Source organism: Aeromonas sp. 25-248 (genome assembly GCF_053005425.1).
The window spans coordinates 1-111798 of sequence record NZ_JBRKTB010000013.1; the positions used below are offsets into that span (position 1 = coordinate 1).

The following is a 111798-nucleotide window of genomic DNA, read 5'->3' on the forward strand; positions in this document are numbered from 1 at the left end:
CAGAAGTGAAACGCTGTAGCGCCGATGGTAGTGTGGCATTCGCCATGCGAGAGTAGGACACTGCCAGGCACCCAATTTTAGATTACGCATTGAGCGTGGTCTTTACCGGTTAGTGTGCTGATATGGCTCAGTCGGTAGAGCGCATCCTTGGTAAGGATGAGGTCCCCAGTTCGATTCTGGGTATCAGCACCATTTTCAAGCAGTACAGCTTTTGCCTGACGGCAATAGCGCCGTGGAACCACCTGATCCCATGCCGAACTCAGAAGTGAAACGCGGTAGCGCCGATGGTAGTGTGGCATTCGCCATGCGAGAGTAGGACACTGTCAGGCACCTATTCAGAAGAGGCCTCCCATGCGGGAGGCCTTTTTGCATTTCTGTCCCCTCGCTTCAATTCCCTGCTTCTATTTCAGTAAAAATGCTGGGCTATCAAGGGATTGCTCGTTACTCTTTAGCCGTTGCCCGATGAACACGTGATGCTGCCTGCGAGGTATTGATGGCTACGTTGAAGGAAATTGCACAGGAGGCGGGGGTATCGCTTGCTACCGTATCCCGTGTGCTGAACGAGGATCCCAGCCTGAGCGTCAAGGACGAGACCAGGCAGAAGATCTTCGAGATTGCCGAGCGGCTGGAGTACAAGACCAGCAGCGCCCGCAAAGGAGTGCACAAGAGCAAGCTGCAGCTCCTGGCTGTCTACGCCTATCCCCAGAGCACCGAGGTCAACGATCCCTACTATCTGGCCATCCGCTACGGTATCGAGACCCAGTGTACCCGCCTCAACATCGAGCTGGCCCACTGCTACAACGGTGCCGAGGGGCGTGAGCTCTCTGCCGTCGATGGCATCCTGGTCATCGGTCATCTGCCGGAAGAACGGCTGGCCGTGCTGCGCGGCCTGTCTGCCCAGCTGGTGTTCGTGGATTGCCGCTCTCAGGGCGATTTTGACTCGATTGACGTGGATCTGGCACTCATCAGCCAGCAGGTAGTGGACTTCTTCATCGCCGAGGGCCATCAGCGCATCGGCTATATCGGTGGCCAGGATGATGGCCCGGATCTGCGGGAACTCGCCTTTCGCGATTATGGCCAGCGGCTTGGCGTGGTACAGGAGAGCGACCTCTATCGCGGAGACTTCTCCAGTGCTTCCGGCTACCAGTTGGCGAAGGAGATGCTGGCCGGGGATTGGCCCAAGGCGCTGTTCGTGGCCTCCGACTCCATCGCCATCGGCGTGCTGCGTGCCATCCACGAGAAGGGACTGGCGATTCCCCAGCAGATCGAGCTTATCAGCGTCAACGATATTCCGACCGCCAAGTTCACCTTCCCGCCGCTCTCCACGGTGCGGATCCACTCCGAGTTGATGGGCTCCCAGGGGGTCAACCTGCTGGTTGAACGGCTGCGTGACGAGCGGGATATCCCGCTGCGGGTGCTGGTACCGAGCAAATTGACTCTGCGCGGCACTACTCGCTGATTTTAGTAAAATATTCTGCTTTTTAGTCGCGCCATCTTGCGGTGGCGCAACACATCTCCCAAGCAAATCTCTTTCCCATCTCTTCCAGCAAACTCATATCATATTGTTTTATAATTGATTTAATTACAGTTCAGCCTACTGCTATCAACATCCATGCCACTCATTCATATCTTGCTCTCCTTTATCTCCCGCTTCTGATCTCGCTCACAAAACCATCTGTTCATTGTGATCAGGTTAAAACTTTACCTATCTAGAACTGATATTTAGTAAATGTTTGTCTAGAGTTTACCCAGTTAACGTTGCCTTGTTCCGGGAGGACATGTGAATAACTGGGAAAACGTCCAATTCGTTGGTGAAAACAGGCTGGCTCCGCGCGCCTACTTCTTCTCTTATGCCGACCACGGGCTGGCGGCCACCATGCAGCGCGAGCTGAGCCGCCGTTTTCTGAGCCTGAGCGGCCAGTGGCAGTTCCACTACTTCGACCACCCCCTGCAGGTGCCGGAGGCCTTCTATCACAGCCCCATGAGCGAGTGGGGCCAGATCACCGTGCCCAACATGTGGCAGATGGAAGGACATGGCAACTTGCAGTACACCGACGAAGGTTATCCCTTCCCCATCGATGTGCCCTTTGTGCCGACCAACAACCCCACCGGCGCCTATCAGCGCAGCTTCACGCTGAGCCCTGCCTGGGACGGCGAGCAGGTGATCATCAAGTTTGACGGGGTGGAGACCTACTTCGAGGTCTATGTGAACGGCCACTACGTCGGCTTCAGCAAGGGCAGCCGTCTCACCGCCGAGTTCGATATCAGTGCCTACGCCAACATTGGCGAGAACCTGCTGTCAGTGCGGGTGATGCAGTGGGCTGACTCCACCTATATCGAAGATCAGGACATGTGGTGGATGGCGGGGATTTTCCGCGACGTCTACCTGGTGGGCAAACCGGCGGTCCATGTGCAGGACTTCTTCATCCAGACCGCGCTGGCTGATGACAGCCAGAGCGCCACCCTGAGCTGCGATATCCAGCTGGAGAATCTGGGAGCGCCAGCCCGTGATCACCGTCTGGTCTGGTCCCTGCTGGATCAGGGCAGCGAGATCGCCAGCGGCTCGCTCGACCATCTCGCCATCGATGGCAAGTGTGATTGCCGCTTCACGCTGGATCTGGCCAACCCCCATCTGTGGAGCGCCGAAGACCCTTACCTCTATCAGCTGCAACTCTCCCTCTATGACGATCGAGGGGAGTTGCTGGAGGTGATCCCGCAGCGGGTCGGGGTGCGTGAAATCACCGTCAAGGATGGCCGCTTCCATGTCAACGGCCACTACCTCAAGCTGCACGGGGTGAACCGCCACGACAACGACCACCTCAAGAGCCGCGCGGTCGGCATGGATCGGGTGGAGCGCGATATCGTGCTGATGAAGCAGCACAACCTCAACTCGGTGCGCACCGCCCACTACCCGAACGACCCGCGTTTCTACGAGCTGTGCGACCAGTACGGTCTGTTCGTGATGGCGGAGACCGACGTGGAGACCCACGGTTTTGCCAACGTCGGCGATCTCAGCCGCATCACCGACGACCCCTTCTGGGAGCCGGTGTTTGTGGATCGCATAGAGCGCCACGTGCACGCCCAGAAGAACCACCCCTCCATCATCATCTGGTCGCTCGGCAACGAGTCCGGCTACGGCTGCAACATCAGAGCCATGTACCAGCGCTGCAAGGCGATCGACCCGACACGGCTGGTGCATTACGAAGAGGATCGCGACGCCGAGGTGGTGGATGTGGTGAGTACCATGTATTCCCGCGTCTCCCAGATGAACTGCTTCGGCGAGTTCCCGATGGCGAAGCCGCGTATCCTCTGCGAATACGCCCACGCCATGGGCAACGGCCCGGGTGGTCTGAGCGAATACCAGCAGGTGTTCGACCGTCATCCCCACATTCAGGGCCACTACATCTGGGAGTGGTGCGATCACGGCATTCTGGATCAGGACGAGCAGGGCCGCCCGGTCTACAAGTACGGCGGCGACTACGGCGACTACCCCAACAACTACAACTTCTGCATGGATGGCCTCATCTACCCGGATCAGACCCCGGGGCCGGGCCTGCGCGAATACAAGCAGGTGATCTGCCCGGTCAAGGTGCGCGCGCTGGATCTGGCGAGCGGCAAGCTGGAAGTGGAAAACCGCTACTGGTTCTCCACTCTCGACGACATCCGCCTGCTGGTCGAGGTGAAGGCCGAAGGCGAACTGCTGGCCAGCCAGCAAATCCGGTTGGAAGGGATTGCTCCCGGTGCCACCACCGAGTTGCAACTCGAACTGCCATCCCTCGATGGGCGGGAAACCTTCGTCCAGCTGCGGGTCATCAAGGCCACAGCTACCTGCTACAGCGCGGCGGAGCACGAACTGGGTCAGTACCAGTTCCAGCTGAAGGAGTCGACTCGTCAGCTGCAGCCCTTTGCCAATCCCAATGCCACAGCATTGCAGATTGCCGACGAGCGCCTCGCGCTGACCTTGAGCGGCAGCGGCTTCGCCCTGCGCTTCTCACGCCTCGACGGCAAGCTGGTGAGCTGGCAGCAGGATGGTAATGAGCTTATCGAGCGAGCCCCGCGCCTCACCTTCTTCAAGCCGATGATCGACAACCACAAGCAGGAGTACGAGAGCCTGTGGCACCCGAACCACCTGCAGATCATGCAGGAGCACTTCCGCACCTTAAGCTGGCGTCAGCTGGGCGAGGCGGTCGAGGTGACGGTGGAGAGTCTGATCGCGCCGCCGGTGTTCGACTTCGGCATGCGCTGCCGCTACGTCTACACCCTGAGCCCGAACGGTCAGCTGCACGTGGCACTGTCCGGTCAGCCCTACGGCGGTTATGACGACATCATCCCCAAGATCGGCTTCGAGCTGGGCATTCGTCAGGATCTCGACCGGGTGCACTACTACGGCATGGGGCCGGGCGAAAACTATCAGGACAGCCGCCAGAGCAACTGGATCGACAGCTTCCAGAGCACAGTCAGCGAGATGTGGGAGCACTATCCCTTCCCGCAGGACAACGGCAACCGCCAGCAGGTGCGCTGGGCGACCCTGACCAACCGCCACGGCGCCGGTCTCTACGTGCGACCCGATGCCCCCATCAATCTGAGCGTCTGGCCCTACAGCTGGGAGCATATCCACGCGGCGCAGCACATCAACGAGCTGGAACCGAGCGGTTATCTCACCCTCAATCTGGATCACAAGGTACTGGGGCTTGGATCCAACTCCTGGGGCTCCGAGGTGCTGGACTCCTGGCGGGTGCGCTTCGAGCCATTCAGCTTCGGCCTGACCCTGCTGCCCATCGCCCGTGGCAACCTCAATCCGGCTGTGCTGGCCGGGCTAGATCTCACCATCAACGGCGGGAGGAACCTCGCATGATCACCCTGGACAACCTGACCCTGTTCAAAAACATCTACCGGGAGGGCAAGAAGTGGGGCCGCTGCGTGGAGGCCATCAACAACCTGCCGAACCTCAAGCCCGGCATTTGCCACTCCATCGGTGACTCCCTCACCTATCGCTTGCAGGAGGGGGCCAGCCCGGCCACCTCCCTGTTCGAGGGGCAGCGCCGTTACTTCGACGTTCACTACTACCTGGAAGGGGCAGAGACGGTGGAGTGGGCCCCCAAATCGGAGCTGGCGGTCGAGCAGGCTTATGACGACACCACAGACCGCGAGTGGCTGGCCGGTGAGGTGCGTGAGCGCCAGCAGGTGGGCAACGGGCAGGTGGTGATCTTCGAGAACGACGAGGCTTACCGTTTCGTCGGCGACGGGCTGGTGCGCAAGGTGATCATCAAGGTCACCGTCGAAGGCGGCTACTTCAAGAACAAATAACAAGCCGCCGGTTCTGCACTGATAAAAGCCGGAAGGGTGGGGCTCACCCTACAACCCATGCCCCGCTCTTTCGCTAGATAACTACAGGTCTGGAGATGCACCATGTCTGATTCCAAACGCAATACGATAGGCAAGTTTGGTCTGCTGTCGCTCACCTTCGCGGCGGTATTCAGCTTCAACAACGTCATCAACAACAACATCGAGATCGGTCTGGCCTCGGCCCCGATGTTCTTTCTGGCCACCATTTTCTACTTCATTCCGTTTTGCCTGATCATTGCGGAGTTCGTGTCACTGAATAAGAACTCCGAAGCGGGCGTCTATGCCTGGGTGAAGAGCTCCCTCGGCGGTCGCTGGGCCTTCATCTCCGCCTACACATACTGGTTCGTGAACCTCTTCTTCTTCACCTCGCTGCTGCCGCGGGTCATCGCCTACGCCTCCTATGCCTTCCTCGGCTACGAGTACATTCTCACCCCGGTGGCGACCACGGCATTGAGCATGGTGCTGTTTGCCTTTGCCACCTATGTCTCCACCAACGGCGCCAAGATGCTCGGCCCCATCACCTCGGTGACCTCGTCCCTGATGCTGCTGCTGACCCTCTCCTACATTCTGCTGGCGGGTGCGGCACTGGTGGGCGGCGTGCAACCGGCTGACCCCATCACGGTAGAGGCCATGGTCCCCGATTTCAGCTGGGCCTTCCTCGGCATCACCACCTGGATCTTTATGGCAGCCGGTGGCGCCGAGTCGGTGGCGGTCTACGTCAATGACGTGAAGGGGGGCTCCAAGTCCTTCGTGAAGGTGATCATTGTCGCCGGGATCTTTATCGGCGTGCTCTACTCCATTGCATCGCTGTTGATCAACGTGTTCGTCCACAGCGACACCCTGAAATACACCGGCGGCTCGGTGCAGGTGTTCGAGGGGCTGGCAGCCTACTTCGGCCTGCCGGAGATCCTGATGAACCGCTTCGTGGGTCTGGTCTCCTTCACCGCCATGTTCGGCTCCCTGCTGATGTGGACGGCGACCCCGGTGAAGATCTTCTTCTCCGAGATCCCGGCCGGCATCTTCGGCAAGAAGACGGTCGAGCTGAACGAGAATGGCGTGCCCGCCCGTGCAGCCTGGATCCAGTACCTCATCGTGCTGCCGCTGATGGTGATCCCGACTCTGGGCTCCAACACCGCGCAGGATCTGATGAACACCGTCATCAACATGACTGCTGCCGCCTCCATGCTGCCGCCGCTGTTCATCATGCTGGCCTACCTCAATCTGCGGCTGAAGCTCGACCACCTGCCGCGGGAGTTCAAGATGGGTTCGCGTACCACCGGCATCGCCGTGGTCTCGGTGCTGATCGCCATTTTCTCGGTGGGCTTCCTCGCCTCCACCTTCCCGACCGGCGCCGACATCATGACCATCGTCTTCTACAACGTCGGCGGGATCGTGATCTTCCTCGGCTTCGCCTGGTGGAAATACAACAGATACGAGGCCTCCCTCAGTACCGAAGCTCGTGCCAAAGAGGCCGAGCCAGCGGCGCAGGTCGTCATCCAGCCGTCATGACCCCATCAAACCGGGTGGCCGTTGGCCACCCGCAAACCGTTGAACCAGAAAAGGAAAAGAGCATGAGCGAGACGATCGAGTTTGCCGAATTCAAGCGGGTCGAGATGAAGGTGGGCAAGGTGCTGGAGGTGGTGCGTCACCCCGGTGCCGACAAACTCTACATCGTCCAGATCGACGTGGGTGGCGAGCGGCCGCTGCAGACCGTCACCAGTCTGGTGCCTTACTACAGCGAAGAGGAGCTGATGGGCAGCGAGGTGGTGGTACTGACCAACCTCAAGCCCACCAGGATGCGCGGCGAGCGCTCCGAGTGCATGTTGCTCTGCGCCGAGACCCCGGACGAGAGCCAGAGCGTGCTGCTGCAGCCGCGGGTGCCGATGGCGCCGGGCACTCCGATCGTCTGAATGGTATTGCGAGCCGGTGCGGGTGATTGCACCGGTTCACCAACGAGGCCGTCCACGCGGCCCGCTCATAACAAGAGAGTAAAGGGCAGGGTCGACAGACCCTTGCCAAACACATCACAGAGTCACAGCGCTCCCCGCAGGGAGCGCGAGTCCACTGGAGGACACCATGTCTGAATCCGTACGCGGCACCATAGGCAAGTTTGCCCTGTTGTCGATGACCTTTGCCGCCGTGTTCAACGTGCGCAACATCGTCAACAACAACATCGAGCTGGGGCTCAGTTCCGCCCCCATCTTCCTGCTGGCGACCCTCGTCTACTTCATCCCGTTCGTTTTCATCATTGCCGAGTTCGTCTCGGCCAACAAAAACTCCGAGTCGGGGATGTACGACTGGCTGAAAAAACCGCTCGGCACCCGGATGGCCTATCTGGGCTCGTTTCTCTACTGGTTCGTGAACCTGTTCTGGTTCGTCTCCCTGCTGCCCAACGTCATCGCCTACGCCTCCTACGCCATGCTGGGCTATGAGTACAGCTTCTCGCCCATGGTCACCTCGGTCATCTCCATCGTGCTGTTTGCGGCGGCGACCCACATCTCCACCAAGGGGGCGAGCTGGCTTGGCAAGATTGCCGAGATCGTGGCCTACGGGGTATTCGCCCTGTTCGCCATCTATGTGCTGGGCGCCCTGATGGCTCTGAGTGGGGATCATGTGCCGGCCCAGCCCATCACGCTGGAGGCGATGACTCCCACCGTCAACTGGGCGACCCTCGGCATCATGTGCTGGATCTTCCAGGCGGCGGGCGGTGCCGAGACGGCGGCGGCCTACCTCAATGACGTGAAGGGGGGCCAGAAGTCCTTCATCAAGGTGATCATCAGTGCCGGCATCGTCATCGGCGCCATGTATGCGGTCGGTTCCCTTTTGGTGAACGTGTTCGTGCCGCGCGAGAGCCTCACCTATGCTGGCGGCATGGTGGAGATCTTCACCGGCATGGCGCAGTATTTCGGGCTTTCCGAGGCGATGGTGGGCCGCTTCGTCGGCGTGGTGCTGTTCATCGCCATGTTCGGCTCCATGATGATGTGGACCTCGGCGCCGGTGAAGATCCACTTCTCCGAGATCCCGCAGGGGGTTTACGGCGAGAAGACCACCCAGCTCAACGAGCACGGCGTGCCGGTGCGCGCCGCCTGGTGGCAGTTTGTCTTCGTGTTCGTGATGCTGGTGGTCAACGGTTTCGGCTCGGAATCGGTGCAGCAGATGATGAACACCGCCATCAACCTCACCGCCGGCACCGCCATGCTGCCGCCGATCTTCATCATGGTGGCCTACTTCGTGTTCCGCTGGAAACATGACGACACCCCCCGCGAGTTCCGCATGGGGTCGCGCACCTTCGGGATGGCGGTGGTGTCGGTGCTGATCGCCATCTTCGTGGTGAGCATGAGTGCCTCCGCCTTCCCGGCCGGGGTGGATCTGGTGCGCGCCTTCTTCATCAACGTCTTCATGACCGCGGTCTTCTCGGCGCTGGCCTACTGGTGGATCTCCCGCTTCGAGAAGCGCCAAGCCCGCAAGCTCGGTGGCAACGAGAAGAAAGCGGGCAGCGACACCCTGGCCAGCCAGCGCTGACCGGCATGTGGCAAACAGGAGACGGGCGACCAGGGTCGCCCGTTTTTTATTGGCCGGATCCGGGGCCGGAGGGGCAAAATCGTTTAGTTTTGCTGTGAGAATGCGCGTTATCGTTTAACAAAATGAAACAAATGAAGCTGCCGCTCAACTTTGCACCACAGGGTGTTCGGGGTAAGCTTGTCCCTTCGTATCCGGGGTCGCCGCCTGATGACGCCTTCCCCGTGCCCTGTCGTCCCCATCCCGTGTGGGACGCGCTTTCTCTGGAGACTCCCCGTGCGTCTGGATCCTTTTACCTCTGTGCTGATTGTGGTGGTCGCGCTGGCCTCCTTCTTCCCCTGCGAGGGGCAGGTTGCCGTCTGGTTTGGTCTGCTGACCAAGCTGGCGGTGGCGCTCTTGTTCTTCATGCATGGTGCCAAGCTGTCGCGCCAGAACCTGCTGGCGGGCCTGGGCCACTGGCGGCTGCACCTGGTGGTGATGGCCAGCACCTTCCTGCTCTTCCCGCTGCTGGGGCTGCTGCTCACGCCGCTGGTGCCCCAGTGGCTGAGCCCGGCCATCTACCTCGGTTTCCTTTACCTGTGCGCCCTACCCGCCACCGTGCAGTCGGCCATCGCCTTCACCTCCATGGCGGGGGGCAATGTGTCGGCGGCGGTGTGCAGCGCCTCGGCCTCCAGCATCCTCGGCATCTTCCTCTCGCCGGTGCTGGTGGGGCTGATGATCAATGTGCAGGGGGAGGGGGTCGATACCTGGCACTCCATTCAGGCCATCATGGTGCAGCTGATGCTGCCCTTCGTGGTGGGCCACCTGTCGCGCCCTCTCATCGGTGGCTGGGTCGACAGCCACCGGCCGCTCATCGGCAAGCTGGACCAGAGCTCCATCCTGCTGGTGGTCTATGTGGCCTTCAGCGAGGCGGTGGTGCAGGGGATCTGGCACCAGGTCGGCTGGTATGATTTGGCCAGTATCGTGCTGCTGAGCTGCGTGCTGCTGGCACTGGTGCTGGGGTGGAACGTCTGGATCAGCCGTCGCCTCGGCTTCAACAGGGCGGACGAGATCACCATCGTCTTCTGCGGCTCCAAGAAGAGCCTGGCCAACGGGGTGCCCATGGCCAACGTCATGTTCCCCGCCGCCAGCGTCGGTGTCATGGTGCTGCCCCTGATGATCTTCCACCAGATCCAGCTGATGGTGTGCGCCGTGCTGGCCCGCCGCTACCGCGAGCAGGAGGCGGTGCCCCAGGTTCAGGAGGGGTAAGCGGTCCGGATAAAGAAGAGGGAGGCCATGGGCCTCCCTCTTTCGTTTGCCGCGTCGTCAGCGTTTGCGCCAGACGGTGAGCTGAGCCACCGTGTGCTGGTACTTGCGGGCGGTCTCGCGGATGACGAAGGGGACGTCCCTCGGGGGCATGTGCTCCTCGAACTCCTCCGCCAGCAGCCGTTGCAGCGCCTGATAGGTGCCGAGGGCCTCGCCGTTTTCCCGGATGCCGCCGAGCCAGTTGGCCTTGGGGGTGTAGTCGGTCAGCCAGGTGTAGGGGCTGGTGAGCACCAGCAGGCCGCCGCTGCGCAGGCGCGGAGCAATGTCCCGCAGGAAGCGGGCGGGCTCCCGCAGTCGGTCGATGAGGTTGGAGGCGAGCACCAGATCGTAGTCGCCGTACCTGGGCTTGAGGTTGCAGGCATCCCCCTGGCTGAAGTGGACCCGCTCGCTCTGCTCGCGACCAAGCTCGTGGCGGGAGAGGCGCGCCTCGCAATATTCCACCAGATCCCCTTCCACCGGCACCGCATAGCGGAAGCTGTCCTGTCTTGCCAGGGTCAGGGCCACGTCGATGAAGCGGGCCGAGTAGTCCACCCCGTCCACGTGGGCGAAGCGGCGAGCCAGTTCGAAGCTGGCGCGGCCGGTGGCGCAGCCGATATCCAGCGCCCGCTCATGGCGGCCGCAGAGCTCGCTGGCAAGACCGGCCAGAGCCTCGGCGTAGTTGGCGACCCCGAAGTGGCTCGGGCCGTACTGGAAGTCGAGGTACTGAGCGACGAGCGTGTCGGTTTCATAAGGATTCACGATGACGGGCTCCTGATGGCGTGAGACCAGGTAGCGGAAGCCCGCGTGCTGGAAGAAGTGGCGACGGAAGGCGTAGCGGGAGGACTTGAGCGCCTCGTTGCCGGTGCTGATCCAGCTCCCGCCCTTGATGAGGGTGTGCTTGCCGTCGAAGGTGGGGGTGGAGAAGTCGTCGTAGAGGGGGTGCACCTTGAACCCCTCGAAGCCGTCGATGGCGGTGCTGGTCCACTGCCAGACGTTGCCCACCAGATCGAAGAAGCTGCCCTGGGGGCAGGCATCCACCGGGCAGGAGGAGGCGAAGCGGGCCAGGTTGATGTTGCCGGGGGCCTCCATCCAGTCCGGCTGATCGCCGGCCAGTTGCTCCCGCAGCAGCATCCACTCCCCCTCGCTTGGCAACTGGACGGGCAGGCCGGTCTGATCCGCCTTCCAGCGGCAGAAGGCGGCGGCCTCCAGCTGGTTCACCTCCACCGGCCAGTCCCAGGGCATGGGGACCTGCTCGGTCATCAGCCGCAGTTGCAACTGCTCGGGTTCATTGGGATCGCCGACCCAGAAGGTGGGCATGCGGGCGTTGGCATACTGGCGCCAGCCCCGGCCCTCGTCGTCCCACCAGGCGGGCGCTTCATATCCGCCCGCCTGCACGAAGGCCAGGTATTCGGCGTTGCTCACCAGCATGCGGCTGGCCTGGAAGGGGGCCAGCTCGATGTGGCGCTCGCCGTATTCGTTGTCCCAGCCGTAGGTGGCATCCTGCTTGCCGAGTCGCACCTGGCCGCCGGCCACCGGCAGCAGGGTGTTGACGGGGACGGCGGCGAGATCGTGGCGCGCCTCGGGGCAGACCGGCCACTGGGGCTGGCTGCGCACCCAGGCCAGGGGCAGCTGGCGGATCAGCACGCTGGAGGTCTCGAGGTGGATGCGCTCGTGCTCTATGCCCATCAGGATGACCCAGGCCGGGCTCTGCCAATGGATGGGCAGCTCGATCGGCATCCGCTCGATGAAATCACACACCAGATCCCGCACGCGGCCGCGGTAGTCACGCAGCTCGCTGACGGAGGGCCAGTCGTAGTGGGTTTCGTCCAGATCGTCCCAGCTCATCTCGTCCACCCCGATGGCGACCAGGGCCTCGATGCGTGCGTCGAGCCGACTCTCGATGAGACGGGCCGCCAGCAGCTTGTTGACGAAGAAGGCGGCGGTATGGCCGTAGTAGAAGATGAGCGGGTGGCGCAGGGGGATCGCCTTGTTGAACCAGGCCCGCTCGTCGGCCAGGCAGTCGAACAGCGAGTCGTAGAGATCGAAGGTCTGGCAGAAGTAGGCGAGGAGCTCGCGGCGCTTGTGGTCAGGATCGTCGCCGGTCAGCAGCGGGGTGCGGGTGGGGGCAGGCAGGCCCGGATGGACGAATGAGTGGCTGGCTTGGGTCACGCTCTGACTCCTTGTTGATTCTGGCGGGTGAAGCAGCGATGGAGTGCTCTATACGCACCAGGTATCACTATTGGCTCAACGAACCGGGGCGGCAACCAAAAAAATGGGTCAACACTCCCCTTCGGGTGTGGTCAGATTGACCAGATTGTGGTCTGAATGACTCTTTGCTGTGGGCCCTTCGAGCCTCGAAATATTGAAATGGATAGATAAATCATGATGTTAGCCATATGGCACAGGGTTTGCTCATTGCCACTCACCTGCCGCGCCGTGCGGCAAAGAGGAAACGAGGAGTAGCGGGATGAAATGGATGCTGGGAGTGGTGCTGGCCCTGGGGCTGACCGGATGCAGCTGGCAGGATGACGTCAAGGTGCGCGGGGAGGGGGCTGTGGTGGAGCAGCAGCATCCCCTTGGGCATGAGGTGACCCGGGTGCTGGCGGGCGTGCCCGCCAACCTGTACCTGGTGGCGGGAGAGAGCCACACCCTCAGGGTCAAGGGGGAGGCCAACCTGCTGCCCTATCTGGTGCTCACCGAGAAGGGGGAGAAGCTGGAGATCGAGGTCAAGGATGGCTACCGGCTCGACCCCACCCAGCCGCTGGAGATCACCATCACCTTGCCGACGCTGCACGAGTTGGCACTGGCGGGGGTTGGCAACGGCGCCTTGCGCGACTTCAAGGGGGATGATCTGGTGCTCTCCCTGGCGGGCACGGGGGACATCGTCGCCAGCGGGCTGACGCTGGATCGGCTGGAGGGCAACATCGCCGGGCTGGGCAACCTGGATCTGGGGCAGGGCTCCGCCCGGGTGATGGCGCTGAACATCGCCGGCGCCGGTGGCGTCAAGGGGGCCGGGCTCGCCAGCGAGGAGGTCGAGGTGAGCATCGCCGGCAGTGGCGAGGTCGAGGTGCGGGCCCGGTCGCGGCTCAAGATAGAGATCGCCGGTGCCGGTGCGGTCAACTACTGGGGCAGCCCAGCGCTGACCAGCGAGATCGCGGGCTCGGGTCAGGTGAGCCGGTTGGGGAGCTGATCCCATCACCGCAACAATGAAAAAGGCCCCTCGGGGCCTTTTTTGCAGGATGCGACATCGTGGGACGACACCTCACTCGAGGGGGAGTGAGAGGCCCAGATCGGCGTTCAGGCGCATCAGCAGCCACTGCATGCCGGCGAGGTGCTGGTGGTCATGGCTGACGAGCAGGCGCACCAGACCGTCCAGGGTCACCTCCCCATAGCCGCCATAGCGGGCGCGGCGCTGCCAGGCGTCGGACGGTACCGTCTTCAGCCATTCGACGGTCTGCAGGCGGGCGGTGCGAAAGCGGTCGAGCTGCGTGGCGGTATCCTGCCGGGGGTAATCATGGTCCAGCGCCAGCTGATAGCCATCGAGGGAGGCGAGCTCCGGCAGGCTTTCCGCCAGGGTGCGACGAAACCGCACCTGATAGCCCAGCACTTCGATGTCCAGCAGGTGGCAGAGGTGCCCCCTGGCACTGAAACGCTCGGAGGGGATCCCGGCCCAGTTGGCGGGTTCCCAGTCCAGACGGTCGGTGGGGACCTGTGCCAGCAGCCGCTCGAACTGATCAGGCATGGCCAGCAATGTGGTGAAGAGAGGCATCCTTGTCTCCTGTTTCCGGGTGAATGGCCGTCCGCTGACGGGGCGGCCACGAGCGGGTCAGCCTCAGGCCGGTTCGCCCAGGTGGTTGGCGTGAAAGCGCAGGTGCGCCTCGATGAAGCTCGCCACGAAGTAATAGCTGTGGTCGTAGCCGGCATGGCGGTTGAGCGTCAGGGGCCACGCCCGGGTGGCGGCCACTTCGGCCAGGGTGTCGATGCCGAGCTGCTCCGCCAGGAAGGGGTCGTCCAGCCCCACGTCCACCAGGGTCGGCAGGGGCGGGCTGTCGTGGTGGCGCAGCAGTTGGCAGGCATCCCACTCCTGCCACAGCAGGGGGTTGTTGCCGAGGTAGGCGCCGAGGGCCTTTTGGCCCCAGGGGCTGCGGCTCGGGTGGCTGATGGGGCTGAAGGCCGACACCGAGCGGTAGCGACCCGGCTCGCGCAGGGCGGCGATGAGGGCGCCATGGCCCCCCATGGAGTGGCCGCTGATGGCGCGCTTCGTCGAGACCGGGAAGTGGGTCTCGATGAGCTCGGGCAGCTCCCGGGTGACGTAGTCATACATCTGGTAGTGATCCCGCCAGGGGGTCTGGGTGGCGTTGACGTAGAAACCCGCCCCCATGCCGAGGTCATAGCCGGGATCGTCCGCCACCCCTTCACCGCGGGGGCTGGTGTCCGGCGCTACCAGAGCGATGCCGAGCTCGGCGGCGATGCGCTGGGCCCCGGCTTTTTGCATGAAGTTCTCGTCGGTGCAGGTGAGACCGGAGAGCCAGTAGAGCACCGGCACTTTCTGGCCGGTGAGGGCCTGGGGCGGCAGGTAGATGGCGAAGCGCATCTCGCACCCCAGCACATTGGAGCGGTGGCGATACTGCTTGTGCCAGCCGCCGAAGCTCTTGTTGCTGCTGATGATGTCCAGATTCATGTAAGGACTCCTTGCCCCGCCCATGCGATGGGCGGGGCGCTCATGGGATCAGTAGTGGATGACGGTGCGGATGCTCTTGCCTTCGTGCATCAGATCGAACGCCTCGTTGATCTGCTCGAGGGGCATGGTGTGGGTGATGAAGTCGTCCAGCTTGAACTCACCCTGCATGTAGCGCTGTACGTAGCTCGGCAGCTCGCTGCGACCGCGCACGCCCCCGAAGGCGCTGCCGCGCCACACCCGGCCGGTGACCAGCTGGAACGGACGGGTGCTGATCTCCTGGCCCGCACCGGCCACGCCGATGATGACGGATTCGCCCCAGCCCTTGTGGCAGCACTCCAGCGCCGCGCGCATCACCTTGACGTTGCCGATGCACTCGAAGGAGAAGTCGACGCCGCCGTCGGTCATCTCGACGATCACCTCCTGGATGGGCTTGTCGAAGTCGTTCGGGTTGATGCAGTCGGTGGCGCCCAGCTTGCGGGCCAGCTCGAATTTGCTCTCGTTGATGTCGATGGCGATGATGCGGCCGGCCTTGGCCAGGCGCGCGCCTATGATGGCGGAGAGGCCGATCCCCCCCAGCCCGAAGATGGCGACGCTCTCACCCTCTTTCACCTTGGCGGTGTTCATCACGGCGCCGATGCCGGTGGTGACGCCGCAGCCGAGCAGGCAGACCTCTTCCAGCGGGGCGGCCGGATCCACCTTGGCGATGGAGATTTCGGGCAGTACCGTGTATTCGCTGAAGGTGGAGGTGCCCATGTAGTGGTAGATGGGCTGGCCGTCCTTGGAGAAGCGGGTGGTGCCGTCCGGCATCAGCCCCTTGCCCTGGGTGGCGCGGATCTTCTGGCACAGGTTGGTCTTGCCGGATTTGCAGAACTTGCACTCGCCGCACTCGGGGGTGTAGAGCGGGATCACGTGATCGCCGACCTTGACGCTGGTGACGCCCTCGCCGACGGACTCGACGATACCGCCCCCTTCATGGCCCAGAATGCAGGGGAAGACCCCTTCCGGATCTTCACCGGAGAGGGTGAAGGCATCGGTGTGGCAGACGCCGGTGGCGACGATCCGCACCCGCACCTCGCCGGCCTGGGGCGGCATGACCTCGACCTCTTCGATGGAGAGGGGCTGACCCGGTCCCCAGGCGATGGCGGCTTTACACTTGATGCTCTGAACCTGTGCCATGAATGACGTCCTCGTGATGGATGGATGAACGGAAATGAGTTCGGACATTCAGTGTAGTTTCCCGTCGATTTGGTGATAATGACGCTAAGTATCAAATCACTTTTACACACAGGTAATAATGTTCGGCTGGGAAGGGGTCTGTGAATTTGTCAGCGTGGCGGAGCAGGGGGGCTTTACCCCGGCCGCGCGCAAGCTCGGGGTGTCGGTGGCCCAGGTGAGCCGCCAGGTGGCGCAGCTCGAAGACAGGCTGCAGGCCAAGCTGCTGCTGCGCACCACCCGCCAGGTGCGACTCACCGAACTCGGGGAGATCTATTTTCGCCACTGCCGCCAGTTGCTGGATAACCTCTACGAGGCGGAGCTGGCGGTGGGACGCCATCAGGCGGTGCCCCAGGGCTCCTTGCGCATCACGGCCCCGGTCTCCTACGGCGAGAGCCGCATCGCCCCCCTGGTGAACGACTTCATGGTGCGCTTCCCCCAGCTGGAGGTGACCCTCAACCTCACCAACCAGTTGCTGGATCTGGTGCACGAGGGGTTCGATCTGGCGATCCGCCTCGGCCACCTCAAGGATTCGACCCTGGTGGCCCGCAAGCTGGCGCAGCGGGTACCCTATGTGTGCGCCTCCCCCGCCTACACCGCCCGCCACGGCATGCCCAACAGTCTCTCGGAGCTGGCCCGTCACACCTGCCTGGTGGGCAACGGGGACGAGTGGCACTTTACCCTGAACGGTAAACCCCACAGCGTGCGGGTACGCGGTCTGCTTCAGTGCAACAGCGGCCACGCCCTGCTGGATGCGGCCATCAAGGGGATCGGCATCATCCAGCTGCCGGACTACTACGTGAGCGACCACCTGGCCCGGGGGGAGCTCATCGAGCTGCTGCCGGAGCTGCGGGCCCCCGAGGAGGGGATCTGGGCCCTCTATCCCCACAACCGCCACCTCTCCCCCAAGGTGCGGTTGCTGGTGGACTATCTGGCCGAGCGCCTCAGCGATCCCCACCAACCTGCCCTGGTACGGCCCATTGGTTGAGCCGTCGCCCGAAAAAGAAAAGGCCCGCATGTGCGGGCCTTTTGCATGGCATGAAGGGCGGGGCTATTCCCGCTCCTTGACGTAGGGGGTGCCGAGGGCCTTGGGGGCCACCGCCTTGCCGATGAAACCGGCCAGCAGGAAGACCGTCAGGATGTAGGGCAGCGCCTCGATGGCCTGCACCGGGATCGGGAAATCGCCGATGCTGACCCCTTGCAGCCGGATGGCGACCGCGTCGAGGAAGCCGAACAGCAGACAGGCCGCCATGGCGTTCCAGGGGCGCCATTTGCCGAACACCAGGGCCGCCAGCGCCATGAAGCCCTTGCCCGCGCTCATGTTGGGGATGAACTGGGCAGTCTGGGCCACCGCCAGATAGGTGCCCCCTATCCCCGCCAGCAGGCCGCCGATGATGAGGGCGGTGTAGCGCATGCGCACCACGGAGATGCCTGCGGTGTCGACCGCGGCCGGGGCTTCGCCCACCGCCCGCAGCCGCAGGCCGAAGCGGGTGCGGAACAGCACCCACCAGGCCAGGGGCACGGCGGCGAAGGCCACGTACTCCAGCAGGGAGTGACCGCTCAAGAGCTCGCTGTAGAGCTGGCCGATGACGGGCACGTCATAGAGCTCCTTGGCATAGGGCAGGTCGATGGGGGCGAAGCGCGCCGCGCCGGAGAGCGCCGGGGTCTGGCCCCCCTGATCGAACCAGTAGCGCCCCAGGGTCACGGTGAGACCGGCCGCCAGGATGTTGATGGCCATGCCGCTCACCACCTGATCACCCCGGTGGGTGATGGTGGCGAAGCCGTGCAGCAGGGCGAACAGGATGGAGATCCCCACCCCGACCCCCAGCCCAATCCAGGCGGAACCGGTGACGGCGGCGGCCGCCGCACTGGCGAAGGCGGAGGCCAGCAGCTTGCCCTCCAGGGCGATGTTGACCACCCCGGAGCGTTCACAAAACATCCCGGCCATGGCCGCCAGGATGAGCGGAGGCGCGGTACGTATGGTGGCGTCCAGCATCAGGATCAGCATTTCGAACATGATCAGGCTCCTTTCACTTGCGCGGCTGAACGGTTGGCAAAGGCCAGATAGGCCTGCTCGATGCGCGGGCGCAGCATGTGCTCCAGGGCGCCGCAGAACAGGATCACCAGACCCTGCAGCACCACGACGATGTTGCGGTCCACCCCGAACTCGAAGCTGAGCTCGGCGCCGCCCTGGTAGAGGAAGCCGAACAGCAGGCTGGCGATGATGACGCCGACCGGGTGGTTGCGACCCATCAGGGCCACCGCGATGCCGGTGAAGCCGAAGCCTTCCACGAAGTTGAGCTTGATCTGGTGCAGCTCACCCTGCAGCACGTTGAGGGAGAAGAAGCCCGCCAGCATGCCGGAGATCACCATGGCCAGGATCACCACCTTGGGGTAGGAGATGCCCGCGTAGGCGGAGGCACTCTGGCTGGCGCCGACCGAGCGGATCTCGTAGCCCCAGCGGGTATGCCAGATGAAGACCCACACCAGGGCCGCACAGATCAGCGCCCAGAAGAAGCTGATATTGAGCGGGCTGTTCGGCACCGTCACGCCGACCGCCGCCAGCAGCTCGCTCATCTTCGGCAGCCAGCTCGCCACGGCGAACACCTTGCTCTCGGTGGCCATGGATCCTGGCGGCTTGAAGACGTCGACCAAGAGGTAGGCCATCAGGGAGGCGGCGATGAAGTTGAACATGATGGTGGTGATGACGATGTGGCTGCCCCGCTTGGCTTGCAGCCAGGCCGGGATGAAGGCCCAGGCCGCGCCGAACAGGCCGCCGGCGATGATGGCGAGCGGCAGCAGCAGGGCGAACGGCAGCACGTCCCCGAGCAGCAGACAGACCAGACCGACCCCGAGGCCGCCGATATAGGCCTGCCCCTCACCGCCGATGTTGAACAGGCCGGCGTGGAAGGCCACCGCCACCGCCAGACCGGTGAAGATGAAACCGGTGGCGTAGTAGAGGGTGAAGCCTATCCCCTCGCCGGTGCCGAAGGCGCCGTACCACATGATTTCGGCTGCCTCGATGGGGCTGATGTCGAGGTAATAGAACAGGATGGCCGACACCAGGAAGGCCAGCAGGATATTGACTGCGGGCAGCACGCCCACGGATATCCAGGCAGGAACACGTGCTTGGCTCATGAATGGGCCTCCTTGATATCGTCGGGGACTGGTGTGTTGACCATCATCAGGCCGAATCCGTTACAAGTGGTTGTGACCTTCATGATGTGGCTCCTTGTGATTGGCTTGCCGCCACGTCGTCAGGAACTATGTTCGCCATCATCAGGCCGATGGTGCGTTCATCCGCCCTGGCGCCGTCCAGCTCGCCGACGATGCGGCCATCGGCGATGACCAGAATGCGGTCGGAGAGGCTCATGATCTCGTCCAGCTCCACCGACACCAGCAGCACCGCCTTGCCCTTGTCGCGCATGGCGATGATCTGCTGGTGGATGTACTCGATGGCGCCGATGTCGACGCCCCGGGTCGGCTGGCCGACCAGCAGCACATCCGGGTCCTGCTCCACTTCCCGGGCGATCACCAGCTTCTGCTGGTTGCCGCCGGAGAAGTTGGCGGTCTTGTGCTCCGGGCTCGGCGGGCGCACGTCCCACTTGTCCATCTTGGCCTGGCAATCCTGGCGGATCGCCTCCTTGTCCTGCAGCCAGCCCTTGTTGTACTGGGCACGGCGGTGATAACCGAGGATGAAGGCCTCTTTCGCCTCGAAGCGGTTGATGAGCCCCATCTTGTGCCTGTCTTCCGGGATGTGGCCCAGGCCGAAGTTGCGCACCTGCTCCGGATCGGCCGGGTGGCTCTGGCTCACCTCGTGGCGCTGCGCCCCGGCGATGGTGAAGCCGCCCTTGCTGGGCTTGAGGATGCCGCCAAGCAGGCTGAGCAGCTCGGACTGGCCGTTGCCGGAGACCCCGGCGATGCCGACCACTTCCCCCGCCCGCACCTCGAAGCTGACGGATTTGACCCGTTCCACCCCTGCGTCATCGACGTAAGAGAGGCCCTCGACCTTGAGCTTGGCCTCGCCCGGCTGGGCGGTGCCCTTGTCGACCTTGAGGCGCACCTTGCGGCCCACCATCAGCTCGGCGAGCTGCTCCTTGTCGGTGTCTTTGGTGGCGACATGGGCCACCATTTCACCCCGGCGCATGATGGAGACCTGATCCGTGATGGCCAGGATCTCCCGCAGCTTGTGGGTGATGAGGATGACGGTCGCCCCCTGATCCCGCAGCTTTTTCAGCACCTCGAACAGGTGATCCGCCTCTTGCGGGGTCAGCACCCCGGTGGGCTCGTCGAGGATCAGGATGCGGGCACCGCGATAGAGCGCCTTGAGGATCTCGACCCGCTGTTGCAGGCCCACCGGCAGATCCTCGACCTTCTCGTGCAGCGGCACCTCAAGACCATAGTCCCGTGCCAGCTCGCCCAGCAGCTTCTCGGCGGCCGCCAGGCTCTTGCCCAGGCGCCAGCCGTTCTCGGCGCCGAGGATGACGTTTTCCAATACGGTAAAGTTGTTCACCAGCATGAAGTGCTGGTGCACCATGCCCACCCCGGCGGCAATCGCATCTTGGGAGCCATGGGGTTTGAACGGATTCCCGTCGATCAGCATCTCGCCTCTGTCGGCGTGGTAGAAACCGTAAATGATGCTCATCAGGGTCGACTTGCCGGCGCCATTTTCGCCGACGATGCCGTGAATGCTGCCTTTACGAACCTGAAGGTCGATCTGCTTGTTGGCGTACACGTCGCCGAACCGCTTATCGATACCCCTTAATTCGATGGCATAGCGATCTGTCTGGTCCATGATGCAGTCCTTGCGGGTCATGAAGTAGAGACTAAAAACCGGCCCGTACGGGCCGGTCTGGATTGAGAGTCGTAGCAGAGACTCAGTACTTGCAGGATCAGTACTTACAGGAGTTGTCGCTCATGTAGTCGTGCACCTTGATCTTGCCGGCGATGATGTCGGCCTTGATGGCTTCGACCTTGGCTTTCATTTCCGGGGTGATCAGCTTGGCGTTGTTCTCGTCCAGCGCCCAGTCAACACCGCCTTCGGCCAGACCCAGGGACTGGATACCCGGCTTCCAGCTGCCCTTGGCGGCGTCATCCCAGCTCTTGTACGCGGCCAGACCGACCGACTTGACCATGGAGGTCAGCATGGTGCCCGGTTGCAGGTGGTTCTGGTTGGAATCCACACCGATGGCCAGCTTGCCTTCGTCCTTGGCAGCCTGATAGACACCGATCCCGGTGCCACCGGCGGCGGCATAGACCACATCGGCGCCCTTGGCGAACTGGGACTTGGCCAGTTCTGCACCCTTGGCCGGGTCGGCGAAGGCTGCCGGGGTGGAGCCGGTCATGTTCTGATAGACGTCGATCTTCGGATTGATGTACTTGGCGCCTTGCTCATAGCCGCACTGGAACTTGCGGATCAGCGGGATGTCCATGCCGCCCACGAAGCCGACCTTGCCGGTCTTGGAGGCGATGGCCGCCAGCGCACCCACCAGGAAGGAACCTTCATGCTCCTTGAAGATGAGGGACTGGACGTTCGGCTTGTCGACCACCATGTCGATGATGGTGAACTGGGTGTTCGGGAACTCGGTGGCTACTTTCTCTACCGCGGAACCCATGTTGAAGCCGACGGCGACGATGGGGCCGTTGCCACGGCTGGCCAGACGACGCAGGCCCTGCTCGCGCTGGGCTTCGTTCTGGGGTTCGAACTCCTTGACCTTGACGCCTTTGTCCTTGTTGTAGACTTCGACGCCGTTGCGGAACACGGCTTCGTTGAAGGACTTGTCGAATTTGCCTGCGGTGTCATAGATGACGGCGGGCTCGGAGGCTGCCTGGGCGGACAGGGCAGCGAGGGTGAGGGCGGCCACGGTGGCCAGCTTGAGCACTTTAGTCACGATCGTATCCTTGATTGTTATGTGAGGGTCCACAACCTGTCTTGGCAGGTCATAAAGCACGCTGGCTAACTGTAAGTGAGCCAGCCCGTTGGTCAAGGGGATCATAGAGGAAAAACGTTTGCGTTAACGGTTTGAAATATAAGCAAATTGCCTTATAAGTGTTTGTTTTATGGTGTTTTTGCAGAATTAAATTCCGGGATTAATAGGGCTCGATCGACATTTTTGTTTGGATTCATGACGTTAGGCGCAACCGTTTTCCTCTCCTGATGAAAAAACTGGCTTCCATCGGCACCAGCCCTGCGGCCTCATCGACGCCGCGTTGGCGGGCGGGTTGGCCCCCGGCTGCTCACGGCTTGGTCTCTGGCGGCTCAGGCCGTATAATCCCCGCCTGTATAAATAAACAGGAGTGGTGATGGACGTTTCAACCCTGCTCGACGGGCTCAATGACAAGCAAAGAGACGCGGTGGCGGCCCCCCGTTGCAACCTGCTGGTGCTGGCCGGTGCCGGTTCGGGCAAGACCCGGGTGCTGGTGCACCGTATCGCCTGGCTGATGCAGGTGGAACGCTGTTCACCCTTCTCCATCATCGCGGTGACCTTTACCAACAAGGCGGCGGCCGAGATGCGCGGCCGGGTCGAAAAAGTGATCGGTGACGGCGTGCGCGGCATGTGGATCGGCACCTTCCACGGCATCGCCCACCGATTGCTGCGGGCCCACCATCTGGATGCAGGGCTGCCACAGGATTTCCAGATCCTCGACTCCGACGACCAGTACCGCCTCATTCGCCGGGTGCTCAAGGCGCTCAACCTCGACGAGAAGCACTGGGCTCCGCGCGCCGTGATGGGCTACATCAACGGCAAGAAGGACGAGGGGCTGCGCCCCGGCGACATCGACCTTTACGGCGACCCCGTCACCCGCACCTATCAGCAGATCTACAAGACCTATCAGGAGACCTGCGATCGCTCCGGGCTGGTGGATTTTGCCGAGCTCCTGCTGCGCGCCCACGAGCTGTGGCTGAACAAGCCCCACATCCTCGAGCACTACCGGGATCGCTTCCAGAACATCCTGGTGGACGAGTTCCAGGATACCAACGGCATCCAGTACGCCTGGCTGCGGATGCTGGCCGGCGACACCGGCAAGGTGATGATCGTCGGCGACGATGACCAGTCCATCTACGGCTGGCGCGGCGCCAAGATTGAGAACATCCAGCGTTTCCTGACCGACTATGAGGGGGCGCAGACCATTCGCCTCGAGCAGAACTACCGCTCCACCGCCAATATCCTCAAAGCCGCCAACAGCGTCATCGCCAACAATGCGGAGCGCCTTGGCAAGGAGCTGTGGACCGAAGGGGCCGAGGGCGAGCCGATCTCCCTTTACGCCGCCTTCAACGAGGTGGACGAGGCCCGCTTCGTGGTCGGCCGCCTCAAGGATTGGAAAGAGAAGGGGGGTCTGCTCGCCGACTGCGCCATCCTCTATCGTTCCAACGCCCAGTCCCGGGTGCTGGAAGAGGCGCTGATGCAGGACGCCATGCCCTATCGCATCTACGGCGGCCTGCGCTTCTTCGAGCGCCAGGAGATCAAAGACGCCATGGCCTACCTGCGCCTTATCAACAACCGGGGCGACGACGCCAGTTTCGAGCGGGTGGTCAATACACCGACCCGCGGCATCGGCGATCGCACCCTCGAGATCTTGCGCAACAACGCCCGGGATCAGGGCCAGAACCTGTGGCAATCGGCCAAGGCACTGCTCAATGACAAGGTGCTGACCGGCCGCGCCGGCAACGCGGTGCGCGGCTTTGTGGATCTCATCGACGCGCTGGAGGAGCAGGTCTCCCTGCTGCCCCTGCACCAGCAGGCGGATATCGCCATCCAGCACTCCGGCCTCAAGGCCATGTATCTGGCGGAAAAAGGCGAGAAATCCCAGGCGCGGGTAGAGAACCTGGACGAACTGGTCACCGCCTGCCGCCAGTACCAGCGCCCGGACGAGCTGGAGGATATGAGCGATCTCTCCGCCTTCCTCGCCCACGCGGCGCTGGAGTCCGGCGAGAATCAGGCCGACGAATATGCCGACGCGGTGCAGCTGATGACCTTGCACAGCGCCAAGGGCTTGGAGTTCCCGCTGGTGCTGCTGGTCGGCGTCGAAGAGGGCATGTTCCCCAGCCAGCAATCCACTGAGGAGTCGGGCCGGCTGGAAGAGGAGCGCCGCCTCTGTTATGTCGGCATGACCCGCGCCATGGAGAAGCTCTACATCTGTTATGCGGAGAGCCGCCGCATCTACGGCCGCGAGATGTTCCACAAGCCGAGCCGCTTTATCCGCGAGATGCCCGCCGAGTGTCTGGAAGAGATCAGGCTGCGCACCCAGGTCAGCCGCCCCACCCAGTACGGCCGCTTCAGCCAGAACGAGGTGCAGCAGAGCTTCGACGCCAGCGGCATCAAGCTCGGCCAGCGGGTGCTCCATCCAAAATTCGGGGAAGGCATAGTGCTCAACTTCGAAGGGGTCGGCCAGCAGAGCCGGGTGCAGATCCAGTTCGACGACGTCGGCGCCAAGTGGCTGGTGACGGCGTATGCCCGCCTTGAGGCGCTGTAAGGCGCAGCGCACCCACCATCAATAGAAAAAGGAGCCGTTGGCTCCTTTTTTGTCAGGACTGTAGGTTCGATTAGCGAAGCGTAATCGGACGTTCGCGTCATGGGGAAATTGTGTGCCTGGTTGTTGGCAGCACGGCTGGCGCCGTGCAGGACGCGAGGGCGTTGCCCTCGACAGGGTTTCGCCCGCCCTTCGGGCTTGGGCGAGTAACTTTTCTTTGCGTGGCCAAAGAAAAGTCACCAAAAGAAAGGCCACCCCCGCCAATCCGCTGGCTTCGCCAGTCCCCTCGGGCCAGAGCCAACGTCGGGCGGGACGCCGCAGACGGCACATCCCTGTGCCAACTGCGGCTACGCCATCATCCCTGATGGCGTCCCTGCCGTTGCCTCTGACCCTCGGCGGATTGGAGGGGGATCAATACCGTGCCAACCTTTGAATTGAGGAATTAAGCTCTTTCAACGTAGCGTAAACGAGATGCCGGTATCCCCAGATAACTAGAACAGTAATCTCAGATTGTCTACCAATCTTGTTGCGCTATTTCTTTATTCATAACCATAAATTTCTTGTAAGTAGGAAGTTATTATATGTTAGCCACATAATCATTTGCGGCTTGAAGACTGGTAATGTCCGCAGAAATAGATAGACGTAATTTTAGCGTCGCATCAGTTGCCCCAGTTTTCACGGTACTTCTGAACCTTATTTTTAATAACGGAAATATGTAATCCTTGCCTGAGACAATATCTAATTTTCTTATTCCCTTAGAATAAAAACTTGTAATATGTTCTTTTCTTTTTATATTATATGCATCCTCTCCCACCTTTGCTAATACCGCCGCTTTAAGGGATTCGATTCTAGCGTTGGTTTTTGTAGCACATAAATTACCGTGCTTGTCATTTATCAACTCTGAAACCTTATAAGATACAGTAGGTATTTCAGGTGCTAAGGACATCGCGGTTGAATATTCAATAAACAAATTAAATAATTTCTCTTCGTTATTTAAAACCCATTCATCGAAGTTAAAGTCTGATATTAATTGCTCAATTTTTTTAGCGGGTTCTTCTTCATCCAGTATTCTGTGAAAAGCATTATGGCAGCATAGAATGTTTTCTATGCAGTACACAGGTAACTTATACAGCCCAATTTTGTTCTCAATGTAATCTCCACAGAGCATGAAAAGGTCTCCGTCAACAACATATAATGTTGGCCTAGATATGCTATTGATATTTTCAGAGTGATGTTTTATTACTTCTTTTCTTGATCCTAGTGGATATACTCGGCCGACTTTAAAGCGCCCATTGAATACACGCAGGAAAACCTTCCCAAGGATTTTGTCATATCCAACGGCCGTATCTTCAATATATATATCAATGTCATTCTCATCTTCAAAAAAGACACTCTTTGCAAATTTTCCAACTAAGCTTCTTTCTAGCATAATATGTTACCGACATTGAACCACTTTGTTTTTGTTCTTTCCTACAATCTCAGGAGAATGAGTTGCGAGTATAAATTGCCCTCCATTTTCGAATGTTTTAATTGTATCGGTAAATCGCTCTTGCCATCTTAAATGCAAGGATAACTCTGGCTCATCAATTATAAATGTGGTTCTTTTATCATTCTTACTAAAATACACATGGGCAAATATAACCAGAAGTTGCCTTTCTCCTGACGAAAGTCCTTCAATAGAACACTCTTTTCCATCTGGTCTTTTAACAACAATCTGTCCGACGGTGTCTAATTTAATGCTTTTGTTCGAGTCTTGATAAAAAGAGTTTACTGTTGATATAAAATCATTTATTGGTTTAAATAGAGAGTCTTGTTTCGATTTGTGTTCATCGATTATCTCTACAATTTTAGATATTCTGTCTACTTGTGCTTTATTCAATAACCACTCAACAGAGAGACCCTTATCCATCGTAGATAGTTTTTCAAAGAGAGCGGACATTTTTTCAAAAAAGTCATCTACACTTTGAATAATTGCCTTATTCTTTAATCCAATATTTGCAATTGCTGTTTTTATCTCATTCTGTCTTTGCAGTAATCCTTGTTTTTCTTTCCAGTTATTTATTGCATAAGCACTATCTTTGAAATCGAATTCAACATTATTATATTGAAATACTGACATTAGGATGCTATCTCTCATCCTGCTCAACTGTCTTTCCTCTAACTCCCTAAGTCTTCTGTATGAATTTTGAACTAAGAGTTCAGTTTCCATTAATCCCATACCCAAAGAGCCAGGGATTATCTTTCGCTGTTTAGAATTGTTAACGACAATTCCTCTAGGGCGGTCGAAAAAATAATCAGCAGAGATGTCAAGATTATCTTCACTTCTTCTTTCTAGCCCCAAGAAAATAGGGGTGCTAATCTCAGATATGGCTTTCATTATTGGGTGTGATTGGAAACGACGAACTACGTCATTTACCATCTCATTGATCTTATCAGTTCGATGGTTATAAAAACTATAGTCGTTCAAATCTAGAGTTGGTAGCAATAACGCGTCTGATATGCCACTGACTTGTAGTTGTATCTCGTCACCAACCTTGTGTGCCCTTATATATAAATCCTTATTCTTCTCCTCAATGCAGAGAGATATTTCAAGAAATGGTATTGTTAGTAAGTCTTTAAAGTTAGGTGTAACAAGAGCATTCATCATTCTTAATGCTGTTGTTTTCCCTGAACCATTTGAACCCACTAAAAAACTGATGTCTCGGTTGAATTTTATATTAAAGTTGAGATGTCCATATATAGATCTCCCTATAAATTCTTTTACTAGCATGTATTATCTCCTGTAACAACATAGCTATTATGTTTATAACACCATATTTGTATTATGCAGTGACATAACAACATATAATACGTAGTTCACCATGGAATTTTATACATTGCATTCTGTATCCATGTGTAATGTCATTTAACCTGCTTGCTCTCCATCCCCCCTTGCTTGTCTTCCTCTTCACTGACCTGACTCAGCTTGGAGCGGGCCATCAGCAGGCCCATCTTGACCTCCTGCCAGACGTAGTAGTTTTTACCCGCCTCAGTGTTGGTTGGAAGAAAGACGAATAAAGGTTCGCATGGGGCCTTGCTGGCACGCAACTGCTCAGGTTGATGCTGATGTGACGGGATTCAATGTTCCAGCAATTAACCGGCATGGTGCGGTGCTTTGACGGTGTGGCGAACCACGGCATACAGCCCCGTCACCAGATGGGAGTCATTGATGTCTAAGTGGATGCCGACACTGCACCGGTTGGGGTTGTGGTTGTTACGAAAAACGGCGCTGGCGCTGCTGGCCAGCCTGCTGTTTTTGCTCTCGTTTACCCTGTTTCAATACGCATCCTGGTGGCCTGCACTGGCCGAGGATACGTCTCTCGAATGGAGTGGCTTCTCCCAAGGGCGGACCTTTGCCGAGCTGGCCCCTGCCATGCTGGAGTTCAGCGCCGTGCTCGCCTCTGCTTTCTTGCCCCTGTTTTTGCTGACGCCCCGCCCGCTGTTGCTGCCGCTCTTTGCCGGGCTCTGGTTGTGGCAGACCTACGACATCGCCTTTATGACGGCAACCGCATCGACCTGGCTGCCTCACGAGATCATCTGGGCCTTTATCCTGCCCCACACCCACTGGCTGCTGCTCACCCTGCTGGCGCCGCTGCTGCTGATCCGCCATCTCGGCAGGCGGCTATTTGCTGATACATCCGCAACACAGGCAGGGGACGTCATCCTGGACGACGGACGGTAGCCAGAGGGAGCGATCGATTACGCGATCGTCCGATGACGCTTCGCTAATCGAACCTACATGCAGGCGGGTTCCAAAAGGTGAAGACCCCAGGCTCGCCTGTCTGGTTCACCGCAACTGAAACGCCTTGACGATAAATTCGATAAAGAGTCGCACGTTGCGGGATTGCTCCTTGTGGAAGGGGTAGACGGCGAACAGGGCGTGGGGGTCGGGTTGCCAGTCGGGGAGCAGTCTGACCAGGGAGCCATCCGACAGTTCGTTCGACACGAATTCATCCGGTACCAGGATCACCCCGAGCCCCTGCAACGCCGCCTGTTTCAGGGCGATGCCGTTGTTGGCGCAGAAGTTGGCGGGGGGCAGCTCTACCGCCACGCTCTCCGCGTCCCGGGTGAAGAACCACTTGTTGGGGGAGGAGGAGAGGCTGTAGCGCAGGCAGTTGTGGCCCTTGAGATCCGCCGGGTGAGCAGGCTGGCCCGCCTCCTTCAGGTAATCGGGGGCGGCGCAGAGCACCCGCTGCACCTCGCACAGGGGTTTGGCGCGCAGGGTGGAGTCTTCCAGGGTGCCTGCCCCCCGGATCACCACATCCAGCCCCTGATCCACCAGATCCATGTAGGCGTCGCTCAGGATCACCTCGATGCCGATTTCCGGATAGCGGCGCTGGAATTCGCAGACAAGGGGGTTGAGGCGGATCAGCCCGTAGGACATGGGCATGCCGATCCTCAGCCTGCCCCTGGGGGTGAAGGAGGCGGCCATGATGGACTGGTCGGCGGCCTCCAGGCTGTCCAGCACGGCGCATATCTGGCCGTAATAGGCCATGCCCGATTCGGTGACGCTCAGCCGCCGGGTGGTGCGGTTGATCAGCGCAATGCCGAGAAAGGCTTCCAGCTCGTTGATGTTCTTGCTGACCGCCGCCTGTGAGAGGCGCAGGTCGTCCGCCGCCGCCCTGAAGGTGCCCATTTCCACTACCCGGCGAAAGACGTTCAGCGCCGTGATCTTGTTCATCCTGCCCCCGTTAATTCACTACTGGTAAATGATGGCGCCATCATTGCGCACTTTTATCACAATAGTGCGGATCCCCGGGGTGTCCACCCCCCATCCCCCGCCAGACAGAGAGTTGCCGGTGGCAGAGCGGCCCGGATCATGGCCCTCCGGGGCGTGGCGGGCCCGGCAGAGACGCAGACGAAAGAGAGGCGATGAGCCCCGGGCACCCCGGCCCGTGACGGCAGGCATAAAAGCAGGCGGCAGGGCCCGGGCCCCGCCGCCAGATGGCACGCACCGGCTTACTGCACCTTGCCGGGGGCGGGGGGCAGGGTGATGCCAACATCGGCCCAGGGGTTGGTGCCGAGCAACTGGGCGTGGGGCACATCCGCCTGGTAGCGCATGGTGAACGCCTTGGGCCCGTGGGCGAAGGCCACCAGCAGCCCCTGTTTTGCATCCATCAACCCGGCATGCATGCCCAGCCCGTGATAGCTGATCCGCACGGCCTTGTCCTCCAGGCCCACTTTGTCTATCTGGAAGCGGGCGATACTGCCGTCTTTGAGGGTAAAGCCCCAGCGGAAGGGGCCGCCGCTGACCACCGTCATCACTTCGTCGATGTCGGTGCCGTCCTCGGCGGAGTTAACGTGCATGCGGCCATATTTGCCGAGCACGGCGCTGCGGGTGCGCTCGTCCAGCGCCATCAGGTCATAGACCTTGGGGTAGGGGCCGACGCCGGTCTCTTCGGTGGCGACGCCGCCCCCTTGCACCGCGGGCTCGCGGCCTGCGAGCCTGGCCTGCTCCAGCAGTTCCCCCTGACTCAGGTTGAAGGCCGCAATCAGGGCGCCGTGCTCCGCTTTGGTCAACGCGCGGCGGTGGGAGGCAGCGAGCAGGGGCCTGGCGGCCTCGGGGATGTCGACGGTGACCACGTTGACGCCGATGGGGTTGAGCGCGTTGTTGACCGCTTCGACGCCGGTCACGGCGGGGCGGCCATCGCTGAACTGCACCGAGACGATGTCACCGGCGAAGGTGTTGAAAGAGAAGGCCGAGGCGAGGGTGCCGGCCAGCAACGGGATATGGGTGAGTTTCATACAAGACTCCTCGTTAAGGTTCGAGAAGCAGTCTAGGGCGGCGATGTGTTCACTGAAATGACACTCGGATGATATGAAAATTCACTGACAGTAATGAATGGCGGAACAAAGGGACGAGCACGCCTGTCTGGTGAACCATGCTGCGTCACAAACAGGGTGAAAAAAGCACAAAAAGTGATGATCCAGTCATTAGCGAGATGCATATGCCCGTGGGGACCAACCAATGGAGAATGACCAGATGAAATGGATTCAACGTTGTGCCGCACTTGCAATGATATTGGGTCTGACTGCGTGCGGAGGCAGTGACAATGACAGCAGTCCGCCCAATGCGGCCATCAGGATCAGCCACCTCGCCCCCGATGCCCCCAGGGTGAATGTCAATGTCGATGGGGCTGCCTTCCTGACGGCCGTTGATTTTGGCTCGAGCAGCGGGCTCAAGCCGGTGGCGGCTGGCAGCCACGAGGTGGCAGTGGACGGGATTTTGCCGAGCGGTACCGCGACGGTCATCGGGCCGGTTTCCCTCGATCTCAAACCCGACACTCAGTACGACGTGCTGGCCGTGGGTAAACTGACGGGCAGCGGCGATACCGCGTTTGGCTCGCTGGTGATTGAACGGCCAGATCAGATGCCCGCTGGCGGCGAGATCCGGGTGCAGGTAGTGCATGCCGCCCCGAGCGCACCTGCGGTGGATGTTCATGTCACCGCGCCCGGTGCCGCATTGGGCAGTCCGACGCTGTCCGGCATTCCCTTCAAGACCTATAGCGATCCCCTGACGCTGCCGGCCGGGGAGTATCAGGTCAGGCTGACGCTGCCGGGCAGCAGCGATGTGGTGTATGACTCGGGTCCATTGCCACTCACCGGTGGGGCGGATCTGCTGATTGCGGCGATCGACAACCTGGGGGCGGGGCCAAGCCCGGTCAAGCTGCTTGCCATCGACAGCACTGGTGCAACCCCTCTCCTGTCTGTGGATGAGCAGGCCCAGTTGAGGGTGGTCCATGGGGTTGCTGACGCCCCGGCCGTGGATATCCGGGTCAATGGTGCCGCACCGACCGCCGCCCCGTTGCAGGGGCTGGCGTTCAAGGGAAATACCGGATATCTGGATCTGGCGGCGGCGGATTATGATTTTGTGGTCACGCCGACGGGCGCCACGACCCCTGAAGTGATCAATGCCAGCGACGTGCCGCTCAAGGCGGGCACCCGCTACTCCCTGTTTGCCGTCGGCCAGTTGCTGGATCCCGCTGGCGAAACCATTGAGCCCTTGCTGCTGACGGACACGGGCCGCGCGGTGGCGACAGAGGCGCAGCTTCGCGTGCTTCATGCGGCACCCACGGCTCCGGCAGTGGACGTTTATCTGACGACGGGGTCAGACATCAGCGCCAGCACTCCCGTGCTCAAGGCTGTGCCCTTTAAGGGGGACAGCGGGTATCTTGCGGTTGCCGCCGGAGACTACTTTGTCACCGTCACCGCCTCGGGTGACAAGAGCCCGGTCATTGGCCCCCTGCCGGTCACCTTGTCGACCAGCCAGGTATTAACTGCGGCAGCCTTGTCTGACAGCGTCGGGGGCGTCGATCCCGAGTTGCTGATCCTGGAAGACATCAGCAGCAGTCAATAGCCCCCTCTCTCATCAAGAGCAGGGTGACTGGACCCGGACTGCACTGTCAGTCCGGGTCTTTTTATGGCCTGCCGCTGGCCGTGGGGATCCTGGCAGTCCGGGGATGACCAGAAAGAGTCGGCCCGGCATAGAGCCGTCAGGCCCGGGTTGTGGTATGACTCGGGGCGTCACCAAACAGAACCTGTCGGAGGAAGAGACAATGCTGGCGTTGATCACCACGGCGCACCACACCTGCTACCCCAATCCCATCGCCTTTCGGGCCGGTGAGCGGGTGCGCATCGGCCACGAGGACGACGAGTTTCCGGGCTGGGTGCGCACCTTTACCGCAGACGGCAACGAGGGGTGGGCACCCTTGTCCCTGCTGACCCCGATCGGCACGGAGGAGGCGCAGGCGCGTCAGGACTATACCGCCCGGGAGCTGGATGTGGCGGCGGGGGAGCGAGTTCGGGTGGATCGGGAGCTGGCAGGCTGGCTCTGGGTTCACAACGAAGCGGGGCAATCAGGCTGGATCCCGGCAAGCTGCATCGCCTCGCCTTCGTAAAGTGGCAGCGGCTCGGAGAAAGAGTAGAGAGCGGAGAGAGAAACCCGGCCAGCGACGGACGTGCGGCCGGGTGAATTGTAAAGAGTAGGGTGACGGGAAACGGGATCAGCCTAGTCTAATCAACTCGATGGGGGCGTAGCGCTCCTGGCTGTTTGTCAGCAGCACGCACTTCTCATGTTCCGCCTCATAGGGGGTCAGGTTGTCGGTGTGCGCCTCCTTGAGGGTGTCGACTGCGCCGGTGGCGGCAATCATCACCCGTTGGCCCAGGGTCAGCACATTGCGGTTTCGATCGTAGATCTTCATGGCATTCTCCTTGTGGGATGGGGGCCCCGGCCCGTGCCGGGGCAACGGGCTCCAGACTACGCCCCTCGAAAAACGAGATGCCTGTCACAGATCAAAAAAAGGGGAAAGAGGGACTCGGTGCGGTGACGGGGTATGGCGCTCTGGCCTCGCAGCCCGCCGGTGATCGCCACTGCCTGTCGCAGGGCAAGGAGGACGCCCTCGCTTTTCATCCCCTCGGGCTCGAACTGCAAGGGGGATGCGCTATAGTGGAGCCGCTCGTTTTACTGCCTTCAACCAACCGAGAGTGCATTATGAATCGTGAAATTGCCGCCCAGTTCATCAAGATGCTGACCAATCTGGACCAGTGTCTGGCCAAGGCCGAGGCCCACGCCGAGGCGAAGAAATTCAACGTGGAGAACTTCTTCAATGAGCGCCTCATCGTCGACATGCTGCCCCTGAGCAAGCAGGTGCTGATCTGCTGCGACAGCGCCCGCGCCGTGGTGGCCACCGCCAGCCTGAGCGAGCCGCCGGTGCTGGGGGATGATCCCAAGACCATGGCGGATCTGCGCGCCCACGTGGCCAAGACCATCGCCTACCTGCAAGGCAAGCTGGACGCGGATTTCAGCCAGTATGCGAGCGGCCACTACTACCCCTACTGGGCCGGTGGCAAGGGGATGGACGGCCATAGCTGCGTGCATGAGTACGGCATCCCGAACTTCTACTTCCACCTCACCATGACCTATGCCCTGCTGCGCCAGGCCGGAGTGGATCTGGGCAAGCGGGATTACCTGGGCGGTCTGAACCTGCAATAAACCGCGCTTCAGCGACGACAAAGCCTGCCCCCTGGCAGGCTTTGTCGTTTTCGGCCCGGCTCAGCGCCCCAGGTTGTCGGCCAGTTGTTTGGCGCGACTTGCGGCCCACTGATCGATCATCTTCTCCATCTCCAGGGCGGTGATGGGGGAATCCTTGTGGGTGGTGTCCGGGCTCTCGCGAGCGTCCATCACCCGCACCAGCAGCTTGCCGCTCTGGGCGTCGAGCAACTGGGCCATGCTGCCCACCTTGAGCAGATAGGGCTCCTTGCCTATTACCTCGCGGGTGACGTTGATGGCGATCTTGGCGGGCAGCAGATCCCGCAGCTTGGGGTCGGGTCGGGTCAGGTCGAAGTTGGTGATGGCCGCCTGCACCCGCATCACGCCGGGGCCGGGTTCGGTAGCCATCTTGACGCCCTGCTTCATCAGCTCCCGCTGGAAGGTGGCGTGGTAGTAGCGGCCGATCTCGTTCTGCTCGTTGGCGGTCAGCAGATACCACTGGCCGTTCTCCTGGCGGATGAACTGCAAGGGATCGAGCAGCACCTGATGGTACTGGCGCAGATCCACGCCGGGCTCCTTGTAGATACGCTGGTTGGGGTTGCTTTCACTCTGCTGGAAGGCCGTCAGCGGAATCGCCTGCAGGCTGTGGGTGACCTGGTTCTTCACGGCGCACCCGTCCAGCAGGGCGGCGGCCATGGTCATCATCAAGACTCGTTTCATGGGGGCTCCTGGCGGTGGATGGTCGCTGCAAGAACGCAGCCCGCCCTGCCCACAGAGATACCTGATCAGGCCCCTCTCTCACAAGGGGTATCTGTGCGGGGGCCACCGGGGGAGCCCCCGTGTCGGGTCACTCGGCGGGGATCTCGGGCTCCACCAGGATGGCGAGCTGCATCAGGGACTCCTGCCAGCCGAGGTAGCACATCTCCACCGGGATGAGCGCCGGAATGCCCGCCTGTTCGATGGCGAGATCGGTGCCGCACAGCACCTGGGTGAGGGTGATGGTGACCTGCATCTCCCCCGGCAGGTTGGGGTCGTCGAAGCGGTCGGTGTAGCGGATGCGCTTGCCCGGCTCCAGCGCGAGATACTCGCCGCCGAAGGCGTGGGTGTGGCCGCTGGCGAAGTGGGTGAACGACATCCTGAACTGGCCGCCGACCCTGGCATCCAGCGCCGCCACCTTGCAGGTGAAGCCATGGGGGGGCAGCCATTTGGCCAGGGCGTCCGGCTCGATAAAGGCCTGGTATACCCGCTGTGGCGGGGCCTTGAGTACGCGGTGCAGGGTGACTGTTCCTGTGCTCATCTTGGGTTCCTTCTCGGTTGTATCCGAGCAAGGATAGTCGCTCGGGGGAAGGACAACCGAGGGTCAGGAGTCGTGGCGCTCCCATTGAAGGGTTAGGTTGTCATCCGGCGGCGCGCGTCCTGGTCGCCATGAGCGGCCGCATTTGCCGCTGGCGGCTCCTCCTCTGTCAGGCACGTCTGCACGCACTCCATAAACACCCGCATGGCGGGGCTGACAAACTTGCCGGCGTGGTGGGCGCACAGGGCCGTGATGACTAGGGGCGTGGGGGAGAAGAGCAGCTCCTGCAGCTCCCCCGAACTCAGCTCCCGCTCGACGGCGAAGCGGGGCAGGAAGGAGACGCCGAGGTTGCTGGCCACGCAGCGCTTAATGCTCTCTATGCTCCACAGCTCTATGGTGCCGTCCAGAGTGATGGCACGCTGGCGTAATGTGCTCTCGAAAAGCTGGCGGAAGATGCACTGGGGCTCGTTGATGATGAAGCTGACCGGCAGGTGCTGATCCGGGCGGGTGAAGTCGATACCACCGCTGAGGGCGGGGGAGGCTACCAGCACCAGGGGTTGCTCGCCAAAGCTCTCCATCAGCAGGGCGGCATCGTTGCCGACCCGATAGAAGATACCGAGATCGGCCTCGTCCGCCAGCAGCGCATCGCGAATGACGTAGCAGTTCAGGGACCGGAGCGACAGTCGGACCCCGGGAGCCATCCGCTTGAAGCGCTCGAGCACCGCCGGCATCTTGTAGGCCAGCAGGGTTTCGCCGATGGCGACCCTGAGCTCGCCGCTCGGCTCGGCGTCCTGCTGCGCCGCCTGGCGCAGACCCGACATCACTCGGATCATCTCGTGCACATGCGGCATGATGTTCTGTCCGGCCTTGGTCAGGCACATGCGACGCCCTATTTTTTCGAACAGTTGTAGCGAAAGTTCCTGCTCCAACTGCTGGATATGGAAGGTTACCGTCGACTGGGTGCAGCAGAGCTTGCGGGATGCCTTCACGAAGGAGCCCTCCTCGATCACCGTCTTGAGGGTAATGAGACGTCGCAAATCCATGGGGACTCCAATTCATCGAAATGGTTGAATTTAGAATGCTAAAACATTCGATTTTTTGATGCCAGTGGCCGCGTTAAGGTATCACTCCCATTTGGAGAAACACCATGACTACGACCCTTGTCAGCGCATTTTTGACTTACACCCTGATCACGGCCATGACGCCGGGACCGAACAACATACTGGCTCTGAGCGCCGCCAATCAGCATGGTCTGCGCCGCAGTAGCCGGGTGCTGGCGGGCATGAGTGCGGGCTTCCTGCTGATCATGCTGCTGTGTGCCCTGTTCACCTTCACCCTCATCAGCCTCTCCCCCGCGCTGGTTGGCTGGCTCAGCTGGGCCGGGGCGGCTTATGTGCTCTGGCTGGCCTGGCGCATTGCGGCCAGCGGCTCCAACCTGTCGAGCACAGATGGAGCCTTGCCCGGCTTCTGGACCAGCTTCTGGCTGCAGTTCGTGAACGTGAAGATCATCCTATACGGCATCACGGCGCTCTCCACCTTCGTGTTGCCCCACACCACAGAATTCGTCTGGGTGCTGGGCGTCAGCCTGCTGCTGGCGCTGATCGGCACGCTGGGGAACCTCTGCTGGGCCCTGGCGGGTCATCTGCTGCAGCCCCTGTTCCAGCGCCACGGCCGCATTCTGAACCTGACGCTGGCGGGCTTGTTGGTTTACTGTGCGCTTCGGATGCTGATCTGACGGAACGCAGGCCGGGGGGCGTCGCCTCCTTTCGCCTGCAGAGAGGATTTTTCGTTTTCTCTTCAAGGAGTTGATCAAGATAGAGGTTATTGTCACCGTTCGCTCATATAATCGCCGCCATGCAAGCGACTCGGAAGGATTCGATGACACAGCTGATGGCGGCCCTGCTGGGGCTGTTTTACGCCAGCCTGATCTGGGCGGCGCCCGTCCCCTTCGTGACGGCCCCCGGCCCCCATGCCACGCAGGGGAGGCTGGAGCCCCTGCTCTCCTGGTTCTCGGGGGAGTTTTCCAGCCAGGAGCAGGCCACCTTCGATGCCCGCTTCACCAGCGCCGAGCTGCGGCTGGTGGAGATCTGGCCCGGGGAGGGCCCCTTTCGCTGGGTCTATGCGGAGCAGTTTCTGACCGAGCGGGCGCAGCGACCGTTTCGCCAGCGCATCTACCGCTTCTCCTCCCTGCCCGATGGCCGCATCCTGATGGCCGAACTGACCATGCCGAGGGCCACGGATTTTGCCGGCGCCTGGCGTCGGCCCGAGCTGCTTGACTCCCTCACCCCGCAGCAACTCTCCCTGCGCGAAGGGTGCGAGATCTGGCTGACCCGCCAGCCGGGCGGGGAGTACAAGGGGCAGACCCGGGTCGGGCATTGCGCCACCGATTTTGGCGGTGCCACCACCCTGGTGCAGTACCTCTGGATCGGCCCGGACAGCGTCCGGTTGCTGGACAGGGCCTATGACAACGGCGCCCATCAACGCTGGGGCAGCCCGGGGGAGGGTTACGTCTACCTGCGCAAGGGGATGCGGCGCGGGGAGTAGTCGCGCCGTCCGTCAAGGCCCCTCCCTGCTTGCCGCCAACAAGGATGTGCCGGTCAGGCCGCTGGCCAGTGCCCCTGCAGATCCACCAGGATGGAGAGGCTGACCGCGCCAAACAGCAGGCCCGTCATCAGGTTGAGCGGGCGCTGGATGCGGCCGAGCAGGTGCTGGGCGCGGGGAGTGGAGAGGCTCCAGGCCAGGGCGCTGAACCAGACGAGGGAGAGCAGGAACAGCTCCAGGATCAGCAATCCCCGGGTCAGGCCATCCACCTGGGGCGTCACCATGGCGGCCAGCAGTCCCATGAAGAACAGCATCGCCTTGGGGTTGAGCAGATTGGTGGCCAGCCCGCTCTTCACCCCCTTGCGCCAGCCCGGCCGCTCGCCCCCGGCGCGCAGCGCCAGATCCCCGCTTCCCTGCCAGGCCGCCTTCAGCGCCCCCCAGCCCAGCCAGCCCAGATAGAGGGCACCCACCAGTTTCACGGCGAGAAAGAGCCAGGGCTGGCTTGCGATCAGCAGGCTGATGCCGGTCAGGCTCAGGGTGGCGTGGAGCAGGATGGCGAGGGCGATGCCAAGGGCCGCTCCGAGGGCGGTGGGCCTGTGCAGGCTGGTGCGCAGGATGAGTGCGAAATCCGGGCCCGGGCTCGCCAGAGCGACGAGGTGGACGAGACCCAGGGTCAGAAACAGGCTGGTGAACATAAAAGACCTCCGACAGCGGTATGGAGGTGACAGCATGGGGCAGGATGGGGGACGGGAGATTGTAAAAGATTGCAGCGGCGGTGATTCAGGCGGGCAGCATCTGCTGGCGATACTCCGCCGGGGTGAGCCCGAAGGCCTGACGAAAACCGTGGTGGAAGTGGCTCTGATCGAAGAAGCCCACCGCCAGTGCCACTTCGCTCACCGGCAGACCGCTGCCGAGCAGGCGCTTGCCCTGTTCGAGGCGCAGCCGCTTGAGCCAGGCATAGGGGGTCATGCCGGTCTTCTTCTTGAACTGACGCAGGAAGGCGAAGCGATCCAGCCCGAACAGGGCGGCCAGGTCTTCCAGGGTGTGGCGCTCGTCCAGCCGGGCCAGCAGATGGTCGCGCAGGAACCTGAGCTGGGGATCCGCCAGGGCGTGGCGCTCGGGGGCGAGCCGGAACAGTTCGCCCAGCAGGGCCAGCAACTGGCTCTCCGCCAGCAGGCCGTCGGGGGCAGGGCCGTCCAGGTGCATGTGCAGGCGGGCAAAGCCCTGATAGAGGTCGGGGCGGCTCTGCAATCCCTGGTGGAAAAAGGGCTCGGGGTGCTCCGGCAGCCAGCGGGCCAGCTGCTCGGGGGCGATGGAGAAGACCCGCACCTCGTACCCTTCCGGCAGCAGGCTGAGGCCGTCGTGCATCTCGTCCGGGTTGACGGTGGAGAGTTCGCCGCGCACCAGGTTGTGGCTGTTCCCCTTGTGGATGAACTTCTGGCCGCCCCGCTGCACCAGACCGATGTGGTAGTCCAGATGCACGTGGCGGCCATAGCTGAACTCCCTGTGGTGGGAGTGGGAGAGTTCAACCCCCGGCAGCAGCCGGGATTGCCAGTAGTGGATGCGGGATTGGGGTGCGTTCATCCCCTATTGATACCCCGAAAGCGGCCCCTTGGCTTGTAGATTATTGCGCCGGCGCCTCAGCCGGCCTCCTGGCGCCGCTTGCCGCTGCGCAGGCCATCCAGGCTGAACAGCACCAGGGCGCTCCAGATGCAGCCAAAGGTGATCATCTTGTCCAGCGCCAGCGCCTCGCCATACAGGGTCACCGCCAGGATGAACATCAGGCTGGGGCCTATGTACTGGAAGAAGCCCAGGGTGGAGAGCTTGAGCCGGGTGGCCGCTGCGGTGAAGCAGAGCAGGGGGGCCGTGGTGACGGCGCCCGCGGCGATGAGCAGCAGGTTCAGGTGCCAGTCATTCTGGGTGAGGTGGCTGGTGGGGCTGTCGGCGATGCCCCACAGATAGAAGGCAGCTGGCGGCAGCATGATCAGGGTCTCGATGAGCAGGCCGGTGAGGGCGTCCAGGGCCAGTTTCTTGCGAATGAGGCCGTAGATGGCGAAGCTCGAGGCCAGCACCAGGGCTATCCAGGGCAGGGAGCCGAAGGCGATGAGCTGGACGGCGACACCGACAAAGGCGAGCCCTACTGCCCACCACTGCAGGCGGCGCAGCTTCTCGCTCAGAAACACCATGCCGAGCAGCACGTTGAACAGGGGGTTGATGTAGTAGCCCAGGCTCGCATCCAGCATGTGGCCGTTGTTGATGGCCCAGATGAACAGCAGCCAGTTGCCGCCGACGGTGACGGAGGTGAAGGCCAGGGTGAGCAGCACCTTGGGCTGGCGCAGCACCGCCTGCACCTTGTGCCACTGGCGTCCGAGCAGCACCAGCACCATCAGCAGGGCGCAGGACCAGATCATGCGGTGGGTCAGGATCTCGGCGGCCGGCACGGCGGAGAGGGACTTGAAGTAGATGGGTGCCAGGCCCCAAAGGGTGTAGGCGCCGAGGGCATAGAGGACGCCCTGGCGCTGGATCTGTTGTTGCATGCGGATAACCTTCACTGGAGTGCGGATGTCGGGAAACATCGCAAAAAGTCAGTGTAGCGATCCTTTTGCAGGGAAAGAAGACAATAAATGGGTCTGACGGGATTTTAACAGCAGGAGCGACTTCAGCGACCGCCCCCGCGGCGGATCTTCTCCACGTCCATCAGCAGCCACAGCATGAGGGCGATGGCGGAGATCCAGGGGCCCCAGGTGACATAGGCTTCCCCCTGACCCAGCACGAAGAACAACAGCGGCAGTCCCACCACCAGAAACAGTACACTTCCCAGAAAAAACAGCATTTTTATCTTTAAATTTAATGGCTTGCTATTTGACGATTATATCGATTGAGCGAGGGGATAAAAGAGTAAAAATGAGAAAGGGGGATTTCTCCCCCTGTTTTGTTGATAAGCGTCATTTATGACGTTATTCGAGCTGGATCCAGGTACTTTTCAGCTCGGTGTACTTCTCCAGGGCGTGCAGGGACTTGTCGCGCCCGTTGCCGGACTGCTTGAAGCCGCCAAACGGCATGGTCATGTCGCCGCCATCCCAGTTGTTGACGAAGACGGTGCCGGCGCGCAGGGCGCGGGAGCCCTTCACCGCCTGGTTGAGATCCGCCGTCCAGATCGCCGCGGCCAGGCCGTAGTCGGTGTCGTTGCCAAGGGCGATGGCCTCTTCCAGGGTGTCGAAGCCGGTCACCGCCAGCACGGGGCCGAAGATCTCCTCGCGGAAGATGCGCATCGTCGGGGTCACGTCGTCAAAGATGGTGGGTTCGATGTAGTAGCCGCCCTCCTCGGGCTGGGTGCGCTTGCCTCCCAGCAGCAGCTTGGCGCCCTCCTGCTGGCCGATGGCAATGTAGTTGAGTACCTGCTCCATCTGGATGTGGTCCACCATGGCGCCGATGCGGGTGGTGGGGTCGAGCGGGTTGGCCGAGATCCACTCGCGGGCATGGGCCAGCAGCCGCTCCATGAACTGCGGCTTGATGCTGTTTTGCACCAGCAGGCGGGAGGCGGCGGTGCACACTTCTCCCTGGTTGTAGAAGATGGCGCCGACGGCGCTGCGGGCGGCGGCGTCCAGATCCGGTGCATCCGCCAGCACGATGTTGGGGCTCTTGCCGCCGCACTCCATAAAGGCGCGTTTCAGATTGGATTTCCCGGAGCACTGCACCAGATGCTTGCCGATTTTGGTGGAGCCGGTGAAGGTGATGCAGTCGACGTCCATGTGCATGGCCAGCGCCTCGCCCACGGTATGGCCGAAGCCTGGCAGCACGTTGAAGACGCCGTCGGGGATGCCCGCCTCCTTCGCCAGACCCGCGATGCGCAGGGCGGTGAGGGGGGATTTCTCGGAGGGTTTGAGGATCACCGAGTTGCCGGTGGCGAGCGCCGGGCCCAGCTTCCAGCAGGCCATCACCAGGGGGAAGTTCCAGGGCACGATGGCAGCCACGACACCGAGGGGCTCGCGGGTCACCAGGGCCAGGGCGGACTCTTCCACCGGGGCGACCTGATCGTAGATCTTGTCTATCGCCTCGGCGTTCCAGGCGATGCAGTTCGCGGCGGCGGGGGCGTCATACCCCATGGCGTCGCCGATGGGCTTGCCCATATCCAGCGACTCCAGCAGTGCCAGCTCCACCAGGTTCAGGCGCATCAGCTCGGCGAAGCGCTGCATGATGAGCTTGCGCTGCTTGGGAGAGAGGCCGCACCAGCGCTTGTCGTCGAAGGCGGCACGGGCTGCCTTGACCGCCAGCTCGGCATCGGCGGCGTCGCAGGAGGCGACCCTGGTCAGCAGTTGGCCGTTGGCCGGGTTGATGCAATCGAAGGTGGCGCCGTTGACGGCATCCCGGTAGGTGCCGTCGATAAAGGCTTGCGAGGGCAGGGTCAGATGGGCGGCCTTGTGTTGCCACTGGGCCAGGGTCAGGTCACTCATGTTCACTCCTTGAACCGGCAGAAAGTCAGTCTCCGCGTATCAATATGCTAAACATCCTGCCGCTTGTAAATCCATCTTGTAACAATTCATTAAACACTGACCCCGAACAACCCGGGCCAACGGCGGGGCAAACCGGGCGCCCTGGCCTGTGGTGTCGGGGGGCGCGCGGCGGGGCGGGAGCCCGTGTCGCTGGCCTGATCCCCGGGTCGGGCAGGGGGGATCCCGGCGGGCTGTTCCGGGAGAAGGCCCGTCAGAAGCTGGCGGGCGTGTTGGCCGAGATCAGCACGCACTCCTGATCCCCCACGTTGCGAAAACGGTGGGGAGTGCGGCTGTCGAAGTAGTAGCCATCCCCCGGTGCCAGCAGGTGAACCTGCTCGCCTACCGTGACTTCTACCTGACCCCGGATGACGATGCCGCACTCTTCCCCTTCGTGACTCAGCATGTCGTCACCGGTGTCGGCGCCCGGGGGCAGTATCTCCTGCATCATGCCGATGGCGCGGTTGGCGCGGCTGTGACCCACCAGACGGTAGCTGATGGGGTGGGTGCCGAGATCCGGCATGTCGTCCGCACGGAAGATCACCTCGGAATCCATCTCCGTCTCGTCGGTGAAGAAGCTGGCCAATGACATGGGGATGCCTTCCAGCACCTTGCGCAGGGAGGCCACCGAGGGGCTCACCTGATTTTTCTCGATCTGGGAGATAAAGCCGTTGGTCACACCGGAGCGTTTTGCCAGCTCGCGCTGGGAGAGGGCCGCCTTGGTGCGAACCGCCTTGAGGCGGTGACCGATATCCATCGATAGACACTCCTTGACTGTTTACTATTATTAAAATTGTGTTAAATATCTTATACCACCCCTGAGGGGTGACACCAAGCCGGGCGATAAAAGCCCTTTTTTATGGATTCAGGTGTTTAATTTAATAGGCATGAGCCGGGTGTTACTAAACGCCTTAAGGATGAGGTGACCATGAAACCTGTCAGCGACATCAATACCCCCGACATGTCCGCATTCTGGATGCCGTTCACCGCCAACCAGCAGTTCAAGGCGGCGCCGCGCATCCTGAAGTCGGCAGAGGGGATGTATTATCACTCAGAGGATGGCCGCAAGATACTGGATGGCACTGCCGGACTCTGGTGTTGCAACGCAGGCCATGGTCGGCGCGAGATCGCCGAGGCGGTCTCCCAGCAGATCTCCCACCTCGATTTTGCCCCCACCTTCCAGATGGGCCACCCCTTGCCGTTCGAGCTGGCCAACCAGCTGGTGGAGATCGCCCCCAAGGGATTCGGTCACGTCTTCTATACCAACTCCGGATCGGAGTCCGTGGACACCGCGCTCAAGATTGCGCTGGCCTGGCAGCGGGCTCGCGGCCAGGGGACCCGTACCCGGCTCATCGGCCGCGAGCGCGGCTACCACGGGGTGGGTTTTGGCGGCATCTCGGTGGGGGGCATTCCCGGCAACCGCAAGTGGTTCGGCTCCCTGCTGACCGGGGTGGATCATCTGCCTCACACCCTCAACATAGGGAAAAATGCGTTCACCAAGGGATTGCCAGCAGAAGACCTCACCCTGGCCGATGAACTGGAGAAGATTGTCTTCCTGCACGACGCCAGCAACATCGCGGCGGTCATCGTCGAGCCCATCGCCGGCAGCACCGGGGTCATCATGCCCCCCAAGGGCTATCTCAAGCGGCTGCGGGAGATCTGTACCAAACACGGCATCCTGCTGATTTTTGACGAGGTGATCACCGGTTTCGGCCGCCTCGGCTCCCCCTTCGCCGCCCAGGAGTTCGACGTCATCCCCGACATGATCACCTGCGCCAAGGGGCTCACCAACGGCGCCATTCCCATGGGGGCCGTGCTGGTGCAGAACCACATCTATGACGACATGATGGCGGCGGGCAAGGGGGCCATCGAGCTGTTCCACGGCTACACCTACTCCGGCCACCCGGTGGCGGCGGCGGCGGGTCTGGCCACCCTCGAGATCTATCGCAACGAAAATCTGCTGACCCGGGCGGCCGAGCTGGCGGGCTACTGGGAGGAGGCGGCCCATTCCCTCAAGGGCTGCAAGCACGTGAAAGACGTGCGTAACTACGGCCTGGTGGCGGGCATTGAGCTCGAACCCATGCCCGATGCGCCGGGCAAGCGGGCCTACGAGGTGTTCGTGCGCTGTTTCGAGAAGGGGGCGCTGATCCGGGTGACCGGCGACATCATCGCCCTGTCGCCGCCCCTCATCATCGAGCGCAGCCAGATCGACGATCTCTTCACCCTGCTGCAGGACGCCCTGCAGGCCCAGGACTGACCCCCACATCACACAGGATGGCGCTCGTCCCGGGCGTCATCCCCCTGTGCTGCCCCGGCGCGGCGAGGGGAGGACGGATGACCCATCACGGAGGATTTATGAGTTACAGGATCGACAACTTCATCGACGGCGAGACGACCGAGAGTCGCAGCGAGCGTTTCGGTGCCATCTTCAATCCGGCCACCGGCCAGCAGCAGGGCTCCGTCGTTCTCAGCACGGCCGATGAGTGTGCCGAGGCGATTGCCTGCGCCGAGCGCGCCTTTGGGGAGTGGTCCCAGACCCCGCCGCTGGTGCGGGCCCGGGTGCTGTTTCGCTTCAAGGAGCTGATGGAGCAGCACAGGGATGAGCTGGCCCAGATCATCAGCCGCGAGCACGGCAAGGTCTTCTCCGACGCCCAGGGGGAGCTGACCCGGGGTCTGGAGGTGGTGGAGTTTGCCTGCGGCATTCCCCATCTGCTCAAGGGGGAGCACTCCCTCAACGTGGGCCGCGGGGTGGACAGTCACTCCATGATGCAGCCGGTGGGGGTCTGCGCCGGCATCACCCCGTTCAACTTCCCTGCCATGGTGCCGCTCTGGATGTTCCCGGTGGCCCTGGCCTGCGGCAACACCTTTATCCTCAAGCCCTCGGAGAAGGATCCGTCCCTCTCCCTGCGCATGGCCGAACTGCTCAAGCAGGCGGGCCTGCCGGACGGGGTGCTCAACGTGGTCAACGGCGACAAGGAGGTGGTGGACGTGCTGCTGACCGACCCGAGGGTCGGTGCCGTGTCGTTTGTCGGCTCCACCCCCATCGCCCAGTACATCTATGCCACCGCCTCGGCCCACGGCAAGCGTGTGCAGGCCCTGGGCGGCGCCAAGAACCACATGGTGGTCATGCCGGATGCCAATCTGGATCAGGCGGTTTCCGCCCTGATGGGGGCCGCCTATGGCGCGGCGGGCGAGCGTTGCATGGCGATCTCGGTGGCCGTGGTGGTGGGTGACGAGACTGCCGATGCCCTGGTGGCGAAGCTCTCGCCCCTGGTGGCGGCCCTGCGGGTCGGCCCCGGTCTCGGTCAGAGTCCGGAGAACGAGATGGGGCCCCTCATCAGCCGGGAACACCTGGCCAAGGTGCGCGGCTACGTGGATCAGGGGGTGGCCGAGGGGGCCGAGCTGGTGGTGGATGGCCGGGGCCTGAGCCATGGCGAGGGCTACTTCATCGGGGGCAGCCTGTTCGATCGGGTCGGCCCCGAGATGCGCATCTACCGGGAGGAGATCTTCGGCCCCGTGCTCGCCATCGTGCGGGCCCCGGACTACGAGACGGCCCTGCGCCTCATCAACGAACACGAGTACGGCAACGGCACCGCCATCTTCACCGGTGACGGAGATACCGCAAGGGACTTCACCACGCGGGTTCAGGTCGGTATGGTAGGGGTGAACGTTCCCATTCCGGTGCCCATGGCGTTTCACAGCTTCGGTGGCTGGAAACGGTCCATCTTCGGGCCGCTCAACATGCACGGGCCGGATGGGGTGCGCTTCTACACCCGGATGAAGACGGTGACCGCCCGCTGGCCCCAGAGCCTGCGCGCCGGCGCCGAGTTTTCCATGCCGACCATGAAGTGAGCCACCGGCTCGCTGCCATGGCTTTAATCTCTTGCCCCCGCAGGCCGCCGGTCTGCGGGGGCGCTTCTGTCAAGGAGTAACAGATGCGACTGGGTATTCTCGATTGTGACCGGCTGGACCCCGATTTGGTGGGGGATTTTGGTCCCGTTTACTCCGAGATGTTTATCAAGGGTTTCCGGGCGTTGGCCCCCGAGCTGGAATTTCGGGTCTGGTCCGCCCTCGACGGCGATCTGCCCCCGGATCTGACCGAATGCGATGCCTGGCTCATCACCGGCTCGCGTCACGATGCCTACAGCGACATCCCCTGGATCCTGGCGCTGCGCGACTGGATCCGCCGGGCCCACGATGCCAACGTCAAGCTGGCCGGGGTCTGCTTCGGCCATCAGGTGATCGCCCAGGCGCTGGGAGGGGAGGTGATGAAGTCCACCAAGGGGTGGGGGCTGGGGGTGTCGGTCCATGCCATGCAGACGACAAAACCCTGGATGGCGCCGGGGCTGGACACCATCCGCATCCTGGCAAGCCACCAGGATCAGGTGGAGCAGCTTCCGCCGGGGGCGACCCTGCTCGCGGGCAACGACTTCTGCCCCAACTTCATGTTCCTGCAGGGGGATCACATCGTCGCCATCCAGGGGCACCCGGAATTCTCGGTGGCGTACAACCGGGCCCTGATCGAGCGGCGACGGGACAGGCTGCCCGATGCGCATTACCAGAGCAGTCTCTCTTCCCTGGAAGGGGAGGTGGATTCCGCCACCATGATGCAGTGGCTGCTGCAGTTCCTCGGCATCCTGCCGATCGGGGCCGACGTGCGCTGAACCCCGTTTGTCATATCCACCGCGCTGATGCTAGATTTTGTAGCAAAATGAAGGATCAAGCGGCGATATGCCCAGTCGGGATGATACACTGGCCGCCATTTTTGGCGGCCTGGTCCATCGACGAGCGCCGCGTCAGTCTGTGAGGGGGCAACCTTGAAACTACAGCAGTTGAAGTATCTGATCGCGGTGCGGGACCACAATCTCAACGTCTCCGTTGCCTCCGATGCGCTCTATACCAGCCAGCCTGGGGTGAGCAAGCAGATCGGCTTGCTGGAGAGCGAGCTGGGGGTGCGCATCTTCGAGCGCCGCGGCAAGCACCTGCACCGGATCACCCCGGTGGGGGAGGAGATCATCAAGTGTGCCGAGGCCATGCTCAATATCGAGAGCAAGATCAAGGCCATCTCCCGGGAGTACCTGGATCCGACCGTGGGCACCCTCAACATCCATACCACCCACACCATCGCCCGCTACCTGCTGCCGAAAAGCGTCACCTACTTCACCAAAAAGTACCCCAAGATCTCGTTCCACCTGCATCCTGTGATGTCCGCCACCAAGGAGCAGATCAGCAAGGGATACTCGGATTTTTCCATCGTGGCCCACGAGATAGGCTTCGACAAGGAGCTGATCGCGCTGCCCGCCTACCTCTGGACCCTCTCCCTGGTGGTGCCCCAGGAGCACCCCCTGGCCAAGGTGAAGAAGCCGACCCTGGAGCAGCTCTGCCAGTATCCCATCCTGAGCTACGAGAGCGGCGCCACCGGGCGTCAGGTGCAGGACAAGGTGTTCCAGGCGGCTGGCCTCACTCCCAACTACTACATGACGGTGATGGATGCCGGCGTCATCAAGCGCTACGTGGAGCTGGGCTTTGGCATCGGCATCATCTCCTCCCTGGTGGCCAACGATAGCGATGCCCCCGGCCTCGTGGCCATCAATCTGGAGCACCTGTTCGAGCCCTGCCCGGCCCAGATCTGCTTCAGCAAGAGCATCCTCTTGCAGAACTACATGTATGACTTCATCAGCTCCTTCTCCCCCCATCTCACCAAGGAGATGATCCAGAACGTGATGCAGCAGCCGACCCAGGCGCGCATCGACGAGCTGTTGTCAGGGGTGGAGCTGCCCGTCTACTGATCCCGCTTCCGTTTCTGTGCCGGCACCCCGGGGGGCCGGCCTCCTCCCGCCGAGGTTTCCATGTCCCGCATCCTGCTGCTCGCCAATCTCAACTGTGATCATGTGCTCTCCCTGGCCGAACCCCTGGTGGCGGGGGCGCGGCTGCAATACGTGGATCAGGGGCGCAGGCTCGGCGGCGGCGCCGCCAATACCGGCATCGGATTGGTGTGGGCGGGGCACGAGGTGATCATCGCCTCCCGGGTCGGGCTGGACGACACCGGTGACTGGCTGCTGGAGCAGGCGGCCTCATACGGCCTGGATTGCAGCCATGTGGAACGCTTTGGCGGCGAGACCGGCGAGCTGCTGGTGCTGGTGGACGCCACCGGTGAGCGCACCATCCTCAGGCGCCCACGTCGTCCGGATCTGCCGGGGGATCTGCCGACCGAAGGGGTGGACTGCCTCTATGTGAACTATCCGGGCACCGCCATCGTGGGCTACATGCGCCAGATGCTCGCCAAGAGTTTCGTGGTGGCCCAGTATCCCAAGGGAGGGCAGGCCCGCCGCCCTTGCCACGTGCTGGTGGCCTCCCGCTCCGATCTCGGCGAGGTGAGCGACCCCTGGCAGCATGCCCGCCAGCTCGCGGGGGAGCAGCTCGAATGGCTGGTGCTGACCGAGGGCAAGGCGGGAGCCGTGGCCATTCACGGGGAGGAGCAGGTCAGGGTGGCGGCGCGACCGGTCTCCGTGGTGGATACCACGGGGGCGGGGGATGCCTTCGCGGGCGGCCTCATCCACGGTCTTGCGCGGGGCATGGCCATGGCCGATGCGTTGCAGTGCGCCGTGGACTGGGGCGCCTTCGCGGTGGCCTCCGAGAGCTCCATCCCCTCCCAGGCGCTGCGCAACTGGCTGAAACAGCCCCACTGAACTCGCCGGACAACGGCTCCGGCGATGGCAGAGGAGGTGGGGGTTTGTCGACGGAAACCGCCAAAACCCCTCGCTGAGGCGGCAAGTTTGCGATCAATCAAAGAAAGTGTCGATTTATGTACATCTTCGTCGACACCCGCCCGGGCTGCTCTTACCCTTGTGACTTCACGACTCGGTCGAAGAAGCCCATCCCGTGCGCACGCATGTGCAGACCCCCTCTTTGGCCACCGGCTGTCGTCCTGATTTCTGGCTTGTAGTAAGAGGCAAGTGCGACCATGCAACTGACACGATTTACCGACTACGCCCTGCGTACCCTGACCTTCCTGGCCATCCAGCCCGGTGATCGCCTGTCGACCATCACGGAAGTGGCCGACACCTTCGCCATCTCCCGCAATCACGTGGTCAAGATAGTGCATCAGCTTGGGATCAAGGGTTACATCGAGACGGTGCGTGGCAAGCATGGGGGCATCCGCCTCGGCCGTGCCGCCGTCTCCATCAACTTGCGCGATGTGGTGATGGACATGGAGCACGTGCTCTGCCCGGTGGACTGCAAGCGCGAAAACTGCCGTCTCTCCGGGGGCTGCCGCATCCAGGGCATTCTGCGCCGCGCCATGCACGCCTTCCTCGAGGTGCTGGGGGAGTACACTTTGGCGGATGCGGTGCGGGATCCCACTCGTCTGTGCCACCTTCTCGGCATAGAGCAGGATAATATCCTGACCATGGCATGATGCCACGGTGAATGACAGAGGGGCCTGCGGGCCCCTCTGTCATTGCCAGCGGTCAGAGCTGGGGCACAAGGGTGATGGCTCCGTGCAGACAGGCGAGGCCACAGGCGCCGCAGCCATCGCAGGCGGCCATGTTGACGGTCACTCCCTCGCTGCCGACCTTGATCGCCTGCTGGGGGCAGGCATCTTCGCACAGCAGGCAGTAGTAGCCCTGACGGGCCTGGCAGCTCGCCTCTATCCTGACCCGGGTCTGCACCTGGCGGCCGAGGCAGAGATCCAGTGCGCCCGTGGGGCAGGCTCTGGCGCAGCTGCCGCAATAGCTGCACTGGCCACAGGCGAGATCCAGCACTGGGGTACCGGCGATGGGGCTGCCGTCATATTCGGGGCGATCGGCAGGTTTGATGAGGCCGTTGGGACACGCCTTGAAGCAGTCGCCACAACGGGTGCAGAGGGTGAGGAACTGGGACTCGTCGATGGCCCAGGGCGGGCGTGCCTCATGGCAGACCACCTCGGGTCTGCGGGGGCTCCCCCATGCGTGTGCCAGCCAGCGACAGAAAAAATGCGTCATGCCCACCTCTATACCTATTAGGGGTTAATTTTATCCAGTTTTGGGCCGGCAAGCCAGAGAATAGCGGCGGGCAGGATCGCAAGCCGGGTTGCCCTTGTGTAAGCTAGGCGGGTCTTTTTGCGGGATTGAATGAACTCATGTGGCTATTTCTGTGGCGTGCTTCTCTGCTCTATGTCTTCCCCTTGCTGATGTGGGCCTACTGCCATCTCAAGGGTATCGAGTTCAGTGAACTGGATACCGGGGTCAACAGCCACAAGTGGGTGGTGCTGGCGGCCTACCTGCTCTATGTGCTGATCTGGTTGCTGCTCAACCGCTATCTCGAACTCTTCCTGCGCCAGCGGGGGCGCCGATGACCCCGCTGCTGACCTGGTGGCCTGCCATGCTGGCTGGCGGGCTGGCACTGCTGTTTGGCTGGTGGTGGGGGCGGCGCAGCGGCCGTGAAGAGGCGCTGCTGCTGGAGGAGCGTTATCAGGGGTTGCAGGATCGCTGGGACGCGCTGCAGGACGAGAAGATGCTGGCTCAGCAGAAGCTGGATCAGCAGCAGACCCTGCTGCTCAAGCTCACCGCCCGTCTCAAGGAAGCCGAGGCGACCCTGCGCAGCGAGCGCATCGCCAGCGCCGAGAAGCTGCAACTGCAACAAGAGGCTGAACAGCGCCTCAGCCAGCAGTTCGAGAACCTCGCCAATCGTATCTTTGAACAAAATGCTGGAAACTTCCGCGAACTGAATCAGAACAGCATGGATCTCCTGCTGACTCCACTCAAGGAGCAGCTCGAGGGTTTTCGCCGCCAGGTGGGAGAGACCCACGCCCAGGAGACGGCCCAGCGCCACAACCTCAAGTTCGAGCTGGAGCGCCTTGCCGAGCTCAACGCCCGCATGACCGAAGAGGCGGCGGCGCTGACCCGGGCCCTCAAGGGCGACAGCAAGCAGCAGGGCAACTGGGGGGAGGTGGTGCTGGCGCGGATCCTCTCCGAGTGCGGCCTGCGCGAGGGGCATGAGTACCACACCCAGGTCAACATCGAGGTGGACAAGGGCAAGCGCTACCAGCCCGACGTCATCGTCCACCTGCCCCAGGACAAAGACATCATCATCGACGCCAAGGTGTCGTTGACCGCCTATGAGCGCTGGTACAATGCCGCTGACGATCTGGAGAAGGCGGTGGCGCTCAAGGAGCACGTCGCCTCGGTGCGCAACCATATCCGCGAGCTGGGCCGCAAGGATTACCAGCAGTTGCCCGGGGTGCGCACCCTGGACTATGTGCTGATGTTCGTGGCGGTGGAGCCTGCCTTCCTCGCTGCCCTGGAAGCGGACCCTTCCCTGGTGCGCTACGGGCTGGAACACAACATCCTGCTGGTGAGCCCCACCAACCTGATGGTGGCCCTGCGCACCATAGAGAACCTGTGGCGCTACGAGCGGCAGAACCAGAACTCGCGCCAGATAGCGGAGCGGGCCGGCCGCCTCTACGAGAAGCTGCGGCTGTTCGTGGAGGAGATGCAGCAGATGGGGGGCAGCCTGCACAAGGCGCAGGAGAGCTACGACAAGGCGATGGGCCGGCTGGTCAACGGTCGTGGCAACCTGATCGCCCAGGCCGAGCGCTTTCGCGAGCTGGGGGTCGAGGTGTCCAAGCCCTTGCCGGACGCTCTGGTGGACAGGGCGCTGGAGCGGGAGGAGTCGGCGGACTGAGGGGAATCGTCATTCGCCGGGACAACGAAAAGGGCAGCCATTGGCTGCCCTTTTCGTTTCATGCAACAGCCTGGACGGCTGCTTATTGCTTCCAGAAGGAGGGGAAGAAGAGCACCGCCACCGTCAGGATCTCGAGGCGTCCCAGCAGCATGCCGAACGACAGTATCCACTTGGCCGCATCCGGCAGACTGGCGAAGTTGGTGCTGGGACCGATGACAGGCCCCATGCCCGGGCCCACGTTGGCCACGGCGGTGATGGAGCCCGAGATGGCGGTCAGGGGGTCCAGCCCGATGGCGGCGAGCAGGGCGGCGATGAGCAGGATGATGGCGAAGTAGACCAGCACGAAGGAGATCAGGGAGCGGATGATGGCGTCGTTGACCGGACGGCCGTTGTACTTCTGGGGAAACACGGCGGAGGGGTGCATCAGCTGGCGCATCTGTTTCTTGAACAGGGCGAAGGCCACCTGGACCCGAAAGATCTTGAGCCCGCCCGAGGTGGAGCCGGAGCAGGCGCCGAGTGCCAGCAGGATGATGAAGATAATGGTGGTGAGCGGGCCCCAGGTGCCGAAGTCGCCGAGTCCGAAACCCGTGGTGGTGAGCACGGAGACGATATTGAAGCTGCTGATGCGCAAGGCATCCATGAAGCCGTAGATGTCTCTCACCCAGAGATAGAAGGTGACGACCAGGGTCACCCAGACGATCAGCCAGAAGAAGCCCTGCACCTGGGCATCCTTGAACAGGCTGTTGTCACGGCGGGAGAGGGCCTGCACATAGAGCAGGAAGGGCAGGCCACCGAGGAACATGAAGAGGGTGCCTATCCAGTGCGCCGCGTGGGAGAAGTGGGACATGGATTGATCGGAGGTGGAGTAGCCGCCGGTGCTGAGGGTCGTCATGGCGTGGTTGACCGCTTCGAACAGGTTCATGCCACTCACCCAGTAGGCGAGGAAGCAGAGCATGGAGAGTACCAGATAGACCAGCACTATGTTGTTGGCCACCGTTTTGGCGCGGGGGGCGCTCTTGTCGGACCAATCGGAGCTCTCGGTCTGGAACAGCTTCATGCCACCGACGTTGAGGTAGGGCAGCACCGCCACCGCCATCACGATGAAGCCGACCCCGCCCAGCCACTGCAGGATGGATCGCCACAGCAGGATGCTGTGGGCCATGCCGTCCAGCCCCGACAGCACGGTGGATCCCGTGGTGGTGACCCCCGACATGGTCTCGAAGTAGGCGTCGGCAAAGTCGATATGGGTGATGAAGACGAAGGGCAGGGCCCCGAAGACGCAGGCGACCACCCAGACCGAGGTGGTGAGCAGGAACATCTCCCGCACGCCGAGGTGAAACTCTGCCTTGCGACCGTAATGGAGGCAGAGCAGAGCGGCACCATGGGTGATCAAGACCGACTTGAGAAATTCGACGAAACCTTCCGAACCGGTCAGCAGGGCCAGCAGGGTGGGCAGCCACATGAAGAGCGCCAGCTTGGAGAGCACCAGCCCGAGCGTGAAGACGATGGGATGCAGCTTGATCATGCAAGAAAACCTGGTCGTTGATTGAAAAAAGACCCGGACCTTTCCTGAGAAAAGGGGCCGGGTCCGGATACCGTTGCCAGAGACATGGCCGGCTTACAGGAAGAAGGGACTGGGCTGGAACAGACGCTCCACTTCCGGGATGTACTTCTTGTCCACCAGGAACATCACCACGTGGTCATCCTGCTGTATCTGGGTACGATCGTGGGCGATCAGCACCTCATCACCGCGCACCACTGCGCCTATGGTGGTGCCCGGGGGCAGCTTGAGCTCGCCCACCGTCTTGCCCACCACCTTGGAGGTGTTCTCGTCCCCGTGGGCGATCGCCTCGATGGCTTCGGCCGCCCCGCGGCGCAGGCTGTAGACGTTGGCGATGTCGGCACGGCGCACATGGGTCAGCAGGGCCGAGATGGTGGCCTGCTGGGGGGAAATGGCGATGTCGATGGAGCCACCCTGTACCAGGTCCACGTAGGCGCCGCGCTGGATCAGCACCATGGTCTTCTTGGCCCCCATCTTTTTGGCGAGCAGGGCTGACATGATGTTGGCCTCATCCTCGTTGGTCACCGCGATGAAGACGTCGATCTGGTCGATGTGCTCCTCCGCCAGCAGCTCCTGATCCGCCGCATCGCCGCAGAAGACAATGGTGTGTTCCAGATGCTCGGAGAGCTGCTCCGCCCGCTTCTGGTTGCGCTCGATGAGCTTGACGCTGTAGCGCTTCTCGAGCTGGCGGGCGAGGCCGGCGCCTATGTTGCCGCCGCCGACGATCATGATGCGCCGGTAGGGGCTCTCGAGGCGTTGCAGTTCAGACATCACGGCACGGATATGGCCCGCCGCAGCTACGAAGAACACCTCGTCATCGGCTTCGATGATGGTGGTGCCCTGGGGGCGGATGGAGCGCCCCTGGCGGAAGATGGCGGCGACCCGGGTTTCGATGTTGGGCATGTGTTCCCGCAGGGTGGAGAGCGCATTGCCCACCAGGGGGCCGCCGTAATAGGCCTTGACCGCCACCAGGCCCACCTTGCCGTCGGCAAAATCCACCACCTGCAACGCCCCCGGATACTCGATCAGGCGACGCACGTAGTCGGTCACCAACTGCTCGGGGGCGATCAGGTGATCCACGGGGACGGATTCGGGCAGGAACAGGCGATCCCGCTCCACCAGATAGGCGGGGGAGCGAATGCGCGCCACCTTGTTTGGGGTGTTGAACAGGGAGTAGGCGACCTGGCAGGCGACCATGTTGGTCTCGTCGCTGTTGGTGACGGCGACCAGCATGTCGGCATCCTGGGCGCCGGCTTCGCGCAGCACCCTGGGATGGGCGCCGTGGCCGTTCACCACCCGCAGGTCGAATTTGTCCTGCAGTTCGCGCAGGCGCTCGCTGTCGGTGTCGACGATGGTGATGTCGTTGTTCTCGCCGGCGAGGTTCTCGGCCAGGGTGCCACCCACCTGACCCGCGCCCAGAATGATGATTTTCATAAGGCCATCTTACTCAAGGTTGTTGCTTCGTAATGAGGCGGCCCGTCACCGGGCCTGCCATCCGCCGGTTCGGCCTACAGCTTGATGAGCTTGGCATAGTAGAAGCCGTCCATCTCCGCCTCGCCGGGCAGGAACTGGCGACCCGGACAGGCCGGGGTGTCTTCTGCATGCAACGGCACCAGGCGGGCATCCGGGGTATCGGCCAGGAAGGCGCGGATCTGCTCCCGGTTCTCTTCCGGCAACACGGAACAGGTGGCGTAGAGCAGGGTGCCGCCCTGCTTCAGCTTGCCCCAGAGGGCGTCGAGAATGCAGCGTTGCAGCTCGGCCAGTTCGCGGATGTCCTGATCCCGGCGCAACCACTTGATGTCGGGGTGACGACGGATGACGCCGGTGGCGGAGCAGGGGGCATCCAGCAGGATGCGGTCGAACTGCCCCTGTGGCCACCACAGCTCCGGCGTGCTGGCATCACCGTGGATCACTTGGGCCTGAAGGCCGATACGATCCAGGTTCTCCTGCACCCGCTTGAGGCGGTTGTCGTCGGCGTCGACGGCAACCACGCCGGCAAGGGCCGGCTGGCGTTCCAGCAGGTGGGCGGTTTTGCCGCCGGGGGCGGCGCAGGCGTCCAGCACCCACTCGCCCGGCTGGGGATCGAGCAGGGCGGCGGCCTGCTGGGCGGCACCGTCCTGCACCGAGCAGTCACCCTGCTCGAAGCCGGGCAGTTTGGTCACGTCGCAGGGGCGCTCCAGCAGGATGCAATCTTCCCCTTCCACACCGGCCATGGCCGGGATGCCCGCCTCGCTCATGCGGGCCAGCATGGCCTCGCGGCTCTGGCGCTGGCTGTTGTTGCGGATCCACATGGGCGGGCGCTGGTTGTTGGCCTCCATGATGAACTCCCAGTCATCGGGATAGGCCTGACGCAGGCGCTTGGTGAGCCATTCGGGGTGGCCGAGGCGGACGCTGGGGACGCGGTCGATGCGCAGCAGGATCACTTCGGCGCTGCGCTGGAAGTTGCGCAGTACGCCGTTGATGAGGCCGCGCAGGGAAGAACCCTTGAGCAGCTTGACGGCGTTGACGGTCTCGGCCACGGCGGCGTGAGCCGGAATGCGGGTATAGATGAGCTGGTAGAGGCCGACCAGGATGAGGTAGTGGAAGATGCGGCTCTTGTTCTTGAGCGGCTTGTCCATCATCTCGCTGACCGCCGCATCGAGACGGGGCAGCCAGCGCAGGGTGCCGTAGCAGAGTTCTTGCAGGAGGGCGCGATCGCGAGGGGCGACCTTCTCCTGGGCAGCAGGCAGAACGGCGGAGAGAGATTGACCCTGATCCAGCACCTGTTGAATGACGAGAGCAGCCTGTGCGCGTGTTTTCATAGCGTTACCTTAGATGCACAAGTCGGGGCCAGGGCCCCGCTTGTGTCAATTCAATCCAGATCAAATCAGTTGCGTGCCAGGTTCAAACCAGTCGCGGCGAGAGTTGAGCAGATCCGAAACGGACATGGCCTTCTTGCCGGGAGGTTGCAGGGTCAGCAGGCGCAGCACGCCCTGACCGGTGGCAACCTCGATCCCCTGCTTGTCGGCCTTGAGCAGGGTGCCGGCTGCCTGGCCGTGATCCTGTGCGACGACCTCGGCCTGCCACACCTTGACGGTCTGTCCGGCAACGTCGAACCAGCTGATGGGCCAGGGGTTGAAGGCACGGATGCAGCGTTCGATGGCAACGGCGTCCATCGACCAGTCGATGCGGGCCTCTTCCTTGGAGAGCTTCTCGGCGTAGTTGGCCAGCGCATCGTCCTGGGGCTCGGCGGCGGTGTCGCCGGCAGCCATGGCGTCCAGGGTATCGACCAGTGCCTGCGGGCCCAGACCGGCCAGCTTGTCATAGAGGCTGGCAGAGGTCTCATCACTGGCGATGGGGCAGGTTACCTTGCGGATCATGGCGCCGGTATCCAGCCCCACGTCCATCTGCATGATGGTGACGCCGGTTTCGGCATCCCCCGCCCAGATGGAGCGTTGAATCGGGGCGGCACCGCGCCAGCGCGGCAGCAGGGAGCCGTGGACGTTGATGCAGCCCAGACGCGGCGTATCAAGCACCGCCTTGGGGAGGATGAGGCCATAAGCCACGACGACCATCAGATCGGCACCCAGAGCGGCCAGTTCGGTCTGCGCCGCTTCATTGCGCAGGGAGGCAGGCTGGTAGATCGGCAGATCGTGGGCCAGCGCCAGCTCCTTGACCGGGCTGGCGGTGAGCTTCTGGCCGCGACCGGCGGGCTTGTCCGGCTGGGTATAAACGGCGACGACCTCGTGGCCGGAAGACAACAACGCCGCCAGATGACGGGCGGCGAAGTCGGGGGTACCGGCAAAAATCAGTTTCAGCTTGTTCAATGGAGCGGATCCTCAGAGGACTTTGCGATCTTCACGGGCCATCTTTTCCAGCTTCTGACGAATGCGCTGGCGCTTGAGCGGGGACAAGTAATCCACAAACAGCTTGCCGACCAGATGATCCATCTCATGTTGTATGCAGATGGCGAGCAGATCGTCCGCTTCCAGCTCGAAGGTGTTGCCGTGGCGATCTTGCGCCCTGACCTTGACCCACTCGGCGCGCGGAACCAGAGCACGGTTGCCGGGCACGGAGAGGCAGCCCTCTTCGATGCCGGTGCTGCCGGACTGTTCCAGGATCTCCGGGTTGATCAACACCAGCTGTTCTTCGCGGTTCTCGGAGACATCGATGACGATGATGCGCTGATGAATGTCGACCTGGGTCGCGGCCAGGCCGATGCCTTCCTCCGCGTACATGGTTTCGAACATATCATCTACAATGTGTTGTAACTCGGGTGTAAAGGCTTCGACAGGGGCCGCGACTGTGCGCAGACGCTCATCGGGGAAACGCAATACATCTAGAATGGCCATAATTTTTTCTTTAGTTTCATATAAACGCAGTCAATATTGACGTAATTCTAGTCATTTACGCCGACAAAAAACAGCAACACTTTGCGTGCAGAAGTAACAGGGAGTGTTATGTATCTGAAGCAAATCGTCGTCGCCTGCCTGGCGACAGCCCTGGCCGGTGGCGCCATGGCACAGCAGTTGACGCTCAAATCCGGTTACCCCGAGACTTATGTGGTGCAAAAAGGGGACACCCTCTGGGACATCTCGGGCCAGTATCTGGCCGAACCCTGGCTCTGGCCACGCCTCTGGAACATCAATCCGCAGATCGCCAATCCCCACTGGATCTATCCCGGTGACGTGCTGCACCTGAGCTGGGTCAATGGTGAGCCTCGGCTCGGCAAAGTCAGTCAGGGGGGCAAGCAGGTCATCCGTCTCTCGCCCAAGAACCGCTATGAAAACAAGGCCAATCCCATACCGACCCTGCCTCTGAGTGAGATAGCGCCCTTCCTGCAGACCGACCACATTCTGGCCAACAGCCAGCAGAGCAAGGACCTGCCCTATGTGCTCGGCAACAATGACAAGCATGTCGGGATGCTGGAGGGCGACATTCTCTATGTGAAAGGAGCCTTGAACCCGGGCCAGAGTTATGGCCTCTATCGCCCGGGGGTGGCATACAAGGACAAGCATACCGGCGAGTCGCTCGGTCAGGAGGCGATTTTTGTCGGCACGGTGCGGGCAGAGGAGTACCTTGCCCACGACACCACCAAAGTGACGCTGACCCATAACCGGCGTGAGGTGTATCAGGGCGACAAGGTGATGCCGCTGCCGTCGCAGGAGAGCATCACTGCCGTGTTCATGCCAAAGGCGGCACCCTCCATTTCTCCCGGCTATGTGATCGAGCTGCCGAGTAAGGTACATGGTGGGGGCAAATTTGATGTGGTACTCATCAACAAGGGGGGGCGTGATCAGGTGGCCCCGGGCGATGTGCTCGAGATCCTGCGCCCGGGAGCCGAGATGGTGGATAAGAATGGCAAGGTGTCATATCGGGAATATTCATCCGTCTATGACAAGGCGTTCTATTCTGCCGGCAAGTCATCGCTGCCTGCCGAGGCCGTTGCCAGAGTCATGCTGTTCAAGGTCTACGACAAATTGAGTTACGGTCTTATCCTGCAGAGCCAGGATCTGGTCGGATCTGGTTATCAGGTCAGTAATTTCTGACGTGCCCTTGCCACTGGAGCGGTTGTCGCTATGGCTGACGCTGGATGCCGTTACAGGCATAGGCCCGGTCACCGCCGCTCGCCTGTTGGCTCATGTGGGTGGTGACATCACAACTCTGTTTGACTCAGATGATGGCGCCCTGCGAGCTCTTGGTCTGCAGAGTGCCCAGATTCAGCAGATGAGATGGCCTCTTCCTGTCGTGGAGCAGGGGTTGAGCTGGGCCGCCGAGCCCGGCAATCACCTCCTCTGTCCCGATGACCCCGCATATCCTGCCCTGCTCAAAGAGATCCCCGGCGCCCCGCTTTTGCTCTACTGCCGCGGGAACGTCTCATCCCTCTCCCTGCCACAGTTGGCGATGGTGGGTACCCGCCACCCCACCTATGCCGGCAAAGACAATGCGACACGCTTGTGTGCCGAGTTGGTGGGCTGTGGTCTTGCGATTACCTCCGGCCTCGCGTTGGGCATCGATGGCGTCTGCCATCAGCAGGCGCTGGCATCGGGCGGAATCACCCTGGCGGTGCTGGGATCCGGTCTGGATTGTCTCTACCCCAAGCGTCATCAGGGGTTGGCGATGCAGATCCTCGAGCAGGAAGGTCTGCTTGTCTCCGAGTTGGCGCCCCAGCAAGGCCCCCTGGCTGAACACTTCCCTCGCCGCAACCGTATCATCAGTGGTCTGTCGCTGGGGACACTGGTGGTGGAAGCGGCAGAACAGAGTGGTTCGCTCATCACGGCCCGTTATGCGCTGGAGCAGGGCCGCGAGGTCTTTGCCGTTCCCGGCGCCCCGCAAAATGCACAGGCAGCAGGGTGCAACCGTCTGCTTCAACAGGGTGCCAAGCTGGTCTTGAATGCCGCCGATATCCTGGAAGAGTTTCCAAGGCTGGTCTTGCCCCCCGGACCCGCCAACGGTTCTTCCGAGGCGCAGCATAATAGCGAATTGCCTTATGCCGATTTGTTGGATAACGTAGATTATGAGACCACGAGCGTGGATACCGTTGCCGAACGGGCCCGGCTTCCTGTCGATGTCGTACTGGGCAGGTTGGTAGAGCTGGAGCTGGTTGGTGCAGTGATGGCGGTAGCCGGTGGATACGTCAGAGCGAGGAGGGCGAATCATGTTTGATGTATTGATGTACCTTTTCGAGACCTACATCCACAGCGATGCAGATGTGATGGTCGAGCAGGATGAACTCACCGACGAACTGAGCCGGGCCGGTTTCGACAAGGACGAGATCGAGAAAGCGCTCAACTGGCTGGAGCGACTGGCCAACCTGCACGACAGCGAGCGGGAAGTCTATGTCACCGCAAGCCAGCAGGGCTCTATGCGGATCTATGCGCCGCAGGAGCTTGTTCGCCTCAGTACTGAATGTCGCGGTTTCCTGCTGTTCCTGGAGCAGGCGCAAGTGCTGAATGCCGAAACCCGTGAAATCTGCATCGAACGGTTGCTCGAGCTGGACAAGCCGGACATCGAGCTGGACGATCTGAAGTGGGTCGTCATGATGGTGCTGTTCAATGTGCCAGGCAGCGAAAACGCCTACCAGCAGATGGAAGAGCTGGTGTTTGACGAGTCGGACGGCGTCATCCACTGACAGCCCGGTGCCGCGCTGGTAGAATTCAGGCCATCTGGATTTCAAGGCGCGGCCCATGTCAAAGATCGATCACCACCTCTTCTCTGCCCACGAACATGCCTTCGAGCGCGAGCCGTGCCCGCAGTGTGGTGCTGAACTGGTGATCCGCCAGGGCAAACACGGTCCCTTCCTTGGTTGTTCAGCCTATCCCGCTTGCGATTACATTCGCTCCCTCACCCCCTCTGGCCGCGATATAGAGAAAGTGCTCGAGGGGTCGTCCTGTCCGGATTGTGGCCATTCACTGGCCATCAAGAAGGGTCGTTACGGTCTGTTTGTGGGATGTACCCAGTACCCGGCCTGTCAGCATATCGAATCCCTTCAGGAGAGTGACGATACCCAAATCCTCTGCCCGGAGTGTGGTAAAGGTCATCTGGTGAGCCGCACGTCCCGTTATGGCAAACAGTTCTACTCGTGTGACGCCTATCCTCACTGCAAGTATGTGGTGAATGACAAGCCGGTTCCCATGCCCTGTCCCGAGTGTGGCTGGGGCATCATGATCGAGAAGAAGGTGCGGGGAAACCTGCGCTGGGTCTGCCCGCAAAAGAAATGCTCCCACCAGATTGAGCGGGTATAATCTCGCCGCCCATGATCAGGCAGGCGGATTGCTGGTCAGCGTGAGGTTGTGAGCCGATGCGCATCGCCCAACTTGCCTTGATCCTGACCTGATCGCCATCTCAAACTCCCTGCGGTTGCTCGGTTCACTGATGCACTCAAGCGTCTGAGCCGAAATGCATGACTGAAGAGGAGCAGGGATATAGCCCATATCGCAGCAGTGATGGCCCCGATGCCGTCATGTCGGTTCAACATACAATCCAGTGATGAGAGGCGGCAGCGTGGCTGTCGCATGTGCCTATGCCAAATGAATTTGAACAAGCGGTTGCCGCCCTTCAAGGAGAAGGGGTTATCGCCTATGCCACCGAAGCCGTGTTTGGTCTGGGGTGTGATCCTGATTCCGAAGCCGCCGTGCAGCGGCTGCTGGCCATCAAGCAGCGGCCGGTGGAGAAGGGATTGATCCTGATCGCGGCAGATCTGGCGCAATTGCAGGACTACATCGACTTGAGCCAGCTCAGCGATGAGCAGCTTGCTCGCGTGCAAGCGAGCTGGCCTGGTCCCTTCACCTGGATCATGCCCGCTCGCGCGACGACGCCGTCCTGGTTGACCGGTCAGTTCGAGACCCTGGCGGTGCGGGTCACAGGCCATCCCCAGGTGCAAGGGCTTTGCCGGGCATTTGGCAAACCGCTGGTGTCCACCAGTGCCAATCTCACCGGTGAGGAGCCCGCTCGCCGGGTGGCTGATATTGGCGATCTGCTGGCAAGCCAGCTGGCTTACATTCTGCCCGGCGAAGTCGGGGGGCAAGCCAACCCGTCCGAAATCAAGGACGCCCGCACCGGGGCCATAATTCGCCCATCCTGAGTTGGGCACGGCCCTGTTTCATGCAGGTTGTGCGATGAGGTCATGACAATACGAGAAGTGCAGGCAGTGCATGCATGATGCCTGTCTGACAGGAGATAAAATGAGCAAACCGGATGTGGCCCAGGTAAAAGCCTTCCTGCTGCAATTGCAGGATGATATCTGCCGTGGCCTGGAGCAGGCCGATGGATGCGGGCACTTTGTGGAAGATGCCTGGAGTCGCGAAGGTGGTGGTGGCGGTAGAACACGGGTGCTGCGCCAGGGGGCGGTGATCGAGCAAGGTGGGGTCAACTTCTCCCATGTCTATGGCGATGCCATGCCGGCATCCGCGACCGCACATCGTCCCGAACTGGCTGGCCGCAGGTTTGAGGCCATGGGGGTGTCGCTGGTGATCCACCCGCATAATCCCTATGTACCGACCAGCCATGCGAATGTGCGGTTCTTCATCGCCGAGAAAGAGGGGGAGGAGCCGATCTGGTGGTTTGGTGGCGGCTTCGACCTGACGCCCTTCTATCCGTTCGAAGAGGACGTGAGGCATTGGCATCAGGTCTCCCATGAGCTCTGTCAGCCGTTCGGCACCGACATTTATCCCGAGTTCAAATCCTGGTGCGATCATTACTTCTTCCTCAAGCATCGGGGCGAGACGCGCGGGGTGGGTGGTCTTTTCTTCGATGACCTGAACCGCTGGCCATTTGCCGACTGCTTTGCCTTCATGCGTGCAGTGGGTGAGGGTTACCTGGCGGCCTACTTGCCGATTGTCGAGCGACGTAAGGAGCTTGCTTATGGGGAGCGGGAACGGGCATTCCAGCTTTATCGCCGTGGCCGCTACGTGGAGTTCAATCTGGTCTACGACCGCGGGACCCTGTTCGGACTGCAGACGGGGGGGCGTACCGAATCCATTCTGATGTCGATGCCGCCGCTGGCGCGCTGGGAGTACGACTGGCAGCCGGAGGCTGGCAGCCCGGAGGCATTGCTCTACAGCGAATACCTCAAACCGCGCGAGTGGTTGTGACCAGAGGGGCCACGATGGCCCCTTCTTATTGGCCGATATTCGGCTTGTTCCTTCATGAGAAAACCCGTTAAATCGGGATATTGCCCTCAAAAGGAACGCCTTGATGGATCGTTATCTGGTTTTTGGCCACCCCGTGCGCCACAGCAAATCTCCCTTCATTCATACCCTGTTTGCCAGGCAGACCCAGCAAGAGCTGGAGTATGGTCTGGCAGAACCGGCCGTCGATGAGTTTGCCAGCGCTCTGAACCACTTCTTCGCCGAAGGAGGGAAGGGGTGCAACGTGACTGTACCTTTCAAGGAGCAAGCCTTCGGGCTGGTGGAGCGGCTGAGCCCCAGGGCCAAGCGGGCGGGAGCGGTCAACACCATCAAACTGACTGATGATGGCGTGTTGCTGGGTGACAATACCGACGGCGCCGGGCTGGTCGCCGATCTCAAGGCTCACGGAGTGAACCTTGCCGGTAGCAGGATCCTGCTTCTGGGGGCCGGTGGCGCTGCTCGTGGCGCCCTGGCCCCCCTGCTGGCGGAAGCGCCGGGCGAGATTGTCGTGGTCAACCGTACCCATGCCAAGGCGGAACAGCTGGCTGTGGAATTCAAGGATCTGGGCAGCATCACTGCTCAATCCTATGAACAGCTGGTGGGGCCGTTCGATCTCATCATCAATTCCACCTCAGCCAGTCTGCAAGGTGAGTTGCCACCTTTGGCTCCAACCCTCATCCACCCGGACATCGCGATCTACGACATGATGTATGGCGCAACGGACACAGCCTTCATCGGCTGGGCCAAACAACATGGCGCGCGCCATACCATGGATGGATTGGGCATGCTGGTCGAACAGGCTGCTGAGGCCTTTACCGTATGGCGAGGGATCCGGCCCGGCACCAAGCAGGTATTGAGAGAGTTGCAGCGCAATCTGGGCGTCGTGTGAACCAGCTAGTGTGCTCTATTGGGCTGTCGGCAGATCTGATGTAGAGATTCTGCATCGCTGGATAGGGGGCATCCATCAGGATGTGGCACGACACGTGTGACGTGAAACGGTTGTTCTGTGGTGGGGGTGTGGCAGAACAGGTACCATTTTTATAAAACCATTGCGTAACAATAAGTTACTTTTACTTTGCCGTCACTCGCAGAATTTTTTGAGTTTTTTCTCAAAGCAGCGGAACTTCTGTAACGGACTGCTGACTAACTGGATAGTTGAGGAAGTGCTAGCTAGTCACCTTTATAACTCCCCGGTATTCGTACTGGGGATTTTTTTATCTGCATGAAAATTATGAATATTTTTCCTTTTTCCTACCATTGAAACTAAATTACATAAATTACTTTCATTTTCTGCTGCTTTGCTGTACAGTTGTCGGCGTAGGGTACAGAGGTAAGATGTTCTATCTTTCAGACCTTTTATTTCACGTAATTGAATGTGGCTGAATAGCAGCCCCGATGAGTCATCGTCGGGGCGTTTTTTTATGCGCAACATTTAGAGTAAATGCTTTAATTGTTGTCGTTCTTTGTTAGAATGAAGGCGTTTCTTGAGGAAAACCAATCGTCTTTGTTCTCGAGAACTCGCTTTTTCCCAAATTTTTGAACTCATTTCTTCAGGCCGGTTTGCAATGGCAAGACCGGCCTCATTTTTATCCCTATATTGCCTCGCCGTGTAATTAAATTTCAGTTTCGTTTGTTACAGCCTTCAATTCTGATTTTTTACTCGATATCCATGAAAACGGTATCAGGTTGATGATTAGTTAATTCTTTTCGCGTCTAAACATGCTATCAGTATGATTTAAATATATTTTTTGAGGTTTTTCTTCAGAGGTGGCGAAGGCGGGGAGGGAGGGCTCGGAGATGGGGGGATCATGAAAGCCTTTCAATCAGCGGAGGTCCAACTCCGCCAATTGCAGCCAGGGAGAGGAGTCGTTTACTCCTCGTTCTGATTATCTTCGTCGTCTACCTGGGCGTTGTCTGCTTCGGACAGGTACCAGCCGCTCAGGGTCTGGGCCAGCTTCTCGACGCCGATATTGGTCAGAGAAGAGAATGCTTCAACCTGGATCTGCGGGCCCAGTTCTGCCACCGCCTGACGAACCTTGATCACCTGGTTGTTGCGGGGCCCCGGGCTTAACTTGTCCGCCTTGGTCAGCAACAGCATCACCGGCAGTTCACGGTGTGAACTCCATTCCAGCATGTTCATGTCGGTTTCCTTGAGCGGATGGCGGATGTCCATCAGGATCACCAGCCCTTTCAGGGACTCCCGTCGTTGCAGGTATTCAGCCAGTGACTTTTGCCACTTGAGCTTCATTTCCAGCGGAACCTGGGCATATCCATAGCCGGGCAAGTCGACCAGGCGTTTGCCCGGCTCCAGTTCAAACAGGTTGATAAGCTGAGTACGGCCAGGGGTCTTACTGGTACGTGCCAGGTTCTTGTGCTTGGTCAAGGTATTCAATGCAGACGATTTGCCAGCGTTGGAACGACCGGCAAACGCAATCTCGACACCCCCATCATTTGGCAGGTGGCGGATGTCGGGTGCGCTGGTCACAAAATGCACCTTATTGAAATTCAGAGTTTGTGTTTCCAACGTAAATTCCCCATAGAGATAGAGGGTTATAGAGTTACTTTTTTGTGAAATAGTGTAAAATGGCGTCGCTTGAACGCGTTTATTTTAACATGCCTTCAGCGGCATGGGATCTGGAAGCCTAATAACGAGAAAGTTGGAACGCCATGAAGAACCTAGTCATTACACTTGCTCTGATGGTTGGCGTAACTGGGATGGCACAAGCCAAGGGCGATGCCGCTGCGGGACAAACCAAGGCTGCCGTCTGTGCGGCCTGTCATGGACCGGACGGCAACAGCCCAGTCGACATGTATCCCAAGATTGCTGGTCAGCACGCATCATATATCAAAAAACAATTAGTTGAACTGAAGGCTGCAGCTTCTGGCCAAACTGGTCGGGTTGCGCCCGTCATGGGACCTATGGCGTTGCCGTTGTCCGAGCAGGATATGGACGATCTTGCCGCCTATTTCTCCAGCCAGAAGGTGACGCCGGTTGCCGTGCCCGATGATGTAGTTGCCGCAGGCAAGGCGCTTTATATGGGGGGAGACATGGAGCGAGGCCTGGCCGCCTGTACCGCCTGTCATGGCCCACGGGGTTCCGGCGTCGAGCAAGCGAAGTACCCCAGCCTATCAGGACAGCATCCCGCCTATATCAAGGCCCAGCTCACCGCTTTTCGTTCGGCGACCCGCGACAACGATCCCAATGGCATGATGCGGGATGTGGCCAAGAAGCTGACGGATCAGGACATCGAGGCGCTCTCCAAGTATGTGGCGGGGCTTCACTGATATAGCCTGTTAGTTATCTTGTTGAAAAGAACAGGGAACCATTGTGTTCCCTGTTCTTTTTTGAGGTTGTAGCGATCGCCCGTAAACAGCCTGCTTTGCTGTAAGAGATCTTCTATATACGGGGCTGGTCGTGTCTGAAAGATTGCTCACGTATATTTTTTTATGTTTTATTTTTCAATGAATTAAGAAATAGAACATCACTTTGTACCAGTTCGAAATGTGCTTTGGTTGATTGAGTCATCCGGCGAAGAAGTTACAGTAGGCAATCAGGATTGGCCGGAGAGAGGGTGCAAGACCCGTCTTCGGTTTGACAGGATGTCGGCTCGGAGCATGCGATGAGCAATAGATGCAAAAAGCCAGGATGGTGACCGCCAGGGATGAGCGGGGCTGCGGGAGGCAACCACCCCGATGGGAGGCAGGATGTCGCCGGTTTGGGTTAGACAAACAAACACACGCACACTCAGGACTGGTCAATAAGGATCAGGATGATCCAACGAAATGATGCGCCGTGGTTCGCCCAGGGATAAGGCGATTGGCTACCAGGGAATGGAACTCGCATGATGGAAAAAGGCAGCTTCGGCTGCCTTTTTTCTATTGGGTCATTAACCCGCCAAGACATTCTGTGTCAAAATACCAGCAACATGCCCAGAGGATGCCGATCCTGCGGTGTTCAGCGACCCAACGTGGTCGAATTGGTGCGGGATCCCACTCTTGTTCCATATTTACTGTTCCCCGCTTCAGCATCCTCCCCGGACGACACGCTCCGGGGGGTTCCATTCAGTTATTTGTCGGAGTCATTCATGTCGGCCAAACAACCCAACCGCAAGCCTACCGGCAAGCGCAAAGAATCAGATGCCAGTGCTCAGGAAGGTCGTGAGCGCAAGCGCGCCGCCAAGCGCAAGGGCCTGAAGGCGGGCTCCCGCCAACAGGCCGAGCAGGCGGGCAAAAAGAGCGGCTCCAAGCAGGCCAAGGATCCACGCATCGGCTCTCGCAAGCCCATCGCGCTGATTGCCGACGAGAAGGGCAGCAAGCCGGTGGCGACCAAGCCTGCGAAAGAGAAGCGGGTGGTGATGACCCCCGAGCAGGAGCTGGCGTCCATCGAGAATGATGATCGCCTCAATGCCTTGCTGGATCGTCTGGATGCCGGTGAAACCCTGGAGGCCGCAGAGCAGGCATGGGTCGATCAGCGGGTTGACCGTTATCAGGAGCTGATGGACGAGCTCGGTATCATCGACAACGACGATGACGAAGATGGCGACATGGATTTTGATGATGCCGATTTTGACGAGCCGAGTCAGCCTGCCTCCGAAGAGGAGCTGTGGGAACGTTTCTCTCAGGCAGGCTACCAGCCTGAAGCCAAACCCGAGCCGAAGAAAAAGTGATGAGTGGATGGATGCTGGCCGCCCTGTTGGGTGGCCTGATTTTGCTGGGGCTTGCCGTCTATGCCGGCACCCTGATGGCGCGTCTCAAACGCCAGCAAGAGATGCAGCAGCACGCCATTGCGGCCCGCAACGAGCGGATTCTGGAGAGTGTCAGGGTGATCGCCCACGCGGTACGAGATGGTCAGTGCGACTACTCAGAAGGCGCCATCCGGCTGACCAATCTGCTGGATGCCTTGCAAATAAAGGGGGGCCGCGCCTTTGCCACCGAGTTCCCGGGGCTCTACGGCCTCTATGAGAAGGTGAAGGAGATGCCGACCCATGAGGCGAGGCGGGCACTCAAGCGCAATGAAGTGATGAAGATGGATCTCGAACGCAGCGGCTACGAGGCCGAGCTGGAGGCGCAGATCCTTGAGGATGTCGCCAGACTGAAGGATTTTCAGTTAAGCCGGTGAGCCCATGACAAAGACAGAGGAAGCAAGCGTGCAAGCAGAACAGATTGTGTGGGATCAGGCCCTGATCGAAAAATACAACTACAGTGGTCCGCGTTATACCTCCTATCCCACTGCGCTGGAGTTCAACGAGGGGTTCGGCTATCCGGACTTTGTCCAGGCAGCGGGCCAGTATCCTGCACGCAATCTGTCGCTCTACGTGCACATCCCCTTCTGTCACAAGCTCTGCTACTACTGCGGCTGCAACAAGGTCATTACCCGGCACCAGCACAAGGCAGATCAATACCTCGACTACCTCGAACAGGAGATCAAGGCCCAGGCCCCCCTGTTCAAGGAGAGACTGGTCACCCAGCTGCACTGGGGTGGCGGTACACCCACCTATCTGAGCGACCCCCAGACTCGTCGCCTGATGGCCATGTTGCGGGAGCACTTCCACTTCGCCGAGGAGGGGGAGATCAGCATCGAGGTGGATCCCCGCGAGATCGAATTGTCCATGCTGGATGTGCTGCGGGAGCTCGGTTTCAACCGCATCAGCCTCGGCGTTCAGGACTTCAACAAGACGGTCCAGGTCGCGGTCAATCGGGAGCAGGACAACGACTTCATCCGCGCCATGCTGGTCCGTGCCCGCGAGCTGGGGTTCCGCTCCACCAATCTGGATCTCATCTACGGTCTGCCGCACCAGAACCGGGAGAGCTTCCATCACACCCTGGAAGAGGTGCTCAAGACCGACCCGGCCCGCCTCTCCATCTTCAACTATGCCCACCTGCCGAGCCGTTTTGCCGCCCAGCACAAGCTGAAAGAAGCGGACATGCCGGCGCCGCAGGAGAAGCTGGCCATGCTGCAGGACACCATTGCCTTCCTGACCGGCCAGGGTTATCAGTTCATCGGCATGGACCACTTTGCCAAGCCCGATGACGAGCTGGCCGTCGCCCAGCGCGAGGGCAAGCTGCATCGCAACTTCCAGGGCTATACCACCCAGGGGGATTGCGATCTGCTGGGGCTGGGGGTCTCTTCCATCAGCATGATGGGGGATGCCTATTCCCAGAACCAGAAGGATCTCAAAACCTACTACGCCCAGGTCGAGTCACTGGGCCATGCCCAGTGGAAGGGGTGCTCCCTCAATCGGGACGATCTGATCCGTCGTGAGGTGATCAAGCGCCTCATCTGCGATTTTTCCCTGAACTTCGCCGCTGTGGAGCAGGCCCACGGCCTGGTGTTCAAGGAGTATTTTGCCGAGGATCTCAAGCTGTTGCAGACCTTCATCGACGACGGTCTGGTGCGCATGACCGAAGAGGGGCTGGAGGTGGTCTCCACCGGTCAGCTGCTGATCCGCAACATCTGCATGTGCTTCGATGTCTACCTGCGCAACAAGGCGCGCCAGCAGCAGTTCTCCCGGGTGATCTAGGCCGGGCAATGTCGTGGGACAATAAAAAAACCGCCTTTCGGCGGTTTTTTTATTGGGTTTTACCCCTGCTCAGCGTTGAGCCGCACGGGCACTCAGCTCGGCCTTCTCGGCTTCGCTCAGGAAGGCCAGGGTCAGGCCGTTCTGCTGGGCGGTGCGGATCTCGCTCACCGTCATGCCGGCAGCCGAGGCCGCCACCTCGTATTCATGGGGCAGGTCGATCCCCTCCACCGCCGGATCGTCGGTATTGAGGCAGGCCAGCACGCCGGCGGCCAGGAACTGGCGGATCGGGTGATCGGCCAGACTCGCCACCGTGGTGGTCTGGAGGTTGGAGGTGAGGCAGGACTCGATGCCGATGCGGTGTTCGGCCAGATAGGCCATCAGGGCCGGATCCTGGATGGCCTTGACCCCGTGGCCGATGCGCTCGGCTCCCAGCTCGCGAATGGCCTGCCACATGCTCTCGGGGCCGGCGGCTTCACCGGCGTGCACGGTGACCCGCATGCCTGCATCCCGCACCCGGCGGAAGTGGTCGGTGAAGAGATCGCCCGGGAAGCCCAGTTCGTCGCCGGCCAGATCGATGGCGACCAGGCGATCGCGATGAGCCAGACAGGCATCCAGCTCCTGCTTGCACTGCTCGGTGCCGAAGGTACGGCTCATGATGCCGATGAGGTTGGTCTTGATGCCGAAGTCACGGCTGCCTGCGGCCACGCCGTCGATGATGGCTTCGACCACGCCCTGCGGGTGCAGTTTGTGGGTCATCGCCATGTAGGCCGGGCTGAAGCGCAGCTCGGCATAGTCGATCCCGGCACGCAGCAGATCCTCCACGTTTTCGTAGGCGACCCGGCGGCAGGCATCGTAGTCGGCCAGCACGGCCACGCCCCAGTCCAGTTTCTTCAGGAAGGCCACCAGACTCGGCTCGTTCTCGACGATCTGCACGTGCGGGCGCAGGGCTTCCAGCTCATCGGCCGGCAGTCGGAAGTTGTGCTGACGTCCCAGCTCGAGAATGGTCTGCGGGCGGATGTTGCCATCCAGATGGCGATGCAGGTCGGTCAGGGGGAGGGATCTGTCAATCATGGGGCACCTTCTGCGAGTCGGGTTGGAAAGCCTGCCATTCTAGGCGGGACGCCTGAAAAAGATACCCCGTTTGCAAGCAAACGGGGTGTGATTGGTCAGGCTTTCCCTCAAGGCGTGATGGGAATCGTTTTTCCCGCAGGCTCAGGGAATGTCGAGCTCCTTGAGCTTGCGGGTCAGGGTATTGCGGCCCCAGCCGAGCAGGCGGGCTGCCTCCTGCTTGTGACCATGGGTGTGATCCAGTGCCGTCTCCAGCATGATCCGTTCGAACTGGGGCATGGCATCCGCCAGGATATCGGTCTCCCCCAGCGCCAGCTTGGCGGCCACCCAGTCCTGCAACTGCTGCTGCCAGCCACCGGTCAGGGCGGGCTGGCCCGGCTCGGCGGTGCTGGTGATGGGCGTCAGCAGCTCGGTGGGCAGATCGCCTACCAGCACCTCCTGGCCCGAGGCCATCACCGTCAGCCAGCGGCAGACGTTCTCCAGCTGGCGCACGTTGCCCGGCCAGGGGAGACGGCTGATGTAGGTCTGGGTATCCGGGTGCAGGCTCTTGGCCTCCACGTTCAGCTCCTTGGCGGCTCGCAGCAGGAAGTGCTGGGCCAGCTGGGGGATGTCCTCCCGGCGCTCCTTGAGGGCCGGAATATGGATGCGGATGACGTTGAGGCGGTGGAACAGGTCTTCCCGAAACTCGCCGTCGGCGACCCGTTTCTCCAGATTCTGGTGGGTGGCGGCAATGATCCGCACATCCACCTGCACCGGTTGGTGGCCACCAACCCGGTAGAACTGCCCGTCCGCCAGAACCCGCAGCAACCGGGTCTGCACGTCCAGCGGCATGTCGCCTATTTCGTCGAGAAACAGGGTGCCACCATCGGCCTGTTCGAAGCGGCCGTGACGAATGTTGTTGGCGCCGGTGAAGGCTCCCTTCTCATGACCGAACAGCTCGGATTCGATGAGATCTTTCGGGATGGCCGCCATGTTGAGGGCGATGAAGTTCTTGTGGGCCCGGGGGCTGTGCTTGTGCAGGGCATGGGCAACCAGCTCCTTGCCGGTACCGCTTTGACCGTTGATGAGCACCGAGATGCTGGAGCGCGACAGCCGGCCGATGGCGCGGAACACCTCCTGCATGGCAGGGGCTTCGCCGATGATCTCCGGGGTGGTGGTGGCTTCCTGTTGGCGAGCCTTGCGCTTGGTACGTTGCTCCTTGAGGTGGTTCTCGGCTCGGCGTACCAGGGTGACCGCCTCGTCGATGTCGAACGGCTTGGGCAGGTATTCGAAGGCACCGCGCTGGTAGGCGTTGACCGCGCTGTCGAGGTCCGAGTGGGCCGTCATGATGATGATGGGCAGATCGGCCTGGCGGCGATGGATCTGCTCCAGCAGGCTCAGGCCGTCGATGCCCGGCATGCGGATATCCGAGAGGATCACGTCCGGTGAGCGCATCTCCAGTGAACTCAGCAGGGCTTCGCCGTCGGCGAAACTTTCGCATTCGAAGCCTTCGCTGCCAAGGGTGCGCTCCAGAACCCACCGGATGGAGCTGTCGTCATCGACGATCCACACTTTTGCTGTCATGAGGTTCCCTTACTTGCGAAGTGGTAAATAAATGGTGAATTCGGTGTGGCCTGGCCAGCTGATGCAGTCGATGCGACCCTTGTGCTGATCGATCAGGTTCTGGGCGATGGAGAGGCCCAGGCCCGTTCCCCCTTCCTTGCCGGTGATCATGGGGTAGAAGAGGGTGTCGCGAATGGCGTCGGGAATGCCGGGGCCGTTGTCGATGATCTTGATTTCGGCCGCCAGGCGATAGCGCTGGCCATGGATGGTGATCTGGAAGGCGGTGCGCGTCTTGATGCGGATGAGGCCGTCCTGATCCCCAAGGGCCTCGGCGGCGTTGCGCACTATGTTCAGGAACGCCTGTTGCAGCTGGTCCGATTCCATCTCGAATTCGGGGATGCTGGGGTCGTAGTCCCGCTCGATGCGGATCTGCGGCGGCAGCTCCAGGTCCACCAGACGGCGCACTTGTTCCAGCACGGAGTGAACGTTGTGCATCTGGTGACGGCCGGGACGCTGGGGGCCGAGCAACCTGTCGACCAGCACCCGCAGGCGATCGGCCTGCTCGATGATGATGCCGGTGTATTCACGCAAGGCCGGGTCGGGCAACTCCTTTTGCAGCAGTTGGGCCGCGCCGCGCAATCCCCCCAGGGGGTTCTTGATTTCGTGCGCCAGGCCGCGCACCAGCTCCTTGGCGGCCTGCTGCTGGGCGTGTTGCTGCAGCTCCTGGCTGATCTTCTTCTGCTGATCGATCTTGCGCAGTTCTACCACCATCAGTCGCTGTTCATGATCGGCCATGGGGCTGACGCTGATCTCCACCAGCCTGGGCTCCCCCTCCACCACCAGGGTGACTTCGCTGTCGGTGAAGCCCTGCCCCGAAATGAGGCACTGTTTGAAACGCTGCAGATCGAGAGAGATGTGTTCCAGCAGGTGGGGCAGTTCGATGCCGATCAGTCGTCGCTCGCTGAGGGAAAGCAGCTGCTCTGCCGCCGGGTTGACGAATTGAATGCAGAGACGTTCATCCATGAGAATGACGGCGGTCAGCAGATTGTCCAAGAGTGTCTTGGCGTTGTCCGAGCGGGTTGGCACAGGTTTCTCCCTAAAACGGTGCTGTACACCTAGAATGCACCAATATAGTGCATCAAGTTTACCCGCATCGGTGCGTCACATCACCCCTAATTGGCCTTGGGGGCGGCTCTGGGAGCCTGATTCACCGACGCCCTGTGCAGGTAAAAGGTGGTTGGCTTAGATTTAGCAAGGATCGTACCGTCTTTGGCGAGCAACTCGAGCCGTGCCTCGTAAGCGCCCCTATCGAGGTTTTCCACCCTTATGGCCAGGCTGTTGTGAACCAGGGGCACCGCCTTGCCGTTCAGGATCAGGCGCACATCGTATTGCACCGGGACCTGGGGAGAGATCTCGCCCTGGAAGACGATGTTGCCGGTATTGTCGCGCAATGTGCTGCCCGGTTCCGGAGAGATGAGGTCGATCTCCAGGGGAGCCGCTTCCAGGGCTTTCCTGGCATCGACACCGGTCAGGCTGTTGAAGTTGTCCACCTGGACCGAGTGGGGGGCTGTGCCGATGAGCGGCGAGACCCGCAGGTCCACCTCTTTTGCGCTCTTGCCGGGAGGGGGGGCATCGGTGTAGTGGGTCACCCCCTGGGGATCGACCCAGGAGTAGACGCGGGCGGCCTGTGCGGAACAGGAGGCCATCAGCAGGAGGCTCAGCAGCCAGGGTACAGTGTTCATCCATCTCTCCTTGACGGGGTTCACCTTAATCCTATCAGAGAAAAACCACGGGGTCGGGGTGTGAACAGCCGAGGGTGGTACGGCTCCGTGAACGGGATCATCTTTCTGCACGATCGTGCCCGTTTGGCGGTATTTCCGTTGCCAGAATGAAAAAAAACCCGCCAGATGGCGGGTTTGTCATGGGAAAGCGGATTAGACGGAGTAGTACAGCTCGAACTCCAGCGGGTGCGGAGTCATGCGCACGCGGTCAACATCCTGCTGTTTCAGTTCCAGGTAGGAGTTGATGAAGTCATCGCTGAACACGCCACCACGGGTCAGGAACTCACGGTCTGCATCCAGTGCGGACAGCGCTTCGTCCAGGGAACCGGCAACGGTCGGCACTTCAGCGGCTTCTTCCGGCGGCAGATCGTACAGGTTCTTGTCCATGGCATCGCCCGGATGGATCTTGTTGATGATGCCGTCCAGACCGGCCATCAGCTGGGCAGCGAAGGCCAGGTACGGGTTGGCAGCCGGATCCGGGAAGCGTACTTCGATGCGGCGGGCTTTCGGGCTCGGCACGACCGGGATACGGATGGAGGCAGAACGGTTGCGGGCGGAGTAGGCCAGCATGACCGGTGCTTCATAGCCCGGCACCAGACGCTTGTAGGAGTTGGTGGTTGGGTTGGCGAAGGCGTTGATGGCCTTGGCGTGCTTGATGATGCCGCCGATGTAGTGCAGTGCCATCTCGGACAGACCGCCGTACAGGTCGCCTGCGAACAGGTTGACGCCGTCTTTGGCCAGGGACTGGTGGCAGTGCATGCCGGAGCCGTTGTCACCGAACATGGGTTTCGGCATGAAGGTGACGGTCTTGTTGTAGGCGTGGGCCACGTTGTGGATCACGTACTTCAGGACCTGTACTTCGTCAGCCTTCAGGGTGAGGGTGTTGAAGCGGGTTGCGATCTCGTTCTGACCGGCGGTCGCCACTTCGTGGTGGTGAGCTTCGACGACCTGGCCCATCTCTTCCAGCACCAGGCACATGGCGGCACGGATGTCCTGGGAGGAGTCAACCGGGGCAACCGGGAAGTAACCACCCTTGACGAACGGACGGTGACCCTTGTTGCCGTGCTCGTAGTCGGTACCGGAGTTCCAGGCAGCTTCTTCGGATTCGATCTTCACGAAGCTGTGGCCCATGGTGTTGGAGAAGGTGATGTTGTCGAACATGAAGAATTCCGGCTCCGGCCCGAACAGCACGGTGTCAGCGATGCCGCTGGACTTCAGGAAATCTTCGGCACGCTTGGCGATGGAGCGCGGATCGCGGTCATAGCCTTGCATGGTGGCGGGTTCAAGCACGTCACAGACGATGTTCAGAGTGGTCTCTTCGGTGAACGGGTCCAGTTTGGCGGAAGCCGGGTCCGGCATCAGCACCATGTCAGACTCGTTGATGCCCTTCCAGCCGCCGATGGAGGAACCATCGAACATCTTGCCGTCTTCGAAGAAGTCTTCGTCAACCTGGTGGGAAGGGATGGATACGTGCTGCTCTTTACCCTTGGTGTCGGTAAAACGCAGATCAACAAACTTGACTTCGTGTTCCTGGATCAGGGCCAAAACGTTCTGGGCTGACATGCTAAGTAACCTCCGGTGTTAAAACTCTTTGGGTGAATGCGTCGTCACATTCACATAAGCCAGTATCGTGCCAAGTTTGTGACAGCTTGATTTCAGGGCACTTGCACCGTTTCAGGCTGTCGAGAAACCCGTTCTCATGCCGGTTGCTGCATTAAAGTGGTGCAACCTTGGATCGTTTTGGTGCACCGAGATGGTGCGCCAGCGTATCCAGGCCATCTAAGCAGCCTTTTGCTGCGGGGTCCATGATCCTGATCCTTTGTTGTGCGTGAATGTGTTGCAATTCTGCTAGGCAGATCACAAAGGCGAGAGTACAATTAGCGCCCAATTTTACCCGGTGATTTGAGGCGAGAATGTTAGAGAATTTACGCAATATTGCGATTATTGCGCACGTTGACCACGGCAAAACGACTCTGGTTGATAAGCTGCTGCAGCAATCCGGCACTCTGGATCGCACCAGCGAAGGTCAGGAACGGATCATGGACTCCAATGATCTGGAACGGGAACGTGGCATCACCATTCTCGCCAAGAACACTGCGATCCGCTGGAACGACTACCGCATCAACATCGTGGATACCCCGGGTCACGCCGACTTCGGTGGTGAAGTTGAGCGCGTACTCTCCATGGTTGACTCCGTGCTGCTGCTGGTCGACGCCGTTGACGGCCCGATGCCGCAGACCCGTTTCGTGACCCAGAAGGCGTTCGCCCAGGGTCTGAAGCCCATCGTGGTCATCAACAAGATCGACCGTCCGGGTGCTCGTCCTGACTGGGTAATGGATCAGGTCTTCGATCTGTTCGACAACCTGGGTGCCACCGATGAGCAACTGGACTTCAAGGTTGTTTACGCCTCTGCACTGAACGGTTGGGCCACCCTGGATCAGGACGTCCCGTCCGAGAACATGGAACCTCTGTTCCAGGCCATCGTCGACAACGTGGAAGCCCCGAAGGGCGACGTTGACGGTGCCTTCCAGATGCAAATCTCCCAGCTGGACTACAACTCCTACGTGGGCGTCATCGGTATCGGCCGCATCACTCGTGGTCGCGTCAAGACCAACCAGCAGGTCACCATCGTCGGTGCCAACGGCAAACCGCGTACCGGCAAGGTCGGTCAGGTGCTGGGCTACCTGGGCCTGTCCCGTACCGAAGTGACCGACGCGCAAGCGGGCGACATCATCGCCATCACCGGTCTGGGCGAGCTGAAGATCTCCGACACCATCTGTGACAACAGTGCCGTCGAAGCCCTGCCGCCGCTCTCCGTTGACGAGCCGACCGTGAACATGACCTTCCAGGTCAACACCTCGCCGTTCGCTGGTAAAGAAGGCAAGTTCGTCACCTCCCGCAACATCCTGGAGCGTCTGAACCAGGAACTGGTCCACAACGTGGCCCTGCGCGTGGAAGAGACCGAAGATCCGGACAAGTTCCGCGTCTCCGGCCGTGGTGAACTGCACCTCTCCATCCTGATCGAAAACATGCGTCGCGAAGGTTACGAACTGGCGGTGTCCCGTCCGGAAGTTATCCTGCGTACCGTGGATGGCGAACTGCAAGAACCGTTCGAAACCGTCACTGTGGACGTGGAAGAAGCGCATCAGGGTTCCGTGATGGAGCAGCTCGGCCTGCGTAAAGGCGAGATGACCAACATGACCCCGGATGGCAAGGGTCGCGTCCGTCTGGACTTCATCATCCCGAGCCGTGGCCTGATCGGCTTCCAGACCGAGTTCCTGACCATGACCTCTGGTACCGGTCTGCTGTACCACACCTTCGACCACTACGGTCCGCACAAGGGTGGCAGCATCGGTGAGCGTCAGAACGGCGTGCTGATCTCCAACGCCACCGGCAAGGCCCTGACCTTCGCCCTGTTCGGTCTGCAAGATCGTGGTCGTCTGTTCATCGGTCACGCGACCGAAGTGTACGAAGGCCAGGTGATCGGGATCCACTCCCGCTCCAACGACCTGACCGTCAACTGCCTGAAAGGCAAGCAGCTGACCAACATGCGTGCCTCCGGTACCGACGAAGCCCAGGTGCTGACTCCGCCGATCCGCATGACCCTGGAGCAGGCTCTCGAGTTCATCGACAACGATGAGCTGGTGGAGATCACCCCCAAGGCCATCCGTATCCGTAAAAAGCTGCTGACCGAACTGGATCGCAAGCGCGCCGGTCGTGCTTGATCGATAGCTGTTCATCGACAGACCAAAGAGAGGCCTTAAGGCCTCTTTTTTTATGGGCTCATGGGGCCTGAGCTGGATGGAGGCGCATCCGGCCGGTCTGCGGGTGGCCAAATGACCACCCTATCTGACACAATGTCTGCATGATCACGCTTACGAGAAACAAGATGCAGCAGCAGATCCGCGGCCGTCTGGCCCATGCACTCTCCTTCTTGCGCCACGATGGTGCCCACTTCGCCCAGTTTGTCTGGGGCCGTTTCCAGCAGGACAGATTGACGGTGACCGCCGGTTACCTGGCCTATGTCACCCTGCTCTCCCTGGTGCCCATGATCGCCGTGGTGTTCGGTATGATGTCGGCCTTTCCGGTTTTCCAGAGCCTGAAGCAGGCGATGGAGCAGTTCGTCTATCACAACTTCGTCCCCACCGCCGGCGAGATGCTCAAGGAGTACATCGACGGCTTCGTGGCCAACGCCACCAACACCACGGCCGTCGGTATCGGTGCCCTGATCGTGGTGGCCCTGATGCTCATCTCGGCCATCGACAAGAACCTCAACTACATCTGGCGATCCACCCGAAGCCGGCCCTTGGCCCAGGCATTCGCCATGTACTGGATGATCCTGACCCTGGGCCCCGTGCTCATCGGGGCCAGCATCGCCATCTCCTCCTACATTCTCTCGCTCAGGTTGTTCGCGGCTGACAGCCTGTTCGGTATCGGCTATCTGCTGCTGCGCAGCCTGCCGTTCCTCTTCTCCGTGCTCACCTTCCTGCTGATCTATACCGTGGTGCCCAACTGCCGCGTGCGGCTGACCCACGCCTTCATCGGTGCCCTAGTGGCGGCCACCCTGTTCGAGCTGGCCAAGCGCGGCTTTGCCATCTACATCACCAACTTCCCCTCCTACCAGGCCATCTATGGCGCCCTGGCGACCATTCCCATCCTGTTCGTCTGGGTGTATCTGAGCTGGCTGGTGGTGTTGCTGGGGGCCGAGACCACCGCCTGCCTCGGGGAGTACGAGAAGCCCGGTGCAGAGGAACTGGCCTGACGCCGGCCGGCCATCACACCGGATCCCGACACAAAGGCGTTGGCCCGGGCAGGGCATTTATTGGTAGCATCGACGACCGCTCATCCCGCAGGATGGGCGGTCGTGCTGTTTTGAGAGGAGAGGGATGTGATTGCACTGATTCAGCGGGTCAGCGAGGCCAGCGTAACGGTAGAGGGAGAGGTGACCGGGGCCATCGGCCAGGGGTTGCTGGTGCTGCTCGGGGTGGAGCAGGGGGATGACGAGGCCAAGGCGGACAAGCTGCTGCACAAGGTGAGCGGTTATCGCATCTTCTCGGACGAGAACGGCAAGATGAACCTCAACGTGAGCCAGGTGAGCGGCAGCCTGCTGGTGGTCTCCCAGTTCACCCTGGCGGCGGATACCGGCAAGGGGATGAGACCCAGCTTCTCCGGTGGCGCCCATCCCGCAGATGCCGAGCGACTCTATGAGTACTTCGTGGCTCGTGCCAGGGAGAGCGGCGTGCCGACCGAAACCGGCCGCTTCGCCGCCGACATGAAGGTCAGGCTGCTCAACGATGGCCCCGTCACCTTCTGGCTGCAGGTATAAGGGTGGCAGGCAGGGCAGGACTCAGCGGAGGGCAGGACGCGATGCCTGCACACTTCGCAGGTTCTTCACCCTGCCGGTGCTCGCCCGCCCTGGCCATGCTGACGGGTCGCGTGCAGGATGACGTTGCGGTAGCCGGGCACGTCGTGGACGCGAGTCGGGCCTATCCACTCCTCTGCCAATCGTAGAGCCTGTGCCTGTTCGAGCCGGGTGCGGGGCAGCAGATTGATGATGAGGGTGCCGCTCAGGCGGCTGGCCAGCGCCTGATAGAGCGGGGCCTGGAACAGCAGCAGGGGGTTGCCGTCCTGGCTGAACAAATCCAGCAGCACCAGATCGTAGCTCTCCTGGCTCTGGTGCAGGAAGTGCAGCGCATCGGCGTGATGCAGCCGAGGCGAGCCCCCTGATGAGGGGAGGAAGAACTGCTGGAACAGGGTGAGTATCTCGGCATCCAGATCCACGCAGTCGTGGTGGGCATCGGGCCAGCGTGCCGCCAGGTGACGGGTGAGATCCCCTCCGCCCAGCCCCAGCTCCAGGATCCTGCTTGCCTGCTTTGGCAACTGCTCCGCGATGCTCCGTTGATGAGGCAGACAGAGGCGGGCCGGTTGGTGGAGGCTCATGGCGGATTGCACCACGCCGTCCATTTCCAGCCAGCGATGACGGGCATTTTCAAGCACCGAAACGCGGCGTTCGGGTTTGGCGCTGAGGTGCAATAAGTGATCGGCTTGGTACGCTTGCAGATTGAAGTCCATGAATTTGCACGGCAAGATGGCTTTCGACCAGTGTAACTCAAGGATGTTGTTATGTACCGGGTGGTCACCCCCCAAACGGCAGCCGAGCTGGATACCTACTACAGGCTGCGCCGGGAGAAATGGTTGCGTCAGTCCTTCCATCTGCCAGTCGGCGCACACTCAAGGATCGCTTTATGTACCGGGTAGTCACCCCAGAAACACCAGCGGAGCTGGATGCTTACTATCAGTTGCGCTGGGAACTACTGCGCAAACCCTTCAATCTGCCCCTTGGCTCCGAGCGTGACGAGTACGATACCGTCGCCATTCATCGGCTGATGCTCTCACCCGACGGAACGCCCATCGCCGTGGGTCGCCTCTTTGTGGGCGGCGATGAAGCCCAAATCCGCTTTATGGCGCTGCGACCCGAATTTCGCGGCCAGGGGCTGGGCGCCCGCATGGTGGAAGATCTCGAGCAGCTTGCCCGCGACGAGAAGGTAAAACGGCTGGTGATGAACGCCCGCCAGGAGGCGGTGGAGTTCTATCGCCGCTGCGGCTTCCTCGAGGTAGGGGAAGGCCCCGTCTCCTTCGGCCGCATCCCTCACCGCCAGATGATCAAGTCCCTGAGTCCCATGCAGACCATCCAGTACCGTCCGGAGTGGTGCCAGGATCTCACCACCCGCTGGTCGCGGGGCATTCCCATCAGCGAGAAGATGGGGGTGCACATCACCCACTACGATGGCCAGACCTTCCACCTCAAGGCCAACCTGGCGGCCAATCTCAACGTCCACGACACCATGTTCGCCGGCAGCATCTACAGCCAGTGCGTGCTGGCGGGCTGGGGTCTCATCTGGTTGCAGCTCAAGGAGGCAGGGCTGGGAGGGGATACCGTGCTGGCCGAGGGCAACATCAAGTATTACCGGCCGGTGAGCGAAGAGCCGGAGGCGCGGGTGGCCCGGGAGGGCATGCCCGCCGTGCTCGAGCCGCTGAGGGGCGGAGAATCCGCCAAGTTCAGCCTGCGGGTGCAGCTGTTCAGTGGCCGCAAGCTGGCGGTGGAGTTTGTCGGTCAGTATGTGGTACTGCCCATCAAGCGCGGCGCACGCTGATCCCTGATGTTCACAGCAACAAGGCCTCTTCGCGAGGCCTTGTTCGTTATTGGGCGGCCGGTGGCCGTGGGCGCCAGAGCGGGCCGCTTCGTCCCTGGGCGGGGTAGCGCACACCCGCCTCCCAGCCACAGGCGTCCTGTCCCGTGGGGAAACTCCAGCCCAGGTCGGGCGCATTGAGGGGGCCGCGCCAACGGGCGAGCAGCTCGGCGCAGCGCCCCTTGTTCAGGACCCCGAGGTCGAGCTGCCACTGGTCTGCGGCCAGGTCGACACCCCCTTGCAGTGCCAGCAGGTGGGTGATGGTGGAGGCACCGCCTTGCTCGATCCGCACCTTGCCCTGCTCCGCCCTGGCATCCAGCCTGATCTGATAGAAGGGGGTGTCTCCGCGTTGCATCGCCAGCCACAGCGTCTGCGGTGTCAGATCGGGGGGGGTCTGCTCCCTGAACCAGTCATCCAGCAGGGGGTCGATGCCGACCTTGTCCCAGAAGGGATCCTTGCTCTTCAGGCTCAGGCTGCCCTGAAGGGTCCGGCGCCAGTTGGCCGTCTGCTCGCCGGGCTGCCCGTTGAGGTCGGCCTGCAGATCTGCCGCCAGATCCACCTTGCCCGCGAAGGAGACGGGGGAGTGCAGCAACTTGCCCCACTGCTCCAGATCCAGCTGCTTGCCATGCAACTGCAGGCTGCTCTCCTGCCCGGGCGTCCTGCCCCACTGGCCGCTCAGGTTGAGGGAGCCCTCGTCGGGCAGGGAGGTGACGAGGGTGTTGAGTTGCCAGGAGCTGGGGGTCAGCTCGCCATCCAGGGTGCCGTTGCGGGCACTGAGACCGTCCCACACCAGCTCGAACCACTTGCTCTCGATGCGGGCACGTCCCAGCAGGGGGCCTGGCTGGTTGCCCCGCAGGGCGAGATCGTTCAGGTAGAGTTGCCAGCCGGTCAGGGAGAGGGGCAGGGTGTCGTCGAAAGAGAGTACCTTGAGCTTGTCGAAGGCCAGTTTGCGGATGTCGATCTGTTGCGGGCGCCAGCCCTGCCAATCCTGCCACCACCCCTGGGGCAAACTGATGTCCATGCCGCTCAGGGCCAGATCCTTCAGGACGAGCTTCTGCTGCTGGGTGTCGAGGGCCAGCTCGACGTTGAACTCCCCTTCGTATGCCTTGCCCCGCAGCTCGGCATCCAGCTGCCGGGGGGAGAAGGCGAGCTTGCCCTCGACGGCCTCAAGCTGGAACAGGCCGCGGCCCATGTCGCCCAGGGTGCCCGCCAGATAGCCGCTGGGCTGGCTGCCCGCCTGCCAGTCGAAGGCGGTGAGCTGGCCGTTGAAGTTGTTGAGGGAGAGCTCCTGATCGATGGCATTGATGCTCACCTGGGCAAACTGACCCCTGTCCAGGGTGATGCGGCGCAGGGGGAACTCGCCAGGGGGGATGTCACCAAGCTCGAGTCGCATGGCGCGGGCCTTGAGATCGTGCAGTTGCAGGCTGCGCTCTGGCCAGTTCAGCACCATGCCGGTCTCGAGCAGGCCGTCGAACAGGTTGGTGGTCAGTCTGTCGGTGCTGAGCACCTGCCCCTCCAGCCGCCCCTTGAGGCTGAGACGGGCCAGGGTGAACATGGGGGTCTCTAGCTGGTTGATGCCCAGGGTGAGGTTGGCCTGGGGCTGGCGTCTTGGGTCGATCAGTTCCCAGTCACTCAGGGACGCACTGAGGCCGCGCAGGGTCAGGGCCTCGCTCTGCAGGTTCAGGTTGTCGATGGTGCTGTCGCTGATGGTGAGGGAGTGAACCGGCAGGCTTGGCAACTGGTTGGGGAGCGGCAGCTTGATGACGGGACGGATGAGGTCCAGGTGGGCGATGCGCACATCCCGGTTCAACCAGTCGATGTGCTCGATCTCCAGATAGAGTTTTTCCAGCTGTACCGCATCCCCATAGCGCACCTGCTCCGCCAGCAGGGTGTAGGGGTGCAGCGGATTGAACACCAGCCGGCCTATGGTGACGGGCACCCCGGTCTGCTGGCTGAGCCAGTTGGCGATGGGGCCTTTGGCGCGCTCGGCATCGAACAGGCCGAGACCGACCCAGACAAAGAGCAGCAGGAAGGCGAGGGTGTAGAGCAGGCCGCGCAGCCAGGAATTCATCAGTGCTTTCCTCCTGTTTCTGTTGCTTGGTCAGGCATTCGAGTAGTGATCCCGTAGACCGAGCCAGCATCGTATCAAGGGTTCGACATGGCTCGGGTGTTTATCCATCAGGCAAGGTGACCCTCTTCTGCATCTGCCTTGGTCAAGCATTGGAGTAGTGGTCCCGCAGGCCCAGCCAGCGGCGGATCAGGGGCTCGACATGAGCCGGGTGTTTGTCCATCAGGCAAGGTGACCATCTTCTGCATCTGCCTTGGTCAAGCATTGGAGTAGTGGTCTCGCAGGCCCAGCCAGCGGCGGATCAGGGGCTCGACATGAGCCGGGTGTTTGTCCATCAGGAAGCGCGCCATCTTCTGCACCTGAGGGATGAGCGGCTGGTCGCGCACCAGATCGGCGATCTTGAGATCGGCCAGACCGGTCTGGCGGGTACCGAGCAGCTCGCCTGGGCCGCGCAGTTCCAGATCTCGCTGGGCGATGAGAAAGCCGTCATTGGTCTCCCGCAGTACCCCGAGGCGGCTCTGGGCGGTCTTGGACAAGGGGGCATGATAGAGCAGCACGCAGTGAGAGGCCACCGACCCCCGCCCGACCCGGCCGCGCAGCTGGTGCAACTGGGCCAGCCCCAGTCGCTCCGGGTTTTCGATGATCATCAGGCTGGCATTGGGCACATCCACCCCCACCTCGATGACGGTGGTGGCGACCAGCAGTTGCAGTATGCCCGCCTTGAACTCCTCCATCACCCGCTGTTTCTCGACGGGGCGCATCCGGCCGTGTACCAGGCCGATGTGCAGGCCGGGCAGCAGGGTTTGCAGCTCGGCGGCAGTGTCTTCGGCGGCCTGGCACTCCAGCACCTCCGACTCCTCGATCAGGGTGCAGACCCAGTAGGCCTGCTTGCCCTCCTCGCAGGCGAGCCTCACCCGCTCGATCACATCCTGGCGGCGACTGTCTGGCAGGGCGACCGTGGTAATGGGAGTGCGGCCCGGCGGCAGCTCGTCGATGATGGAGGTGTCGAGGTCCGCATAGGCGGTCATCGCCAAGGTGCGGGGGATGGGGGTGGCGGTCATGATGAGCTGGTGGGGATGCACCCCTTCCCGCTCCCCTTTTTCTCGCAGGGCGAGGCGCTGATGCACGCCGAACCTGTGCTGTTCATCGATGATGACCAAGGCGAGGCGCTGGAATACCACCTGCTCCTGGAAGATGGCGTGGGTGCCCACCACCATCTTGACGCTGCCGTCCGCGATGGCGGCCAGCGCCTCTTCCCGCGCCTTGCCCTTCTGCTTGCCCGCCAGCCAGCCGACCTTGATGCCGAGCGGCTCCAGCCACCTGGCGAAGTTGATGGCGTGCTGTTCCGCCAGCAGTTCGGTCGGCGCCATCAACCCCACCTGGCAGCCGTTGCCGATGGCCTGCAGGGCGGCCAGCGCCGCCACCAGGGTCTTGCCTGAGCCCACGTCCCCCTGTACCAGCCGCATCATGGGGTGGCTCTGTTGCAGATCCCGGCCGATCTCCGCCACCACCCGGCTCTGGGCGCCGGTGGGGGTGAACGGCAGGGCGCCGAGCAGCTGCCGGACCAGCTCGGGAGCGGGTTTGAGGGCACGGGCCAGCTGGGTCTGTGCCTGGGCGCGCACCTTCAAGACCGAGAGGTTGTGGGCCAGCAGCTCTTCCAGTACCAGCCGCTGCTGTGCCGGGTGCTGGCCGCTCTCGAGCAGGGCCAGCGCCACCGAGGGAGGCGGGCGGTGCAGCAGCTTCAGGGCGGCGGCCAGATCGATCTGCTGGGGATAGAGGCCGGCAGGCAGCAGCTCCTCGACCCCGTAGAGGTCGAGCTGGGCCAGGGCCTGATCCGTGAGGCTGCGCAGGGTGAGCTGGCGCAGCCCCTCTGTGGTGGGGTAGACGGGGGTGAGGGCCTCTTCGGTCTGGCCGGCCTGCTCCTCGCCGAGCAGCTTGTACTCGGGGTGGGCCATCTCCAGGCCGTACTTGCCGGGACGTGTCTCGCCGAAGCAGCGGATAAGGCGGCCCTGGGCCAGGCTGTTTTTCTGGGCAGCGGTGAAATTGAAGAAGCGCAGGGTCAGGCTGCCGGTGCCGTCGCTGATACGGCATACCAGCATGCGGCGGCGCCCCATCACCAGCTGGGTGTCCTGGATCTCGCCTTCGACGGCACCGTGCAGGCCGGGCGGCAGATCGCCGATGGGCCACACCTGGGTGCGGTCCTCGTAGCGCAGGGGGAGGTGGAACAGCAGGTCCTGTACCGTGGCCAGCCCCAGTCGCTCGAGTTTCTCCAGCATCTTGCTGCCGACACCCTTGAGGCTGTCGAGAGAGATTTTATCCAATTTCATCAATTAGATGCCCGAAAACACTGTAAATATGTCCAGATGATAGGGGTTGTTGCGGCCTCGATGCAAGCCGCGTTGTGCCGTTCCGGGCTGGTGGGCAAGGGAGCGGGGGGAGGGCCATCCATGAAAAAGGCCTGCCGGAAACGGCAGGCCTTTTCACTGACGGGGCGTCCTGGCGGTCAGATGATGCGCTTGAGCAGGAGGTGAGCCTTGACCCTGTGGATCCGGGCCAGCAGCTTGCGCACCTGATCCGGGTAATCCTTGATCTGCTCTATCTGGTCGAAGTGACTGATGCGGCGGGTGTGGGCCAGGATGTTCTCCCGCTCCGCACTGAACTGCTCGCGCAGGTGATGGTGCTGGTCGTGTACCAGCAGGCCGTTCTCCAGATCCAGCGCCCAGGCTCGGGGATTGAGGTTGTTGCCGGTGAGCAGGGCCCACTCCTCATCCACGAAGATCCCCTTGAGGTGATAGGAGTTCTTCTCGCAGCACCAGAGCATGAGGTTGAGCCGGCCGTTGTCGATGTGGTGCTGGTTGCGCTCGGCAAACTTGCGCAGGTTGGTCTCGTAGAGATAGGGCAGACCGCCGATGGTGGAGAACTTCTCCTCCGGGGGGATGAAGAAGTCGTTGGCGGTCTTGTCGCCCACGACGATGGTCACCTTGCAGCCGCGTTTGAGCAGCGCCTCCACGTCCTTGTTCAACTCCTTGGGGGGGTTGAAGTAGGGGGTGCAGATGAAGATCTCCCGCTCGGTAGCCCGCACCAGGTTGCGGATCATCCGGTTGAGCTGGTTGCCCCGCTTGCCCAGGCCCACCATGGGGGTCACGGCGATCTCCCGATCGTTGGGCTGGATGCTCTCGAAGCGGTACTGGCAGAGGCGTAGGCGCTGCTTGAAGCGGCGGATCGGTCCCTTGAGCTGCTTGGCGCCGGGGATGCCGGTGCGATCCAGCCGCTGGACGGCCTCGCTGCCGAGGAAGACGTCATCCACGTAGTTGACCATGCTGCGGGTCAGTGCCGGGCTGTGGATCTGGTGATAGCGATCGAAGCGGTAGCGCTCCTGCTGGTGCAGGTAGATGTCGTTGAGGCTGGCGCCGGAGTAAAGCAGGGTGTCGTCGAAGATGAAGCCCTTGAGGTGCAGCACCCCGAGCAGCTCGCGACCCTTGACCGGCACGCCGTAGATCTCGATCTGGTGTTGGTGGCTGGCGGCCATGGCCTGGTACATCAGGTGGTTGCCCCCCTGCTTGCCCTTGCCGATCAGGCCGCGCTGGGCGCGGTGGAAGTCGACGAACACCTTGATGTCGAGAGAGGGATTGCGCTGCTTGGCGGCATAGAGGGCGGAGAGGATCTCCCGTCCCGCCTCGTCATCCTGCAGATAGAGCGCGATCAGATAGATGCGCTGGGTCGCATGGGCGATGAGCGACAGGATCCGGCTCTTGAAGTCTTTGGCGCTGCTGAGTATCTGGAACTGATCCGCGGCAACCGCGATCTGGGGTAAGCGGGTCAGCAACTGTCGATAATGTGCCGATGAATGCATAGAGAAGCCTGAAATCACGGGATGAAGCGTTCCACTCGGGGCGAAGAATAGGCAATTCTAGCAATCTGTGGCGATGGGCCCAAGCAAGAATCCGTAAAAAGTCGGTGCAATATCACATCGGGGCCGACGGATGCGGCCCCGATGTGTTTTCGTCAGAGGATGGCGCTGGCCGTGGCCACGATGAGGAAGGCGATGGTGCCGAGCAGGGTCTCCATCACGGTCCAGGTCTTGAGGGTGGTCTTCTCGTCCATGTTGAGGAAGCGGCTGACCAGCCAGAAGCCGGAGTCATTGAAGTGGGAGAGCACGGTGGCGCCCCCGGCGATGGCGATGACGATGAAGGTCAGGTCCAGCTCGCTCAGGCCGGTGGTGGCGGCCACGGTCGGCGCCATCAGGGCGGCGGTGGTGGTCAGGGCCACGGTGGCGGAACCCTGGGCGACCCGCAGCGCGGCGGACACCAGGAAGGCCGCGAGGATCACCGGCATGCCGGTATCGGAGAGCACGTCGGCCAGCGCGGTGCCGATGCCGCTCGCCCGCAATACGCCGCCGAACATGCCGCCGGCACCGGTGACCAGGATGACGGCGCAGACCGGGGCCAGGGCGTCGTTGCAGAACTTCTCGAGCTGCACCTTGCCCTGGCTCTGGCGGAACATCCAGAGGGCGTACAGCACAGTGATGAGCAGGGCGACCGGGGTCTTGCCGACCATGCGCAGCACGTTGACCCAGTCCGCACCCTTGTCGATGACGCCCATGACGCTCAGGGTATTGAGGCCGGTATCCATGAAGATGAGCACCAGCGGCAGCAGCAGGATGGAGATCACCTGGCCGAAGCTCGGCGCCTTGTCGGAGAGCTGCTCGGCACTGGCAGTGAAGCTCGGGGGCAGGGGCAGCTCAAACTTCTTGCCGGACCAGAGCCCGAACAGGTAGGCACCCAGATACCAGGTGGGCAGCGCGACCAGCAGGCCCACGATGGTGAGCAGACCGATGTTGGCACCCAGCAGCTCGCTGGCGGCCACCGGGCCCGGGTGGGGCGGCAGGAAGGCGTGCATCACCGCGAAGGCGCCGGCGGAGGGCAGGGCATACTTGAGGACGGAGCCGCCGAACTGCTTCGCCACGCTGAAGATGATGGGCAGCATGACGATGAGACCGGCGTCGAAGAAGATCGGGAAGCCGAACAGCAGGGAGGCCACACCCAGCGCGAAGGGGGCGCGGTGGGAGCCGAAGCGGTTGATCAGGGTATCGGCCAGTACCTTGGCGCCCCCCGTCATCTCCAGGATCCGGCCTATCATGGCGCCGAGGCCGACCAGCAGCGCGACCGAGGCCAGGGTGCCGCCGAAACCGGTCAGCATGGTGGGGATCACCTGGTCATAGGTGACCCCGGTGGCCAGGGCCGTCAGCATGCTGACCAGGGTCAATGCCACGAAGGCATGTACCTTGAATCGCATGATCAGCACCAGCAACATGACAATGGCTCCGCCCGCTACCGAGAGCAGATAGGCGACATCGGGTGTGTTCATTGCTCCGTCCATAAAATTGTCCTCAAATGGTTCTAGTTGTTGTTCTGCACATTTCTGTGCTGCACTTCACATTGCGAAACGTTACCGGTAACATGTTACCGGTAACGTGGTAGCTTAGAACCCATCAGGCGAACGTTTTTTGAAAAGTGAGAGAGAGGTCAAATAATGGCGGGCAAGTGCATTATCGTGATGGGTGTGTGTGGCAGCGGCAAGTCCAGCATCGGCCTCAAGGTGGCCAATGCCCTGGGGGCCAAGTTCATCGACGGCGATGATCTGCACCCTCGCGCGAACATCCAGAAGATGGCGGCGGGCAACCCGCTCAACGACGAAGACAGGGCCCCCTGGCTGGAGCGGATCCGCGATGCGGCCTACAGCCTGGAGCGCAAGAACGAGCTCGGCGTCATCGTCTGCTCGGCCCTCAAGAAGCAGTACCGCGACCAGATCCGCGAGGGCAACGACTCGGTGAGTTTCCTGTTTCTGGATGGCAGCCAGTCCCTCATTCTCGAACGGATGCGGGCACGGCAGGGCCACTTCATGCGCGAAGCCATGGTACAAAGCCAGTTTGATACCCTGGAGCGACCGGATGACGAGCCCGGCGTGTTTCGCATCGATATCGACGGGACCTTCGAACAGGTGGTCGACCGTGCCGTCACCGCGCTGACGCAGGCGCAATGAGCCATGTCGCGCGCCCGGCTGCGGCCGACCGCGCCCGTATATAAAGTTGGAGAGAAAGCTATGACCCATCCCGTGATCACCCAGGTGACCAACCGCATCCGCGAGCGCAGCACCGCCCGCCGTGCCCGCTTCCTGGCCCGCATCCAGCGCCAGGCCGATCAGGGCAAGACCCGCGCCTCCCTCTCCTGCGGCAACCTGGCCCACGCCGTGGCCGCCTCGAGCTGTGACGAGAAGGGGCGGATCCTCGACATGACCCGCGCCAACGTGGCCATCGTCACCGCCTACAACGACATGCTGAGTGCCCATCAGCCCTATCAGGGCTACCCGGACATCATCAAGGGCGCCCTGGCGGAGCTCGGCCACAGCGCCCAGGTTGCCGGCGGCGTGCCCGCCATGTGCGACGGCGTGACCCAGGGTCAGCCGGGGATGGACATGTCCCTCTTCTCCCGGGATCTCATCGCCCAGGCCACCGCGGTCTCCCTCTCCCACAACACCTTCGACGCCACCCTGCTGCTCGGTATCTGCGACAAGATTGCCCCGGGCCAGATCATGGGGGCGCTTTCCCACGCCCACCTGCCCACCGCCTTCGTGCCTGCCGGCCCCATGGCGAGCGGCATCAGCAACGACGAGAAGGTAAAGGTGCGCCAGCAGTACGCTGCCGGTGAAGTGGGCCGCGACGCCCTGCTCAAGATGGAGTGCGGCGCCTACCACGCGGCGGGCACCTGCACCTTCTACGGCACCGCCAACACCAACCAGCTGGTGTTCGAAGCCATGGGCCTGATGCTGCCGGGCTCCGCCTTCGTGCATCCGCACAGCGAGCTGCGCCACGCCCTCACCGAGGAAGCGGCCCGCCGCATCAGCGCCATGATCCCGGGCTCCCCGGCCTATCGTCCCCTGAGTGCGGTGATCGACGAGCGCGCTCTGGTCAACGGCCTGGTGGCCCTGCTTGCCTCCGGCGGCAGCACCAACCACAGCATCCACATGGTGGCGCTGGCCCGCGCCGCCGGGCTGGAGCTGACCTGGGACGACCTGAGCGATCTCTCCGACGTGGTGCCGCTCCTGGTGCGCATGTACCCGAACGGCCCGGCGGACGTCAACGCCTTCGAACAGGCGGGGGGCGTGCCCGGCCTGATGCGTCGTCTGGCCGAAGAGGGGCTGATCCACATGGATGCCACCCCGGTCTTCGGCGAGATGCAGGACTACCTCAGCCGTCCGGCACTGGTGGATGGCAAGCTGGTGTGGCAACCGGTGGGCGAGAGCGCGGATCCGAGCGTGCTCTCTCCCTCTGGCAGCGAGTTCCAGGCCACCGGCGGCACCAAGCTGCTGGCGGGCAACCTGGGCCGCGCCGTGGTCAAGGTTTCCGCCGTCGCGCCCGAGTATCGGGTCATCGAGGCCCCGGCCCGGGTCTTCTCCTCCCAGCATGCGGTGGAGGCGGCCTACAAGGCCGGTGAGTTGAACCAGGACGCCGTCATCGTGGTGCGCCACAACGGCCCGGCCGCCAACGGCATGCCGGAGCTGCACAAGCTGATGCCGGTGCTTGGCAACCTGCAGAAGGCGGGTCACAAGGTGGCCCTGGTCACCGACGGCCGTCTCTCCGGCGCCTCCGGCAAGATCCCGGCCGCCATCCACGTCACCCCGGAAGCCCTGCACGGCGGGGCCATCGGCCTGCTCGCCGATGGCGACCTGCTGCGGGTGGATGCCGAGTCCGGCAGCCTCGACTGCCTGACCGATTTGAGTGGCCGTACCCAGGCCGAGATCGACCTCACCCTGGAACAAGAGGGGTGGGGCCGTGAACTGTTCAGCGTGATGCGTCGCGCGGTATCGAGCGCCGAGTGCGGCGCCACCATCTTTGACTAAGGAAGAGCTATGCAGAACTGGAAAGTGACCCCTGCCGAGGTGTTTGCCGCCTCCCCCCTGGTACCCGTGATGGTCATCAACGACCTGGAGCAGGCCCTGCCGATGGCCAAGGCGCTGCTGGACGGCGGCATCTCGGTGTTCGAGATCACCCTGCGCACCCCGGTGGCGCTGGACGCCATAGCCCTCATCGCCAAGGCGATGCCGGATGCCATGGTCGGTGCCGGTACCGTGCTCAACTGCGCGCAGTTTGATGCCGCCGTCGCTGCCGGTGCCCGCTTCGTCATCTCCCCGGGCATGACCCCGGCCCTGCTGGCCCACGCGGCCAAGAGCACGGCGCCGCTGATCCCGGGGGTGGCCACCCCGTCCGAGGTGATGCAGGCGCTGGAAGCGGGCTACGACCACCTCAAATTCTTCCCGGCCGAGGCGAATGGCGGCACCAAGGCACTCTCCGCCATCGCGGCGCCCCTGCCCCAGGTGAAATTCTGCCCCACCGGCGGCATCGGCCCGAAAAACGTGGCCGACTACCTGGCGCTGAAATGTGTGGCCACCGTCGGCGGCTCCTGGATGCTGCCGGCAGACGCCGTCAAGAGCGGCAACTGGGAGGAGGTGACCCGCCTCTCCCGGGAAGCGGTTGAATTGGTTAAACGCTAAGCAAATATCGTTTAGAAAAATTAAACAGGCCACCCCCGGGTGGCCTGCTGTTTTTCCGCCCCCGGAGGGGGGAGGCCGTTTGCTTCCGGCCTCGCCCTTGCTTAAGGTCGGGGGCCGCCCCTCTCCCCTGGAGCCTTCATGTCCTGTCTGCATCCATCCTACCCGCAAGGGCACTTCACCGCGCTGCACTGCCACCCCCATGCCCAATACTGCTATCTGCACGACGGGGGCGGCATCATCACGGGGCGAGGGGAGGGAGAACTGCTGGTGGCGGGCCAGATCTGCTTTATTCCGGCGGGGTGGGAGCACGAGTTTCGCGTGCTGCGCCGCTCCCGGCTCTCCCTCCTCTATGTGCCGACGTCGGCCCGCACCGCCTTCGGCCCCTTGCAGGCCAGCCCGCTGCTGGCGGGCCTCTTCGCCCGCCTGCCCGAGCTGGCCGAGGAGGAGGTGAAGGGGGCCTATCTGACGGTGCTTGGCCAGGAGCTGGAGCGCGCCGATCCGCTCGCGGCGCGCATTCCCCTCGCCGGGGCGCTGGACCCGCGCCTGCTGCGGGTGCTGGACAGGGTGTGCCAGGCACCCGCCATCCATCTGACGCTGACGGCGCTGGCGGCAGATTGTGGCGCCTCGGTGCGCACCCTCAACCGGCTCTTCCTCCAGCAGCTGGGGTGCAGCTTTCGCCAGTGGCGGGAGCAGGTGGTGCTGGGACGGGCGCGCCAGTTGCAGCACCGGGGGCTCACGCTGGCCCAGATCGCCGATCGGCTCGGCTACGAAGATCCCGGCGCCTTGTCCCGCGCCCTCCAGCGCCTTGCCCGACGCGAACCGGCGGCCTGAGGGTCCGTCGTCTTCCTTCCTGCCTGCCCGCCATGGCGGTGTCTGCGGGTTGCCGGCAGTCAGCGCCGCGAGCCGATATCTGCATCCTCCTTGCTGCCTGCCAGCAGACAGGTCACCTCGTCGGTGTGGCAGATCCGATCGCCGCGAAAGGTGAAGAGGCCGCTTACCTTGCAGACCAGGGTGCCGCCGTCCTGGCGGGTGGCCCGCACCACATGGGTCGAGTGCACCCGCTCCCCCTGCGCCAGGGTGGCGACAAACTCGATGCTCGCCCCGGCCAGATGGCGGCGCAGTGTGGCGATGTGCTGGTGAAACGCCGGGTAGTCGAGCCGCTCGCCGTTCACCTCCTGGCAGTAGTCGGGGGTGAACCAGTCGTCGAGCTCCGCCAGGGGGAAGGCGGGATCGCAGATGACGCGCTGCAGGCAGGCTTTCAATCGGTCGGTGTGGTGCATGGTCTGCTCCTGACAGGGGGGATGGAGGAGCCAGCATAGGCCAGGGGACGGCGAGGGGAGAGGGGAGAAGGCGCCATCATGGCGGTCGAACGCGCCATGATGGCCGGGGATCAGCCGAGGCTTTCCCCCTCATAGAGGGAGAAGCCGATGTCCTTGCACCTGGTCGCCAGCGGCTGGCCGCCGAGGCGGGCCAGCAGCATGATGGCGGCTTCGCGACCTATGGTCTCGCGGGGGGTGACGATGCTGGCGAGCTTGGGGGTCATGGCGTGGCCGATGTCGAGGGCGTTGCTGCCGGCGATGGCCACCTGCTGGGGCACCGGGATCCACCTGGCCTGGCATTGCAGCAGGGCCCCCACCGCCAGGTCGTCGTTGGTGCAGAACAGGCCGTCGAGATCGGGGAAGCGCGCCATGGCCTGGGCCAGCAGCTCTCCCCCCAGGGTGAAGCTGGAGGATTGCTCCGTCAGCAGGTGCTGGCCGGTCAGACCGAAATCGGCCATCGCCTGGTAGTAGCCTTCCATTCGCAGCTGGGTGCGCACGTCGAGCCGGGCACCGAGGTAGATCACCTTGCGCCGTCCCCGGCGCAGCATCTCTGTTACCATGGCCCGGGCGGCGGCCCGATGATCCATGCCCACCACCATGTCGATGGGGGAGAGGGGCAGATCCATGGTCTCCACCACCGGGATGCCGGCGGTGGCGATCATCTTGCGGGTGCGCTCGGTGTGCTGGGTGTCCGAGAGGATGAGCCCGTCCACGTTGTAGGAGAGGAGGGAGGCGACCTGCTCCTCCTCCCGCTCCGGGCTGTAGCCGTAGTGGGCGAGCAGGGTCTGGTAGCCGGCGGGCCGGGTCACCGCCTCGATGCCGTGGATCACCGCCGAGAAGACCTGATTGGAGAGGGAGGGGATCAGGATGCCGATCGCCTTGCTGGTGGCGTTCGACAGCATGTCCGGCGCCCGGTTCGGGATGTAGCCGAGCTCCTCCACCGCGGCGGCGATGCGCTCGCGGGTCCCTTCGGCCACGGCGGACGGGTCGCGCAGGTAGCGGCTGACGGTCATCTTGGTGACACCGGTCAGGTCGGCAATGTCCTGCAGGGTAGGGCGGCGCTTGCGGGTGTCGTTCATCTGGGGATCCGGCAAAAAATGTTACACGTAACATTACCGTTTTTGCACGGTAATGTCAGCATATGACGCCATCAACAGGGGGCAGGGGATGATCAAGGGCAGGTGCTTCGAGGGGGTCCACTTCGAGCAGCAGGAGGTGGAGGGGGAGCAGTTCCAGGGGTGCCGCTTCATCGGCTGTCACTTCTCCTGGCTCGATCTCGGGGAGAGCCGCTTCGTCGACTGCAGCTTCTATGACAGGGAACGGGAGCTGGGATGCCTGTTTCAGGGCTGCGATCTGCGGGAGGCGAGCTTCCTGCGCTGCGATCTCACCCTGGCGGACTTCGGCCGCAGCCAGTGTCTTGGGCTGGAGATGCGCGACTGCCAGGCCATGGGGATCAACTTCGCCCATGCCAGCTTCGCCAACCGGATCACTGCCAAAAGCTATTTCTGCGAGGCCCACCTCACCGGCAACAACTTCAGCTACGCCAACTTCGAAAGCTGTCTGCTGGAGCGGTGCGAGCTTGCCGGCAACCGCTGGCACGGGGCCAACCTGCTTGGCGCCTCCCTGGCGGGCTCGGATCTCAGCGGCTCCGAGTTCGGGCAAATCGACTGGACCAGCTTCAACCTGCAAGGCTGCGATCTGCGCCAGTGCGATCTGCCCGGTCTGGATCTGCGCCGGGTCAACCTCGCCGGGGTGCAGATCAATGAAGATCAGCAGCAGGGGCTGCTGGAGCAGATCGGGCTGGTGGTCTTCCCCTGAGCGGGGTGGAAAAGAGGTAAGTTTTCATCATCGGGGCGGGCGGTGTTGTGCCCCCCCTGGCAAGCAAAAGTCTGCGCGATGCAGACTTTTTGTCAGGTGAAGTGGTAAACGACGCGGTGTTGCTGTCTTTTGCTCCATGCCCCCCTCGCGGGAGAAGGGCTGGGGATGAGGTAGCGGACTCCACTCGGGCACCGCCAAGGCGGGCTTAGCGTCTGGCCAGCCACTTGGTCGGGTTGATGGCCTCGCCCTGATAGCGGATCTCGAAGTAGAGGCCGGAGCGCTCCTGTCCGCCGCTGTCGCCGACCAGGGCCACGGGCTCACCCTGCTCCACCTTTTGTCCCACCTGGCGCAGCAGCGACTGGTTGTGGCCGTAGAGGCTCATGTAGCCCTTGCCGTGGTCGATGACCAGCAGCATGCCGAAGCCGTCGAGCCAGTCGGCGTAGACCACCTGTCCCGGTGCCACCGCCTTGACCTGGGTCCCTTCGCTGGCGCCGATCAGGGTGCCCTTCCACTTCAGCTCGGCGGTACGTGGCGAGCCGTAGGAGATGAGGATGGGGCCCTGCACCGGCCAGCGCAGGTTGCCACCCGTGCTCAGACCGCCGTAGCCGTTGCTGCTTGCCTTGGCGCTGTTGCGGGCGGCTGCTTGCTGCTGCGCCACCTTGGCCTGCTGTTCGGCGACGCGTTGCTGCTGGGCCGCCAGCCGCTGCTGTTCGCCGACCTGGCGCTGCTGGGCCGCGATCCGCTGCTGCTCCTCGATGCGCTTCTGCTCGGCTGCCAGGCGCTGGGCCTCCAGACGGCGCTGGCGCTCCTGCTCGGCCTTGATCTTGGCAAGGCGCTCCCGCTCGGCCCGTTCGCGGCGTTCCTTTTCTTCCTGCTGACGACGCAGCTCTTCCAGCCGCGCCTTGAGCGCCTTCTCCGCCTTGACCAGTTTGTCGAGCTTTTGCTCGTCGGCCTGCACCGATTGCTGCAACTGGTTGCGCACCTTGGCACGGCTCTGCTGGCTGGCCAGCAGGCTCTGGTGATGTTCCTGCTGCTCGCCGAGCAGGGTCTGGAGGCGGTTCTCGGTCTCCCTGGTGGCCTGCTGGTTCTTGGCCAGCTTGTCACGGGTGGCGCGCAGGGCTTCAATGGCCTCGATACGGGCCTTGTTGAGGTAGTCGAAATAGTCGAGGGCGCGGCTCAGCTTGGCCGGATCCTGCTGGTTGAGCAGCAGTTTGAGGTAATCGTGGTTGCCCGCCTGGAAGGCGCTTTCCGCCTGCTTGGCCAGCAACTGCTTCTGGTGTTTGGCTTGTTGCTCCAGTGCCAGCTTGTCCTGCTGCAGGGACGCCAGCTTCTGCTGGTTCTGCCGGAGTTGCTGTCTGGTCTGCTCGAGTTTGGCGGCGGCAGCCGAAATGGCCTGCTCGTCAGCCTTGAGCTGGGTGTTGAGCTTGGCAAGCTCCTGCTTGCTGAGCTTGAGGGTCTGTTGCTGTTCCTTGATCTGGGACTGCATGGCCCCCAGCTGCTGGTTCGCAGCCTGGGCTGTGCCGGTACCGCCGATCAGGCAAAAAAACAGCGCGCCGGCCAACAGGCCGACGCGACTGGTTTTCTGTGAAATAATTTCGCATCCCCGCATGGGGCAGGATTATTTCAGAATCATCAGGGGCTTGCCAGTCATTTCCGGCGGCACCGGCAGACCCATCAGGGTCAGCATGGTGGGGGCCAGGTCGGACAGTTTGCCACCTTCGGCGACCTCGGCTTTACGACCGAAGTAGATGAGGGGAACCGGCAGATTGGTGTGGGCGGTGTGGGCCTGACCAGTCTCTTCGTCCATCATCTTCTCGGCGTTGCCATGGTCGGCGGTGATGAGGCACTCGCCACCCACTTCCGCCAGGGCGTCGGTGACGCGACCGATACAGTGGTCGACCGCTTCACAGGCTTTGACGGCCGCATCGAACACGCCGGTGTGACCGACCATGTCGCCGTTCGGGTAGTTGCAGATGATGACGTCGTACTTGCCGCTCTTGATGGCCGCAACCAGCTTGTCGGTCAGCTCTTCGGAGCTCATCTCCGGCTGCAGGTCATAGGTAGCCACTTTCGGGCTCGCCACGATTTCGCGATCTTCGCCGCTGAAGCAGGCCTCTTCGCCACCGTTGAAGAAGAAGGTGACGTGGGCGTACTTCTCGGTCTCGGAGATGCGCAGCTGGGTCTTGCCCTGCTTGGCCAGCCACTCACCCAGGGTATTGACCAGGGCGGTGGGCGGATAGGCACAGGCGGTTTTGATGTCGGCCGCGTATTCGGTCAGCATCACGAAGTGCAGCGCCGGGGTGGCGGTGCGGGCGAAGCCGGTGAAGTCGGTATCGACGAAGGCGCGGGTGATTTCGCGGGCGCGGTCGGCGCGGAAGTTCATGAAGATCAGCGCATCGCCGTCGATCATCGGTACAGCGTCGCCGATGCGGGTGGCTTTGACGAACTCGTCGTTCTCGTCGCGGGCATAGGCGGCGGCCAGCGCGTCGGTGGCGTTGTCGGCGGTGAATTCGCCCTTGCCCTGAGTCATCAGGTCATAGGCCTGCTGCACGCGATCCCAGCGGTTGTCGCGGTCCATGGCGTAGTAACGACCGATCATGGAGGCGAAACGACCCTTGCCCAGGCGGGCAAACAGGGCGTCGAACAGCTCGATGGAGGACTGGGCACTGCGCGGCGGGACGTCGCGGCCATCCAGGAAGGCGTGGAAGTAGATCTGCTCGGCGCCACGCTTGGCGGCCATCTCGATCATGCCCATGATGTGCTCTTCGTGGCTGTGTACGCCACCCGGGGACATCAGACCCATGATGTGCACGGCCTTGCCCTTGGTCACGGCAGCGTCGACAGCCTTGGCCAGCTCGACGTTCTGGAAGAAGTCGCCGTCCTGGATGTCCTTGGAGATGCGGGTCAGCTCCTGATAGACGACGCGACCGGCTCCGATGTTGGTGTGGCCCACTTCGGAGTTGCCCATCTGGCCGTCCGGCAGACCCACGTCCAGGCCGGAGCCGGAGATCAGGGTGCTGGTGTAGTCACGGGCCAGGCGATCCAGGTTGGGGGTCTTGGCGGCAGCAACGGCGTTGTACTCTTGCTTGGTGCTGTAGCCCCAACCGTCCATGATGACCAGAACCAGCGGTTTCTTAGCTGTTGACATAAGGCTATGTCCTCTCGGATAGGAATGAATTGCGGGAAGTGAAACTAGCGTAATATTACTACATCTGCCGAAATAGTCACCTGATAGCCAAGTCCCTCTCCAGCCTCGCTTTTTAACTGTTATCCCGCTGTTTTAGGCATGTTGCCGGCTTGTCTGCCGCGGCGGGGTTTCCTCTGTTTCCCCCCTCTTTTCGGCATGGCACATCCTCTCGTTCTGCCCGGTTGGAGGAGGAAGAATCGGCAGCCATCCCTGATGGGAGCTTGCTCTCGCTTTGCCGCCAAGATGGCTGATCTTATGCAGGGCCCCATGTATACTCGGGCCCTTGTCTTGGTCCCTGGATAGTAGAAGATGCAAGAGTATTTGGATTTCGCGGCCCGCAATCCGCTGCTGACCGCAGCCTGGTTGGGCCTGGCAGGCACCCTGGTGTATACCACTGTGCGTGCTCGTTTTTCTCCGGTGAAGGCGGTCAACAACCACGCCGCTACCCTGCTTATCAACCGTGAAAATGCCACCGTCGTGGACATTCGCAGTCAGGATGAATTTGCCAAGGGCCATCTGGCCGGGGCCCATCACCTGCCGCTCGCCCAGATCCAGGCGAATAATCTGGGCCCGGTTGAAAAGCACAAGGATGCCCCCATCATAGTGGTGTGCGAGTCGGGGATGACCGCTGGTGGCGCGGGTCGCCAACTGAGCAAGGCCGGTTTCAAGCAGGTGTATGTGCTCAGCGGTGGCATGGCCCAATGGCGTGCAGACAATCTGCCGGTGACCAAAAAACGCTGATTTAAGGGCCTGCGCCCACTCATTATCTTAAAAAGGAATCAAACGAAATGGCTGACGAAATCAACAACCAGGAAGTGCAACCGGAATTCCACATCCAGCGTGTCTACACCAAGGATGTCTCCTTCGAAGCCCCGAATACCCCGCACATCTTCCAGAAAGAGTGGCAGCCGGACGTCAAGCTGGACATGGACACCAAGACCAATGTCCTGGCCGACAGCGTCTATGAAGTGGTGCTGACCCTGACTGTCACCTGCAAGCTGGAAACCGAGACCGCCTTCCTGTGTGAAGTGCAGCAAGCCGGCATCTTCACCATCGGCAACCTGCCGGAGCCGCAACTGGCCCACTGCCTGGCGGCCTTCTGCCCGAACATCCTGTTCCCGTATGCCCGCGAAGCGGTGTCCAACCTGGTGAGCAAGGGTTCCTTCCCGCAACTGAACCTGGCTCCGGTCAACTTCGACGCCCTGTTCGCCCAGCACATGGCGCAGGTACAGGCCCAGCAGGCGACTGCGGAAGCCTGATAATGGCCGACCAGATCGCAATCTCGGTCCTGGGGGCGGGGTCTTATGGCTCCGCCCTTGCCATTTCTCTGGCGCGCAATGGTCATCCGACCCTGCTGTGGGGTCACGACCCTGCCCATGTCGCCGAGCTGGAACAGGATCGCTGCAACAAGGCATTCTTGCCGGATGTCCCCTTCCCGGCCGATCTGCAACTGACGTCGGATCTGCAGGCGGCGGTGCAAGCCGCTCCCGTGCTGCTGCTGGTGGTGCCGAGCCATGTGTTCGGCCAGGTACTGGCCCGGGTCAAACCCTTCCTGCGCCCGGATACCCGGATCGCCTGGGCCACCAAGGGGCTGGAGCCGGACAGCGGCCGTCTGCTGCAAGAGGTGGCGCGGGAGGTGCTGGGGGATGCCATTCCACTGGCGGTCATCTCGGGCCCGACCTTCGCCCGCGAGCTGGCTGCCGGTCTGCCGACCGCCATCTCGGTGGCCTCGACCCACGACGACTTTGCCGACGATCTCTCCCACCTGCTGCACTGCGGCCGCTCGTTCCGGGTCTATACCAATCCGGACTTCATCGGTCTGCAGCTGGGCGGGGCGGTCAAGAACGTCATCGCCATCGGTGCCGGTCTCTCTGACGGACTCGGCTTTGGCGCCAATGCCAGAACCGCGCTCATCACCCGGGGTCTGGTGGAGATGCAGCGCCTCGGCGCCGCCCTCGGGGCCGACGCCAAGACCTTCATGGGGATGGCGGGGCTCGGGGATCTGGTGCTGACCTGTACCGACAACCAGTCGCGCAACCGCCGTTTCGGTCTGGCGCTGGGAGCGGGCAAGTCGGTTGACACCGCCATGGCCGAGATAGGCCAGGTGGTGGAAGGCTATCGCAACACCAAGGAAGTGCATCTGCTGGCGGCCCGTTGCAGCGTCGAGATGCCCATCTGCGAACAGATCTTCAAGGTGCTGTACGAAGGCAAGAATCCGAAAGAGGCAGCCATCGCCCTGCTGTCGCGAGACAAGAAGGACGAGTGATCTTCTGCCAGCCGCAGCATGCAAAAGGCCCCGCCAACTGGCGGGGCCTTTTCTTTGCCGCAAGGGGGCAAATCAGTAGTAGGAGTGGTCGCCGCGCTGGTGCTCGGTGGCATCCTTGACGCCGTTGAGCTCGCCCGGGAATTTCTCCAGCAGCTGCTTCTCGATCCCCTCTTTCAGGGTGTAGTCGACCATGGAGCAACCGTTGCAACCACCGCCAAACTGCAGGATGGCCAGTTTGTCGTCGGTCAGCTCGACCAGGGTGACCTTGCCGCCGTGACCGGCCAGCATGGGGTTCACCTCGGACATCAACACGTATTCGATACGGTCGATCAGCGGGGCGTCGTCGGCCACCTTGCGCATCTTGGCGTTGGGGGCTTTCAGGGTGAGCTGGGAGCCCATCTGATCGGTGACGAAATCGATGGTGGCATCCACCAGGAAGGGGGCGCTCAGGGGATCGACCAGGCAGTCGAAGCCGCTGAAGGGCAGGTGCTGATCTTCCGGATCGACCGCGTCGGGTGGGCAATAGGATACGCCGCACTCGGCATTCTGGGTTCCCGGATTGACCACAAACACCCGGATGTTGGTGCCATCAGGCTGCTTCTCCAGCAACTTGCGGAAGTGGGCCTGGGCGGTGTCGGAAATGCTGATCATCACTATCCTCATAAACCTGAGTGTACGACTAGGGTATTCATGATAACTCGCTTGGCGGGGCTTGGGTAGCGTGCCGATGGCGAGCCTGTGAGCCCGGGCGTATCGGAATCATGCCGCCAGCGGACTCCCGGGCCGGATCCCTGCCCGGTTATTTCAGGTGTCGGAGGGTACGGCAGATGGCCCACACCTCTACCGTAGTGACGCCGTGCTCATGAAGCAACCGGGTGAGCTGACCTGCGGTGGCGCCCGTGGTGACCACATCATCGAGCAGTGCCACATGCCGGTAGTGGTGAGGTGCCATTTCGAAGGCGCCTCGCAGATTGCGTCGCCGCTGGCCGGCACTGAGCCGGGTCTGTTGCGGGGTCGACCTTGTCCGGCGCAGTACGCGGGTGTCGGAAGGAATGCCGGTGAGTGCGCTCAGGGCATGGCCGATTTCTTCTGCCTGATTGAAGCCGCGCCACCACTGGCGCCACCAGTGCAGGGGAACCGGAATGATGACCTGCGGTGGGTTGGCGAGGTCCAGATGGTCTGCCAGCAGGCTGGCAAGCAGCGGCGCGAGCAGGATCTGACCGGAATACTTCAGCCGGGGGATGAGTTGGGCATAAGGTGCCTGATAATCGCCGATCACCTGCAAACGCTCCCAGGGGGCGGGTCTGCGCTGGCAGCGTCCGCACAGCAGTTCGCTCTCGCGATGTTGCTCCGGCAGCGGTGCTGCACACATCAGGCATCGTCTGTCGTGCTGGCGCTGGGCGTGGCGGCACCAGGAGCACAACAAGGGCGTCTCGTCACAGGGTTGGCGACAGAGCAGGCACAGACCGAGCCAGTCGGACTGGGTGCCAAGGATCGGACTTGCTTTGGCGAGCAGCCGCTTTAACATGCAGGCTCCAAGCAGATAAACAGGGATCTTGAGTCTAGATGAGCGTATCGGTTGAGCGGTTTGGCCAGGGCCCGGACCTGGTGTTGTTGCATGGCTGGGGCATGAACGGTGCCGTTTGGCACGGTATTGCCCAAGAACTGGCTGCCCACTATCGGCTGCATCTGGTGGACCTGCCCGGCTTTGGCAACAGCCCCCTGCAAGCAGGGACAGACTACACCCTGCCCTGGCTGGCAGAGCAGGTGGCGGCCATATTGCCCGAAAAATGCCATCTGCTCGGCTGGTCCCTCGGTGGTCTGGTGGCGAGCCAGTTGGCGCTGACCATGCCTGAACGCCTTCACTCTCTCATTACCGTAGCCAGTTCTCCCTGCTTCATGGCTCGCGACGAGTGGCCCGGGATTGCCCCCAAGGTGCTGGCGGGGTTCAACCAGATGCTGGCCGGCGACTTCATGCAGACCATAGAGCGCTTCCTCGCGATCCAGGCCATGGGCAGCGAGCACGCCAGAAACGACATTCGCCAGTTGCGTCACTGGCTGGCGGAGCGACCCGCTCCCCGGCTTGCGGCCCTGGAGGCGGGTCTGGGCCTGCTGGTCGAGGTCGATCTGCGGGATGAACTGATCGGCCTGGATCTGCCCTGGCTGCGTCTTTACGGCAGGCTGGATACCCTGGTGCCGAAGGCGGTGATCCCCTTGCTGGATGCGCGCTATCCTGCCAGCCACAGTCTGGTGCTGGAGAAGGCATCCCATGCCCCCTTCATCTCCCATCCAGAGCAGTTCATCACCCTCCTGCGGCGGTTCATTGACTGAGATTTGAGCGGCAGGCTTCAATAACTCGTCAGGTTGATGGATAATTAGCCAACCCTACAGAGGAGTGTGCCAATGCGTATCGAATCAGCCATGACGGCGGGCGTGCAGGGGTTCCAACGGGCCGAGCAGTTGGCTGGCCAGGCGTCCAGCCAGATCGCCCGTCTCAATACGCCAGCGGGTGATCAGGTGCAGTTGCCGGATGAACTGGTGAATCTCAAGGTGGCCGAGCTGCATGCCGGGGCATCCGCCAAGGTGATCCAGACGGCCAGCGACATGCTGGGCACCCTGATCGATATCCGGGTGTGACATGAACATCAACGTCAGTCTGCCGACCATCATTCCGAATCAACTGCAGCCGCAGACGGAATCGGCACAGACTGACAACCGCCGCGCAGAACTGGTGCCCCCCAGCCGCCAGAGCGAGGCGTCCAACGCCGAGTCCGGCGTCGGTTCCCAGAAAGAGAGATCCCGGGCCGCCCAGGCCAATCCCGCCGCCCCATCCTCGTCCACGAAAGAGAACGGCCAGACCGGCCCCGTGATGGTGGCGCACCGTTTTGTCGAGGCAACGGGGGAGGAGGGGGAGCGTCGACAACGTCAGGAGGGTGAACAGCAGGAGCAGCAAAAGCAGCAGCAGCGTCAGGTGGCTGCGCTGGTCGAACGGGATCTCGAAGTTCGCAAGCATGAGCAGGCTCACCAGGCAGCCGGCGGCGAGCATGCGGGGAGCCCTACCTATCAGTTTTCCCGTGGGCCGGATGGCAAGCGTTATGCCACCGGGGGGGAGGTGGTCATCGACATGGGGACCATTCCCGGGGATCCCGCCGCGACCATCGCCAAGATGCAGCAGGTGCGTGCCGCCGCACTGGCTCCCGATGAACCATCATCACAAGACATGAGTGTGGCCCGTGCCGCCTCTGGCAAGGAGGCACAGGCCCGCAAGGATCTGATGACCCTCAGGCAGGAAACCACAGGCCCGCTCGGTGCTTATATGGACAATCGAAACCAGGTGATTGCCAGGCACTATCAGCAAGCGGTGAGGCCAGCCTCTCCGCATAGCCTGAGTCAGGACGTTTGATCCCGCTCAGTGCAGGCATGAAAAAGCCCCTTTCGGGGCTTTTTTGCATTCTGGGGGCTTATCTCTTCAGTTTCGACAAGGCAGCCGCGAAGGCGTTGCCCATGGCACCCTCGGTCGGAGCGCTCTGACGGGGCGCCTGCTTCGGCTTGGCGTTGCCGGTGTGACGCGGCTCGGCCGGTTTGCGTGCAGGCTGGCCGGCTTTTTCATCCAGACGCATGGTCAGACTGATGCGTTTGCGCGGTACGTCGACTTCCAGCACCTTGACCCGGACGATGTCACCGGCCTTGACCACCTCGCGGGGATCCTTGACGAAGCGATCGGTGAGGGAAGAAATGTGCACCAGCCCGTCCTGATGGACGCCGATGTCGACGAAGGCGCCGAAGTTGGTGACGTTGGTGACCACACCCTCCAACACCATCTCGGGCACCAGATCGCTGATTTTCACCACTCCTTCCTTGAAGGTGGCGGTCTTGAACTCGGGACGCGGGTCGCGGCCGGGCTTGTCCAGCTCGCCAATGATGTCGGTGACGGTAGGCACCCCGAACTGCTCGTCGGTGTAGTCGGTGGGCTTGAGGGTGCGCAGCAGGCTGCTGTTGCCGAGCAGGCTGTCCACGGTCTGCTCCAGCTTGGCGAGGATCCGCTCCACCACCGGGTAGGATTCCGGGTGCACCGCCGAGCCGTCCAGCGGGTTGCTGCCGCCCCGAATGCGCAGGAAGCCGGCGCATTGCTCGAATGCCTTGGGCCCGAGTCGGCCAACTTTCAGCAACTGCTGACGACTCTTGAAGGCGCCGTTCTCGTCGCGGTAGGCGACGATGTTCTGGGCCAGGGTCTGGGAGAGGCCGGAAACCCGGTTGAGGAGGGCGACCGAGGCGGTATTCACATCCACCCCCACCGCGTTCACGCAATCCTCGACCACCGCGTCGAGGCGGCGGGCCAGCTGGCTCTGGCCGACGTCGTGCTGGTACTGGCCGACACCTATGCTCTTGGGGTCGATCTTGACCAGCTCTGCCAGGGGATCCTGGAGACGGCGAGCGATGGAGACGGCGCCGCGAATGGAGACGTCGAGATCCGGGAACTCCTGGGAGGCGAGCTCGGAGGCGGAGTAGACCGATGCCCCCGCTTCACTGACCACGATTTTCTGCGCCTTGGCGGCCGGGTAGCGCTCGAACAGATCGCTCACCAGGCGGTCGGTTTCCCGGGATGCGGTGCCGTTGCCGATGCTGATGAGCTCGACCTTGTGCTTCTGGCACAGCTCGCTCAGAGTCTTGAGACTCTGATCGACCTGGCGCTTGGGTTCGAACGGATAGATGGTCGCGTGATCGACCAGCTTGCCGGTGGCATCCACCACCGCCACCTTGACCCCGGTGCGGATGCCGGGATCCAGCCCCATGGTGCAGCGCATGCCAGCCGGCGCTGCCATCAGCAGATCCTTGAGGTTCATGGCGAACACCTTGATCGCCTCGTCTTCTGCCGATTCGCGGATGCGGCCGATCAGCTCGGTCTCCATCTGCAGGGAGAGCTTGATCTTCCAGGTCCAGCTCACCACCCCCTGCAGCCACTTGTCGGCCGGGCGGTGTTGCAGGTTGAGTCTGAGGTGATGGGCGATGATCCCTTCGCAGGGGCTGGCACCCTCATCGTCGCCGGCGACCAGCGCCAGGTTGAGGATCCCCTCGTTGCGGCCGCGCAACATGGCCAGCACCCGGTGGGAGGGGGCCTTGTGCAGGGGTTCGTCGTGTTCGAAGTAGTCCTTGAACTTGGCCCCTTCCTGCTCCTTGCCTGCCACTACGCGGGCACGCAGGGTGGCGTTGTGCCACAGGTAGTCCCGCAACTTCTCAAGGAGATCCGCCTGCTCGGCGAAACGCTCCATCAGGATGTAACGGGCACCGTCGAGGGCGGCCTTGCCGTCGGTGATCCCCTGCTCGGCATTGAGGAAGCGAACCGCCTCCTGTTCGGGATCCTTCATGGGGTCACCCAGCAGCAAATCCGCCAGTGGCTCCAGCCCCGCCTCGATGGCCATCTGTCCCTTGGTGCGGCGCTTGGGCTTGTAGGGGAGGTAGAGGTCTTCCAGACGGGTCTTGCTGTCGGCCTCGTTCAGCTCGCGGGCCAGCTCGGGGGTCAGTTTGCCCTGCTCTTCGATGGAGCGCAGGATCACCTGGCGGCGATCTGCCAGTTCGCGCAGGTAGCCGAGGCGGCTCTCCAGGGTACGCAGCTGGCTGTCGTCCAGACCGCCTGTCACCTCTTTGCGGTAACGGGCGATGAAGGGCACGGTCGCGCCTTCGTCCAGCAGGCGAACGGCTGCCTGCACCTGTTCCGGGCGGGCATTCAGCTCACCGGCGATCTGATGTTCTATTACGTGGCTTTGCATCGAGGGTCTCTTGGTCAGGTCCTGTCTCACTGGCCAGCGTGGGGCTGTGTCGCCGAACAGGGGGTCTGTCCTGGCGATACTTTAGATACCTGCCAGGCCACTGCCGCGCGGGCCGGTTGGCGCCGCAAGGCGCCGGGTGTGAGCACTATATGGGGTCGGGCAGCGGGATGCCACCCCGGCAGAAATGACGTTTCTCATACCCAGTGGGCGGACATGCTCGGTCTCTCCTGGCCTTGTCAGCCGATTTGGCAGTGAGGGTCGGCCTGGCTTATTTGGGATAGCTGATCTCATTGATGTACCAGCAGGCGTCACCCACTGGCGTTTGAACCATGGCTTCATCGCCCACCTCTTTCTTGAGCAGGGCACGGGCCATGGGGGAGTCGATGGAGATGTAATCCTTGCGGCCGAAGATCTCGTCATAGCCGACGATGCGAAAGCGCTTGGTCTCACCCTCGTCGTTTTCCACCTCGACCCAGGCACCGAAGAAGACCTTGCCCTCCTGGGAGGGGGAGTAGTCGACTATGGTCAGCTCTTCCAGGCACTTGCGCAGGTAGCGAACCCGGCGGTCGATCTCCCGCAGGCGTTTCTTGTTGTACTGGTAATCGGCATTCTCGCTGCGATCACCCAGGCCCGCCGCCCAAGCTACTTTTTTGGTGACATCGGGCCTCTCCTCCCGCCAGAGCATGTCGTGCTCCTGCCGGAGCCTGGTGTAGCCTTCACGGGTAATGAGTTTGGTTTTCATGGGGTTATCACTCCCTCGCCAATTGCATCCGGTTGCCCGGGATCTTAGTCATTGTCGCCGCCCTGTCGAGCAAAAAGCAGAGCTGGCCATCCATCCTTCCCGGCTCCGGGGCCGAATGAGGGCAATAACCGGTAACATATTTATGCTTTGTGGTTGCAGGGGGCGGCTCTAGTATGAGGGGAGACAGAAAAGAGAGGTGGCAATGAGTCAGCAATACAAGGTCCTGGTGGTGGACGACGATCTGAAACTGCGTTCCTTGCTGGAGCGCTACCTCACCGAGCAGGGGTTTGTAGTGCGGGGTGTCGCCAACGGGGAGCAGGCCGATCGCCTGCTGACGCGTGAAAACTTCAGCCTGATGGTGCTTGATCTGATGCTGCCGGGGGAAGATGGCCTCTCCATCTGCCGTCGCCTGCGCGAGGCCGGCAACCAGATCCCTGTCTTGATGCTCACCGCCAAGGGGGACGAAGTGGATCGTATCGTCGGTCTGGAGATGGGGGCCGACGATTATCTGCCCAAGCCGTTCAACCCCCGTGAGCTGCTGGCCCGGATCCGCGCCGTGCTGCGCCGCCATACCGTGGAGCTGCCCGGCGCCCCTTCCGCGGCGGAGAAGATGGTGAGTTTCGGGGCCTACCAGCTCAATCTGGCGACCCGTGAACTGAGCCGTGATGGCGAACCGGTTGCCCTGACCAGCGGGGAGTTCGCCGTGCTCAAGGTGCTGGTGAGTCATCCTCGTGAACCGCTCTCCCGTGACAAGCTGATGAACCTGGCCCGTGGTCGCGAGTACACGGCCACCGAGCGCAGCATCGATGTGCAGGTCTCCCGCCTGCGCCGCTTGCTGGAACAGGACCCGGCCCAGCCCCGCTATCTGCAGACCGTCTGGGGTCTGGGGTATGTGTTCGTACCGGACGGTGAGAACGCATGAAGAAAGTGGGCAGCATGTTCTCCCGCATGCTCTGGTTTCTGGCTGCCGTGCTGGTGGTCTATCAAGTCGTCTCCTACGTTACCTTCTACAACTACCTGCTGGCGCCGACCGTCAAGCAGATCAGCCACCTGCTGGCAAACCAGGTCAAACTCATCTTCCCGGTGGACAACAACCAGCTGGCGCTCAGTGAAGATGCCGAGGCGCTGGTCTATGTGACCACTGGCAGCGACATCTATACCCAGAGCGAGGCGGAGCAGCACGGGCTGAATGATTCCAAGCCCTACCCCTATCTGGAGCAGAGCATCAGCCGCGAATTGAAAGGGGATACCAGGGTCAGGGTTGAAATCCAGGATCACTACATCATCTGGATCCAGCCTCCCCAGGCCAGCCAGATGTGGGTGCGCATTCCCCTGACGGAAATTGAAGATGACGACATCGAACCGCTCATCCTCTATATGAGCGTCTTGCTGGTGGTGACCCTGTTTGCAGCCTGGCGTTTTGCCCGTCAGCTGGTGCGACCGCTGGAGGATCTGGAAGCGGGGGCCGTGGCGGTGGCGCGCGGCAACTTTCCCGATGCCCTGGGGGAGCAGGGCTCGCGGGAGGTGCGCCGCCTGACCCGCACCTTCAACCACATGTCGAGCTCCATCAAGGGGCTGATCGAGGAGCGCAACCTGATGATGGCCGGGGTATCCCACGATTTGCGCACCCCTCTCACCCGCATTCGTCTCGCAACCGAGATGATGTCCTCGGGGGATGAGTACCTCAAGGAGAGCATCAATGCGGACATCGATGAGTCGAACGGCATCATTGATCAGTTCATCGATTACATTCGCCCGAACGAGGGGCTCGATGCCCGGCCCGTCGACCTGACCCAGCTCATTCACGATGCGTTGCTGATGCAGACCGATCAGGGACTGGAAGTGGAGCTGCTCCTGCCGGAGGAGGCGGTGCGTGTGGCCTGCCATCCCATCAGCATTCGCCGTATCCTCAACAATCTGTCGGGCAACTCCCTGCGCTATGGTGCGACTCGGTTGCAGGCCGAGCTCAGGGATGATGGCCACTGGGTGCGGCTGCGACTCTCCGACAATGGCCCGGGGATTGCAGAAGAGGACTACTCCCGGGTGCTCAAGCCCTTCACCCAGGGCAATGTGGCGCGCACCGGTGGCGGGAGTGGGCTGGGGCTGGCCATCGTTACCAAGATAGTCTCCCAGCATCACGGCACCATCAGGTTGGGGCGCTCCGAACTGGGGGGCTTGCAGGTGGAGATCCGGCTACCCAAGAACCAGCCGCTGGAGTGGATGGATTGAAAGCAGGGCGTATCGAGAGATGCGCCCTTTTTTCTGTTAGGGGTGGGGGTCGCTCACCTTGCGGTAGCGCTTGCCATATTTGAGTTGCTGGATAAGCAGGGCGGCGACGATGAGAGCCAACCCGATGGGGGTTGCCGGGTGAATGGTTTCGCCGATCAACAGGTTGAGCAGCACCAGAGAGGCAAACGGCGAGATGAAGATGAGGTTGCTGATGGGGGCTGTGTTGGTGGCGTGGCGCAGGGCCATCAGCCAGAGCACGAAACCGAAGCCCATCTCGAACAGCCCCACATAGATGGCGCCGGCCCATCCCTGCCAGGCGGTCATGGCAAAGTCCGAGAGCAACCAGGTCGCCACGATGATGAAGGGCAGGCTGATGAGGAAGCCGAGCAGCAGGCTGACGACGGGATCCCCCTGATTGCGGGTGTTGAGGATCCAGTAACCGGCCCAGATCAGGGTCGACACCAGCGCCAGCGTGACGCCGAGGGGGCTGTCGAACTGTAGACCGAACACGTCCCCCCTGGTGGCGATCACCAGGGCGCCGAAATAGCCGAGCACGATGGCGACGCCATCGCGGCGGCGCAGCTTTTGACCGAGGAAGGGAACGGCCAGCAGGCTGAGGGTGATGGCCCAGGTGTAGTTGAGAGTCTGTGCCTGCTGGGCGGGCAGCAGATCATATGCCTTGAACAGCAGCAGGTAATAGAGAAAGGGGTTCAGGACCCCGAGAGCGAGGTAGTAGAGGGGGCGACTCTTGATGTAGTCGAGCAGTAGCGGCAGTTTGCCCTGACAGGCCACAATGCACCCCAGGGTCAGGGTCGAGGTGCAGGCCGCGACCAGCAGCAGCTGTACCGGTTCAAAGTAGGCGAGGGAGATCTTGAAGGCGCTGGCCACCGTGGACCAGAGGGCGACGGCACAGAGCCCGTACTGGTAGGCTTTCTTCTGATTCTTGAGCATGGGATGGGTTCCGCAGACAGGGGCGAGGGCGCAGTCTATCAGCCTGTTTGCAACATTGTCGTTACCCCTGCCAGGCAAGGGCTTGCCCAGCCGTTGGCGAGATCCATCTGTCACATAAAATTGCGCACAATCTGTCCGCCTTCACTTGCGTGAGTGGAAAAAATCCGTATAATCCCCTCCGCTTGCCCATGAGGCAGCCAGACGATATGTCTGCTTGCTGAGCTTCCCGTTTACGAGTTGCCAGCCATACAGTCCTCCCGATATGGGAGGAAACGTGAAAAATCACACCTCTGGCGGGAGTAGTCCCGGTCGGGCGGTGTTGATTTATGTTCTTTTATCTATTGGAGCTCTGTCAATGCAGAACCAAAGAATCCGTATCCGCCTGAAGGCTTTTGATCATCGCCTGATCGATCAATCCACTGCGGAAATCGTTGAAACTGCTAAGCGCACTGGCGCGCAGGTTCGCGGTCCTATCCCGCTGCCGACTCGCAAAGAGCGTTTCACCGTTCTGATCTCCCCGCACGTCAACAAAGACGCGCGTGATCAGTACGAGATCCGCACTCACAAGCGTCTGGTAGACATCGTTGAGCCGACTGACAAGACCGTAGACGCTCTGATGCGTCTGGATCTGGCAGCTGGTGTAGACGTCCAGATCAGCCTGGGTTAATTACGGAAAGAGGTTGATAACAATGACAATCGGTCTTGTAGGTCGCAAAGTGGGTATGACTCGCATCTTCACTGAAGATGGCGTTTCTATCCCGGTGACTGTTATCGAAGTTGAAGCTAACCGTGTAACTCAGGTCAAATCTGTAGAAACCGACGGCTACAACGCTATTCAGGTTACCACTGGCGCCAAGAAAGCCAGCCGCGTAACCAAGCCGGAAGCTGGCCACTTCGCCAAAGCTGGTGTAGAAGCCGGTCGCGGTCTGTGGGAATTCCGCCTGAACAACGGTGAAACTTTCACTGTTGGTAGCGAGCTGAAAGTAGATCTTCTCGCTGACGTTAAGCTGGTAGACGTTACCGGCACATCCAAGGGTAAAGGTTTTGCCGGTACTGTTAAGCGCTGGAACTTCCGTACCCAGGATATGACCCACGGTAACTCCCTGTCCCACCGTGTACCTGGCTCCATCGGTCAAAACCAGACCCCGGGCCGTGTATTCAAGGGCAAGAAGATGGCTGGTCACATGGGTGCTGAGCGTGTAACGACTCAGAACCTGGAACTGGTTCGTGTTGACGCTGAACGCAACCTGCTGCTCATCAAAGGCGCAGTACCGGGTGCAACCAACGGCAACGTGATCGTCAAACCTGCCGTCAAAGCGTAACGTCTGAGGAGATAGTAATGGAATTGGTAATGAAAGACGCCAAGAGCGCTCTTGAAGTTTCCGAGACTACCTTCGGGCGCGAATTCAACGAAGCTCTGGTTCACCAGGTTGTCGTTGCATATGCCGCTGGTGCCCGTCAGGGTACTCGTGCGCAGCTGACTCGCTCTGAAGTGTCTGGTGGCGGCAAAAAGCCGTGGCGTCAGAAGGGTACTGGTCGTGCCCGTGCTGGCTCCATCCGTTCGCCCATCTGGCGTTCCGGTGGTGTGACCTTTGCTGCTAAGCCGCAAGATCACAGCCAGAAAGTAAACAAGAAGATGTACCGCGGCGCTATCCGTAGCATCCTGTCCGAGCTGGTACGTCAAGAGCGCCTGATCGTTGTTGAGAAGTTCGGCATCGAAGCGCCGAAGACCAAAGAACTGATCGCCAAGCTGAAAGAAATGGAACTGACTGACGTTCTGATCGTGACTGCTGAAGTCGATGAGAACCTGTTCCTGGCTGCTCGTAACCTGTACAAAGTTGACGTGCGTGACGTTGCCGGTATCGACCCGGTCAGCCTGATCGCTTTCGACAAGGTTCTGATGACTGCTGACGCAGTTAAGCAAATCGAGGAGATGCTGGCATGATCCGTGAAGAGCGTCTGCTGAAAGTTCTGAAGGCTCCGCACATCTCTGAAAAGAGCACCATGGTCGCAGAAAAGCAGAACACTATCGTGTTCAAAGTTGCTGTTGATGCCACCAAGGCGGAAGTCAAAGCTGCAGTTGCGAAACTGTTCGAGGT

104 protein-coding genes, 1 tRNA gene, 1 rRNA gene and 1 pseudogene (1 of these 107 only partly in view) are annotated in these 111798 nt (G+C 61.7%); 58 read left to right on the forward strand and 49 right to left on the reverse strand.

All coding sequences use genetic code 11. The features are described 5' to 3' along the window. The first annotated feature begins 116 nt into the window (after positions 1-116). The 9 genes from ACVDHI_RS16220 (at position 117) to ACVDHI_RS16260 (ending at position 10113) form a co-directional block, all read left to right on the forward strand. Positions 117-192, forward strand: a tRNA-Thr gene (locus ACVDHI_RS16220). A 22-nt stretch (positions 193-214) separates the two neighbouring features. Then, positions 215-329 (forward strand): 5S ribosomal RNA (gene rrf / locus ACVDHI_RS16225). A 164-nt stretch (positions 330-493) separates the two neighbouring features. Continuing rightward, positions 494-1459, forward strand: a complete 966-nt coding sequence (gene ebgR, locus ACVDHI_RS16230; protein ID WP_048209174.1) for a transcriptional regulator EbgR — start codon at positions 494-496, stop codon at positions 1457-1459. Positions 1460-1780: 321 nt separating this feature from the next. Continuing rightward, positions 1781-4855, forward strand: a complete 3075-nt coding sequence (ebgA, locus tag ACVDHI_RS16235; protein ID WP_447212278.1) for a beta-galactosidase subunit alpha — start codon at positions 1781-1783, stop codon at positions 4853-4855. Beyond that, on the forward strand, positions 4852-5307 hold the full coding sequence (locus tag ACVDHI_RS16240; protein WP_319893560.1) for a beta-galactosidase subunit beta: 456 nt from the start codon (positions 4852-4854) through the stop codon (positions 5305-5307). Before ebgA ends, ACVDHI_RS16240 begins: the two co-directional genes overlap by 4 nt. A 102-nt stretch (positions 5308-5409) precedes the next feature. Beyond that, complete coding sequence (locus ACVDHI_RS16245) at positions 5410-6855, forward strand: amino acid permease (protein ID WP_447212279.1); 1446 nt, start codon at positions 5410-5412, stop codon at positions 6853-6855. A 62-nt stretch (positions 6856-6917) separates the two neighbouring features. Continuing rightward, complete coding sequence (locus ACVDHI_RS16250; protein ID WP_026080427.1) at positions 6918-7256, forward strand: tRNA-binding protein; 339 nt, start codon at positions 6918-6920, stop codon at positions 7254-7256. A 166-nt stretch (positions 7257-7422) separates the two neighbouring features. Continuing rightward, on the forward strand, positions 7423-8868 hold the full coding sequence (locus ACVDHI_RS16255) for an amino acid permease (protein WP_447212280.1): 1446 nt from the start codon (positions 7423-7425) through the stop codon (positions 8866-8868). A 273-nt stretch (positions 8869-9141) separates the two neighbouring features. Next, positions 9142-10113 (forward strand): bile acid:sodium symporter family protein, encoded by a 972-nt coding sequence (locus ACVDHI_RS16260; RefSeq protein WP_447212281.1) that lies wholly within the window; start codon positions 9142-9144, stop codon positions 10111-10113. Positions 10114-10170: 57 nt separating this feature from the next. Here ACVDHI_RS16260 and ovoA read toward each other — a convergent pair whose 3' ends face one another. Continuing rightward, positions 10171-12318, reverse strand: coding sequence for a 5-histidylcysteine sulfoxide synthase (gene ovoA / locus ACVDHI_RS16265; RefSeq protein WP_447212282.1), 2148 nt, complete (start codon positions 12316-12318; stop codon positions 10171-10173). A gap of 298 nt (positions 12319-12616) precedes the next feature. Between ovoA and ACVDHI_RS16270 the strand changes: the two genes are divergently transcribed. Beyond that, positions 12617-13339, forward strand: coding sequence for a GIN domain-containing protein (locus ACVDHI_RS16270; protein WP_151027800.1), 723 nt, complete (start codon positions 12617-12619; stop codon positions 13337-13339). A gap of 72 nt (positions 13340-13411) precedes the next feature. Here the strand turns inward: ACVDHI_RS16270 and ACVDHI_RS16275 are convergent, their stop codons facing one another. The 3 genes from ACVDHI_RS16275 to ACVDHI_RS16285 all read right to left on the reverse strand — a co-directional run bounded on the left by ACVDHI_RS16275 (position 13412) and on the right by ACVDHI_RS16285 (position 16006). Beyond that, positions 13412-13918, reverse strand: coding sequence for a DinB family protein (locus ACVDHI_RS16275; protein ID WP_128273218.1), 507 nt, complete (start codon positions 13916-13918; stop codon positions 13412-13414). A gap of 63 nt (positions 13919-13981) precedes the next feature. Then, positions 13982-14830 carry an S-formylglutathione hydrolase gene (fghA, locus tag ACVDHI_RS16280; protein WP_447212283.1) on the reverse strand — a complete coding sequence of 283 codons (849 nt, stop codon included), beginning with the start codon at positions 14828-14830 and terminating at the stop codon, positions 13982-13984. 48 nt (positions 14831-14878) lie between these two features. Next, positions 14879-16006, reverse strand: a complete 1128-nt coding sequence (locus ACVDHI_RS16285; RefSeq protein WP_041212135.1) for an S-(hydroxymethyl)glutathione dehydrogenase/class III alcohol dehydrogenase — start codon at positions 16004-16006, stop codon at positions 14879-14881. A gap of 118 nt (positions 16007-16124) precedes the next feature. Here ACVDHI_RS16285 and ACVDHI_RS16290 point away from each other — a divergent pair, with 118 nt between their 5' ends. Further along, positions 16125-17030 (forward strand): LysR substrate-binding domain-containing protein, encoded by a 906-nt coding sequence (locus ACVDHI_RS16290; RefSeq protein ID WP_039039541.1) that lies wholly within the window; start codon positions 16125-16127, stop codon positions 17028-17030. A gap of 63 nt (positions 17031-17093) precedes the next feature. Here the strand turns inward: ACVDHI_RS16290 and ACVDHI_RS16295 are convergent, their stop codons facing one another. The 4 genes from ACVDHI_RS16295 to ACVDHI_RS16310 all read right to left on the reverse strand — a co-directional run bounded on the left by ACVDHI_RS16295 (position 17094) and on the right by ACVDHI_RS16310 (position 21933). Next, positions 17094-18059: an ABC transporter permease gene (locus tag ACVDHI_RS16295; protein WP_010672471.1), complete on the reverse strand. Its 966-nt coding sequence runs from the start codon at positions 18057-18059 to the stop codon at positions 17094-17096. Positions 18060-18061: 2 nt separating this feature from the next. Next, a complete protein-coding gene (locus tag ACVDHI_RS16300) occupies positions 18062-19180 on the reverse strand; it encodes an ABC transporter permease (protein ID WP_447212284.1) in 1119 nt (372 codons plus the stop codon). A 79-nt stretch (positions 19181-19259) separates the two neighbouring features. Beyond that, positions 19260-20837, reverse strand: a complete 1578-nt coding sequence (locus tag ACVDHI_RS16305) for an ABC transporter ATP-binding protein (RefSeq protein ID WP_447212285.1) — start codon at positions 20835-20837, stop codon at positions 19260-19262. Between the two features lie 97 nt (positions 20838-20934). Next, the gene (locus tag ACVDHI_RS16310) at positions 20935-21933 is read right to left on the reverse strand and encodes a BMP family lipoprotein (RefSeq protein WP_039039539.1); all 999 of its coding nucleotides are present in this window, start codon (positions 21931-21933) and stop codon (positions 20935-20937) included. Positions 21934-22345: 412 nt separating this feature from the next. Here ACVDHI_RS16310 and uvrD point away from each other — a divergent pair, with 412 nt between their 5' ends. Continuing rightward, positions 22346-24517, forward strand: a complete 2172-nt coding sequence (uvrD, locus tag ACVDHI_RS16315) for a DNA helicase II (protein WP_447212286.1) — start codon at positions 22346-22348, stop codon at positions 24515-24517. Between the two features lie 574 nt (positions 24518-25091). Here uvrD and ACVDHI_RS16320 read toward each other — a convergent pair. The 3 genes and pseudogenes from ACVDHI_RS16320 to ACVDHI_RS16330 all read right to left on the reverse strand — a co-directional run. Then, positions 25092-25943 carry a DUF4435 domain-containing protein gene (locus ACVDHI_RS16320; protein WP_408854981.1) on the reverse strand — a complete coding sequence of 284 codons (852 nt, stop codon included), beginning with the start codon at positions 25941-25943 and terminating at the stop codon, positions 25092-25094. 6 nt (positions 25944-25949) lie between these two features. Continuing rightward, positions 25950-27284, reverse strand: a complete 1335-nt coding sequence (locus ACVDHI_RS16325) for an AAA family ATPase (protein WP_411685442.1) — start codon at positions 27282-27284, stop codon at positions 25950-25952. A gap of 131 nt (positions 27285-27415) precedes the next feature. After that, positions 27416-27559, reverse strand: a pseudogene (locus tag ACVDHI_RS16330) (DUF2846 domain-containing protein); the annotation flags it as partial. Positions 27560-27722: 163 nt separating this feature from the next. Here ACVDHI_RS16330 and ACVDHI_RS16335 point away from each other — a divergent pair. Beyond that, on the forward strand, positions 27723-28235 hold the full coding sequence (locus ACVDHI_RS16335) for a hypothetical protein (protein WP_447212287.1): 513 nt from the start codon (positions 27723-27725) through the stop codon (positions 28233-28235). 105 nt (positions 28236-28340) lie between these two features. Here ACVDHI_RS16335 and ACVDHI_RS16340 read toward each other — a convergent pair whose 3' ends face one another. Together ACVDHI_RS16340 and ACVDHI_RS16345 are read right to left on the reverse strand one after the other, a co-directional pair. Beyond that, on the reverse strand, positions 28341-29234 hold the full coding sequence (locus tag ACVDHI_RS16340) for a LysR family transcriptional regulator (RefSeq protein WP_447212288.1): 894 nt from the start codon (positions 29232-29234) through the stop codon (positions 28341-28343). A 278-nt stretch (positions 29235-29512) separates the two neighbouring features. Next, complete coding sequence (locus ACVDHI_RS16345) at positions 29513-30298, reverse strand: hypothetical protein (RefSeq protein WP_346199491.1); 786 nt, start codon at positions 30296-30298, stop codon at positions 29513-29515. Positions 30299-30536: 238 nt separating this feature from the next. Between ACVDHI_RS16345 and ACVDHI_RS16350 the strand changes: the two genes are divergently transcribed. Together ACVDHI_RS16350 and ACVDHI_RS16355 are read left to right on the forward strand one after the other, a co-directional pair. Further along, positions 30537-31910 (forward strand): DUF4397 domain-containing protein, encoded by a 1374-nt coding sequence (locus ACVDHI_RS16350; protein WP_447212289.1) that lies wholly within the window; start codon positions 30537-30539, stop codon positions 31908-31910. Between the two features lie 199 nt (positions 31911-32109). After that, complete coding sequence (locus ACVDHI_RS16355; protein ID WP_103244057.1) at positions 32110-32451, forward strand: SH3 domain-containing protein; 342 nt, start codon at positions 32110-32112, stop codon at positions 32449-32451. Between the two features lie 105 nt (positions 32452-32556). Here the strand turns inward: ACVDHI_RS16355 and ydfZ are convergent, their stop codons facing one another. After that, positions 32557-32754 (reverse strand): putative selenium delivery protein YdfZ, encoded by a 198-nt coding sequence (gene ydfZ / locus ACVDHI_RS16360; RefSeq protein ID WP_010672483.1) that lies wholly within the window; start codon positions 32752-32754, stop codon positions 32557-32559. A 290-nt stretch (positions 32755-33044) separates the two neighbouring features. Between ydfZ and ACVDHI_RS16365 the strand changes: the two genes are divergently transcribed. Continuing rightward, positions 33045-33545, forward strand: a complete 501-nt coding sequence (locus ACVDHI_RS16365) for a DUF1993 domain-containing protein (RefSeq protein WP_103244059.1) — start codon at positions 33045-33047, stop codon at positions 33543-33545. A gap of 60 nt (positions 33546-33605) precedes the next feature. On the opposite strand, the gene ACVDHI_RS16370 is transcribed toward ACVDHI_RS16365, so the two are convergent. From ACVDHI_RS16370 to ACVDHI_RS16380, 3 genes are all read right to left on the reverse strand, one after another. Then, positions 33606-34262: a DUF3313 domain-containing protein gene (locus tag ACVDHI_RS16370; protein ID WP_447212290.1), complete on the reverse strand. Its 657-nt coding sequence runs from the start codon at positions 34260-34262 to the stop codon at positions 33606-33608. Positions 34263-34389: 127 nt separating this feature from the next. Further along, the gene (locus tag ACVDHI_RS16375) at positions 34390-34839 is read right to left on the reverse strand and encodes an SRPBCC family protein (protein WP_447212291.1); all 450 of its coding nucleotides are present in this window, start codon (positions 34837-34839) and stop codon (positions 34390-34392) included. 92 nt (positions 34840-34931) lie between these two features. After that, the gene (locus ACVDHI_RS16380) at positions 34932-35879 is read right to left on the reverse strand and encodes a LysR family transcriptional regulator (RefSeq protein WP_447212292.1); all 948 of its coding nucleotides are present in this window, start codon (positions 35877-35879) and stop codon (positions 34932-34934) included. Positions 35880-35983: 104 nt separating this feature from the next. Here ACVDHI_RS16380 and eamB point away from each other — a divergent pair, with 104 nt between their 5' ends. Beyond that, positions 35984-36571, forward strand: coding sequence for a cysteine/O-acetylserine transporter (eamB, locus tag ACVDHI_RS16385; protein ID WP_039039530.1), 588 nt, complete (start codon positions 35984-35986; stop codon positions 36569-36571). A 143-nt stretch (positions 36572-36714) separates the two neighbouring features. Beyond that, on the forward strand, positions 36715-37380 hold the full coding sequence (locus tag ACVDHI_RS16390) for a chromophore lyase CpcT/CpeT (RefSeq protein WP_041212148.1): 666 nt from the start codon (positions 36715-36717) through the stop codon (positions 37378-37380). Between the two features lie 53 nt (positions 37381-37433). Here the strand turns inward: ACVDHI_RS16390 and ACVDHI_RS16395 are convergent, their stop codons facing one another. The 6 genes from ACVDHI_RS16395 to ACVDHI_RS16420 all read right to left on the reverse strand — a co-directional run bounded on the left by ACVDHI_RS16395 (position 37434) and on the right by ACVDHI_RS16420 (position 42624). Continuing rightward, positions 37434-38072 (reverse strand): LysE family translocator, encoded by a 639-nt coding sequence (locus ACVDHI_RS16395; RefSeq protein WP_010672488.1) that lies wholly within the window; start codon positions 38070-38072, stop codon positions 37434-37436. 85 nt (positions 38073-38157) lie between these two features. Then, entirely contained in the window at positions 38158-38961 is an 804-nt protein-coding gene (locus ACVDHI_RS16400) for an AraC family transcriptional regulator (RefSeq protein ID WP_010672489.1), read from the reverse strand. Between the two features lie 56 nt (positions 38962-39017). Continuing rightward, positions 39018-39914, reverse strand: coding sequence for an EamA family transporter RarD (rarD, locus tag ACVDHI_RS16405; protein WP_010672490.1), 897 nt, complete (start codon positions 39912-39914; stop codon positions 39018-39020). Between the two features lie 122 nt (positions 39915-40036). Next, on the reverse strand, positions 40037-40210 hold the full coding sequence (locus ACVDHI_RS16410) for a hypothetical protein (protein WP_010672491.1): 174 nt from the start codon (positions 40208-40210) through the stop codon (positions 40037-40039). Between the two features lie 124 nt (positions 40211-40334). Beyond that, positions 40335-41831 carry an aldehyde dehydrogenase gene (locus ACVDHI_RS16415; protein WP_039039526.1) on the reverse strand — a complete coding sequence of 499 codons (1497 nt, stop codon included), beginning with the start codon at positions 41829-41831 and terminating at the stop codon, positions 40335-40337. Positions 41832-42081: 250 nt separating this feature from the next. Further along, positions 42082-42624 carry a cupin domain-containing protein gene (locus ACVDHI_RS16420; RefSeq protein ID WP_010672493.1) on the reverse strand — a complete coding sequence of 181 codons (543 nt, stop codon included), beginning with the start codon at positions 42622-42624 and terminating at the stop codon, positions 42082-42084. A 171-nt stretch (positions 42625-42795) separates the two neighbouring features. On the opposite strand from ACVDHI_RS16420, the gene ACVDHI_RS16425 reads away from it, so the two are divergent. The 6 genes from ACVDHI_RS16425 to ACVDHI_RS16450 all read left to right on the forward strand — a co-directional run bounded on the left by ACVDHI_RS16425 (position 42796) and on the right by ACVDHI_RS16450 (position 49284). Continuing rightward, a complete protein-coding gene (locus tag ACVDHI_RS16425) occupies positions 42796-44124 on the forward strand; it encodes an aspartate aminotransferase family protein (protein ID WP_124245016.1) in 1329 nt (442 codons plus the stop codon). Between the two features lie 98 nt (positions 44125-44222). Beyond that, positions 44223-45719 carry a CoA-acylating methylmalonate-semialdehyde dehydrogenase gene (locus ACVDHI_RS16430; RefSeq protein ID WP_134996689.1) on the forward strand — a complete coding sequence of 499 codons (1497 nt, stop codon included), beginning with the start codon at positions 44223-44225 and terminating at the stop codon, positions 45717-45719. A gap of 83 nt (positions 45720-45802) precedes the next feature. Beyond that, a complete protein-coding gene (locus ACVDHI_RS16435) occupies positions 45803-46531 on the forward strand; it encodes a glutamine amidotransferase-related protein (protein ID WP_042882239.1) in 729 nt (242 codons plus the stop codon). A 153-nt stretch (positions 46532-46684) separates the two neighbouring features. Then, positions 46685-47656, forward strand: coding sequence for a LysR substrate-binding domain-containing protein (locus tag ACVDHI_RS16440; RefSeq protein WP_029313477.1), 972 nt, complete (start codon positions 46685-46687; stop codon positions 47654-47656). Positions 47657-47716: 60 nt separating this feature from the next. Continuing rightward, positions 47717-48556 carry a PfkB family carbohydrate kinase gene (locus ACVDHI_RS16445; protein WP_041212154.1) on the forward strand — a complete coding sequence of 280 codons (840 nt, stop codon included), beginning with the start codon at positions 47717-47719 and terminating at the stop codon, positions 48554-48556. Positions 48557-48831: 275 nt separating this feature from the next. Then, the gene (locus tag ACVDHI_RS16450) at positions 48832-49284 is read left to right on the forward strand and encodes an Rrf2 family transcriptional regulator (protein WP_010672499.1); all 453 of its coding nucleotides are present in this window, start codon (positions 48832-48834) and stop codon (positions 49282-49284) included. A 52-nt stretch (positions 49285-49336) separates the two neighbouring features. On the opposite strand, the gene ACVDHI_RS16455 is transcribed toward ACVDHI_RS16450, so the two are convergent. Then, complete coding sequence (locus tag ACVDHI_RS16455; RefSeq protein ID WP_010672500.1) at positions 49337-49849, reverse strand: ferredoxin-type protein NapF; 513 nt, start codon at positions 49847-49849, stop codon at positions 49337-49339. Positions 49850-49986: 137 nt separating this feature from the next. Here ACVDHI_RS16455 and ACVDHI_RS16460 point away from each other — a divergent pair, with 137 nt between their 5' ends. Both ACVDHI_RS16460 and rmuC read left to right on the forward strand, forming a co-directional pair. Then, positions 49987-50202: a hypothetical protein gene (locus ACVDHI_RS16460; RefSeq protein WP_010672501.1), complete on the forward strand. Its 216-nt coding sequence runs from the start codon at positions 49987-49989 to the stop codon at positions 50200-50202. Beyond that, positions 50199-51530, forward strand: a complete 1332-nt coding sequence (gene rmuC, locus ACVDHI_RS16465) for a DNA recombination protein RmuC (protein WP_447212293.1) — start codon at positions 50199-50201, stop codon at positions 51528-51530. The genes ACVDHI_RS16460 and rmuC overlap by 4 nt, the downstream gene beginning before the upstream one ends. 82 nt (positions 51531-51612) lie before the next feature. Here the strand turns inward: rmuC and ACVDHI_RS16470 are convergent, their stop codons facing one another. The 5 genes from ACVDHI_RS16470 to def form a co-directional block, all read right to left on the reverse strand. Further along, positions 51613-53055 carry a TrkH family potassium uptake protein gene (locus ACVDHI_RS16470; RefSeq protein ID WP_010672503.1) on the reverse strand — a complete coding sequence of 481 codons (1443 nt, stop codon included), beginning with the start codon at positions 53053-53055 and terminating at the stop codon, positions 51613-51615. Between the two features lie 93 nt (positions 53056-53148). Then, positions 53149-54525, reverse strand: a complete 1377-nt coding sequence (gene trkA / locus ACVDHI_RS16475; RefSeq protein WP_010672504.1) for a Trk system potassium transporter TrkA — start codon at positions 54523-54525, stop codon at positions 53149-53151. Between the two features lie 74 nt (positions 54526-54599). Next, positions 54600-55892, reverse strand: a complete 1293-nt coding sequence (gene rsmB, locus ACVDHI_RS16480) for a 16S rRNA (cytosine(967)-C(5))-methyltransferase RsmB (RefSeq protein WP_447212294.1) — start codon at positions 55890-55892, stop codon at positions 54600-54602. A 60-nt stretch (positions 55893-55952) separates the two neighbouring features. Further along, positions 55953-56897: a methionyl-tRNA formyltransferase gene (gene fmt / locus ACVDHI_RS16485; protein ID WP_447212295.1), complete on the reverse strand. Its 945-nt coding sequence runs from the start codon at positions 56895-56897 to the stop codon at positions 55953-55955. Between the two features lie 12 nt (positions 56898-56909). Further along, positions 56910-57422, reverse strand: a complete 513-nt coding sequence (def, locus tag ACVDHI_RS16490; protein ID WP_010672507.1) for a peptide deformylase — start codon at positions 57420-57422, stop codon at positions 56910-56912. Between the two features lie 108 nt (positions 57423-57530). Here def and ACVDHI_RS16495 point away from each other — a divergent pair, with 108 nt between their 5' ends. From ACVDHI_RS16495 to aroE, 7 genes are all read left to right on the forward strand, one after another. Further along, entirely contained in the window at positions 57531-58619 is a 1089-nt protein-coding gene (locus tag ACVDHI_RS16495; RefSeq protein ID WP_447212296.1) for a LysM peptidoglycan-binding domain-containing protein, read from the forward strand. Between the two features lies 1 nt (position 58620). After that, complete coding sequence (gene dprA / locus ACVDHI_RS16500; RefSeq protein ID WP_324062937.1) at positions 58621-59736, forward strand: DNA-processing protein DprA; 1116 nt, start codon at positions 58621-58623, stop codon at positions 59734-59736. Next, on the forward strand, positions 59729-60202 hold the full coding sequence (locus tag ACVDHI_RS16505; RefSeq protein WP_010672510.1) for a DUF494 family protein: 474 nt from the start codon (positions 59729-59731) through the stop codon (positions 60200-60202). The genes dprA and ACVDHI_RS16505 overlap by 8 nt, the downstream gene beginning before the upstream one ends. A gap of 55 nt (positions 60203-60257) precedes the next feature. Next, positions 60258-60815 carry a DNA topoisomerase family protein gene (locus ACVDHI_RS16510; RefSeq protein ID WP_042882250.1) on the forward strand — a complete coding sequence of 186 codons (558 nt, stop codon included), beginning with the start codon at positions 60258-60260 and terminating at the stop codon, positions 60813-60815. Positions 60816-61093: 278 nt separating this feature from the next. Continuing rightward, positions 61094-61654: a Sua5/YciO/YrdC/YwlC family protein gene (locus ACVDHI_RS16515; protein WP_039039520.1), complete on the forward strand. Its 561-nt coding sequence runs from the start codon at positions 61094-61096 to the stop codon at positions 61652-61654. 100 nt (positions 61655-61754) lie between these two features. After that, entirely contained in the window at positions 61755-62663 is a 909-nt protein-coding gene (gene hemF / locus ACVDHI_RS16520) for an oxygen-dependent coproporphyrinogen oxidase (RefSeq protein WP_226043624.1), read from the forward strand. A 103-nt stretch (positions 62664-62766) separates the two neighbouring features. Further along, complete coding sequence (gene aroE, locus ACVDHI_RS16525; RefSeq protein ID WP_226043625.1) at positions 62767-63588, forward strand: shikimate dehydrogenase; 822 nt, start codon at positions 62767-62769, stop codon at positions 63586-63588. Between the two features lie 981 nt (positions 63589-64569). On the opposite strand, the gene yihA is transcribed toward aroE, so the two are convergent. Next, complete coding sequence (yihA, locus tag ACVDHI_RS16530) at positions 64570-65223, reverse strand: ribosome biogenesis GTP-binding protein YihA/YsxC (RefSeq protein ID WP_042882255.1); 654 nt, start codon at positions 65221-65223, stop codon at positions 64570-64572. A gap of 143 nt (positions 65224-65366) precedes the next feature. Between yihA and ACVDHI_RS16535 the strand changes: the two genes are divergently transcribed. From ACVDHI_RS16535 to hemN, 4 genes are all read left to right on the forward strand, one after another. Next, complete coding sequence (locus ACVDHI_RS16535) at positions 65367-65984, forward strand: c-type cytochrome (RefSeq protein WP_042882257.1); 618 nt, start codon at positions 65367-65369, stop codon at positions 65982-65984. A gap of 800 nt (positions 65985-66784) precedes the next feature. Then, positions 66785-67366 carry a Der GTPase-activating protein YihI gene (gene yihI, locus ACVDHI_RS16540; RefSeq protein WP_447212297.1) on the forward strand — a complete coding sequence of 194 codons (582 nt, stop codon included), beginning with the start codon at positions 66785-66787 and terminating at the stop codon, positions 67364-67366. Between the two features lie 11 nt (positions 67367-67377). Then, positions 67378-67818: a DUF2489 domain-containing protein gene (locus ACVDHI_RS16545; protein ID WP_039039514.1), complete on the forward strand. Its 441-nt coding sequence runs from the start codon at positions 67378-67380 to the stop codon at positions 67816-67818. Between the two features lie 28 nt (positions 67819-67846). Further along, a complete protein-coding gene (gene hemN / locus ACVDHI_RS16550) occupies positions 67847-69220 on the forward strand; it encodes an oxygen-independent coproporphyrinogen III oxidase (RefSeq protein WP_180911316.1) in 1374 nt (457 codons plus the stop codon). Between the two features lie 69 nt (positions 69221-69289). On the opposite strand, the gene add is transcribed toward hemN, so the two are convergent. The 5 genes from add to glnA all read right to left on the reverse strand — a co-directional run bounded on the left by add (position 69290) and on the right by glnA (position 75174). Continuing rightward, a complete protein-coding gene (add, locus tag ACVDHI_RS16555; RefSeq protein WP_103244073.1) occupies positions 69290-70291 on the reverse strand; it encodes an adenosine deaminase in 1002 nt (333 codons plus the stop codon). A gap of 141 nt (positions 70292-70432) precedes the next feature. Further along, a complete protein-coding gene (gene glnG / locus ACVDHI_RS16560) occupies positions 70433-71851 on the reverse strand; it encodes a nitrogen regulation protein NR(I) (protein ID WP_010672523.1) in 1419 nt (472 codons plus the stop codon). Positions 71852-71860: 9 nt separating this feature from the next. Then, a complete protein-coding gene (glnL, locus tag ACVDHI_RS16565; RefSeq protein ID WP_010672524.1) occupies positions 71861-72916 on the reverse strand; it encodes a nitrogen regulation protein NR(II) in 1056 nt (351 codons plus the stop codon). An 86-nt stretch (positions 72917-73002) separates the two neighbouring features. Continuing rightward, positions 73003-73572 carry a DUF4124 domain-containing protein gene (locus ACVDHI_RS16570; protein ID WP_010672525.1) on the reverse strand — a complete coding sequence of 190 codons (570 nt, stop codon included), beginning with the start codon at positions 73570-73572 and terminating at the stop codon, positions 73003-73005. A gap of 192 nt (positions 73573-73764) precedes the next feature. Further along, on the reverse strand, positions 73765-75174 hold the full coding sequence (glnA, locus tag ACVDHI_RS16575; RefSeq protein ID WP_010672526.1) for a glutamate--ammonia ligase: 1410 nt from the start codon (positions 75172-75174) through the stop codon (positions 73765-73767). Between the two features lie 350 nt (positions 75175-75524). On the opposite strand from glnA, the gene typA reads away from it, so the two are divergent. From typA to dtd, 3 genes are all read left to right on the forward strand, one after another. Then, on the forward strand, positions 75525-77336 hold the full coding sequence (gene typA, locus ACVDHI_RS16580) for a translational GTPase TypA (RefSeq protein ID WP_039039512.1): 1812 nt from the start codon (positions 75525-75527) through the stop codon (positions 77334-77336). A gap of 164 nt (positions 77337-77500) precedes the next feature. Next, a complete protein-coding gene (locus tag ACVDHI_RS16585; RefSeq protein WP_039039511.1) occupies positions 77501-78373 on the forward strand; it encodes a virulence factor BrkB family protein in 873 nt (290 codons plus the stop codon). A 126-nt stretch (positions 78374-78499) separates the two neighbouring features. Next, entirely contained in the window at positions 78500-78937 is a 438-nt protein-coding gene (dtd, locus tag ACVDHI_RS16590) for a D-aminoacyl-tRNA deacylase (protein WP_010672529.1), read from the forward strand. A gap of 65 nt (positions 78938-79002) precedes the next feature. Here dtd and ACVDHI_RS16595 read toward each other — a convergent pair whose 3' ends face one another. Next, complete coding sequence (locus ACVDHI_RS16595) at positions 79003-79683, reverse strand: methyltransferase domain-containing protein (RefSeq protein WP_042865392.1); 681 nt, start codon at positions 79681-79683, stop codon at positions 79003-79005. Positions 79684-79856: 173 nt separating this feature from the next. Here ACVDHI_RS16595 and ACVDHI_RS16600 point away from each other — a divergent pair, with 173 nt between their 5' ends. Further along, the gene (locus ACVDHI_RS16600) at positions 79857-80765 is read left to right on the forward strand and encodes a bifunctional GNAT family N-acetyltransferase/hotdog fold thioesterase (RefSeq protein ID WP_010672532.1); all 909 of its coding nucleotides are present in this window, start codon (positions 79857-79859) and stop codon (positions 80763-80765) included. 46 nt (positions 80766-80811) lie between these two features. Here the strand turns inward: ACVDHI_RS16600 and ACVDHI_RS16605 are convergent, their stop codons facing one another. From ACVDHI_RS16605 to ACVDHI_RS16620, 4 genes are all read right to left on the reverse strand, one after another. After that, complete coding sequence (locus ACVDHI_RS16605) at positions 80812-82872, reverse strand: membrane assembly protein AsmA (RefSeq protein WP_447212298.1); 2061 nt, start codon at positions 82870-82872, stop codon at positions 80812-80814. A 254-nt stretch (positions 82873-83126) separates the two neighbouring features. Further along, positions 83127-85196, reverse strand: coding sequence for an ATP-dependent DNA helicase RecG (gene recG / locus ACVDHI_RS16610; protein ID WP_048209245.1), 2070 nt, complete (start codon positions 85194-85196; stop codon positions 83127-83129). A gap of 176 nt (positions 85197-85372) precedes the next feature. Further along, positions 85373-86722: a CDP-diacylglycerol--serine O-phosphatidyltransferase gene (gene pssA / locus ACVDHI_RS16615; protein ID WP_041212167.1), complete on the reverse strand. Its 1350-nt coding sequence runs from the start codon at positions 86720-86722 to the stop codon at positions 85373-85375. A 152-nt stretch (positions 86723-86874) separates the two neighbouring features. Beyond that, positions 86875-88236, reverse strand: a complete 1362-nt coding sequence (locus tag ACVDHI_RS16620) for a GntP family permease (protein ID WP_223918078.1) — start codon at positions 88234-88236, stop codon at positions 86875-86877. A 165-nt stretch (positions 88237-88401) separates the two neighbouring features. Between ACVDHI_RS16620 and ACVDHI_RS16625 the strand changes: the two genes are divergently transcribed. From ACVDHI_RS16625 to ACVDHI_RS16640, 4 genes are all read left to right on the forward strand, one after another. Continuing rightward, positions 88402-88911 carry a gluconokinase gene (locus tag ACVDHI_RS16625; RefSeq protein ID WP_041214083.1) on the forward strand — a complete coding sequence of 170 codons (510 nt, stop codon included), beginning with the start codon at positions 88402-88404 and terminating at the stop codon, positions 88909-88911. Positions 88912-88971: 60 nt separating this feature from the next. Then, entirely contained in the window at positions 88972-90768 is a 1797-nt protein-coding gene (edd, locus tag ACVDHI_RS16630) for a phosphogluconate dehydratase (protein ID WP_319893514.1), read from the forward strand. 9 nt (positions 90769-90777) lie between these two features. Beyond that, positions 90778-91419, forward strand: a complete 642-nt coding sequence (locus ACVDHI_RS16635) for a bifunctional 4-hydroxy-2-oxoglutarate aldolase/2-dehydro-3-deoxy-phosphogluconate aldolase (RefSeq protein WP_039039502.1) — start codon at positions 90778-90780, stop codon at positions 91417-91419. Between the two features lie 138 nt (positions 91420-91557). Continuing rightward, positions 91558-92250: a helix-turn-helix domain-containing protein gene (locus ACVDHI_RS16640; protein ID WP_139736782.1), complete on the forward strand. Its 693-nt coding sequence runs from the start codon at positions 91558-91560 to the stop codon at positions 92248-92250. Between the two features lie 59 nt (positions 92251-92309). Here the strand turns inward: ACVDHI_RS16640 and ACVDHI_RS16645 are convergent, their stop codons facing one another. Together ACVDHI_RS16645 and ACVDHI_RS16650 are read right to left on the reverse strand one after the other, a co-directional pair. Beyond that, positions 92310-92699: a nuclear transport factor 2 family protein gene (locus ACVDHI_RS16645; protein ID WP_219596276.1), complete on the reverse strand. Its 390-nt coding sequence runs from the start codon at positions 92697-92699 to the stop codon at positions 92310-92312. 110 nt (positions 92700-92809) lie between these two features. Then, positions 92810-93817, reverse strand: coding sequence for a substrate-binding domain-containing protein (locus tag ACVDHI_RS16650; protein ID WP_039039499.1), 1008 nt, complete (start codon positions 93815-93817; stop codon positions 92810-92812). 88 nt (positions 93818-93905) lie between these two features. On the opposite strand from ACVDHI_RS16650, the gene ACVDHI_RS16655 reads away from it, so the two are divergent. Continuing rightward, positions 93906-94556: a Qnr family pentapeptide repeat protein gene (locus tag ACVDHI_RS16655; RefSeq protein WP_161646876.1), complete on the forward strand. Its 651-nt coding sequence runs from the start codon at positions 93906-93908 to the stop codon at positions 94554-94556. A 205-nt stretch (positions 94557-94761) separates the two neighbouring features. Here the strand turns inward: ACVDHI_RS16655 and ACVDHI_RS16660 are convergent, their stop codons facing one another. After that, entirely contained in the window at positions 94762-96165 is a 1404-nt protein-coding gene (locus tag ACVDHI_RS16660) for a peptidoglycan DD-metalloendopeptidase family protein (protein WP_039039497.1), read from the reverse strand. A gap of 9 nt (positions 96166-96174) precedes the next feature. Beyond that, the gene (gene gpmM / locus ACVDHI_RS16665) at positions 96175-97704 is read right to left on the reverse strand and encodes a 2,3-bisphosphoglycerate-independent phosphoglycerate mutase (protein WP_039039496.1); all 1530 of its coding nucleotides are present in this window, start codon (positions 97702-97704) and stop codon (positions 96175-96177) included. Between the two features lie 348 nt (positions 97705-98052). Here gpmM and ACVDHI_RS16670 point away from each other — a divergent pair, with 348 nt between their 5' ends. Genes ACVDHI_RS16670 through gpsA form a run of 3 tightly spaced genes read left to right on the forward strand, consistent with a single transcriptional unit; the run spans position 98053 to position 100009 of the window. Continuing rightward, positions 98053-98484, forward strand: coding sequence for a rhodanese-like domain-containing protein (locus ACVDHI_RS16670; RefSeq protein WP_010672546.1), 432 nt, complete (start codon positions 98053-98055; stop codon positions 98482-98484). Positions 98485-98531: 47 nt separating this feature from the next. After that, positions 98532-99002, forward strand: coding sequence for a protein-export chaperone SecB (gene secB / locus ACVDHI_RS16675; RefSeq protein ID WP_010672547.1), 471 nt, complete (start codon positions 98532-98534; stop codon positions 99000-99002). Positions 99003-99004: 2 nt separating this feature from the next. Continuing rightward, the gene (gene gpsA, locus ACVDHI_RS16680; protein WP_447212299.1) at positions 99005-100009 is read left to right on the forward strand and encodes an NAD(P)H-dependent glycerol-3-phosphate dehydrogenase; all 1005 of its coding nucleotides are present in this window, start codon (positions 99005-99007) and stop codon (positions 100007-100009) included. A gap of 72 nt (positions 100010-100081) precedes the next feature. On the opposite strand, the gene nfuA is transcribed toward gpsA, so the two are convergent. Together nfuA and ACVDHI_RS16690 are read right to left on the reverse strand one after the other, a co-directional pair. Next, positions 100082-100660, reverse strand: coding sequence for a Fe-S biogenesis protein NfuA (gene nfuA / locus ACVDHI_RS16685; protein ID WP_010672549.1), 579 nt, complete (start codon positions 100658-100660; stop codon positions 100082-100084). 148 nt (positions 100661-100808) lie between these two features. Then, positions 100809-101537 carry a ComF family protein gene (locus ACVDHI_RS16690; protein ID WP_447212300.1) on the reverse strand — a complete coding sequence of 243 codons (729 nt, stop codon included), beginning with the start codon at positions 101535-101537 and terminating at the stop codon, positions 100809-100811. Positions 101538-101575: 38 nt separating this feature from the next. On the opposite strand from ACVDHI_RS16690, the gene bioH reads away from it, so the two are divergent. The 3 genes from bioH to ACVDHI_RS16705 all read left to right on the forward strand — a co-directional run bounded on the left by bioH (position 101576) and on the right by ACVDHI_RS16705 (position 103412). Beyond that, on the forward strand, positions 101576-102340 hold the full coding sequence (bioH, locus tag ACVDHI_RS16695) for a pimeloyl-ACP methyl ester esterase BioH (RefSeq protein ID WP_447212301.1): 765 nt from the start codon (positions 101576-101578) through the stop codon (positions 102338-102340). Between the two features lie 72 nt (positions 102341-102412). Next, on the forward strand, positions 102413-102646 hold the full coding sequence (locus ACVDHI_RS16700; protein ID WP_010672552.1) for a hypothetical protein: 234 nt from the start codon (positions 102413-102415) through the stop codon (positions 102644-102646). A gap of 1 nt (position 102647) precedes the next feature. Further along, positions 102648-103412 carry a putative metalloprotease CJM1_0395 family protein gene (locus ACVDHI_RS16705; protein WP_069652949.1) on the forward strand — a complete coding sequence of 255 codons (765 nt, stop codon included), beginning with the start codon at positions 102648-102650 and terminating at the stop codon, positions 103410-103412. A 58-nt stretch (positions 103413-103470) separates the two neighbouring features. Here the strand turns inward: ACVDHI_RS16705 and ACVDHI_RS16710 are convergent, their stop codons facing one another. Both ACVDHI_RS16710 and greB read right to left on the reverse strand, forming a co-directional pair. Further along, positions 103471-105777 carry a Tex family protein gene (locus ACVDHI_RS16710; protein WP_447212302.1) on the reverse strand — a complete coding sequence of 769 codons (2307 nt, stop codon included), beginning with the start codon at positions 105775-105777 and terminating at the stop codon, positions 103471-103473. 268 nt (positions 105778-106045) lie between these two features. Continuing rightward, positions 106046-106519: a transcription elongation factor GreB gene (gene greB / locus ACVDHI_RS16715; RefSeq protein WP_324062922.1), complete on the reverse strand. Its 474-nt coding sequence runs from the start codon at positions 106517-106519 to the stop codon at positions 106046-106048. A 202-nt stretch (positions 106520-106721) separates the two neighbouring features. Between greB and ompR the strand changes: the two genes are divergently transcribed. Together ompR and envZ are read left to right on the forward strand one after the other, a co-directional pair. Continuing rightward, entirely contained in the window at positions 106722-107441 is a 720-nt protein-coding gene (ompR, locus tag ACVDHI_RS16720) for an osmolarity response regulator transcription factor OmpR (protein WP_010672556.1), read from the forward strand. Then, on the forward strand, positions 107438-108748 hold the full coding sequence (gene envZ, locus ACVDHI_RS16725; protein WP_052815275.1) for a two-component system sensor histidine kinase EnvZ: 1311 nt from the start codon (positions 107438-107440) through the stop codon (positions 108746-108748). Before ompR ends, envZ begins: the two co-directional genes overlap by 4 nt. Before the next feature lie 36 nt (positions 108749-108784). Here envZ and ACVDHI_RS16730 read toward each other — a convergent pair whose 3' ends face one another. Continuing rightward, a complete protein-coding gene (locus ACVDHI_RS16730) occupies positions 108785-109699 on the reverse strand; it encodes a DMT family transporter (RefSeq protein WP_042015269.1) in 915 nt (304 codons plus the stop codon). 355 nt (positions 109700-110054) lie between these two features. Here ACVDHI_RS16730 and rpsJ point away from each other — a divergent pair, with 355 nt between their 5' ends. The 4 genes in view from rpsJ to rplW are tightly spaced (at most 22 nt apart) and all read left to right on the forward strand, a layout consistent with a single transcriptional unit that may run on beyond the window. Beyond that, positions 110055-110366 (forward strand): 30S ribosomal protein S10, encoded by a 312-nt coding sequence (gene rpsJ / locus ACVDHI_RS16735; RefSeq protein WP_005307944.1) that lies wholly within the window; start codon positions 110055-110057, stop codon positions 110364-110366. 22 nt (positions 110367-110388) lie between these two features. Next, entirely contained in the window at positions 110389-111021 is a 633-nt protein-coding gene (gene rplC / locus ACVDHI_RS16740; RefSeq protein WP_010672559.1) for a 50S ribosomal protein L3, read from the forward strand. A 17-nt stretch (positions 111022-111038) separates the two neighbouring features. After that, entirely contained in the window at positions 111039-111644 is a 606-nt protein-coding gene (rplD, locus tag ACVDHI_RS16745) for a 50S ribosomal protein L4 (RefSeq protein ID WP_005340616.1), read from the forward strand. Then, positions 111641-111798: the 5' portion of a 50S ribosomal protein L23 gene (gene rplW / locus ACVDHI_RS16750; RefSeq protein ID WP_005307955.1), read on the forward strand. 145 nt of this gene lie beyond the right edge of the window; the window shows 158 of its 303 coding nt (coding positions 1-158); it begins with the start codon at positions 111641-111643; its stop codon lies off the right edge, out of view. Before rplD ends, rplW begins: the two co-directional genes overlap by 4 nt.

Excerpts from the sequence above, each read along its gene's own strand:
- ompR (WP_010672556.1), top strand. The coding sequence starts at position 106,722 with ATGAGTCAGCAATACAAGGTCCTGGTGGTGGACGACGATCTGAAACTG.
- ACVDHI_RS16320 (WP_408854981.1), bottom strand. The coding sequence starts at position 25,943 with ATGCTAGAAAGAAGCTTAGTTGGAAAATTTGCAAAGAGTGTCTTTTTT.
- ACVDHI_RS16365 (WP_103244059.1), top strand. The coding sequence starts at position 33,045 with ATGAATCGTGAAATTGCCGCCCAGTTCATCAAGATGCTGACCAATCTG.
- bioH (WP_447212301.1), top strand. The coding sequence starts at position 101,576 with ATGAGCGTATCGGTTGAGCGGTTTGGCCAGGGCCCGGACCTGGTGTTG.
- gpsA (WP_447212299.1), top strand. The coding sequence starts at position 99,005 with ATGGCCGACCAGATCGCAATCTCGGTCCTGGGGGCGGGGTCTTATGGC.
- uvrD (WP_447212286.1), top strand. The coding sequence starts at position 22,346 with ATGGACGTTTCAACCCTGCTCGACGGGCTCAATGACAAGCAAAGAGAC.
- ACVDHI_RS16445 (WP_041212154.1), top strand. The coding sequence starts at position 47,717 with ATGTCCCGCATCCTGCTGCTCGCCAATCTCAACTGTGATCATGTGCTC.
- ACVDHI_RS16350 (WP_447212289.1), top strand. The coding sequence starts at position 30,537 with ATGAAATGGATTCAACGTTGTGCCGCACTTGCAATGATATTGGGTCTG.
- pssA (WP_041212167.1), bottom strand. The coding sequence starts at position 86,722 with ATGCATTCATCGGCACATTATCGACAGTTGCTGACCCGCTTACCCCAG.
- ACVDHI_RS16585 (WP_039039511.1), top strand. The coding sequence starts at position 77,501 with ATGCAGCAGCAGATCCGCGGCCGTCTGGCCCATGCACTCTCCTTCTTG.
- ACVDHI_RS16625 (WP_041214083.1), top strand. The coding sequence starts at position 88,402 with ATGGCGGGCAAGTGCATTATCGTGATGGGTGTGTGTGGCAGCGGCAAG.
- recG (WP_048209245.1), bottom strand. The coding sequence starts at position 85,196 with ATGAAATTGGATAAAATCTCTCTCGACAGCCTCAAGGGTGTCGGCAGC.
- ACVDHI_RS16620 (WP_223918078.1), bottom strand. The coding sequence starts at position 88,236 with ATGAACACACCCGATGTCGCCTATCTGCTCTCGGTAGCGGGCGGAGCC.
- ACVDHI_RS16460 (WP_010672501.1), top strand. The coding sequence starts at position 49,987 with ATGTGGCTATTTCTGTGGCGTGCTTCTCTGCTCTATGTCTTCCCCTTG.
- ACVDHI_RS16535 (WP_042882257.1), top strand. The coding sequence starts at position 65,367 with ATGAAGAACCTAGTCATTACACTTGCTCTGATGGTTGGCGTAACTGGG.
- ACVDHI_RS16245 (WP_447212279.1), top strand. The coding sequence starts at position 5,410 with ATGTCTGATTCCAAACGCAATACGATAGGCAAGTTTGGTCTGCTGTCG.
- hemF (WP_226043624.1), top strand. The coding sequence starts at position 61,755 with ATGAGCAAACCGGATGTGGCCCAGGTAAAAGCCTTCCTGCTGCAATTG.
- ACVDHI_RS16605 (WP_447212298.1), bottom strand. The coding sequence starts at position 82,872 with ATGAATTCCTGGCTGCGCGGCCTGCTCTACACCCTCGCCTTCCTGCTG.
- typA (WP_039039512.1), top strand. The coding sequence starts at position 75,525 with ATGTTAGAGAATTTACGCAATATTGCGATTATTGCGCACGTTGACCAC.
- ACVDHI_RS16705 (WP_069652949.1), top strand. The coding sequence starts at position 102,648 with ATGAACATCAACGTCAGTCTGCCGACCATCATTCCGAATCAACTGCAG.
- ACVDHI_RS16600 (WP_010672532.1), top strand. The coding sequence starts at position 79,857 with ATGTACCGGGTAGTCACCCCAGAAACACCAGCGGAGCTGGATGCTTAC.
- ydfZ (WP_010672483.1), bottom strand. The coding sequence starts at position 32,754 with ATGAAGATCTACGATCGAAACCGCAATGTGCTGACCCTGGGCCAACGG.
- ACVDHI_RS16455 (WP_010672500.1), bottom strand. The coding sequence starts at position 49,849 with ATGACGCATTTTTTCTGTCGCTGGCTGGCACACGCATGGGGGAGCCCC.
- trkA (WP_010672504.1), bottom strand. The coding sequence starts at position 54,525 with ATGAAAATCATCATTCTGGGCGCGGGTCAGGTGGGTGGCACCCTGGCC.
- ACVDHI_RS16425 (WP_124245016.1), top strand. The coding sequence starts at position 42,796 with ATGAAACCTGTCAGCGACATCAATACCCCCGACATGTCCGCATTCTGG.
- aroE (WP_226043625.1), top strand. The coding sequence starts at position 62,767 with ATGGATCGTTATCTGGTTTTTGGCCACCCCGTGCGCCACAGCAAATCT.
- fghA (WP_447212283.1), bottom strand. The coding sequence starts at position 14,830 with ATGAATCTGGACATCATCAGCAGCAACAAGAGCTTCGGCGGCTGGCAC.
- ACVDHI_RS16570 (WP_010672525.1), bottom strand. The coding sequence starts at position 73,572 with ATGAACACTGTACCCTGGCTGCTGAGCCTCCTGCTGATGGCCTCCTGT.
- ACVDHI_RS16430 (WP_134996689.1), top strand. The coding sequence starts at position 44,223 with ATGAGTTACAGGATCGACAACTTCATCGACGGCGAGACGACCGAGAGT.
- ACVDHI_RS16375 (WP_447212291.1), bottom strand. The coding sequence starts at position 34,839 with ATGAGCACAGGAACAGTCACCCTGCACCGCGTACTCAAGGCCCCGCCA.
- ACVDHI_RS16345 (WP_346199491.1), bottom strand. The coding sequence starts at position 30,298 with ATGAAACTCACCCATATCCCGTTGCTGGCCGGCACCCTCGCCTCGGCC.
- ACVDHI_RS16435 (WP_042882239.1), top strand. The coding sequence starts at position 45,803 with ATGCGACTGGGTATTCTCGATTGTGACCGGCTGGACCCCGATTTGGTG.
- ACVDHI_RS16295 (WP_010672471.1), bottom strand. The coding sequence starts at position 18,059 with ATGTTCGAAATGCTGATCCTGATGCTGGACGCCACCATACGTACCGCG.
- ACVDHI_RS16340 (WP_447212288.1), bottom strand. The coding sequence starts at position 29,234 with ATGAACAAGATCACGGCGCTGAACGTCTTTCGCCGGGTAGTGGAAATG.
- ACVDHI_RS16270 (WP_151027800.1), top strand. The coding sequence starts at position 12,617 with ATGAAATGGATGCTGGGAGTGGTGCTGGCCCTGGGGCTGACCGGATGC.
- ACVDHI_RS16450 (WP_010672499.1), top strand. The coding sequence starts at position 48,832 with ATGCAACTGACACGATTTACCGACTACGCCCTGCGTACCCTGACCTTC.
- nfuA (WP_010672549.1), bottom strand. The coding sequence starts at position 100,660 with ATGATCAGCATTTCCGACACCGCCCAGGCCCACTTCCGCAAGTTGCTG.
- ACVDHI_RS16635 (WP_039039502.1), top strand. The coding sequence starts at position 90,778 with ATGCAGAACTGGAAAGTGACCCCTGCCGAGGTGTTTGCCGCCTCCCCC.
- ACVDHI_RS16410 (WP_010672491.1), bottom strand. The coding sequence starts at position 40,210 with ATGCTGTTTTTTCTGGGAAGTGTACTGTTTCTGGTGGTGGGACTGCCG.
- ACVDHI_RS16325 (WP_411685442.1), bottom strand. The coding sequence starts at position 27,284 with ATGCTAGTAAAAGAATTTATAGGGAGATCTATATATGGACATCTCAAC.
- ACVDHI_RS16335 (WP_447212287.1), top strand. The coding sequence starts at position 27,723 with ATGTCTAAGTGGATGCCGACACTGCACCGGTTGGGGTTGTGGTTGTTA.
- ACVDHI_RS16690 (WP_447212300.1), bottom strand. The coding sequence starts at position 101,537 with ATGTTAAAGCGGCTGCTCGCCAAAGCAAGTCCGATCCTTGGCACCCAG.
- ACVDHI_RS16645 (WP_219596276.1), bottom strand. The coding sequence starts at position 92,699 with ATGCACCACACCGACCGATTGAAAGCCTGCCTGCAGCGCGTCATCTGC.
- ACVDHI_RS16670 (WP_010672546.1), top strand. The coding sequence starts at position 98,053 with ATGCAAGAGTATTTGGATTTCGCGGCCCGCAATCCGCTGCTGACCGCA.
- ACVDHI_RS16285 (WP_041212135.1), bottom strand. The coding sequence starts at position 16,006 with ATGGCACAGGTTCAGAGCATCAAGTGTAAAGCCGCCATCGCCTGGGGA.
- ACVDHI_RS16290 (WP_039039541.1), top strand. The coding sequence starts at position 16,125 with ATGTTCGGCTGGGAAGGGGTCTGTGAATTTGTCAGCGTGGCGGAGCAG.
- ACVDHI_RS16660 (WP_039039497.1), bottom strand. The coding sequence starts at position 96,165 with ATGCGGGGATGCGAAATTATTTCACAGAAAACCAGTCGCGTCGGCCTG.
- yihI (WP_447212297.1), top strand. The coding sequence starts at position 66,785 with ATGTCGGCCAAACAACCCAACCGCAAGCCTACCGGCAAGCGCAAAGAA.
- rsmB (WP_447212294.1), bottom strand. The coding sequence starts at position 55,892 with ATGAAAACACGCGCACAGGCTGCTCTCGTCATTCAACAGGTGCTGGAT.
- ACVDHI_RS16380 (WP_447212292.1), bottom strand. The coding sequence starts at position 35,879 with ATGGATTTGCGACGTCTCATTACCCTCAAGACGGTGATCGAGGAGGGC.
- ACVDHI_RS16545 (WP_039039514.1), top strand. The coding sequence starts at position 67,378 with ATGCTGGCCGCCCTGTTGGGTGGCCTGATTTTGCTGGGGCTTGCCGTC.
- gpmM (WP_039039496.1), bottom strand. The coding sequence starts at position 97,704 with ATGTCAACAGCTAAGAAACCGCTGGTTCTGGTCATCATGGACGGTTGG.
- eamB (WP_039039530.1), top strand. The coding sequence starts at position 35,984 with ATGACTACGACCCTTGTCAGCGCATTTTTGACTTACACCCTGATCACG.
- ACVDHI_RS16650 (WP_039039499.1), bottom strand. The coding sequence starts at position 93,817 with ATGAACGACACCCGCAAGCGCCGCCCTACCCTGCAGGACATTGCCGAC.
- ACVDHI_RS16730 (WP_042015269.1), bottom strand. The coding sequence starts at position 109,699 with ATGCTCAAGAATCAGAAGAAAGCCTACCAGTACGGGCTCTGTGCCGTC.
- glnG (WP_010672523.1), bottom strand. The coding sequence starts at position 71,851 with ATGACAGCAAAAGTGTGGATCGTCGATGACGACAGCTCCATCCGGTGG.
- rplC (WP_010672559.1), top strand. The coding sequence starts at position 110,389 with ATGACAATCGGTCTTGTAGGTCGCAAAGTGGGTATGACTCGCATCTTC.
- ACVDHI_RS16595 (WP_042865392.1), bottom strand. The coding sequence starts at position 79,683 with ATGGACTTCAATCTGCAAGCGTACCAAGCCGATCACTTATTGCACCTC.
- greB (WP_324062922.1), bottom strand. The coding sequence starts at position 106,519 with ATGAAAACCAAACTCATTACCCGTGAAGGCTACACCAGGCTCCGGCAG.
- ACVDHI_RS16370 (WP_447212290.1), bottom strand. The coding sequence starts at position 34,262 with ATGAAACGAGTCTTGATGATGACCATGGCCGCCGCCCTGCTGGACGGG.
- secB (WP_010672547.1), top strand. The coding sequence starts at position 98,532 with ATGGCTGACGAAATCAACAACCAGGAAGTGCAACCGGAATTCCACATC.
- ACVDHI_RS16395 (WP_010672488.1), bottom strand. The coding sequence starts at position 38,072 with ATGTTCACCAGCCTGTTTCTGACCCTGGGTCTCGTCCACCTCGTCGCT.
- rpsJ (WP_005307944.1), top strand. The coding sequence starts at position 110,055 with ATGCAGAACCAAAGAATCCGTATCCGCCTGAAGGCTTTTGATCATCGC.
- ACVDHI_RS16505 (WP_010672510.1), top strand. The coding sequence starts at position 59,729 with ATGTTTGATGTATTGATGTACCTTTTCGAGACCTACATCCACAGCGAT.
- ACVDHI_RS16470 (WP_010672503.1), bottom strand. The coding sequence starts at position 53,055 with ATGATCAAGCTGCATCCCATCGTCTTCACGCTCGGGCTGGTGCTCTCC.
- ACVDHI_RS16495 (WP_447212296.1), top strand. The coding sequence starts at position 57,531 with ATGTATCTGAAGCAAATCGTCGTCGCCTGCCTGGCGACAGCCCTGGCC.
- def (WP_010672507.1), bottom strand. The coding sequence starts at position 57,422 with ATGGCCATTCTAGATGTATTGCGTTTCCCCGATGAGCGTCTGCGCACA.
- rmuC (WP_447212293.1), top strand. The coding sequence starts at position 50,199 with ATGACCCCGCTGCTGACCTGGTGGCCTGCCATGCTGGCTGGCGGGCTG.
- ACVDHI_RS16250 (WP_026080427.1), top strand. The coding sequence starts at position 6,918 with ATGAGCGAGACGATCGAGTTTGCCGAATTCAAGCGGGTCGAGATGAAG.
- edd (WP_319893514.1), top strand. The coding sequence starts at position 88,972 with ATGACCCATCCCGTGATCACCCAGGTGACCAACCGCATCCGCGAGCGC.
- ACVDHI_RS16240 (WP_319893560.1), top strand. The coding sequence starts at position 4,852 with ATGATCACCCTGGACAACCTGACCCTGTTCAAAAACATCTACCGGGAG.
- ACVDHI_RS16300 (WP_447212284.1), bottom strand. The coding sequence starts at position 19,180 with ATGAGCCAAGCACGTGTTCCTGCCTGGATATCCGTGGGCGTGCTGCCC.
- ACVDHI_RS16390 (WP_041212148.1), top strand. The coding sequence starts at position 36,715 with ATGACACAGCTGATGGCGGCCCTGCTGGGGCTGTTTTACGCCAGCCTG.
- rarD (WP_010672490.1), bottom strand. The coding sequence starts at position 39,914 with ATGCAACAACAGATCCAGCGCCAGGGCGTCCTCTATGCCCTCGGCGCC.
- envZ (WP_052815275.1), top strand. The coding sequence starts at position 107,438 with ATGAAGAAAGTGGGCAGCATGTTCTCCCGCATGCTCTGGTTTCTGGCT.
- ACVDHI_RS16510 (WP_042882250.1), top strand. The coding sequence starts at position 60,258 with ATGTCAAAGATCGATCACCACCTCTTCTCTGCCCACGAACATGCCTTC.
- glnA (WP_010672526.1), bottom strand. The coding sequence starts at position 75,174 with ATGTCAGCCCAGAACGTTTTGGCCCTGATCCAGGAACACGAAGTCAAG.
- add (WP_103244073.1), bottom strand. The coding sequence starts at position 70,291 with ATGATTGACAGATCCCTCCCCCTGACCGACCTGCATCGCCATCTGGAT.
- ACVDHI_RS16400 (WP_010672489.1), bottom strand. The coding sequence starts at position 38,961 with ATGAACGCACCCCAATCCCGCATCCACTACTGGCAATCCCGGCTGCTG.
- ACVDHI_RS16305 (WP_447212285.1), bottom strand. The coding sequence starts at position 20,837 with ATGGACCAGACAGATCGCTATGCCATCGAATTAAGGGGTATCGATAAG.
- ACVDHI_RS16655 (WP_161646876.1), top strand. The coding sequence starts at position 93,906 with ATGATCAAGGGCAGGTGCTTCGAGGGGGTCCACTTCGAGCAGCAGGAG.
- ACVDHI_RS16640 (WP_139736782.1), top strand. The coding sequence starts at position 91,558 with ATGTCCTGTCTGCATCCATCCTACCCGCAAGGGCACTTCACCGCGCTG.
- ACVDHI_RS16515 (WP_039039520.1), top strand. The coding sequence starts at position 61,094 with ATGCCAAATGAATTTGAACAAGCGGTTGCCGCCCTTCAAGGAGAAGGG.
- ACVDHI_RS16355 (WP_103244057.1), top strand. The coding sequence starts at position 32,110 with ATGCTGGCGTTGATCACCACGGCGCACCACACCTGCTACCCCAATCCC.
- ACVDHI_RS16415 (WP_039039526.1), bottom strand. The coding sequence starts at position 41,831 with ATGAGTGACCTGACCCTGGCCCAGTGGCAACACAAGGCCGCCCATCTG.
- ACVDHI_RS16255 (WP_447212280.1), top strand. The coding sequence starts at position 7,423 with ATGTCTGAATCCGTACGCGGCACCATAGGCAAGTTTGCCCTGTTGTCG.
- ebgR (WP_048209174.1), top strand. The coding sequence starts at position 494 with ATGGCTACGTTGAAGGAAATTGCACAGGAGGCGGGGGTATCGCTTGCT.
- ACVDHI_RS16275 (WP_128273218.1), bottom strand. The coding sequence starts at position 13,918 with ATGCCTCTCTTCACCACATTGCTGGCCATGCCTGATCAGTTCGAGCGG.
- ACVDHI_RS16700 (WP_010672552.1), top strand. The coding sequence starts at position 102,413 with ATGCGTATCGAATCAGCCATGACGGCGGGCGTGCAGGGGTTCCAACGG.
- ACVDHI_RS16710 (WP_447212302.1), bottom strand. The coding sequence starts at position 105,777 with ATGCAAAGCCACGTAATAGAACATCAGATCGCCGGTGAGCTGAATGCC.
- rplD (WP_005340616.1), top strand. The coding sequence starts at position 111,039 with ATGGAATTGGTAATGAAAGACGCCAAGAGCGCTCTTGAAGTTTCCGAG.
- ACVDHI_RS16420 (WP_010672493.1), bottom strand. The coding sequence starts at position 42,624 with ATGGATATCGGTCACCGCCTCAAGGCGGTTCGCACCAAGGCGGCCCTC.